Below are 90,428 nucleotides of genomic sequence, written 5' to 3' on the forward strand. Positions count from 1 at the left end.
GCGATGGAGATCCCGCACACGAGTGAGGCGAAGACCATGGTCTGCCCGAAGATCCCGGCCAGGAGATAGTTGGTGTAGTCACTTCCCTGGACGTTGATCGCCCCGCCGAAGACCTGGGTGAACAGCAGCACGAACAGGATGGGTTGGAGGACCGAGAAGGCCATGACCTCGGGGCTGCGCCTCAGCGCGATGACGTTGCGACCGGTCAGGGCCGCGACATCGGCCAGCCACGCGACGATTCGTGGACGCTTGAGCGGTGTCATGCCGCCACCTCCTCGGCCGAGCCGCGCCCGGTCAGGGTGAGGAAGACGTCGTCGAGGGAGGGACGACGAATGCCTGCGTCGTGGATCCCGATGCCCGCGGCACGGAACTCCTCCAGGACGACGACCAGCCCCGCCGCGGCATCCCCGACCTGGGCGACGATGCTGCGTTCCATCGTGTTCACCTCGCCGACGGCGTGGATCGCGACGATCCGTCGCGCCTGCTCGAGATCATCGGGGGAGATGACCGTGACCTCGATGCGTTGTCCGCCCACTCGGGCCTTGAGCTCGTCGGCGGTTCCCTCCTCGATGACCCGGCCGTGGTCGATCACGGCGATGCGGTCGGCCAGCTGATCGGCCTCCTCCAGGTACTGGGTGGTGAGCAGCAGCGTGGTCCCGGCACCGACACGCTCCCGGATCACCTGCCACAGGTCGCTGCGGGAGTTCGGGTCGAGCCCGGTGGTGGGCTCGTCGAGGAACAGCACCGTCGGCTCGGCCACCAGCGCCCCCGCCAGGTCGACCCGTCGCCGCATTCCTCCGGAGAAACCACCGAGGGGCCGGTTCGCCGCATCGCTCAGGTGGAAGATCTCGAGGAGTTCGGTGGCGCGCACCCGGGCCCGGCGGCGGCCGAGCTGGTAGAGCCTGCCGATGAGTTCCAGGTTCTCACGTGCGGTGAGTTCCTCGTCGACGGCGGCGAACTGGCCGGAGGTCCCGATCACGGCCCGGACCCGTTCCGGGTGCGCGAGCACGTCGTGGCCTGCCACCGTCGCTGCCCCTGAGTCAGGGCGCAGCACGGTGGTGAGCACCTTGACCGTGGTGGTCTTGCCGGCCCCGTTGGGTCCGAGCAGTGCCATGACGGTGCCCTGGTCGACCTCGAGGTCGAGCCCGTCGAGTGCTCGCACCTCTCCACTGCGGGTTTGATAGATTTTGCGCAATTCCTGCGCACGGATGAAGGACATGGAGTGACCTTTCTCGTGGTTGGAAGAGGTGAGGCGTCGCGGCAACGACGCCCCGCCCCGTCGGGTGGCCCGGGGCCGAGCCCTGCGGCCACCCGATCGGTTTCATGGCCCGCCCCTGCTCTCGGGGACGGGAGGGTCGCTGAGCAGTCGCCGGAAGCTGGCCTTCATCTCTTCACGGGGCATGGTCCGCCCGTGCACCGCGATGTGCAGCATCACGCCGTAGATGTGGACGACGATCGCCCTGGCCTGCTCAGGGGTGGAGATCTGGGAGAGCGTCCGCAGCACCACCTCGTCACTGGAGCGCATCAGGCCCTCGAGTTTCGGGTGGATGGCATAGCAGAGCCAGAAGGACAGTTCGTTGCGCAGGAGCGTCGGATCCGAGATCGCATCCTCGACGAGGTCGGCCAGGACCGAGGCGACGTCCTCGGCCTGGATGATGTCCTGGGCGACCTCGTCCAGCATGGCCTCCCGCTGCTCCGCCATGCCGGTGAGGGCCTCGGCGATGAGGTCGGTCAATGAGGCGAAGTACTGGGTGGTGGACCCGAGGGGCACCTTTGCCCGTTCCGCCACCTTGCGGTGGGTCAGCGCGCTGACCCCGATCTCGCGGATCAGCTCACCCGCAGCACGCAGGATGAGGTTCCTGCGCCCTTCCGGATCCCTGGTTCGCTTGGCCACGGCCTCAGTGTACACATGTACATGTACAAATGTACAGGATCTGGCTCCCCCTCATCCCATGAGCCGCGCCCGGTGCAGCACCTCGTGACGATGATCCCTCAGGTGGGACTGGACGAGCGCCACCTCGGTGACGTCGAAGGGCTCGCCGACGTAGGTGTCGAGGGCCTGGAGGAGGCGTCCGGCCGGTTCACCGCGACGGGACCTGGCGACGGTGAGGTGCGGGGTGAAGCCCGCACCGTCGGGGCGACCACCGTGGCTGGAGGCCAGGGCCCGCAGTTGCCCCGACCACTCCGCCAGGACCGCTCGCCCCGGCGACGACACCCCGAGGTGGAGCACCTTGGCACGCTCAGGGGTGCCGAACGCCCCGGCTCCTTCGATCGCCATGGTCTCCGGTCGGCGGCGCGCCGCCCAGAGGTCCAGCGCATCGATCAATTCCTCGATGCGTCCCTGCGGGTACTCGGCCATGAAGGCAAGGGTGAGGTGGTAACGCTCGGACCGGGTCCATCGCCAGGAGGTCGGCTCGCTGGCGAGCCGTCGTGGCTCGAGGAATCGTGAGATCTCCTCCGAGACGTCAGTGGGTGGGATCACGGCGAGGAAGCAACGCACCGATCGATTCTATTCGCCCCCGAGGTGTTCGCGGAACGTGCGTCCCCGGTACTCGGAACCGATGAGGCCTTGGCCTCGTAGCCCGGGCAGCACCTCGGCGAGGAACAACTCGACGGAGTTCCACCACCCTCCCGGGAGCGCGATGAAACCATCCAGTGCGGCTGCCTCGGTACGCCTCAGGATCTCCTGGACCGCGTCCTCCGGGGTTCCGATACGCTCCAGTGCAACCTTCGGTTCCCCGCATTCTCCTCGGCAACACGTCGAGCCTGCTCACGGGTCTCCGCCAGGACGAGATGCAGGCCGGGAAGGAACCGGATCGCCCCCGGGTCGCGCCCAGCCGTCACAGCGGCCGAACGCAACGCAGCACGCTGTCCCCTGGCCGCATCCAGGTCGGGGACGGCCCCGAACACGAGGTCGGCCCGAGCCCCGGCGAACGCGATTCCTGCTGGGGAGGCCCCGGCCTGGACCACCGGCAACCGACCGGCAGGATGCTGGGGCAAGGCCATCGGCCCTGCCACCTTGAAGTACTTCCCGTCGAAATCGATGGCCTGGACCCGATCCGGATCAGCGAAGACCCCTGTCCCCCGATCCGCGACGAAGGCCTCGGACGGGAAGGAGCGCCACAGGGCCTCGACGACCGTGATGAACTCATCGGCCCTGGCATGACGCTCAGCGGAGTCCGGAAGCTCCGTCAGGCCGTGGTTCCGCTCCCCGGCAAGTGCCGTGACGACATTCCATCCGGCACGTCCACCGCTGATCCGGTGCAGTGACGCCAGCTGCCTGGCCACGGTGAAGGGGTTGGCGAACGCGGTCTGGACGGTGGGAACCAGACCGATTCGTCTCGTCACAGCCGCCAGGGCCGTCACGAGGGTGAAGGACTCAAGCGTGGCGAAACCGGGGGAATGCCGGATCGTGCTCGGCTCCAGGTGTCCGGCCTCGGGGCAGAACAGGAAGTCGACGACGGCCCTTTCGGCCTTCTCGACCAGTTCACGATAGGGGCTGAGGGAGAACATCTCCTCGACGCGGCTGTCCTCACGCCGCCATGCATCCGCGCTCAGCCAGACCGGTGACAGCGCGACCCCGACCACCAGGGGCCTGTGGTCCCGGCCCTGCTCGACGTGGTTCGTGGTCATGCCCGGACCTCCAGGATCCGTGGGACGAGGATCTTCGGCACAGCCCTGACGCCGAATGACCCCGACTGCTCCTCGCTCACCGCCCACGTCTCCGAGAGGGCCTCGGAGCTCGAAGGTGCCTGACATACCGGGAACCTCGTGACGTGCCTCTCAGAACGCGAGTCCCGACGGTTCCGGGCCGAGCTCGACCTCACGGGGGTCCACCACCTGGAACCCGTTGGCCCGGTAGGCCTCGTAGTCGAAGGCCTCGCACTCGTCGTAGCCGAGCCGGTGGTAGTCGTAGAAGCCCTCCCACTGCTCGTAGCCGTCCCCGAGCCCGGTCTCCAGGAACGCCTCGGCCATGGCCATGCCCAGTCTGGGGCCGATCCAGAAGGCCCCCATCGCCAACAGGTTGCAGTTGTTGGCCGCTGCCGCCCTGCGGGCCGCGTGCACCGACTCGGCGACCGCGGCGTGCACGTGCGGACACTTCGAGGCGGCGACGTGGATGCCCATCCCGGTACCGCAGAAGGCCAGGGCCTTCTCGAAACGACGTTCCGAGAGCTGGGCGCCGATGAGGAAGCCGACACGGTGGTACATGGGCGTCTCCTCCAGCACCGGGGTCAGGTCGGTGACCTCCCACCCCCTGACGCCCAGGTGTTCCTTGACCTTCTCCTTCAACGGGAACCCCGCGAAGTCCGCACCGACGACGACCCGCCGCATCCTCACGCTCACTGCTGCTCCTGACTGTTTCGACGGAACCGGAACCTGCTCCTCAGATCCGCGGTGCTGATGACGATCAGCAGCACCGCCCCGAAGATCAGGAAGCGGTAGAAACCATTGATCTGGTGGAACCAGTTCACCGAGGAGGAGAGGATCTGCAGGATCGCGATCGCCAGCAACACACCGAGGAGTTTTCCGCTGCCTCCGTTGGGATGCACCCCGCCCAGCACGACGATGAGCACGGTCAGCAGGGTGTAGGACACCCCGTTGTCCGCCTTCGCCGAGTTGTAGTTCGCCATCAGCACCAGTCCTGCGACGGCGGCGCAGAGCCCGGACAGCGCATAGGTGCGCACCAGGAGCCACGCCGAGTTCAGACCGCTGAACTTCGCAGCGGTGGCATTGCTGCCCAGCAGGTACAGCTTCGCCCCGAAGGACATCTTGTGCAGCACGAATCCGACGATCAGCGCCACGACCACGAAGATGATGAGCGGTGTGGGGATCCCCGCGATCCTGCCACCCAGCACCGAGGTGTAGGCCGGTGGCAGCCCGCTGATCGACTCGCCTCCGGAGAGCAGCACGGCGATTCCCGTGAACAACTCGAGCGTGCCGAGTGTGACGAGGATCGCCGGTATTCGGACCACCGCCACGAGGAAGCCGTTCAACGCGCCTGCGACCACGCCGATCAGCAGCGCCAACAGGACCGCGACGAGCACGGCCGTGAGCTGCTGCCCCGCTGCCGCACCACGCGGCGCCATCGCCAACATCACGGTGGCGGTGACCACCCCGGTCATGTTCGCGACCCCGACCGAGGACAGGTCGATGCCGCCGGTGATCATGGTGAGCATCACGCCCAGCGCCATGATCCCGACCTCCGGGAACTGCACCCCCATGGTCTGCCACGTCCTGAAACTGGTGAAATCGCGTGTCTTCAGCACCAGGAGCAACAGGCACAGTGCCGCCAGGAACACCACCAGGCGCAGGATGTGTGCATCCCAGTGACGCGATCTTGCAGTGAAGGAAACCGAAGCCATCTCAGGTCCTCTCATTCCGCGACCAGACGTTGCCTGCGACGACGTCTGGTCAGCTGCACGGCGGAGATGCCGGTGCCGATGATGATCAACAGGCCGAGCGCGAAGCGCTGCCAGGTGGTGGGGATGCCGATCAGGATCATGCTGTTCTGCACCATGACGATGAGCAGGGTGCCGAGCATCACACCGGTGAGACTGCCCGTTCCTCCCGTGATGGCCGTGCCGCCGAGGACGACCGCGGCGATCACCAGCATCTCGATGCCCAGCAGGTTCGTCGGGTGCATCTGCCCCATCATGGAGGTGCGCACCAACCCCGCGAGGGCGGCGATCACCCCGACGATGACGTAGAGCCAGAACTTGACCCGGCGCACCTTGAAACCAGCCCTGACCGCGGAGGTCTCGTCGCCGCCGATGGCGTGGATCGCACGGCCGAACATGGTGCACCGCATGATGAAGAACACCAGGGCGACGACGGCGACCAGCAGCAGGAAGGCGACCGGCATCCGTGAGGTCAACCCGGTTTCAGGATTGGTGGCCGTGAACAGTGAGGCCGTACCGAACTCGGCCATCGACGACGGGAGCCGGTTGATCTGCACCGAGGACAGCACCCCCTGCATCAAACCGGAGAACACGTTGGCCGTGCCGAGGGTGATGATGAGGGTCGGCACCGCCAGGCGGGAGGTGAACACCCCGTTGAACGCACCGAGCAGGGCACCCAGCAGCAGCACGAGCAGGAACGGGATGATGAGACCACCCGAGTAGTCGGAGTCGACCAGCACCCTGGTGACCACGTAGACGGCCAACGAGGCCAGCGCCGGGAAGGAGACGTCGATCCCGCCGGAGACCAGCACCATGTGTGTGCCGACTGCGAACAGTCCCGGCACGATCATGGCCGTGGCCAGGTCGACGAGGTTGTTCGGGGTGAAGAACTGCCCCGAGCGGATCTGGATGACCAGGGCGAGCGCCACGATCACCAGGAACACGTAGAACTCATTGGCACGGAGCATCCTGTGAGCGAGGTCCTTCATCTCACGCCTTCCCGTTCTCGTCGGCGGTGATCCGCGCGGACAGTTCGAGCTGGGTGAGGCCTGCAGGATCGAGCTCCTCGACCAGTCGACCTTCACGCAGCAGCAGGATGCGGTTGCAGACCCGCAGCAGTTCCTGGGTGTCGTCGGAGATCACGATGATCCCCATGCCGCCGTCGGCGAGACGCCGCAGCAGTTCGTGGATGTCGCTCTTGGACCCGATGTCCACCCCGACGGTCGGCCCGTTGAGGATCAACACCTCGGGTTCCCTCGCCAACCACTTGGCGAGCACGACCCGCTGCTGATTCCCACCGGACAGGGTCCTGACCGCGTTGTCCGGGTCCGCGGTGGCGATCCTCAACTCCTCGACCCAACGCAGGACCTCCTCGTCGCGTCGTTTCGCATCGAGCACTCCGAGCGCGGAGGAGAGCTCATCGAGCTCCGCCACGACGATGTTGTCCGCGATGGAACGATCCAGCATCAGCCCCTCGGTCAACCGGTCCTCCGGCACGTAGGCGATGCCGCGTGCGATGGCATCACGGATGCTGCGCAACTCAGCGGGCGTACCGTTGACCACGAGCCTGCCCGCGTCGGCCCTGAACACCCCGAACAGGGTCAGCGCCAGTTCGGTGCGGCCCGAGCCCAGCAGACCCGTGATCCCCAGCACCTCGCCACGGCGCAACGTGAAGGAGATGTCCTGGAAGGCGTCCTCGAGGCACAGGTCCTCCACCTCCAGCACGGGGCCGCCGGGTTCCCCGGCGGGAACCAGCGCCTCGTCGGAGAACTCCCGCCCCGTCATGTGACGCGCGAACGAGCGGTGATCCAGCTCGCTCGTCTCGGCGGTCGCGACCAGCCTTCCGTTGCGCAGGATGGTGAACCTCTCGCTGATCTCGAACACCTCGTCGAGCTTGTGACTGACGAACAACGTGGCGATGCCACGCGACCTGAGGTCGGTGATGACCTTGAACAGCGCCTCCACCTCGCGATGGGTGAGGGCGGTGGTGGGCTCGTCCATGATGATGAGCTTCGTCTCGGTCAGCAACGCCCGGCAGATCGCGATGAGTTGCTTGTCCGCGACCGACAGGTCACCGACCTTGGCATCGAGGTCCACGGAGAAGTCGATCGTCGCGATCGCCCGCTCGGCGATCTCGCGGAACCGCTTCCAGTTGACCAGGCGACGCCGTGCCGAGATCTCACTGGTCAGCGCCAGGTTCTCCATCACCGTGAGGTTGGGGAAGATGGAGAAGTCCTGGTAGATGACCTGGACCCCACCACGCATCGCCTCGATCGGTGTGAGACCCCGGTACGACCGGCCGTCGAGGATGATCTCCCCGCCATCGGGCTGGTGGACCCCGGAGATGAGTTTGATGAGGGTGGACTTCCCGCTACCGTTCTCTCCTGCCAGGCAGTGGATCTCACCGGGCTGGAGCACGAGGTCCACGTCGTCGAGGGCCCTGACCCCGGAGAAGTTCTTGGTCAGTCCCCGCACGTCGAGCACAGGCTGCATCATGGTGGCTCCTTGTCCGTCGTCGGGGTGTGAGCACATCTCGACGACGAGGTGGGTCTCAGAATTCGAAGCTGTCGACGTTCTCCGCGGTGATCACGATCCAGCCGGAGCCCTCCAGCACCTTGTCGCTGCCCTCGGCGAACTTCATGGACTCGTAGCCCTCGACGCCGAGGTCGATGCCGTCGGTGATCTCCTCACCGTCGAGCACCTTCTTGGCCAGTGCGGCCATCGCGTAACCGGCCAGGGCCGGGTCCCACAGGGTCAGCGCGGCCACGAGCCCCTTCTCCAGGAGTTCCTTGTTCGCCGACGGCATGCCGGTGCCGGCGGTGAACACCTTGCCCTTGAGCCCGAGTTCCTCGATGGCGCGGGCGATGCCGGGGGCGTCGAACGACGAGGTGCCCATGATCCCCTTGAGGTCCGGGTACTTCTTGAACAGCTCCTTGGCGGTCTGGTAGGCCCCCTCCCCGTTGTCGCGTGACTCGACCCGGGCCTCGGCCTCCAGCAGGGTCATCCTGGGGTACTTCTCCTTCTGGTGCGCCACCCCGCCGTCGGCCCACTCGTTGTGGGAGGCGTTGGTGACGTGCCCGACCATCGTGGTGTAGAGCCCTTCCTCCCCCATCGCCTTGGCGAGGTTGTCCATGATGAAACCACCGTAGGCCGCATTGTTGAAGGCCTCGATGTCGTACTTGGTGCTCTCCTGACTGGCCCCTTCGTGGGTGATGACGACGATGCCCGCGTCCATCGCCTCCTTCAGCACCGGCTCCAGGGCGGCCGGATCGACGGGGACGACACCGATGGCGCTGACGTTCTGCGCGATGAGGTCGCGGATGACCTGGGACTGCATGGCGGCATCGGTCTCCGCCGGCCCCTTCTGGTACACGTTGAGGCCGCTCTCCTCCGCGAACCTCTTCACACCGGTCTCCATGCGCACGAACCAGGGGTTCGTCGCGTCCTTCGGCACGATGGCGATGGTGTGTTCGCCGTCCGAGCCACCCGGTCTGCCGTCGCTGCACCCTGCGAGCCCGAGGGCTGCCACCGCAAGGCCGTTGAGCTGGATGAACAGTCGCCGCTTCATTGCGTTTCCTTCCGTGGTGCAGGGCTGCTTCGCCCAAGATGTGGAGCACCGGTTCTCGTGATTAAAGCGCTTTAAACGCCTGAACCGGAGCATAGCTCATGGGATCATTCTTGGTGCAACCCCTTGATCCAGATCGATACCTTTCCGTGACCTTGGGGCAAGTGATCCGCATCCTTCACGAGTCATTGGGAGCACGATGTCGAAGCGCGTGGGAGTCGCCGAGGTCGCCGCGCGAGCAGGGGTCTCGCCGGGGACCGTCAGCAACACCCTCAACCACCCGGAACGGGTCTCCCCCGCCACTCGCGCCCAGGTTTTGGCCGCCGTCAAGGAGCTGGGCTTCATCCCCAACCAACAGGCCAGGGTGCTCACCGGCGCCGCCAGCAACCTGCTGGGACTGGTCGTGGTGGACCTGATGAGTCCGTTCTTCATGGAGCTCGCCCACGCCGTGGAGCGCACGGCCGCGGACGCCGGGTACGTCATGATCCTCAGCAACTCCGAGAACGACCACGACCGGGAGGAGACGGTGATGCGCACACTCGCCGCCCAACGGGTCGTCGGCTCCCTGCTCACACCGGCCGGTGGCGGCACCCCGCTGGACGAGTCGACCCACGGCGTGCCGTTGGTGCTGATCGACCACACGACGAGGGAGCATCCGTGCTCGGTGTCGGTGGATCACGTCGCCGGCGGCAGGATGGCGGCCGAGCACCTCATCTCACTCGGCCACACCCGGCTGGGCTTCGTCGCAGGGCAGCCCAACCTGCGTCAGTTCACCGAGCGCGAGCGCGGGGTCCGCGACGTGATGGCCGAGGCCGGTCTCGACCCGTCGACCCTGCGAGTGGTCCGGGCCGACGGGATCGGCCAGCCCAGCGGCCTGGCCTCCGGGAGGCAGCTCCTGCAGGACGGCGACCTGCCGACCGGGATCTGCTGCTGCAACGACATGCTCGCCTTCGGGGTGTACCGAGCCCTCACCCAGGGCGGGGTCACGGTACCCGACGACGTCGCCCTCGTCGGCTACGACGACGTCGACTTCGCCGCGAACTGGATCGTTCCCCTGACCAGCGTGAGCCAACCCACGGCCCTCATGGGTGAGCAGGCCGCCCGGCTCCTCATCGACCACGCCACCAACCCGGACCACGAGCACGAGCGAGTGGTGCTCCAGCCCCGTCTCATCGTGCGTCGCTCCACCACCGGGGAATCTTCCGGTTCCCGCTCCGCGATCCCGGTGCGGTGATACCTTTCCGGAATGAAGCCCTGGCATCTCCACCTGGTCGCCGCAGTCCTGCTCGTCGTCGGCATCGGTCTCATCTCCGTCCGACAACTCGGCCCCGCCCCCGAGGTGACCTGCCTCGAGGAGGGGCAGCCCACCTCAGGATTCTCCCTGGAACGCGACGGCAAGCCGTGCCCGTTGAGCGTCGAGGACTTCAACAGGTACTGGCACTGGCAGAACAAATCCGCCCTGCCGCTGCGCTGGGTGGGACTGGGTCTCGCAGCGGTGGCCATCGGCACCGCGGTCACGGCCGGGGTGAAGCAGGTCAGGTCGCGCAGACGGATGCGGAACTGACACCCCTGTCAGACGTTCCCGGCGATCCGCTCGTGGTGGCGCACCACCTCGGCGACGATGAAGCCCAGCACCTTCTCCGCGAACTCGGGGTCGAGGTTGGACTCCTCGGCCAGCGCCCGGAGCCTTCGGATCTGCTCGGCCTCCCGGTCTGGATCGGCCGGAGGGAGCCCCGCCTCGGCCTTCAACTCCCCGACGCGTCGGGTGATCTTGAAGCGCTCCGCCAACAGGTGGATCAGCATCGAGTCCATGTTGTCGATGCTGTCGCGCAACCGTCGCAGTTCGACGCGGGCCTCCTCGCCGGTCACGGATGCACCATCACATCGATGCGCTGGAACGACTTGATGTCGGTGTAACCGGTCAGGGCCATCGCCTTGCGCAGCCCGCCGACCAGGTTCATCGTCCCGTCGGGCAACCGCGACGGGCCGATGACGACCTCCTCCAGGGAGCCGACCTGCTCGAAGAACACCCGCTCACCCCGCGGCAGGGTGGCGTGCCACGCCTCGGGGCCCCAGTGCCAGCCCCGCCCCGGTGCCTCGGTCGCCCTCGCCAGGGGGGAGCCCACCATGACTGCGTCCGCACCACAGGCGATCGCCTTCGCGATGTCCCCCGAACGTCCCACGGCCCCGTCCGCGATGAGGTGGACGTAGCGTCCCCCCGACTCCTCGAGGTAGTCGCGGCGCGCCTCGGCGACATCGGCGACGGCAGAGGCCATCGGCACCTCGATGCCCAGCACCGAGGCCGTGGTGTGGGTGGCTCCCCCGCCGAAGCCGACCAGCACGCCGGCCGCCCCGGCCCGCATCAGGTGGAGCGCCATCCGGTAGGTGGCACACCCGCCGACCAGCACCGGCGCGTCGAAGCGATAGATGAACTCCTTGAGGTTGAGTGGGTTCTCGGCCCCGTCGACGTGCTCGGCGGAGACCGTGGTGCCACGGATGACGAAGAAGTCCACGCCACTGCGGGCGATGACATCGGCGAACTCCTGGGTCCTGGCCGGCGACAGGGCTCCGGCGACGGGCACCCCGGATGCCCGGATCTCCGCCAGACGCGCCTCGATCAGCTCGGCCTTGACCGGCTCGGCGTAGACCTGCTGCAACCTGCGGGTGGCGGTCACCTGGTCAGCCGGTTCGGTCAGCTGCTCGTAGGCCCGTGACGGGTCCTCGTAACGGGTCCACAGTCCTTCGAGGTTGAGCACCCCGAGTCCACCGAGCCGCCCCATCTCGATGGCCGTGGCCGGGGACATCACCGAGTCCATGGGAGCAGCGACGACGGGGGCATCGAAGGTGACCGCATCGATCCGCCAGCTGAGGTCCACCTCGGACTCGGCGCGGGTGCGTCGGGCCGGGGCGATGGCGACGTCATCGAAGGCGAAACCGCGCACGGTGTTCTTGGAGCGGCCGAGTTCATGCATGGCAGGGCCTTTCAGCGGGACCAGTAGTTGGGGGCTTCAGCGGTGAGCTGGATGTCGTGGGGATGCGATTCGCGCAGCCCGGCGGCGGTGATCCGCACGAACCGGCCACGTTCCTGCAGCTCCGGCACCGTGCGGGCCCCGGAGTAGAACATCGACTGCCGGAGTCCCCCGACGAGCTGGTAGGCGACCGCGGCGAGTGGCCCCCGGTAGGCCACCTGCCCCTCGATCCCCTCCGGCACCAGCTTGTCGTCGCTGGTGACGTCACCCTGGAAGTAACGATCCTTGGAGTAGGAGGCGGAGCGGCCACGTGCCGCCATGGCGCCCAGCGATCCCATGCCCCGATAGGCCTTGAACTGCTTGCCGTTGATGAACACCAGGTCGCCCGGGCTCTCCTCACAGCCGGCCAGCAGGGAACCGAGCATCACGGAGTTGGCCCCGGCCACGAGGGCCTTGGCGATGTCTCCGGAGTACTGGAGCCCGCCGTCACCGATCACGGGAACCCCGTGCGGCCTGGCCGCCCTGGCCGCGTCGTGGATGGCCGTGACCTGCGGCACACCGACCCCGGCGACGACCCGGGTGGTGCAGATGGAGCCGGGCCCCACCCCGACCTTGATGCCGTCCGCTCCGGCCTCGACCAGTGCGTGGGCCCCGGCGTAGGTCGCGACGTTGCCACCGATGACGTCGACCCCGGCCGCCAAGGGCTCGGCCTTGAGGCGGCGGATCATCTCCACCACTCCCCGCGAGTGGCCGTGCGCCGTGTCGACGATGATGCAGTCCACCCCCTCCTCGACCAGTGCCATGGCGCGCTCCCACGCGTCGCCGAAGAAACCGACCGCGGCGCCCACCCGCAACCGGCCCGCGTCGTCCTTGGCGGCGTTGGGGTACTTGTCGGCCTTGACGAAGTCCTTGAGCGTGATCATGCCGGACAGCCTGCCCTCGCCGTCGACGATGGGCAGTTTCTCGATCTTGTTCCTCGCCAGCAGGGCCAGCGCATCCTCACCCGAGATCCCGACGGGTGCGGTGACCAGCGGCATCCGGGTCATCACCTCGTGGACGGGGCGATCCCCGTTGTCCTCGAACCTGAGGTCACGGTTGGTGATGATCCCGACCAGGTGTTCCTCGTGGTCCACCACGGGCACCCCGGAGATGCGGTACTGGGCGCAGAGCTCATCGACCTGACTGAGGGTGGCGTCAGGGCTGATGGTCACGGGTTCGGTGACCATGCCCGCCTCGGAGCGCTTCACCTGGTCGACCATGTGCGCCTGGTCCTCGATGGACAGGTTGCGATGGAGGATGCCGATTCCCCCCTCGCGCGCCATGGCGATGGCCATCCGGGCCTCGGTCACGGTGTCCATCGCGGCCGAGGCCAGCGGGATGTTGAGGGTGATGTTGCGACTGAACTGCGTCGCCGTGTTCGCCTCCGAGGGGATGACATCCGACTCGTTGGGCTGCAGCAACACGTCGTCGAAGGTCAGTCCGAGGGTCTCGAAGGGTGCGGGCACACCGGCAGGGGTGAGGTTGGCCACCAAGGTCTCCTTCGCCAGGGGAACAGCAGGCCCGAGTCTATCGCGGAAGCCGGTTGCGCTCCCCAGCGACCTCACGGATGTACACTGAATGAACGTACAGCTGGTTCATTCAGTCAAGGAGGACCCATGCCACGCTGGTTGCTCATCTCCCTCATCATCGTCGCCGTCATCGTGGTGGCGATCCTCGTCATGCCACGCCAGTCCCACAAGGGCGATCCCGCGAAGGTGGAGCGCACCTTCAGCGCCGAGGAGCAGTCCCTCATCGACTCCCGCACCGTCACCCCGGAGGAACTCGCCGCCAACGACGGACTCGACGGGCGCCCCGCCTGGATCGCCGTGAACGGCGTCGTCTACGACGTCACGGAGCGGTGGCAGGAGGGCCGCCACCACGGGCTGTCGGCCGGGCGCGACCTCACGGAGGAGTTCATCAACTCCGGACACCCCGGCTCGGTCCTGCCGAAGATGAAGGTCGTCGGCTCCTTCGCACGCTCCTAGGATGAAGGCATGCCGATCACGCCCGACCCGATCCTGGCCGCCGCCCGGGAGGAGTTCGCCCAGCACGGCTACGCACGGGCGGGCATGGCGAACATCGCCAGACGCGCCGGCATCGCCGTCGGCAGCCTCTACAACTCCTTCTCCTCGAAGAAGGACCTGTTCACCGAGGTCTACCTCATCGAGAACCGGGAGGCGAAGGCCGCGCTGCTCGCCGAGATGGACTGGTCCGAACCCAGGCAGGCCATCACACAGTGGGTCGCGGCCACCATCGCCACGGCAAGGGACAACCGCATCCTGGCCGAGTGGTTCGGTGATGCGCTCGGTGTGCACCTGCGGGCCGCTGCCGCCGCCGAGTTCTCCTGCGGCCTCCTCGAGCCGGCGTTGGCGTCCAGGATCAGTGAGTGGCGCGCCCGGGGTCTGGTCGCGGACGAGGTCAGTGACGAGTTGCTCGAGGAGCTCTACCTGGCGATGACCACCCTGGACCGTTCGGGCGCGGTCTCGTCCAGAGCCGTCGAATTCCTCATGACCGCTCTTCTCGAGAAGATCTTCCCCAGCGCCGGATGAGCAGCCGGTCGCTGGAGGCGTGCCAGCCACGGACGATGGCGACGATCCGCACGGTCGTGACCAGGGCCGCCGTGCCCGACATCCCGAGGACGCCGGCCAGGCCCAGGGCGTCCAGGGTGACGGTCAGCACCCCGCCCAGCAGGGCGGGCACCACGTAGAGCCGGGAGTGCCGCCTGAAGACCAGGGGAACCTCGGAGGCCAGGACATCGCGCAGGATGCCACCACCCACCCCGGTCACCGCCCCGATGAGGGCGGCTGCGACGGGGTGCAGGCCGTACTGGAGCCCCCTGAGGGCACCGTCCACGACGAACAGTCCGAGTCCGATGGCGTCGAAGACCAGCAGCGGGGCACGTTCCCGGGCGTTCGGGGGCACCGTGAACATCACCACCAGACCCGTGGTGGCCGCGAGCCCGATCATCCACAGCTCCACGAGGGCCGCGACGGGCACCGCCCCCATCATCAGGTCGCGCATCACGCCACCGCCGACCGCAGTGACACAGGCCAGGGTGACGATCCCGACCCCGTCCATGTCCCGACGCTTGGCCGCAAGTGCCCCCGAGACCGCGAAGGCGATGATCCCGAAGGCGGCCAACCCGCCACGGGTCAGCGTCACAAGATCCCACACGAGGATTCAGACCTGCCGTCTCAGTCCTCGTCGTCCTCGGGCAGGTAGGAGCACAGCGCCGTGGCCGACGGCACCACGTAGACCGACCCGCTGAGCGGCGTGGTGAAACGGGTCAGGGCATCGCGCACCCCGTCGACCCCGGCCATCCTCCGCAGCATCTCGAACTGCCGGTACTGGTCCTTGCTGAAACCGACGAACAGGGTGCCGTGGTCCCCGGTCACGCCGTAGGCGACGTTGCGGCGCAGGATGTCCAACTCCTCACCGTCGTGCTCCACGACCGTGCGGGAGACGTGTGAGGTCTCCGGCATCACGTCCTCGGGCAGCTCGATGCTGTCCGGCTTGGTCCGCCCGATGACCTCCTCCTGCTCCTTCTCGCTGAGGGTGAGCCAGTGCTTCTCGTGACGCCACTGCTGGAACAGCAGCACCGAGGAGCCGGCACCCGGCTCCCCCGGAGCGACGCAGGCCGCATCGGCCGCCTCCACCAACGGCGGGTTCTCACTGCCGTCGATGAAGCCGGTGAGGTCGCGGGACTGCTTGTAGTGCCAGCCCGAGAGCTCCGCTGCGACCTCCGCCAGCCCGGCGACGGCGGAGCGCAGCTCCGAGGTCCGGTCGAACAGCACCGCACGCTCGGCACCAGCCAGCCACACCCAGACATCGTGCGGGGTGGCGGGGATCTGGTAGCCGGACTGTCCGGTGATGGGTTCTGCCCAGTCCACGACGTCGGCCGGCGTCTCGTCGGGCTGCAGGGCCCGCCAGAGGCTCGGGCGGACCCCGATCACCATGTTGCAGCCTCCCTCCGTGTGGTTGGCGGGCAACTCCATGAGGCGACGGAGCACCTCCTCCAGCGCGTCGGGACGGACGAGGTCCAGCTCCAGGTAGGCGTTCTCCGGGGTACCGAGGGCGAAGATTCCAGGCTGCGGGATGGTCATGGGAACACGTTAGCGCCCCACTGCGACATTCTCGCGCCGCCGAACCGGGAAGGACAACCGCACGGGACGGGATCAGCCCTCGACCCAGGTGGATCCCCGGTCGAAACCGGTGCTGGCGGACCACGACGCATGCTCCGCCAACCGCTCCGGACGACCGTGCTGCTGCTGGATCCGTTGACCGGCCCTCAGCCGGATCTCGTTGTCGTCGATGACCAGTCCGGTCGGCTGGTCGTCGTTGCGGTAGATGTAGGCGTTGACGGCGTCGTGGAACCTGTTGCCCGTGATGGTGAGCCCCATCGGGAGCTCCTCGGAGTAGGAGAGCAGGTGGACCCCTCCGGCCTCCTTGTCCGGGCGTGCCCGGTACCCCCACCCGACACCGGCGTCGGTGCAGTGGTTCCCGGTGAAGGTGCAGTCGACGTATCCCGCGCCCTCACCGTCATGGCGCAGCTCCCGCAGGAGAGCGCCGTGCTCGTCACGGACGGCCTGCCCCCTGGACCAGATCTCGAAGGACTGGCTGCACCGGGTGATGCGGTTGTCCCGCACGTGCACGTCGGACCAGCCGTGACGGAGCACCGGTTCGTCCTTCGTGGTCTCCACCACCTGCTCGCCCTGCAGGGTGACGGCCACGTCGTAGACGTCCTGGATGACGTTGCCCTCGACCAGGACGTCATGGCTGTTGATCCACATCTCCACCCCGTTGCCGTAGCGGGTGCCGGGGACGGGGAAGGTGAGCAGCTCGCTGCCACCGATCTCCCGGATCCGGTTGCCCCGCACCCGGACCCCCCTCGCGTCGAGCACCTGCACCCCGTGGCCACCACAGCCCACGAGGTCCAGCCCCTCGATGGTCATGTCGCTCACGGCCTGGAACAACCTGCCGTCGACCGCGGCCAGCACCTCACCGCGTCGGCTCGGGTTGTCCTGGCTGTGGACGGTGAGGGTGCCCTCCCCGAGATCACAGCACCAGTCCCAGTCGTGGATGAGTTCGTCGGGGCTCATCCTCCGCCCCGTGAGGAACTCCCCGTTGACACGGAGCAGGCCGACGTTGACATCGGTGGTCGAGCGGTTCCCGGTGTGGGTGCCGGGGTCGTCCAGCTGGATCCGCCACCGGTTCCGGCCGAGGGCACGCCAGGCATCAGGGCGGTCCAGCACCTTGTAGCCCACGATCCGGGGACGTTCCCCACGGCCGTAGGCCCCGAAGGTGATCCGGCCCTCCCCCTGGAGGGAGCCGAGGTCGCTGAACTGGCCGTGGAACCGGTGCCCGGCGTGGAACAACACGGTGTCCCCGCGCACGACCTCCCCCCGCTCGATGGCCTGCAGCACCCGGGGGATGGTGGCCCAGGGCCTGGCCACGGAGGTTCCCGGGTCCTCGTCCCGGCCCTCGGTGGAGACGTGGAAGGTGTTTCCGGAACTCGGCATGGCTGCTCCTGTGGGAGGCGGCCGGCACGACGACCGCGGTGTCGGAAGGGTGGATGGCGACGCCACCAGCGTAAGAGCGCTCTCACTTCACTGCAAGACCACCGGCGGGAGGGCTCACGTCTTGATCGCGCCATCGGTCAGTCCCCTGAGGAACTGGCGGGAACCGAGCATGAACACCAGCAGCAGTGGGGTCACCGCGATCACAGCACTCATCATGAGCATCCCGTAGTCCGTGCCGTGGGCGGTCTGCAGCTGGGACAGTGCCACCTGCAGGGTCAGCTGGTTCGGGTTCGTCAGCACGATCAACGGCCACAGGAAGTCGTTCCAGGAGCCGATGAAGGTGAAGATGCCGAGGAACGCCAGCGCCGGTCGGGCCGCGGGCAGGGCGACGTGCAGGTACTGCCGGAAGAAACCACACCCGTCGATGGTGGCGGCCTCCAACAGCTCGACGTGGACCGCACTGGTGAAGTACTGCCTGAGCCAGAAGATCCCGAAGGCGTTGGCGAAGGCCGGGAACATCACGGCCTGAAGCTTCCCCACCCAGCCGATCTCACTCATGATGAGGAACAACGGGATGGTCGAGAGCTGCCCCGGCAGCAGGAAGGTCAGCATGATGATCCCGAACAGCACACCACGCCCCTTGAAGGAGTACTTCGCGAAGGCGAAGGCGGCGATCGAGTCCAGGAACAGCACCACGGCGGTCACCACGAGGGCGACCAGACAGGTGTTGGCCATCGCGGCCCACACGTTGACCGTGTTGATGACGGTGAGGAAGTTCTCCATCCCGCGATCCCCGGGCAGCAGCGGCGGCGGGAACTCGTAGATCGCGGCGGAGCGGTGCGTGGACAGCACGAACATCCAGTAGAAGGGGAAGAAGGCCAGCAGCGCCCCGACGATGAGGAAGGCGTGCCTGCCGATCGCGCTCAACCGGATGGGACGACGACGGGTCACCGTGCTCACGACTCCCTCCCCCTGGCCGCGAACCAGTTGATGATGGCGAACACCAGCACCACGCCCACCACCCCCCAGGCGATGGCGGCACCGTAGCCGTACCGGTTGTCCTTGAAGGCCGCGGCGTAAAAGTACATCACCATCGTCAACCCGGAGTTGCCGACCCCGCCACTGGCCGCCGCGCTGCCGACCTGGGAGCTGGTCAGCACCTGCGACTCGGTGAACGACTGCAGGGACCCGATGGTGGACATGATCGTCACGAACAGCACGATGGGTCGCAGCAGCGGCAGGGTGATGGTGAAGAACTGCTTCACCGACCCCGCCCCGTCGAGGGCCGCCGCCTCATAGATCTGACGCGGGATGGACTGCAGCCCCGCCAGGATGATGAGCGCGTTGTACCCGACGAAGCTCCATGTGGTCAGCGTCGCGATGGCGATCTTGATCCCCCACTCGGTCTGCAGCCACCGGATGTTGCTCATCCCGACGGCGTTGAGCAGGGCGTTGGCCACCCCGAAGTTGCTGGAGAAGATGGAGCCGAACAGGATGCCCATCGCCACCAGTGAGGTGACGTTCGGCAGCAGGTAGGCCACCCGGTAGGTGTTGGAGAACCGGGTGACGCTGTTGAGCGCCAGCGCGACGAGGGTGGCCAGGGTCAGACACGGCACCGTCGACATCACCCACAGGATGAGGGTGTTGACCAAGGATTTCCAGAACAGCTTGTCGGTGACGAGCCATTCGTAGTTCTTCAACCCGATGAAGCGGGCCTCCCCCAGCCCGGACCAGCTGGTCAGCGAGATGTAGGCGGTGAAGATGATCGGGATGGCCGAGAACACCAGGAAGAGCAGGTAGTAGGGCGAGACGGCCAGGTAGAGCGGGAGAGCACGTCGCCCCCGCACACCCAGCGTGCCGGGCTCCTGGCTTCCCGTGCGGGGGCGACGACTCATCAGAGGCTCAGCCCTTCCTGCTCGGCCAACCGCTTGGCGGCCTCGACGGCGTCGTTCCAGGCCTGCTCCGGGTCCTTGCCGCTGGCCTCGACGAGCTGGAGCTCGGCGTAGAACGGCCCACTCACGGTGCCGTTGGCCGGGTGCTCGTGGAGCGGACGGACCGTCTCGGCGGCCCTGGCGAAGAGTTCTCCCGCAGCCTGGCCCCCGAGGAACTCCACCGGCGCCTTCAGCTCGTCGGAGGCGAAGGCCGCCGAGTTGGCCGGGAAGTTGCCCTTGTCCACGTACTCGAGGATCTGGTTCTCGGGGTTCAGGATGTGCAGGATCACCTCGAGGGCCTGTCCCGCGTCGGCCGTCCCCGCCGGGATGGCCAGGAAGGAGCCACCGTTGTTCGTCGCCTCGCCGGGGTGCTCACACACGTGCCACGTGCCCGCGGTGTCGGGGGCATCCACCATGAGGTCGGCCAGGTGCCAGGAGGCCCCGAAGTCGGCGGGGAGCTTGCCCGCTGCCACCGCAGCCGTGGAGTCCGGGGAGTTGGAGGTGAGCGCTGCCGAGATGCCCAGACCGTGGGCCTTGACGGCCCGGTCCCAGGCCTCACGGATGTGGGTCTCACCGCCGATGAACTTGTGGGACCTGTCGATGAAGTTCATCCCGGACTGCTGCACCATGATGTCGAACAGTCCTGAGATGTTGCGGATGAGGAAGGTCTCGGCATCCTTGCCCTTCATCTCCACGCCGAGGGAGAAGTACTCGTCCCAGGTCCGGATCGCGGCCCCGAGGGCATCGGGCTCCGAGGGCAACCCCATGGCCTCGAGGATGTCGAAACGGTAGAACAACGCGGTGGGGCCGATGTCGATGGGAATACCGAGCTGACGACCATCCTCGGTGGTGGCCTGGGCCCACTTCCAGTCCAGGAAGTCCCCCTTCTTCTCCGCTGCACCCAGCGTGTTGAGGTCGACGAAGTAGTCCGCCTGGGCGGCGAAGAAGGCGATGTCCTCACCCTTGACCCCCGTGATGGAGGGCTTGGCCTCCTTGCCCTGGAGGGTCACGGAGAGCTTCTGCTTGAAGTCGCCACCGATGACGTCCTGGCGCAGCGAGACGTTCGGGAACGTCGTCCTCACCGAGTCCAGGACCTGCTGGGCGAAGCCCTCGGGCCAGGTCCACAGCACCATCTCGGCGGCCTCACCGGATGCTCCGGCGGAGCCTCCTGAAGGGCTCGTGGTGGGGTTGACGGCCGTGGAACAGGCCGTGAGCGCGGTCGCCAGCGAGGCGACGCCTCCGAGGGTGAGCACTCCGCGACGAGAGATGCGGCAGGTGGTCATGGTCCTTCTCCTTGGATCTTTCACTTGGCTGCGGGCCACACAGCCGGGGCCTCACCGGGCAGGGGATGACACGGTTCCCCGTCGGGGGAGTGCACGTCCTGGTGCGTCATCCGCTTCCTCCATCGTTGAGGGCATCCTGCTGGCCTTGGCTCAGGTTAGGATGCACGGTCTTGAGTGTCAATGCTTGAGTTTGAAGTTTTTTGATCGTTCTTGTTGCGCACCGACCGAACCAGGGCTAAGTTTGCGGCATGCTGAAAGAGGCGCGGCTCCAGGCGATCCTCGACCACCTCCGCGAGCGGCAGGTGGAGAGCACCGCCGCGCTCGTCGACGCCCTGGGGGTCTCGGCCGCCACGGTCCGACGCGACCTCGACGAGCTGGTCTCCTCCGGGCTCGTCACCCGAGTCTTCGGTGGGGCCAAGCTCACCATCTCGGAGGCCGTCGACGAACCCTTCGACGAGGTGCTGCCCCGCAACTCCACCGCGAAACGCAGCATCGCCCGCCTCGTCGCCACCCAGCTCCAACCCGGCAGCACCGTCTTCCTGGAGGCCGGGACCACCTGCTGGGAGGTGGCGATGGCGGCACAGGAGATGGAGTTGACGGTGGTGACCAACTCCCTGCGCATCGCCGAGCTCCTGCTCCCCCACCCCGGCATCGAGCAGATCCTCCTGGGGGGCAGCGTCAACCGGGAGTACCTCTGCACCCAGGGGGCAGCCGCGGTCACCGAGATCGGCAACCTCCTGATCGATGTCGCGGTCATCGGCTGCTCGGGGGTCGGGGAACGTCACGTGCTGCGCGACACCAGCCAACGGGAGCTGGAGGTCAAACGGGCGCTCCGGGCGAGCTCCTCACGGCTGATCCTCGCCGCCGACCACGGCAAGTTCCCCGGAATCGGGGCCTACACCGCCCTGGACCTCACCGAGGTCGACCTGTTGGTCACCGACCGTCCCCTCGCCCCTGCCTGGGCCGACCCACCGACGAAAGTGCTCCACCCATGAGACTGACCCTGCTCGGAGGAGGCGGGTTCCGCGTCCCCCTCCTGTTCCGCACCCTGTTGGCCGACCGCAGTGACCGTCGCGTCACCGAGCTGAGGCTCTGGGACACCGACCCCACGCGTGTGCACACCGTGAACCGCATCCTGCACGCCATGGCCGAGGGGCGCCCCACCGCCCCGGATGTCATCGTCGCCAACTCCCTCGAGGAAGCGGTGCGGGGCAGCGACTTCGTCTTCAGCGCCATCCGGGTCGGCGGCACCAGCGGTCGGGCGGCCGAGGAGGAGATCGCCCACTGCTGTGGGGTGCTCGGGCAGGAGACCACCGGTTTCGGCGGCCTCGACTACGCTCTCCGGGGCATCCCGACCGCTCTGGAGATCGCCCGCACCGTCGCGACGGTGGCACCGCGGGCCCACCTCATCAACTTCACCAACCCCGCCGGGATCATCACCGAGGTCTCCTCCCGCGTCCTCGGCGACCGTGTGATCGGCATCTGCGACTCCCCCATCGGTCTCGCCCGGCGTGTGCTGGGCACCCTGGAGGGTGCGGGTCTGGCCCCGGTCGGCAGCGCCCGTGACGTCATCGCAGGCGACGACCGCCTCCGGATGGACTACGTCGGTCTCAACCACCTGGGATGGCTGCAGCACCTCGAGGTCGAGGGCGTCGACGTGCTTCCCCGCCTGCTGGAGCGCCCCGACCTCCTCGAGTCCTTCGAGGAGGGGCGACTCTTCGGCGCCGCCTGGCTCCAGTGGCTGGGTTCGATCCCGAACGAGTACCTGCACTACTACTACTTCGCGCGCGAGACCCGCCTGGCCGACGAGCAGCTGGAGGCCACCCGGGGGATCTTCCTCGCCCGGCAGCAGGCAGAGTTCTACCGGCAGGCGGCCGACCTGGACGGCCCGGCGGCCTTCGCCCTGTGGGAGGCGACCCGGCTCCGACGCGAGGAGACCTACATGGCCTCCAACCGGTTGGCCGCCGGTGGCCTCACCCGTGACGAGGAGGACCTCGCCTCCGGTGGGTACGATCGGGTGGCGCTGGCGGTGATGAAGGCCCTGGCCTTCGACGAGGCCACCGACCTCATCGTCAACTTCCGCAACGGTTCCCGGCTGCCGATGCTGCCCGCTGACACCGTCATCGAGGCGCCGTGCCGGATCGACGCGAGCGGGGTCACCCCCCTGCCGGTCTCCCCACTGCCGGACCACGCCATCGGGCTGGTGCAGTCGGTGAAGTTCGCGGAACGCACCATCATCCAGGCCTCGCTGAACGGCAGCCGGGATGACGCCGTCGCCGCCCTCGCCCTGCACCCCCTGATCGACGGGGTCGGGGTGGCGAGACGGTTGCTCGACGAGGCCACGGCCCGTTTCCCCGAACTGTCCGAGCTGTCCTGAAAGACCCCCATGCACTCCTTCGACACCGTGGTCCTGGAACGCGTCGAGCGTGTCAAGGACGACCGCATCCTTCCCCTCGTCGACACCCACCTGGGGCACCTGGACGTCGAGGCCTGGGAGGTCCCCGGCGAACCGGTGGCCCCGGTGGAGGCGCTGGCCGCCCCCTATCGTGCGATCACCCTCCCCCACCGCTGGGGAGCGGCCTGGAGCACCTGGTGGTTCCGGCTGCGTGGCACCGTGCCCGAGTTCACCGGCCCCGGACGGCTCCGGCTGGAGGTGGACCTGGGATTCGCCGACGCCTGGCCGGGGAACCAGTGCGAGGGACTGCTGTTCACCCCCGACCTGCGGGTGCTCAAGGCCATCAACTCCCGCAACCGTTCCTGCCCCCTGGACGCCGCCGCGGGCGAGCCGGTGGAGTTCCTCGTCGAGGCGGCCGCCAACCCGGACCTGTTCGCCGACGGCTGCAGACCGACCCGCCTCGGTGATGTCCTCACCGCCCCGAAGGAGAGCATCTACACCCTGCGCAGCGCCGAGTTCCGGGTGCGTGACGAGACGCTGTGGGGGCTGTTCCACGACCTCGACCTGTTGTGGGACCTGGCGGGTCACCTGCCCGTCGGTTCCACCCGACGCGCGGTGATCTGCCGACACCTGGACCGGGCGATGGACGTCCTGGACCTCCACGACGTCCCCGGCAGCGCCCAGGCCTGTCGGGACGCCCTGGCCCCGGTCTGGGAGGCCCCGGCCGTGGCCTCCGCCCTGGAGGTCACCGCCATCGGTCACGCCCACATCGACTCGGCCTGGCTCTGGCCGGTCCGGGAGACCATCCGCAAGGTGGCGCGGACCTTCAGCAACGTCGTCGCCCTGGCCCGCGAGTACCCGGACCTCCGGTTCACCGCCACCAGCGCCCAGCAGTACGCCTGGCTCAAGGAACGTCATCCGGAGGTCTTCGAGGAGGTCAGGCAGGCGATCCGTGACGGCCGCTGGTTCCCCTCCGGGGGCATGTGGGTGGAATCCGATGTGAACATGCCGGGCGGCGAGGCCCTGATCCGGCAGTTCACGATGGGGACCCGGTTCTTCCAGCGGGAACTCGGGGTGCGCAGCCGCACCCTGTGGCTGCCCGACTCGTTCGGGTACCCGGGCAACCTGCCGCAGATCGCCGCCCGCTGCGGCATGACCGGTTTCCTGACCCAGAAGCTGTCGTGGAACCAGCACAATCAGCTCCCCCACTCCACCATGTGGTGGGAGGGGATCGACGGGACACGCCTCTTCACCCACTTCCCGCCGGTCAACTGCTACGACTCCGAGATCAGCGCCGAGGAACTGAACCGCGCCGTCGACAACTACCGGGAGAAGGGGTGGGCGACTCGTCAGGTGATCCCCTTCGGCTACGGCGACGGCGGGGGTGGCCCCACCGCCCGGATGGTGGAACGGATCCGTCGGCTGGCCGATCTGGAGGGGGCGCCCCGGATGACGATGGGCGACCCCGACTCCTTCTTCGAGGCCGCCAGGGCCGAGTACCCGGATGCCCCGGTCCACGTCGGTGAGCTGTACCTGGAGTACCACCGGGGCATCTTCACCTCGCAGCTCGAGATGAAGCAGGGCAACCGCCGCTGTGAACACGCCCTCCGGGAGGTGGAGTTCCTGTGGAGCCTGGCCCTGCTCACCGGCACACCTCGCGACTCCTTCCCGGCGGACCGGTTGGAGGTGCTGTGGCGAAAGGTACTGCTCAACCAGTTCCACGACATCCTGCCCGGTTCCTCGATCGCCTGGGTGCACCGGGTGGCGCGCGAGGAGTACGCCACGATCCTGGCGGAACTGGAGCAGCTGGCCGACGACGCCGTCGCGGCCCTGAGGCGGAGCAGGCCGGACTCCGTCCAGGCCGTCGTCAATCCCCATGCGCACCCGGTGACCCGGGTGCTGGACGTGGCCGGGACACCGACCCTGGTCACCGCTGCGGGGCTGTCCGTCACGCCCGTCGCGGAGGCCGTCCGGGAGCCATCGGCACCGGCGACAGCACAGCGTGCGGGTGACGACGTGGTGCTGGAGAACTCCCGACTGCGTGCCGTGATCGGCCCCGACGGGGACCTGACACGCCTCACCGATCTGACCGCCGGGCGCGACCTCCTGCTGCCCGGGATGGTGGGCAACCAGCTGCGGGCCTTCGAGGACGTGCCGAACGCGTTCGACGCCTGGGACATCGAGCGGCACTACCTCAACCCCGGCAACGAGATCCCGGTCCCCGCGGCGCGGCAGGTGGAGATCATCGGTGACGGGGTGCGGGCCGAGGTGCGGATCACCCGTCGGCTGGGTCACTCCGAGATCATCCAGCACATTGTGCTGGAAGCGGATGCCGCCCGACTCGACTTCCGGGTCTCGGTGGACTGGCAGGAGCGCGAGACCCTGCTCAAGGCGTCGTTCCCGCTCGCGATCCATGCCCGCGACCATGCGGCCGAGGTGCAGTTCGGACACGTGCGTCGCCCGCTGCACGAGAACACCTCCTGGGACTTCTCCCGCTTCGAGGTGCCTGCGGGCCGCTGGCTGCTCGTCGACGAACCCGGCTACGGGGTCGCGGTGGTCAACGACTCCAACCACGGCCACGACGTCCAGCCCCTGCCGGGTGGCACCCGGGTGTCGCTGTCCCTCATGCGCTCCCCGGTCTTCCCCGACCCCGAGGCCGACCGCTCACACCGCACATTGTGCTACTCGCTGGTGCTCGACGCGGACCCGGTGGTCGCCTCCCACGAGGGCCACGCCCTCAATCTCCCACCCAGGCTCGTGACGGCCCCCGCCGTGGAGTTCGGGAGGCTGGGGGTCGAGGGCGCCCACGTCGAGGCCGTGCTGCCTGCCGAGGACGGCTCCGGGGACCTCATCCTGCGGCTCCACGAGGGCCGCGGGGCCCGCGCCACTGGAACACTGCGACTGGCCTTCGACGCCACCGTCGTGGAGGTGGACCCGTTGGAGGACCCGGTGCCCGAGCCACGCGTCCGGCTGACCTCCCCCGGTTGCGAGGTGCCGCTCAGCCTCACCCCCTTCACCATCCTGACCCTCCGCATCACTCCTGAAGGACAACGATGAAGCTCCTGCTCATCGGCGTCGACGGTGTCCGCATCGACGTCGCCGTGCCCGCTGCCCTGGCCGCCCACCCGGGATTCGCCGCCCCTGACCACCCGGCCGATCCCCGGTTCGCGGCGGAGGCGGCACCGCCGGATCGTCCCACGATGCCCCCTGCCGACCCCGAGCGTCCCGGGGCCCGGACCCTGGCCAGACTGATCGACGGTGGGCTGGTCGCCCCGGTGTGGATGACGCCACCCACCGATTCCGGGCCGGGCTGGTCCAGCCTGCTGACCGGCACCACCCACGAGCAGAACAACGTGTGGTGGAACGAGTTCGTCGGCCACCGGCTGGCCGAGTGCCCGGACCTGCTGTCGAGGGTGTTCTTCGCCGATCCCCGCGCCCTCACCTATGCCGGGTCCACCTGGGATGCGCTGGTGGGGGGCGTCGGGCCCGTGATCCACCAGCGGGTGGACCAGCAGCGTGCGGGGCGACACGTCTCGTTCATGGCCCGGGACTTCACGCGTGGCTGCGTCAGCGCCGACGTCGAGGTGCGCAGCCACGCCTGCCACCACCTCAACCATGTCGGCCCGGATGCCGCGTTCGTCTACGTCGAAGGGGTCGACGAGGCCGGGCACCGTCACGGCGCCGCGTCGCAGGAGTACCTCACAGCCATCGGCGAGGTCGACGAACACGTGCGGGCCCTGGTCAAGGCCGTCGCGGAACGCTACGAGGCGCTCGGTGAGGACTGGCTCATCGCGGTGGTCACCGACCACGGCCACAAACCGGAGGGCGGTCACGGCGAGGACGAGGTGGAGGTACGTCGCTCCTTCCTCATCCTGCACCGTCTGGGCGGCCCCGTCGAGATCCCGGAACGGTGGCAGGACGACGGTGGGCGTCTGCGCACGTTGCGCAGCCATGAGGTGACACCGCTGCTGCTGGAGCTCATCGGGGTGCAGGGCGGCAGTTGGACCCCCGACCACGAGGTGGGGGTCGCCACGGACATCCCGTCCGTCGGTCCCACCCGCGACCTGACCTACGAGTGGTGACCCGCCCATGACCTCATGGGGCGAAACGGTCGGGGTCCCCACCCGGAACCCGCTCCGGCTCGACGACGCGGTCCTGGACCGGGTCCAGACCCTGGTCGGTGCCGCGGTCGGGGAGGAAGCCGCACGGATGTGCGTCAGGTTCCTGGTCAACACCGCCACCACGACGGTGGACCTGAGCGAAGAGGCCTTCGTCATCACCGGGGACATCCCGGCGATGTGGCTGCGCGACTCCTGCCTGCAGCTGGCCCCCTTCCTGCGGCTGGGGGACCCGGAGCTGCTGGAGGTGGCTGCGTCACTGCTGCGTCGGCACTGGCGGATGATCCGTCTCGACCCGTACGCCAACGCCTTCAACGCGACGGCCAACGGGAACCGCTGGGACGATGACGAACCCCTGCAGCACCCCCACGTGTGGGAACGCAAGTGGGAGCTGGACTCACTGACCCATCCGCTGGACCTGGCACTCCGACTGGAGCGGTTGGGCTGCACCAGCTGGCGCAGCCCCGACTTCCTGCCCGCGCTGCGGGTGATCCTGGAGATCGTCGGGATCGAGCAGGACCACGAGGTCCGCAGCCGGTACCGGTTCCACCGCCCGGGCGCGTCGCCGTCGGACACCCTCGGTCGTGACGGCCGTGGCCCCCTCACCCGCCCCACGGGTCTGGTGTGGCAGGGCTTCAGACCCAGCGACGACGCCTGCGAGCTGGGCTTCAACATCCCGGCCAACCTGTACCTCGCCAGCACCCTGCGGGGCTTCGCAGACCTGCCCGAGGTGGGTGGTCCCGCAGCTCTGCTCAGCCAGGAGATCCTCCGGGCGGTCAAGGGCTCGGGCATCGTCGATGGGGTCCTGGCCTACGAGGTGGACGGGGCCAAAGGGCATGTGATGCTGGATGACGCCAACGTGCCCTCGCTGCTCAGCCTGCCCTGGCTGGGAGTGCTCGCCGCCGATGATCCGCTGTACCTGGCCACCCGCGAGGTCGTGCTCTCCGCCGCCAATCCACACTTCCACACCGACGCCGAGGGACGCGGTGGTGTCGGCTCCCCCCACACCCCCGGTCCCCTGGTCTGGCCCATCGGCATCGCGATGGCGGGACTCACCGCACTCTCCCCCGAGGAGCGTCGGGATCAGCTCGAGCTGTTGCAGGACACCACGGGTGGGACCGGCTGGATGCACGAGGCCTACCATGTCGCCGATCCCAGGCAGTTCACCCGGCCGTGGTTCTCCTGGGCGAACTCGATGTTCGTCGACCTGGCCCTGGAGATCGCCGGTCTGCCTCGCCCCGGCACGGGGCTGTCCCCCCTGGAGCTCACATGACCGCCCAGTTCCGACTGCTCTCGCCGCTGGCCCACGTCCTGCCCAGCGGCCCCGTCGGCCCCGGCCTGGACGAACTCACCGCCTGGGGTGGGGAACCTGCCCGGTTCCTCGTCGCCTGGCGGCTGCCGGCCACCCGAAACTCCCGTGCCGAGGCGTTGTTCCGGCTCGAGATCGACGCTCCGGGATGTCGTGTCGAGATCAGCCGTGCGGAGCTGGTGCCGGTGCAGATCCCTCATTTCGAGGGCAACGCCGACGGGTTCGTCGTGGACTCCCCCACCCTGCTGCCGGATCCACTGATCCCGGTCACCAGCGCCACGGATGCGTCGCAGGTGACCCTGAGGGCCTCGCATCTCGGTTGGCACTGCCTGCACGTGGTGCTCTGGCCGAGCTGCGATGCGACGGTGACGGTCACGGGATCGCTCGTCGACGAGTGGAACGGCTCGGTGACCCGGCTCGGCCGCACCGGTGTCCCGCTCGTCCACGCCCTGGACCGGCTCGAGGTGGCGGGGCCGTCAGTGACGCAGTGGGTGCATCCCGACTGCCTGCTCCACGTCTACGACGTGTCCCCGTTCAGCGAGGAGCACTGGAGCGCCATCGGTGCCCACCTCAGATGCGCGGCGGAGATGGGGGTCACCGGGACGATCGCCCCGCTGTGGGCTCCGGCCCTCGACACCGCCGAGGGCAGCTACCGGCCGGACGTGCAGCTCCTGGGGATCACCTGTTCCGCCACCGGTGCGTACACCTTCGACGCGGATCGGGCGCGACGTTTCCTCCTCCTCATGGTGGAAGCCGGGATGAGGCACGTCGAGACCCCGCCCCTGTTCACCCAGTGGGGAGCGAGGCATGCCCCGCCGATCCGGGTGGCGTACGACGGGGCCGAGCCCGGGCTGCGGTTCGGCTGGCACACCCCCGCCGACGACGAGGCCTACCTCGCCTTCCTCGACCAGCTGCTCCCCTTCGTCCATGACCTGCTGGCCGAGTTCCCCCAACTGAAACCCTTCGTCCACATCTCCGACGAGCCTGATTCCTCGACCGCCGAGCGGTTCGCGGCGGTGCGTCGTCGTCTGAAGGAGGCCCTCGGTGATCTCCCCACCCTGGATGCCCTCTCCGACCCGGGGTTCCGGGACCTCGTCGACGAACCCGTGGTGGCAACCGATGCGGTGTCGAGGTGGCAGGAGGTCGGGGTGGAGCCGAACTGGGTGTACCACTGCGTGATCCAGGCCGATCTGGCCAACCGGTTCATCGCGATGGAGCCATCACGCATCCGGATGCTCGGACTGCAGATGTTCACCGCCGGGGCCACCGGATTCCTGCACTGGGGTTTCGACTTCTACTTCCACGCCCTCTCCCGCAACACCCTCGACCCCTGGCAGGACACCAGTGCGGGCGGTTGTTTCCCCTCCGGCGACGCCTTCGTCGTCTATCCCGGCCCCGGCCTCGAACCGGTGCGTTCACTGCGCTGGTGGCAGATCCGCGACGCCTTCCGCGACTGGGCACTGTTCACCCACGCCACCGAACTCCTCGGAAGAGAACGTGTCGTGGCCATGCTCACCCGGGGGCAGCCGATGGACTACACCACCTTCCTGGACGCCACCACCTACGAGGAACGTCGGCACGTCCTCATCGAACGACTCACCCTGGAGGAACGGATCGCCGACGACCTCCTCCTCTCACGCGCCCGTGTGGCGGCCGACCCCACCCTGGAGACCGTGCGGAAGCTGAGCACCGCCCTGCACCAGGCAGCGCAGTTGGCCCTCACCCAGGACCACAGGGACGAGGCTGAGGCCTACTACCAGGAGTTCCTCACCCACATCCGCTCCATCCGGGCCCAGGAGGACGGCATCGAGGCCCGAATCGGACTCAGCGTCGCCCTGACGGAGTTGGCCACCCTCGCCGAGGAGCGTGAGGACTGGGGAAAGGCCCGGGAGTTCTACATGGAAGTGCTGGAACTCACGCGCACGATCGCTCTCGAGGACCCGACCCCGGAGACCCAGCATGACCTGCAGGTGGCCCTCGACGACGTCGGGGACGCGGCGGCAGAGCTGGGCGACTGGGCCAGTGCCGCGACCCACCACGGGGAATCGGTGACCATCGCACGGACGGTGTTCGCGTCGCATCCCTCGGAGCAGAGCCAGATCGACCTGGCGGTGGGACTGCGCAATCTCAGCCGTGCGACGGCTCACCTGGGTCTGGTGGACGAGGCCCGTCGCCTCGCCGTCGAGGCCCGGGACCTCGCAGCCCCGCTGGGCCGCCCCGACCTCCTGGCCTGGGTCGAGGAGCTGCTGGAGTGAACGCGGACGACGGGGGTGTGAACCGCTGCTCACACCCCCGTCGTCCGGTGCTCAGGCGATGACGAACCTGGAGTTCTTGTCGAAGCCGGTGGCCTCGGACCAGGCGGCGTGCTGCTCGATGAGCTCACCGCGCTGCTGCTGGAGCTTCTGCCCCGCCTTCAGCTGGATGGTGTTGTTGTCGATCTTCATCTGGGCTCGATTCGACATGTGTCGGTACATGTAGGCGTTGACCGCGTTGAGGAACCGGTTGCCGCTGATGGTGACGTCCATGGGCAGCTCCTCGGCGTAGGCCAGCAGGTGCACACCACCCTCCTCCGGGTTGCGACGCACCGCCTGACCCCAGCCACCGCCCGCGTTGTGGCAGGTGTTCCCGGTGAAGGTGCAGTTGCGATGGCCAGCCTCTGGGCCACGATTGGCGCCCCTCGACCACACCTCGAAGGACTGGCTGCAACGGTTGACACTGTTGCCCTTGATGTGGACGTCGCGCCAGCCGAGGAAGTTGCCCTCCTGGCCTCCCTGGATGGTGAATGCGACATCGTAGACGTCGTAGACCCGGTTGTTCTCGACCAAGACATCGCTGCACCCGGTCCAGATCTCGATACCATTGCCATATCGCATGGTCGGATCCTCTGGAACCCCCAGATGCTTGCTGCCACCGATGTGATGGACGTGGTTGTCAAGGATCCGTACTCCCGAGGCTTTCTCCACATGGATGCCGTGACCGCCGATGCCGATGAAATCAAGCCCTTGGACGGTCGTGTTCGACTTCGGCTGGATCAGCCAGCCATCAGCGGCCGCCAAGACCCCGTGCCCAGCAGGGTTGTCGGCGCAGTTCACCGTGAGAATCCTCGATTCCGGGTCGGAGTGGAACTCGAACTGGGAACGCAGCTCACCGATGGAGAACTTCTTCGCCCCGTAGAACTCCTTGCCGCTGATCCGCAGGAACCCAATGTTGCCCTCTCGTCCGGAACGGGAAGAGGTGTTTCCACGGTAGTTCCTGGTGTCGCTGAGGTCGATCTGCCACAGGTTGTCCCCGACCTTCGACCAGGCCTGGGCGCGGTCGAGCACCTTGTAGCCCATGATCACCGGGTGGGCCCCGGTGCCGTAGGCCCCGATGGTCAGCCGGGCCTCCCCATTGGGTTGGGAAAGCACCGGGATCTCCCCGAAGAAACGCTGTCCGCGCTGGAACAGCACGGTGTCACCGTGGACGATCTGCCCGTCGGCAAATGCTTTGTTCACCCGATTGATGGTTTTCCAGGCAGCACTCTCCGAGGTACCTGCAGCATTGTCATCCCCCTGCAGGGAGACGAAGTAGGTGCGGCGCGACTGCGCACGCGCATCAGCAGGCATTCCGGCCAACAGGGCAACAGCAGGAAGTGCACCTGCTGCCGCCAGGACACTGCGACGACTCAAGGACATCCGAAACTCCATTCACGATGTGGGTCCGACAACTCGCTGAAACGATTCATCAGCGGGTCTTTCGCCAGCCTAATCGGCCTTGACCAAGGCCTCAACCGCCCCAGCGCCCTCTTTTCAGTCAGCGGTCGAACGCCCCGCCAGAATCGGAGAAATCTGCATTTCTTGACAGGGATTTGATGCACCATTGACGCATTCTTGATGCCATGTTGACCATGGAATGATGAGGCAGTTCTTGACACCGATCAGGGCAATCCTGGCGGATTCTCGACGACACATCCCCGTCCCTCACATCACAAGACCTGGCGGAAGTCCGTCAGGACTCCCGCCAGGTCTCCGGCATCCGCCTTTCTCAGACCTCTGCATCCGCTCGATCAGCGAAGGAGCGAGGTTCAGCCGATGACGAACTCGCTGTTGCGGTCGAACCCGGTGTCACGCGACCACTCCTCGTGCTCCTCGATGGTCTGCCGCTGCTGCTTCATCCACTCCTCCGGGCGATCGGCCTGGATCCGCTGCCCCGGCTTGAGGCGGATGACGTTCTCGTCGATCACGAGGTCGTTCTCCTGCTCCGGCTGTCGGTACATGTAGGCGTTGAGCGCACCCAGGAACTTGTTCCCGGTCACCTTGAGGTCCATGTGGAGGTCCTCGTTGTAGGACAGGAAGTGCACCCCGCCCTCCTCCGGGTTGGAACGCACGGCCTGACCCCAGCCCGTACCGGCATCGGTGCAGACGTTGCCGGTGAAGGAGCAGTTGCGGTACCCCGAGGCAGGACCGTGGTCGTAGGTGGTCTCCTTGTCCTTCTGCTCGAAGCCGCGCGCCCAGATCTCGAAGGACTGGCTGTTGCGGGTGATCCGGTTGTTGCGGATGTGCACGTTCTTCCAGCCGGTGCGCCACGGCTCGTTCCACTCGGTGGGACCCAGGATCTGCCCGCCCTGGAGGGTGACACCGACGTCGTAGGCCTCGTAGATGATGTTGCCCTTGACCAGGACGTCCTTGGTGTTGATCCAGATCTCCACACCGTTGCCGTAACGGGTGGTTCCGTAGACGTAGCTGCCGCCGATGTCCCGAACGCGATTGTCGAGGACCTGGACGCTGTCGGCATCCACGACCTGCACCCCGTGCCCACCGCATCCGATGAGGTCGAGCCCCTCGACGGTCATGCTCGAGCGGAGCTGCACGAGTCGGCCATCGACGGTGATCCTGAGGTCACGAACCTTCGAGGGGTTGTCCTCACGGTAGACGGTGAGGGTCTTCTGCTCCTCGTCGGAGTGGAAGTGCCACTCCTCACTGAGCTCCTCCACACTCGTCTTCTTGTGGCCCTGGATGACGCCGTCGACGCGCAGGAAACCGACATCGGCGTTGCGGCCCTCCTGGGCCATCTTGTTGCCGACGTGGGTGTCGGGATCGCCCAGGTTGATCCGCCACAGGTTCTTGCCCACCTTGGACCACATCTCCGGCTTGTTGAGCACCTTGTACCCCATGATCTGGGGTCGCCTGCCACGCCCGTAGGCCCCGAGTGTCAGCCTTCCCCGCCCGTTGAGCTCGGGGATCGAGGACAGCTCACCGTAGAACCGGTGACCGCTGCGGAACAGCACGGTGGAACCGTAGCCGACCTGACCGTCCTGGAAGGCCTTCTGGAGACGCTCCAGGCTCCTCCAGGCCTGCCGCTGCGAGGTCCCGGCGGCGTTGTCATTGCCCTTCTCCGACAGGTAGAAGGTGAGATTGGTGCTGGTGTCGGCCGAGGCCACGGGGGCCCCGGACAGGAGACTGACCGCAGGCAACGCCAGCGCGCCCGCGAGAACACTACGACGACTGATTTCCATCGTTGGACTCCACTTCGTAGGGGATGTCGGACAACCCGTTGAAACGATTCACTCCAGGTTGCTTCGGACTCTAATGACCCAGGATCCACCCCACAACCCCCACAACCGTCCGCCATCCAGCCGACTTGCGTCTTGACAGAAGATCCTCAGGTCCGTCGCCGTGACGGTTCACCCCTCCCTGACCCCTTCATCGATCTCGACCTGCTGCACCCACCGGCGCAACGTCTCCACCCCGACCCCCTCCTCAAGACATGGCGCATCATCAGCACCATCCACCGCCCACACACGACATTCGAAATCACCGTCAAAGCCGCCCTCGGGATCATCTTCTCCCCCTGAACAACCCTCCGGAAGTGCTGCGCGGTGTCGGAGGAACTGGTTGCCAATTCCTCTGCCAACCGTGAACGGCGTCTTGCACAAGGAGGGCTGCACAACGTCCATCGACATGGGTCAAGACGGACGAACGGGCCCCGGGACCGTGCGGTCCCGGGGCCCTGCGGACAGATCTCACTTGTCCTCGTCGTCGTCCTTCTTCTCCACCACGAGGGTCTCGGTGGTGAGCAGCAGGGAGGCGATGGAGGCGGCATTGGCCAGCGCGGAGCGGGTGACCTTCACCGGGTCGATGACCCCGGCCTCCACCAGGTTCTGGTACTCGCCGGTCTTGGCGTTGTACCCGAAGCCGGGCTCCATCTCGGCAACCTTCGAGGTGATGACGTAGCCCGCCTCGCCGCCGTTCTCGGCGATCCAGCGCAGCGGCTCCACCACGGCCTTGCGGACCAGTGCGACACCGGCACGCTCGTCACCGGTGAGCCCCAGGTCACCGTCCAGCACCTTCGCGGCATGGATGAGGGCCGAGCCGCCACCGGCGACGATGCCCTCCTCGATGGCCGCACGGGTGGCGGAGACGGCATCCTCGATGCGGTGCTTCTTCTCCTTCAGCTCCACCTCGGTGGCGGCACCCACCTTGATGACGCAGACGCCACCGGCCAGCTTCGCGACCCGCTCCTGGAGCTTCTCGCGATCCCAGTCGGAGTCGGTGCGCTCGATGGTGGCGCGCAGCTGCGCCACGCGAGCAGCCACCTCGGAGGACTCCCCGGCGCCATCGACGACGGTGGTGTTGTCCTTGGTGACCACGACGCGGCGGGCGCGACCCAGCACCTCGAGACCCACCTGGTCCAGCTTGAGACCCACCTCGGGGGCGACGACCTGGCCGCCGGTGAGGATGGCGATGTCCTCCAGCATGGCCTTGCGGCGATCCCCGAAGGCAGGGGCCTTGACGGCGACGGAGGTGAAGGTGCCACGGATCTTGTTGACCACCAGCGTGCTCAGCGCCTCACCGTCGACGTCCTCCGCCACGATGAACAGGGTGCCCTTGGCGGCGATGACTTTCTCCAGCAGCGGGAGGAGGTCGTTCATCGAGGAGATCTTGCCGGAGTGGATGAGGATGTAGGGATCCTCCAGCACGGCCTCCATGCGGTCGGCATCCGTGACGAAGTACGGGGACAGGTAGCCCTTGTCGAACTGCATGCCCTCGGTGAACTCCAGCTCGGTGCCGAAGGTGTTGGACTCGTCGACGGTGATGACACCGTCCTTGCCCACCTTGTCGAAGGCTTCGGCGATGAGCGCACCGATCTGCTCGTCACGCGAGGAGATGGTGGCGACCGAGGCCATGTCGGCGGTGGTGTCCACGGAGCGGGCGTTGGCGTGGAGACGCTCGACGACGGCCTCGACGGCCTTGTCGATACCCCGCTTGAGACCCACCGGGTTGCCACCGGCGGCGACGGCGCGCAGGCCCTCGTGGACCAGCGCCTGGGCCAGCACCGTGGCGGTGGTGGTGCCGTCACCGGCGACATCGTTGGTCTTGGTGGCGACCTCCTTGGCCAGCTGGGCTCCCAGATCCTCGTACGGATCCTCGAGCTCGACCTCCTTGGCGACGGTCACGCCGTCGTTGGTGATGGTGGGGGCACCCCACTTCTTGTCGAGCACGACGTAGCGGCCCTTGGGGCCGAGCGTCACCTTGACGGTGTTGGCGAGGATGTCCACGCCCCGCTCGAGCGAGCGGCGGGCGTCCTCGTCGAACTGCAGAGTCTTTGCCATGTCCTACCTCGTTCAGCGGGAGACGACAGCGAGGATGTCGCGGGCGTTCAGCAGCAGGTACTCGGCACCGTCGTACTTGACCTCGGTGCCGCCGTACTTGGAGAAGATCACGACATCACCCTCGGCGACGTCCAGCGGGACGCGGTTGCCCTTGTCGTCGATGCGGCCGGGGCCGAGAGCCACGACCTTGCCCTCCTGCGGCTTCTCCTTGGCGGTGTCGGGGATGACCAGGCCGGAAGCGGTGGTCTGCTCGGCCTCGAGCGGCTGGACGAGGACGCGGTCCTCGAGCGGCTTGATCGTGGTTGCCACGTCAGGCCCCTTTCTGTGTTCTCCGGCCCGTCGGGCCGGTCAGTTGTCGGTTTCCGGTCCGGGCGTCGTCGCGGTGCCACCCGGGGCTGGCACCCGAGCTGGTCGAGTGCCAGAACCAAAGCTATACCCCGGTTAGCACTCAATCAAGTGGAGTGCCAAAAACACACCCGTCATCGCAGGTGCCGCACCGCATCCCATTCGGGATCGGGCTCGACGGTGATCATCGCACCGTGGCCATGGGCGACCTCCTGCAGCCGCGACTCCACCGGTGTGAGGGGATCGACGAAGCAGTGCCAGAGCACCCGGCCACCGCCGGTCTCCACCGCCTGAAGCATCCCGTCCCCACCGAGTGCTGCCATGATCTGGTCCTCGAGCCTGCCGTTGAGCTCCAGGTCCTCCTCCCCGGGGAAACCACTGCCGCCGTCGGGGTAGTGGCGGGTGATCCCGACGTGGGTCTCCCACAACGGATTGACCAGGCTGCTCAGCGGCACCCGGGCGCGGGCCAGCAGCGGGCCGTCGGGGCCTTCCCCCTGGAGACCCGCCCAGCCCGGTTCTCCGTCCTCCCCCAGGAAGGATCCCCTCAGGTCATCGATGACACGCTGCACCCGGCTCAGCGGCACCGCACCCTCCGGCTCGTCCTCGAGAGCGTCGACGGCCCCCACCCACAGCTCGATGCGTTCCTCACCGACGGCGACATCCAGCATGAGGAAGGCCAGCTGCAGGCGCAGCGTCTCATCGGCCTCCGCGAAGCTCGGGTGCCACACCTCGAGATGGACCTTGGTGTGGTCCTCATCGATCACCACCCGGGCGTCATCGAGATCGAGATCGTGACCTGCGAAACTCAGCACCCCGCTGCTCTTCGGTGGTTTCAGGTCGGTGTAGGCCCACTGCGCATCGGCAGGCGGTGCCGCCAGCACGACGCGCCGGGCGGTGGCCCGCAGGGCGGGGTCTCCCCCGGCCGAGACGACCAACACCATGGCCGAGCCGTGGTCGCCCTGCCCGACCTCCCAGGTGAGCCGTTGGTCGACCTGCCCCAGCCTTTCCGTCAACTCCTCGGCGACCTGCTCGACCTGCTCCCCCGTGGCGACGGCGCGGGCGACCTCGATGCGGTGTTCCTGCCACCAGGACCAGAACCGCTGCACGGAGTCGGGGAAGGGGATGTGGGATGAGGTGCTTTCCATGGGAGAGAACCTACAGCCCGGGACTGACAGGATCTCAGCGGTCACCGACCGGCAGCAGGACCACGTTCTCACCGGGGCCCAGCTGCGCCGCCTCGTCGATGGACTCCTCGGTCAGCACCCCGGCGACGGGGTAGCCGCCGGTCAGTGGATGGTCGGCGAGGAAGAGCACCGGCTCACCACTGGGCGGCACCTGGATCGCCCCTGCCACCACCGGTTCGCTCGGCAGTTCCCCGACCCGCCTGGCCAACGGGCTGCCGAGCAGCCGCACCCCCACCCGGTCGGCCTCGGGGCTGACCTGCCAGCGGCTGCCCGCCAAGCCCTCGACCCAGTCGTCGCGTGGCCCCGGCACGTAGTGCAGGACCCCGCCGTCCTGCTCCGGGGGCGCGGTCAGAATGGGACGTCCCCAGCCGGCGATGGTCTTCCCCACCGGGATGAGCGCCCCTGCACCGAATGGTTCGGGACCGAGCCGCCCCAGGGTGTCGAAGGACCGCGACCCCAGCACCGTCGGCACATCGATGCCCCCGGCCACCGAGACATAGGTGCGCAGCCCCGAGCTCGGTGCGGCGAGGGTGAGTCTCGCGCCGTCGGGGAGGATGAGGGGATGGTCCATCGGCACCGGATACCCGTCGATGTCGGCAGGACAGGGGGCACCGGTCAGGGCGAGCGTGAGGGTGCCCAGGGCCCGGAGGATGCACTGACCCAGGGTGATCTCCAGGGCCGCTTCGCCACACCGGTTCCCGACCAGCAGTGCACCCTGCCGGTATGCGCCGCGGTCAGCGGCCCCGGAGGTCCCGACCCCCACCGCGGCCAGACCGGGCCGACCACGGTCCTGGGCCGTGATGGGGAACAACGTGCGTTCGACGCCGAGGGCACGGCCCGCCCGGGACACCGTTTCCGGTTCGGGAGTGACAGGAGCACTCAGCTGCTCGACGGCCCGGAAGCGGACCGTCGTCCCGGGGCCGAGCAGCGCCGGGGGTTCCGCATCGGGGTCGAAGAGTGGGGCCTCGGTGCGGCCGATGAGCTGCCAGCCGCCGGGCGAGGCCGTCGGGTAGACGCCGCTGAACTGATCGGCGAGCCCGACCGAACCGGCCGGGACCCGGGGTCTGGGCGAGCTGCGGCGAGGCACCCTCAGGCGGGGGTCGCCACCGATCAGATAGGCGAACCCGGGCGCGAATCCCCCGAAGGCCACCCGCCACGGGGTGCCGGTGTGGGCGGCGATCACCTCGGCGGGGCTGAGTCCGGTGAGCTCGGAAACCTCGGCCAGGTCCTCGCCGTCGTAGACCACGTCGATCACCACCTCTCGGTCAGCACGCGGCAGCTCCGGGCTGAGGCCGGCCAGGGCGCGGGCGATGGCGGGGCGAAGATCAACAGGGCCATGAACCAGCAACACCGTGCGCTGGGCGGCGACGACATCCACCACCCGGTCCCAGGGAGCTTCCCCGGCTCCGGCGAGCCCCCGCAGTCGGGCCTCGGCGGCCAGCACCTCGGTGAGGTCGCCCAGTTCCACCAGCGTGGCGCGCTCTCCGCAGGCCAGCAGTCTCATGCGAAGGAGGCGACCTCGACGCCTGCCTCGCTCAGGGCGTCACGCACCCGACCCGCCAGCTCGGCGGCCCCCGGGGTGTCACCGTGGAGACACAACGAATCGACCTCGGGTCGCAGCAGGGTGCCGTCGACGGCGACGAGCTCCCCCGTCGTGGCGAGCCTCACCACGCGGGCGGCAACCGTCGCGGCGTCGGTGATGAGGGCTCCCGGCTGATCGCGGGGCACCAAGGTGCCGTCGGGCAGGTAGCCCCGGTCCGCAAATCCCTCCTTGACGGCGCGCACCCCCTGCTGCTCGGCCAGGGTGAGCAGCAGGGATCCGGGCAGGCCGAGCACGGGAAGGCCGAACCAGGCGGCGGCATCGACGACGGCGCGGGCGTGGGTCTGATTGCCGATCGTGGCGTGGTAGAGCGCGCCGTGGGGCTTGACGTAGGCCACGGCCCGGCTGATCCCCTGCAACGCCCCGATCTGGTAGATCACATCGGCGCGCAGCTCGTCGTAGGAGGCGTCGATGAAGCGCCGTCCGAACCCGGCGAGGTCCCGGTAGCTGACCTGTGCCCCGATGACCACCCCGTACTCTTGCGCAGTTCCGCAGGTGGCGGTGAGGGTCATCGGGTCCCCGGCATGGAATCCGCAGGCGACGTTGGCGCTGGTGATCTGGGCCAGCAGGGCAGCGTCGTCGCCGAGCCGCCACCGGCCGAACGACTCCCCCACATCCGCATTGAGGTCAATCCGCATGGCCCGAGTGTAGAAGGGTGAGTGTGGAACCACGACGTCCCGGGACCGCTGAGCAACGCAGGAGGACCTGCACATGGTCACACCCTCCGAGGTGAGGGCGGCGGCGCGTCGCCGCCGCGACACTGGTGGAGCCGAGGAAGGACGGAACCACCCAGTCCTACGGCTCGAACTCGATTCGCTGGCACTGCCTGGGCCCGGGCCTCCGCCTTGTTGACCGGCACTTCACCACGTGGTTCAAGGCGTTATCGACGCCCTTTTCCCGCTGGTCGAGCCGAACCGCGAGCGCCAGCGAGCCGTCCGTGTCGAGACCCTTGGAACACGGTGCTGGAACCCGAGCTGGGCGGGAGCCCCCACGGGGTCTCGACACGGGTTCTCCGCAGGCTCCGGACCCGGCTCGACCAGCGGTGAGGAGGACGACGCTGAAACCGCAATGAACAACCTCCTCAGCCCCGTGAACAAGAGGGCGCGCGGACAGGGGAACACCGGGGCGACCACAGTAGATTCGCCTATCCGCGCGAGCTCTAAGCTTGGAACATGGATGCCCGGAACGATGAGGGGCAGCGGGTCGCGGGCCGTCGTGGTCATGGTCACGTGGTGCGACGGGGCGAGGGAGAGCCACTCGTCCTGGTGCATGGCAACGGGGTTGACCACCGGCTGCTGCTCGCACTCGACGACACCCTCGACTCCTGTGGTTGGGAACGCATCTACCTCGACCTGCCGGGTTTCGGGGGCACTCCTCCCCTCAGCAGTGGCCCCGGCGGGTTGCCGGAGATCGCCCACTGGCTGGAACAGACGGTCGCCGAGCTGCTGGGAGAGCAGCCCTTGGCGCTGCTCGGCAACTCACTCGGTGGTCTCCTGGTGCGCTGGCTGGCGGCCCGACATCGGGAACAGGTGCGTGGGATCGCCTTGCTCGCCCCGGTGGTGGACCCGGATGTCTCGGCACGTCACGTCCCGGAACAGACGGTGGTGACATGTGACGAGGCCCTTCTGGCGTCCCTGCCCGAGCAGGACCGTGAGGAGTTCAGCCAGATCGCGGCCTGTTGGACCAGGCCTTCCTGGGAACGCTTCAGGGATGCTGCACTACCCGGGATCAAGGACGCGGATCCGGTGGCGATGGCTCGACTCGGTCAGCGCTACACCCTCGGCGCCGCCCCGGAGCACTCGGGTCCTCCGTTTGAAGGGCCGACGCTCATCGTGACGGGAAGACAGGACCACGTGGTCGGCTTCGAGGATCAGCATGAACTGCTGTCAGCGTATCCACGGGCGAGCTTCGCGGTCCTCGATGCAGCAGGGCACAACGTGCACCTGGAACAGCCAGAGATCATCGCAGCGCTGCTGCGGGACTGGAGCCGCCGCGTCCAGGCGGGGTGAGACCCGGTGTGGGCAGAGGATTCCGCCTGGAGTGTCCCATCGGGCGGGCTCACAGCCTCAGCCGCTGATCGCAGGCCGAGGCCAGCTGGTCGTCATGCGTGGAGATCACGACGGTGGCCCCTCGCTCCTGCTCACCGAGCAGCAGGTCCTGCACGTTCTGACGGTTCACGGCATCCAGGGATGCGGTCGGTTCGTCGGCGAAGATGACCCGGGCCTGCTTGAAGATGGCGCGGGCGATGCTGACTCGCTGCCGTTCCCCGCCGCTGAGTTTCGCCACCTGATCCCCCGAGCGCCCTGCCAGGCCCACCCGGGCCAGGGCCTCCTCGACGCGTGGCGCCCAACCCTTCCGGCGCTGGAGGATCGGGGCTGACTCCATGCAGACGTTGAACCCGACGCTCTCGTCGGGGACCAGCCCGAAGTCCTGGAAGACGAAGGCCACATTGTCACGCCAGAACCGACGTTTCCTCTCGACCCGAAGCCTGGTCATGTCGACACCGTCGATGAGGATCTGCCCCTGGGTGACCGGGAGCAGCAGGCCGAGGCAGTTGAGCAGCGTGGTCTTGCCGGAGCCGCTGGGGCCGGTCAGGGCCAGGGAGGTCCCACTGGCGGCGTCCACAGACACCTTGTTGAGGATGTCACGGTCGTCGATGGTGACGTGGATGTCGTGGGCGGTGATCTGCATCTGATCTCCTCAGTGGGCTCGTTGGGTGACGCGGTGGACCATGGCCATGACGGCCCGCTGGTGGCAGAGGGTGGAATAGCCGAGGTAGAGCACCATGCCGAGCAGCAGCACGAGGGACCAGGGCATTCCCAGGGCCAAGTAGACGATGGACACCACGGTGAAGGTCGTGGTGATGATCACGGCCTCGGCGAGGATCCGGCGTTTCAGCACCACCCACCAGCTCCGACCGAAGGTGAGCATCGGATAGATGAAACGCGCGTTGTTCGCTGCGTAGACGCGGGCCGAGAGCCAGCCGCTGACGACGATGGCCCCGACCAGGATCACGATGCTGGACCCGACGGTGAAGACCACCTGGTTCGCGAACTGGGCGGCCAGCAGCGCGGAGTCCGTGGCCCGGCTGCGGGAGAGCAGCATCTGGCTCACCCCGGCATCCCTCGCCTGCTCGTCGATCACCGCGGTGTCGTTGAAGAGCACATGGCCCAGGGTCAGTGCGGAGACGAGCGCGTCCGTGTTCAGGGAGGTGCTGATCCGTTCGGAGATCAGCAGCAGGGGCCGCTTGGCGTGTCGGAAGCCCAACCCGGTGCCGGACGGGGCCACGAGTCCCTCGCCCGAGGTGACGCGGTATCCCTGCAGACCGTTGTCCACGGCGCTGGCGAGGTCATCCCGCACTCTGCCATTCACCACGCCAGAGCGTGTCTCCTCCAGTGCCGCCAGCAGTTCCCCCGTCTGCGCGGCGGGAAGTGGCTCCAGCGAGCCATCGGCCACCTGGAGACCGAACCGGGCCACGTAGTGGCTGTTGACCACCGCGACGCTGTCGAATCCTGCCGCCACCAGCTCAGGTGGTGCCTCGTCCCGGGTCAGGATCTCGGCGTAGGCGAGGGTGTCGGTGGCATCCACGGCCTGGATGAACCGGTCCAGTTTGTCGTAGGCAGCGTCGAGCTCCTCTTCAGTCACCCCGCCCACCCGTTGGTAGACGTATCCCGTCAACGCCGCCACCCGGCCCTGGGTGGCGGCCTCGGCGAGCGAACTCTGCGCCTGCCAGAGCAGGGCGGGCAGCGCGGCGAGCCCCAGCGCCAGGGCCACAGCCTTGAGCAGTTGACTGGGGAATTCGAAACGGGCCTCCGGCGGCTTGCGCAGTGCCAACGAGGTGACCGACGGAGCGGTGACCATGGAGGCCACGATCCCGAAAGCCATCGCAAGGCCCAGCATGAGCATCAGATACCCTGCGACGATCACACCCACGCCCAGCCCGTTGCCCCAGCCCCGGGCAAGGCCCACCCCCACCGTCGCCAGGACCACTCCTGCCAGCAACACCGGAACGACGACCCGGAGCCAGCCCAGCATGTCCTGGGCCTGGATGCGCCATCTGGGGGTCCCGGCCAGCAGCCGCACCGCGCGCGCCTCGGCCCTGGCTGCGTACCAGGCCAGCACGATGGTGACCCACAGCACGGCCAAGGCGACCAGCGGAATCCCGGCGGCACCGTAGACCAGACCCGCTGCGAACATCGTCAACGGGGACTCGAAACCCCAGTCACTGGCCTGGGTGCCCACGCTCTCCGCCCACTGGGTCAAGGCCTGGACCCCCTGCCAGGAGCCCTTCACCATGTAGACGGCGGACAGGTTCGTCTCACCCAACTCGGAGGCCGGGTGGAGCGAACCATGGCGGGTGAGGCTGAGCCAGTCGACCTCCATCGGCGCCGTCGGTTGCTCGTGACCCACTGCGTAGACGTCGAGACCGTGGAAAGGATCGTCCTTCCCCGGCACCTCCAGGTAGATCTCCAGGTCGTGCTGGCGGCTGACCTCCGCAAGCCCGGAGAGCACCTGCTCCCGGGACAGCCCGGACTCCCCGAACAGGATCGTCCCTCGGTGTTGCGTCCCCAGCGGGAAGTCCTGCTCCACGAAGGACAGTTGGATGTAGGACAGCAGGGCAGCGACGACCACCGTCACGGCCGCCACGACCCGAAGCAGAGACTTCAGCACGATTCCTCAGACCTCTTGGAATGGATTGGAACAGTTTTCACCAAGGGTGGGTCCCACATGGGACCCACCCCCTCAGTTCAGCAGAACCGGTAGTGGTAGGAAGCACGAGTGCCCGGTGGGCGCCAGCGCTCCGCCTTGGCGGTTTCGTCAGCCGGAGCGCAGGCGCTGCGATGAACGTCAGCTCCGATCTTGACGCTTGAGCCGTGCTTCCTTGACGGATGCCAGAAGCTGGACCACGCCACTCCGATGAGGACGTGGGTTCCGTGGTCCCAGGTTCCCCCAGCGACGTTGCGCGTGATCGCGAACGCTGCTCCTGTTGAGGTCATGAGGATGACCACAGCCAGCACGATCGCCTTCTTGACCGCCTTGATCGACCTCTTCAGTGAGTACTCCTTCCCCTGGAAAGCTCTCAGCTGGAACTTCTCCGGTCAGCTTCGGCTCCAAGTGCCACACGATGCACATCGCCTCAAGGGTCGTCCTCACCTGATCTCACCGCACCCGCAATCGCCACCCAGGAAGAACAACAACAGGCAGATGAACAGGGCCTCAGTTGCTGAAGCGACACCTCGATACCGTTCTTGACAGACTTCCACGCCCCCGCCCACACCTCCAGAGTTCACCCCTGCCGTTCCACGACGACCGCCCTGGCACCTTCGGTGGTCCTGGCCAGGATCAGGGTCGCGTGGTTCTCGCCCCTGGGTCTGAGCTGACGACGCAGCACCGCCGGGTCCACGTCGATGGCCCGGCGTTTGATCTCCAGGCTGCCCACCCGGTGGGCCTTCACCCAGTGCCTCAGCGTCGCGGTGTCGTTCTCCAGCACCTCCAGCACCTTGTAGTCGGTGGCGAAGGGGCTGGCCAGCGGTGCATCCGAGGTGAGGTAGGCCACCGAGGCGGCCAGTAGGTGCGCGTGAGGCGCCGCCTCAGCGACCAGCCCGGCCCGGATCACCGCGTTGTCCGGCTCGTGAATCCACTCCCCCAGCTCACCGACGGGCAAGGGCTCAGCCCCGGGCAGCAGGGTGTGGACCCGGCCGCCGCGCATCACCACGGCCCGGGGGCCGGGGTCGAGGAAGTTCCACAGCGAGACCTCCACCACGTCGCCAGCCACCGACACCCACACCGCCGCGACGTCGTCCGGGATCAGTTCCTTCGGGAGTCCTGGGCCGAGTTTGACGCAGGTGTGCCAGTCACCGTCCAAGTGATGCTCCACCAGCGACCAGGGCGGGGTGAACTGGGAGACGTCCCAGGTGCGGCCACGCGCGGTACGGCGGGCCGGGTCCAGGAAGACCCCGGCCCCAGGCGGCAGCTCGACCTCCTCCGCCAGCCCCGTGATGACCTCAGCGGTGGTGCCCTGCAGATTCGCTCTCGCGAAGGCGGCGGTCGTCGGATCGGCCTCGACGGCACAGACCCTCAGCCCCGCCTCCGCGAAGGCCATCGCATCCACCCCCAGGCCACAGCCCAGATCCCACAGCGCAGAAACCCCGGCGTCACGGAACAGCTCGGCCCGCCACTGCGCGACCGGCCAGCGCGTGGCCTGTTCCAGCCCGTGCGGGGTGAGGAAGAGTCGCTCGGCCTGGGGCAGCTTGGCCCTGGCCCGACGTCTGAGTGCCACCTGGGTCAGGGCGGCAGCCGCCAGATCCGGCGGGAACTCGCGTCGCATCCGCTGTCCGGCGGCGATCGAGTCGGGATCGGCCTCGGCGGCCGCCCGGACCAGCGCCCTGGCTCCTTCAGCCCCCAGGATGTCCATGTCCCGACCCTATCGCTGTTCCTCCGCCCCGGCCCGGGAGAAGTCCCGGCGCAACCTCACGAGCTCTCGACACGAACGGCTCTCTTCGTATCGCCACCCGGCTCGACCAGCAGGAGCGAAATCCTGTTGCCCTGGTTGAGCCGATTTCCGGAGGGTTGTTCTGTGGTCGGCTCGTTCGCTGCTCACACCGGACCGCAAGCGCCAACGAGCAGCCTGATCGAAACCAGGGATGAGTCCCAAGGAATCCTCACGAGGTCTCGGCTGTCGGGAGAAACGGCGCTGAAGCTCGACCAGCGGAGGGAGGGGACGACCCGATCGGTGGCGGAGGAGCGGGCAGACGTCGGCGAGCTCATAGACTGCTTTCCATGACGCGACTTGACGTGTGGCTGTGGAGTGTCAGGCTGTTCAAGACCCGATCCCTTGCGACGAAGGCCGTCACCGGCGGGCACGTCCGCCTCAACGGTGATCCGGTCAAACCGGCCCACGCCGTCAAACCCGGGGACCGGGTGAGCGTCAAGGAGCCCGGCTGGACCCGCGAGTTCGAGGTCGTCGAGCTGCTCTCCAAGCGGGTCGGGGCCTCCATCGCGCAGCAGGCCTACAAGGACCACTCCCCCGAGCGTCCCTCCTACCTGTCGGTCCCCATGGCCCGACGCGACCGCGGTGCCGGTCGCCCGACCAAGAAGGACCGTCGCGCCATCGACAAACTCATGGGCCACGACGGCTCTCCGTGACCGGTCCTCAGCCCCTTCGGATCAGCAGGTGGGAGAGCGCGAGCGGTTCGTAGAACGCACTGATCGCAGCCAGATCGCCCTCTCCCCCTCCCAGCACGATCTTGATCTCGGCATTGCGTTTCAGCGGATCATGCGTGATGAACAGGGCCGTGACCCGGCGTGAATCGGGATCGGCCACCCAGATGTCGATCCCCTCACCGTCGCCTCCCACTGTTCCATCGATGAAGCCGTAGTCCACGGGATGGACCAGCTCCGGGAAGTCTGGGTGGTGGCTGCCGCAGGATCGGTCGATGACGATCGGATGCCGCTGAACCGTGATGTCCAGCTGTTCCCAGACGGACATCGTCGCCCACGCGGCCAGTTCAGCGGCATCCGGCACGACGTGCTCTGCTCTACTGATCCAGCTCGCGGGTGTCGATCTCGGCGATCTCCTCGCCCAGCGCCTCGAGCAGCGCGTGGCGTTCCTCGCGACGACGGCGCTGCTCGATCGGGTCGGGCACCGGGGCGGCGGCCAACAGCCGCTTGGTGTACTCCTCCTGCGGGGTGAGGAGCACATCGGTGCACTCGCCCTTCTCCACGATCTTGCCGTGCTGCATCACGACGACGCGGTGCGCCAGCGAGTCGATGACCGCCAGGTCATGGCTGATGAACAGGCAGGCGAACCCGAAGTCCTGCTGCAGCTCGATGAGCATCGCCAGCACCGAGGCCTGCACCGAGACGTCCAGCGCCGAGGTCGGCTCGTCCGCGATGAGCAGGTCCGGTTTCAGCGAGAGTGCACGAGCGATGGAGACCCGCTGCCGCTGGCCGCCCGACAACTCGTGGGGGTAGCGGTTGAAGGCGCTCTTCGGCAGGGCCACCGCATCCAGCAGGTCGTGGACCATCTGCTGCCGCGACTTCTTGTCACCGACCTTGTGGACCTCCAGCGGCTCCATGATGACGTCACCGACGGGCAGCCGCGGGTTGAGTGAGGCTGCGGGGTCCTGGAAGATGACGCCGATCCGACGGCGAAGTTCCTTGACCTGACGTCCCCGCAGCGCCAGCAGGTCCTCCCCGAGCACCCGCACCTCACCAGCGGCCGAGGGGATCAGGCCGAGCAGCGCACGCCCGATGGTGGACTTGCCGGAACCGGACTCACCCACCAGACCGACGATCTCACCACGACGCACGTCGAAGCTCACACCGTCGACGGCACGGAACGGCTTCTTCCCGGCACGCTTGTACTCCACCACCATGTCGCGCACGTCCAGCGCCAGCCCCGCATCGGCCGAGACCTCGGCGGGCTTCGAGCCGAACTGCCCCTGCCCCTCACCCAGGTGTGGCACCGCGTCGAGCAGTTTCTTGGTGTAGGGGTGCTGGGGGTTGAGCAGCACCTCCTCGGCGGTCCCGCGCTCCACGATGTTGCCCTTGAACATCACGGCGACGCGGTCAGCCATGTCGGCCACCACACCCATGTTGTGGGTGATGAGCAGGATGCCGGTGTTGAGCTTCTCCTTCAGGGAGCGCAGCAGGTCCAGGATGTCGGCCTGCACCGTCACGTCGAGGGCCGTGGTCGGCTCGTCGGCGATGATGACCTCGGGATCACAGGCCAGGGCCATCGCGATGACCACGCGCTGCCGCATACCACCGGAGAGTTCGTGCGGGTACTGCTTGGCGCGACGCTCGGCATTGGGGATGCCGACGGCCTTGAGCAGGTCGACGGCGCGGTCCCAGGCCTGCTGCCCGTAGGCCACGTCGTGGACCTCCATCGACTCGGTGAGCTGCTCACCGATGCGGATGACCGGGTTCAGCGCCGTCATGGGCTCCTGGAAGACCATCGCGACGCGGTTGCCTCGCAGTGCCCGCAGTCCCCGCTGGTCCAGCTTGGAGATGGTCTTGTCGGCCACCATCGTCTCGCCGGTGATGGTCGCGGTCCTCGGCAGCAGTCCGAGAGCGGTGGTGGCGGTCACGGACTTGCCGGAGCCGGACTCGCCCACCAGGGCCACGACCTCGCCCGGGTTGACCACCAGGTCGATGCCCTTGACGGCGTGGACCCGGCCGAACTCGGTGCGGAAGTTGACGTCCAGCTGCTGGAACTGCAGCACCGGCTCATTGGTGTCCGGAGTGGTGTTGGTCTCAGTCATCTCAGTTGTCCTCAGTCCATCTGCTGCCGGGGGTCGAAGGCGTCACGCAGACCGTCACCGATGAAGTTGACACACAGCGCGATCGCCAGGATGAACATGCCCGGCCACCAGAACAGCCAGGGACGGGTGGTCAGTGCCGTCTGGTACTCCGAGATCAGCAGCCCGAGCGAGGTCTCCGGGGACTTCACGCCGAATCCGAGGAAGGACAGCGCGGTCTCCAGCAGGATCGCCGAGGCGATGAGCAGGGTGGAGTTCACCACGATGACACCGACGGAGTTCGGCAGGATGTGACGGAAGATGATGCGCCAGTCGGAGGTTCCGATGGCCTTCGCCGCGTGGACGAACTCCCGCTCCCGCAGCGAGAGCACCTCGCCACGCACCAGACGCGCCATGCTGGTCCACACCACGATGCCGAGCACCCCGGCCAGGAAGAAGATGTTGTTGCCGTTGGTCATCCGGCCCAGCACGGAGGCCAGCACCAGCAACGGGATGATGATGACCAGGTCGGTGACGCGCATCAGGAAGGCCTCGATCCAGCCCCGGAAGTACCCGGCGGCCGAACCGATGATGGTGCCGATGGTGGTGGCGATCGCCCCCACCATGAAGGCGATGATGAGGGACTTGCGAGCCCCCTCCATCACCAGGGCGAAGTAGTCCTTGCCGATGGTGGTCTGCCCGAAGGGGTGCTCCCCGATACGGAGGGGCCACAGTTTCAACGTCGGAGCCCCGGCGTCGACCTGGGGATACAGGTCGGTGTAGTTCTTCGGCCACCAGCCGGGGATCGGCCCGATCCCGGAGGAGGTGAAGGCCATGAGGATGATCAGGCAGAGCACCGTGAGCGCGATCATGGCGCCGCGGTGACGGAAGAACCGCCGACGGATCAGCGCGCCCTGGGAGTAGGAACGCTCCCCCGCCGCGTCGAGGGTCTCCTCGACCTCGAAGCTGGTCTCGGGCTCGGTCATGGTCTCTGTGGTCTCGTCGACCGGTGTGTTCTCGGACATCTTGTTCTCGTTGCTCATCGGGAGATCCTCGGGTCCAGGAAGGCGTAGGCGATGTCGGCGATCATGTTCATCACCACGGCGGCGGTACCGGTGACGGCGTAGAAGGCCATCACCCGGGCAGGATCAACGGCTTCCAGACCGGTGGCGAACATCCAGCCCATGCCCTGCCAGCCGAAGACCCGCTCGGTGATGACCGCACCACCGATCAGGCCCGCGAAGTCGAAGGCCACGATGGTGGCCAGCGGGATCAGGGAGTTGCGCAGCGCGTGCCGGGTGATGACCTTGCGCTCCGAGATGCCCTTGGAGCGCGCCGTGCGGATGTAGTCCTGGTTCAGCACCTCCAGCATCGAGGCCCGGGTGTAGCGGGTGTAGGAGGCCAGCGAGATCAGCATCAAGGCCATCGTGGGGAGGAAGATGTGGGTCAGCAGATCGATGTTGTGGCCCCACCAGGTGGTGGAGAAGTTCGCCGTCGCGGAGCCGATGGTGGGGATCGGCCGGGGCTGGACCTTGAGGTAGTTCGACCAGTTGCTGAGCAACAGGTCGATCAATGCCGCGACGGAGGCCAGCAGGCTGGTGACCACGGAGGCGAAGATGGCCTGTCTGCGGGAGAAGCCTCCCAGGAACTGGCCCGCCAACACCGCGACGACGATGGCGACCACCAGCAGCAGGAACAGCAGCCAGTAGCTGGGGCTGGTCATGAGGATGCCCCGCATGATGGCGTAACCGACGATGGCGACCCCGGCGGTGACCCCCACCGCGTTGCGCACCCCCTTGTTGCCGAAACCACTGGTCAGCACGATCAGCATGACGGCGATCCCGATCACCAGCAGGATGTAGACCGGCAGCCCGATGGCCGGGCGACGGAACCAGGTCACGGCGTCGAAGTAGAACAGGACGCCCGCGAAGGCCACGAACAGGGCGCCGAAGGTGATGAGGCGACGATTCCACGGACCGCCGACGACGGCGGCGATCACGAGGCCGAGGAAGGCGGCGACGCCGACGATCATCGGTGGTGCGAACTTGGCCGTCGCGATCCAGTTGTTGAACTCGATGGCGGCGTAGTGCTTCAGCAGCACCGCGAACCAGAACACCGGCAGGGAGAAGAAGACGAAGGCCATCATGGTCACGGCGTAGTCGAAGCCGCTGTACTGCCTCACAGCGGTCAGCACACCCAGCGTGATGCCGATGGTGATGGAGAGCAGGGTGGCCAGAATCACGAGCCGCAGGGTCGAGGAAGCGGCCGAGAACACCAGCGCGTTGACGTTCGCGCCGTCGGAGGCGACACCGAAATTGCCCTGGAGCACACCGGTGAGCCAGTCCCAGTAGCGCGCGAACCACGGCTTGTCCAACCCCATGCGTTCAGTCATCTGACGCATCAGGTTCTCACGGTTCGGGGAGTTCGACTCCCGGATCGGGGCGAGCGGATCGCCCGAGTTGATCACCAGGACGAACAGCAGCAGGGAGCCCAGGAAGAGGATCATCAAGGAGATGAGAAGCCTCTTGGCGATGTACTTGATCACGGTAGTTCCTATTCCGGCTGGCAGGTCTGGGCCCCACCGGGAAGACCCATAGCGCCCGATGATAGAGCACGAACGCCGTCTTGGTCGCGCCCAGCCGTGGTTTGAGCGGTCAGATGCAGCAAGGAGGGTGGGTGCACGGATGGCACCCACCCCCCTTGTTCAGGTCACCTCAGGGGTGTGTCACCTCAGTTGAGCTGCCACTGCTCGCCGTTCCAGACCACATGGTTCTGGGTGGCCGTGGAGCGCACGTTGCCGATGCGGGCGTCGTAGGCCATGACACCTGGATGGGCGTAGAGCGGGAGTCCGAACAGGGTGTCCCACAGCTCCTTCTCCAGGACCTTGGTCTCCTCCAGGAGGACCTTGTCGTCGAGCGTGCTGGTCATCTTCTTCCAGGACTCGTCCACCTTGGCGTTGGAGTACTTGCCGTAGTTCTGCGGCTTGTCGGTGGAGTAGATGTTCTGACCGGACACGAGCTGACCGGAGCTCGCCCAGGCGTACAGCGCCACCTCGTAGTCACCATCGGGGAGCTGCTTGTCGAAGAAGTCAGAGGTTGCGGTGTCCTCGACCTCGAAACCGGCGTCCTTGCACGAGGCCTGGATCGCGGCGACGGTCTCAGCGCGACGCTGGTTGCCGGCACGGTAACCGACGCGGACCTTGATCGGGGTGGCGACACCGGACTCGGCGACCAACTGCTTGGCCTTCTCGATGTCGACCTGGTCGTAACGTCCGTCGTAGCTGGCCTTGACCACCTCGTCGTACTTCTCCTGGAAGGGGAAGGCCTCACGGGCGTTCATGATCTCGGCGCCGGGATCGATCGGCTTGATGAGCGAGTCGACGATGGCCTGCCGGGGCACACAGTGGGCGAAGGCCTGGCGGAGCTTGAGGCCACCCTGGGCGTCGGAGAAGACATTGGTGTCGCGGAAGTTGAAGTCCAGGTGCTCCCAGGTCAGGGTGGAGAAGGTCTCGACCTTGACGGAGGGACCGATGTTCTGCAGCTGGCCGACGGTGTCGACGGTGGCCTGGGGATCGATGACGTTGAGGTCACCGTTCTGCAGCGACTGGGCCATCTGGGCGTCTTCGATGTAGCGGAAGATCAGGTTCTGAGTGGCCGGCGGGGTACCCCAGTACTTCGGGTTGGCCTCGAGGGTGAGCGCAGTGCCCTCCCATCCACCCTGCTTGATCTGGTAGGGACCCATCGAGGGGATGACCGAGGCATCGGGAAGCTGTCCCTGCTCGAAGTTCCACCCGGTGTTCCAGAACTCAGCTGCCTTCTTCACGGTCTCGGCATCGCGGTCGAGGATCGCCTGGGCGAGGGCGTCGGGCTCCAGACCACTCTGCTTGGCCACCACGTGCGCCGGCATGACGTTGCCGATGATGAGCTTCCAGTCCGGGTAGGTGCCCTGGTACTTCAGGGTGAAGGTCTTGGAGCCGATCTCACCCTGCGGCCCTTCCAGCACCTGCTCGGCGAGGCTGGAGGAGACGTGGTCGAAGACGGCCTTGGTGTCCTTGTTCTCTCCGCTGGCGCGGCCGGGAACCAGGAACTCGGGGTTCTGGGCCGCCCAGTCCAGCAGGTAGTCGTTGATGGTCACCGGGGTACCATCGGACCACACAGCCTTGTCACTGATGGTGTACTTCACCTCGAGCGGGTCCTCGTTCAGCACCTCGATGGTGCCGAAGTCCTTGTCCTCGCAGATGGTGCCGTCGGTACCGAAGTACACGAAGCTGCTGAGGATTCGGTCAGAGACGACGGAGTTGTAGGTGGAGTAGGTGGCGGAGGTGAGGTTGTTGTACCCGCTCCACTTGCCCGGGCCAGGACCGTAGATGACCTGGCCCTCCTTCGGGGCCGTGACCTCCACGGGCTTCTTGCAGGTGTCAGCATCACCACTGGGGGTGCTGCCCGTGCCCGTGGTGGACGCCGAGGTCTCACCGGTCCCCGCAGGGGGTTGGGTGGCCGGATCCTCGCCGCTGGTGCAGGCGCCGAGCATCAACGCTCCGCCCAGCAGTGCGGCAAGGGCAGCCTTGGAGCCCTTGAACTTCATAGTTTCTCCTTGGTCGATTCCCGACACGCGATCCTTGGGATCAGGACCGATTGGCACCGGACCTTAGTCGGATTTCGAGACCCTGAGAACCAGAAGGCCCAAACTTGAGACGGATTGTTACCTGACTGATACTCAACCCCCGGCCACCGGCCGTTCAGACGACGACCCGGGTCACCGGCAGGCCCGGTTCGGCGGAGAAGTCCAGGGGGGAAGGAGCGAGCCCGGCCCGGACCACCTCCACCCCGACGGCGGCGATCATCGCCCCGTTGTCGGTGCACAGGGCCGGACGGGGACGCCTGAGCTCGATCCCGGCGGCCCCGGCTCGCTCCTCCATGAGGCCACGCAGCCGGGAATTGGCCGCCACGCCCCCGCCGAGCAGGATCGTGTCCGCCCCGGTGACCTTCACCGCGTCAAGCGTCTTGGTCACCAGCACATCGGCCACGGCCTCCTGGAAGCTGGCGCAGACATCCGCGACGGGAACCTCGCGTCCCTCCAGCCGGGCGGTCTCCACCCAACGTGCGACGGCGGTCTTCAGCCCGGAGAAGGAGAAGTCGAAACGGTGCCGCTCGAGGTCGTGCCGTGCGGTGAGCCCCCGGGGGAAACGGATCGCCGTCGGGTCACCGTCGGCGGCTGCCCGATCGATCACCGGCCCTCCCGGGTAGGCCAGCCCCAGGAGCCGAGCCACCTTGTCGTAGGCCTCCCCCGCCGCGTCGTCGATGGTGGCCCCCAGCTCCGTGATGTCACGCGCCAGGTCCTTCACGTGCAACAGCGAGGTGTGTCCACCCGAGACCAGCAGCGCCAGCGTCGGCATCGGCAGGGTGCCGTGGTCCAGCAGGTCGACGGCGATGTGCCCCACCAGGTGGTTGACCCCGTGGAGTGGCTTGTCCAGGTACGCAGCCAGGGCCTTGGCCGCCGAGATACCGACCAGCAGCGCCCCCATCAGCCCGGGTCCTGCCGTGACGGCGATGGCGTCCACCTCGCCCAGGTCGACGTCGGCGACGGCGGCCGCCCGCTCCAGGGTCGGCACGAGGGCCGACAGGTGAGCCCGGGAGGCGATCTCGGGCACCACCCCACCGAACCGGGCGTGCAGATCCACCGAGGAGGCCACCTCACTGGCCAGCAACTCGTTGCCACGCACGATTCCCACCCCGGTCTCGTCGCACGACGACTCGATGCCGAGGATCAGCGGTTCGGTCATGAGGGTTCCTCCTTCACAAGCGGCAACTCCATGATGAGTGCATCGCGGCCCCGGCCGTAGTAGTCCGCGCGCCCAGCCACCTGCGCGAAGCCGTGGCCCCTGTACAGGGCGATGGCGGGCTCGTTGTCCGCCGCCACCTCCAACATCACACGCTCCGCCCCCTGCCCACGCGCCCAGGCCAGTCCACGACGCATCAGGTCCCCGGCGAGACCCTGGCGACGCCGTGCCGGGGCCACGATCACCCGGTACAGCTCAGCCACGTCGAAGGCCGCGCGCCAAGCGCAGGCCGCGACGACCCCATCGGCCTCCCCCACCAGCACCAGGTGCTCCGGGGACTCGATCTCCTCGCGCCAGGCTGCCTCACTCCAGCGCTGGGAGGCCGGGAAACCCTCCTCCAGCCGGACGATGTCCGCCGCATCGGCGGGCACGGCGGATCGCACGGTCATCGAGGCACCCGCAGCCGGGGCAGTGCCGACTTCCGGGTGGTGGGCACGGCGGCATCGGCCGGGCGCAGGTAGAACGGTTCCCCGTCCACCGCGGGCAGGCGCTCCCACGAAGCGGCGAGCACCGCGGCGTCGATCCCCTCGGGGCCGACCACCCGGAGCCCGTACTCCCCCGGAACGGGACCGGCCAGGGGCAGGTCGGGAAGCCCACCCGGGGCTCCCACCCTGGGTTCCCCCTGACGCCGGCCCTCGACGTAGTGGGCCCAGTAGAGTTCCTTGCGACGGGCATCCGAGGCCACCACGAACTCACCGGGCGCATCCACCCACTGGGCCGCGATGACGTCCAGGGAGCAGACCCCGTGGACCGGCCGGGCGGACACGGAGGCCAGGCTTCGGGCCGCGACGATCCCCACCCTCAGCCCCGTGAACGGTCCCGGCCCCATCCCGACGGCATAGGCGTCGATCTCCTGCAGCCTCACGCCGGCCTCGGCGCAGAGCTGCTGGATCAGCGGCACCAGGGTCTCACCGTGGGCCCGGGTGTCGGCCACCACACGGGTGGCCAGCGGAGCACCGTCCTCGGCCAGCCCGACGGCGACGTGGTGGGAAGTGTCGATCCCCAAGGTGTAGGTCATGATCTCCTCAAAGCTTCCAGGGCACCGGCCCACCTCGGACCGACGCCGGTGAGGGTGACCCGTCGGGGGTCACAGCTGCGGTCGATGTCGATCTCCAGGCGGTTCTCCGAGAGCCACTCGGCCACTCCTTCCCCCCACTCGATCAGCGTGACCGCCCCGGACATCGTCTGGTCGAGGTCGATGTCGGCCAGCTCACCGGCACTGGACATCCGGTAGGCATCGACGTGGACCAGGTCGGGGCCGTCCCCGTGGGCCGGGTGGATCCGGGAGATGACGAAGGTCGGGGAGATGATCGGTCCTGCCACCTGCAGCCCCCGGCCGATGCCCTGGGTCAGCGTGGTCTTGCCCGCCCCGAGGTCGCCGGTGGCGATCACGACGTCGCCTGCACGCAGCACCCCGGCCAACCTGGCCCCCAGGTCCTGCATCTCCTCGGCGCTCGGTACGTCGATCACCACGGGCAGGTCCCGCCCCAGGATCCATTCGTGGCCCTCCTGACGGAGGGTGGCGAAGCCGTGGGCGCGCCACCAGTCGGCCAGTTCCGGGAATTCCCGTCGGCAGGCCAGTTCCACCCGGGACAGACCGGCGTCGGCGGCCAGCGAGACGGCCCCGGCGACGAGGTGTTTCGCCACGCCACCTCCGGTCGCCTCGGGCAGGACTGCGACGCGGCACAGCCTCGCGACCTCGCCGTCGTGGGCGATGAGCAGGCAACCGATGATCCGATCGCCGTCGAGGGCGCACACCCCCCAGCCCTGGCTCAGGGCACGACGGTAGTCCTCGACGGTGTCCGTGAGCGCCGCTGCGGGCGGATCGACGGGGCGGCGGGCGGCGAAGGCGGTGTGTGCCACCTGGCGCATCGCGGGAGCATCCGCGTCGGTGGCCACCCGCACCTGGATGGTCTCGGACATGACCTCAGGGATCCTACTCCCAGTTGCGGCGGCCGCGCCCGCCACGGAACCCGCCGCGTCGCCGACCGCCGTGGGGACGACGGCGTTGCTGCGGTTTGGGCGCGATGAGGGCCAGGTAGTCGGCCTCGTCGATGGGGGCGTCGAGGCACTCCTTCGCCCCGGTGGCGTGCTTCAGCTCATCGCTGCCGGGGGTCACCTCGAGGGGTTTGGTGCTGACCCCGGCCTGACCCACGAGACGACGCATCAGTTTGCGCTGGTGCGGCAGCACGAGGCTCACCACGGCACCGGTCTCCCCCGCCCGGGCCGTGCGACCGGCCCGGTGGAGGTAGTCCTTGTGGTTCATGGGTGGATCGACCTGGAGCACCAGGGTGACATCGTCGACGTGGATGCCACGTGCCGCGACGTCGGTGGCCACCAGCACGGGGACCTCACCGTTCTTGAAGGCTGCGAGGACACGGGCCCGGGCCCCCTGGGTGAGGCCGCCGTGGAGGGCACCGGCCAACACCCCGGCCTGGCGGAGCTGACCCGCGATGCGGTCGGAGCCCATCTGGGTGCGGGCGAAGATCACGGTCTTGCCGTCGCGGTTGGCGATCTCGGCGGTGATCTGGTTCTTGTGGTGCGGGGCCAGGTGCAGCACGTGGTGGGTCATGGTGGTCACCGAGGCACGTCCCGAGTCCACCTCGTGGGTCACCGGGTCGACCAGGTAGCGTCGCACCAGCTTGTCCACCGCACCGTCGAGGGTGGCGGAGAACAGCAGCCGCTGTCCGCCCTCGGGGACCGCGTCGAGCAGGGTGGTGACATCGGGCAGGAATCCGAGGTCGCTCATGTGGTCGGCCTCGTCGAGGACTGCGATCTCCACCTGGCTGAGGTCCACCGCTCCCTGCTCCAGCAGGTCGATGAGGCGGCCGGGTGTGGCCACCACCACGTCGACGCCGCGCTGGAAGGCCTTGATCTGGGGACCGTAGGCCATACCCCCCGCCACCAGGTACAGGTCCAGACCCATGACGGTGGCCAGCGGTGACAGGTTGTCGGCGATCTGCAGGGCGAGTTCACGGGTGGGGGTGAGGATGACGGCGCGCGGTGTGCCGGTGGGTTCCCCAGCGGCCAGCCGGGTCAGCATCGGCAGTCCGAAGGCCAAGGTCTTGCCCGAGCCGGTGCGGCCGCGACCCAGCACGTCGCGTCCCGCGATGGCATCGGCGATGGTGGCCCGCTGGATGGGGAAGGGCTCGGTGATCCCCTGTGCTGCCAGGGCCGCGACCATGGGGGTGGCGACCCCGAGCTCGGCGAAACCGGAGCGCTCGTCGTCCGTGGTGACCTCCACCTCCACGGCGGTGGCCTCCCAGCTCATCTGGTCCTGCTCCACCTCGTGGGTCTCGTGGCGGCGGTCATCACGACGGCGGTCGTGGTGGTGGTGCCGCGGCTGGTCCTGGAAGGAGCGGAACCCGCGCGGCCGGTCCTGCCGGAACCCACCACGACGACCGAAGTCACGTCGGTCATCGCGGCGCTCCTGATCCCGATCCCGGCGACGGTCGTCCCGCCGTTCGAAGCGGTCGTCGCGGTCGAACCTGCGCTCGTCACGGCGGTCGAACCTGTCGTCCCGCCGTTCGAAACGGTCGTCCCGGCGGGGACGGAACTCGCGGTCGTCACGCCGCCCGAACCTGTCATCACGCCGGGGCCGGTCGTCGCGGTCGAACCTGCGCTCGTCACGGCGGTCGAACCTGCGCTCGTCACGGGGCTCGACGTCATGGTCAGTTCTGCGGGAGAAGCGCTCCCGCTCCGGGTGGCGGACCCCACCCGACTTGCGGGGCGCACGCCCCTTGGCTGCCCGCTCGGCAGCGCTCCAACGTTTCTTGGGTGTGCCGTCAGCCTTGAACGACTTCGGCTTCTTGCCATGCATGGCCATGTCAGGTCCTTAAAGAACAGCTCGTCTCGGGCCCGGCGGATGGATTCCGCGGGCTTCGGCTCGCCTCGTCTCACAGGAAAAGCTCAAACACAAGACGGCCGTTGGCGCTCGATGCGCGATGCTGACAGCCGGTATCCGGCTCAGGGGGTCCGGGGCTTGGTCAGCGACACCCCGGACTGGGCCACATGGGCCGACTGATCAGACTAGCACAGGCACGACGGGTTGCAGCAATCAGATCAGTGGAGAGACGCCGCCACACCGTCGAGGATGATCTCCAGCTTCGTGTCGAACCATTCGATGGGCGGCCGTTGCACCATGGTTCGCCTGGTCTCCTGGACCACCCGCCTGACCGGGTCGCCCCCCTCCTCCGGTTCCGGAAGGGCACCCCAGACCTCCTGGAGGTCACGGCGACGAGGGCCCCCGCCGGTCAGGCCGTCCAGGCCCTCCGCACCACGGCGGCTGTCGATCACCAGGTCGAACACCATGTCACAGGCCAGTACGGCCCCGTGCGCGGTGAAGCCGCACTCCACCAGGTGGATGCACAGATCGTCGACGAGTCGGACCCCACTGAGCGGAATCAGCCCACGTGCGGCCTCGGCCGCCGCGCCCGGGTGACGCTCACAGGTTCGCCAGAGACAGTGGGCGCAGGCCCTCAGCACGTCCCGCCAGGACCCTGACAACGTCGGCCACCTGGCAGTCTCGACCATCCGTCCGAGGCCCAGCCGCACCAGTTCGTCACGATCCGGGGCGTAACGGAACAGTGTGGTCTCCCCCACCCCCAGTCGTTGCCGGACGGCCGCGAAGGTGAGGTCGGGGAACCCGACCTCGAGCACGGCCTCGGCCACCTCCTCCCGCGAGAGCCGGGGTGGTCTGCCGCGTCTGCGGCCGGTTGTCACCGCACCTCCTCGGCTCTCAGCGGGACGAAGCGTCGGAAGGCAGGATGCATGGCGAGGAACACCACGACGGCGATCAGCATGGCGATGGAGATCACCACGGGCAGCGGACGCCACCAGCCGTAGAGGATCGTGCTGAGTGCGGGTGAGATGACATAGGTGAGACCGTTCGTGGCCCCCACGACACCGGCCAGACCGCCCTGTTCATCGCGTTGCACCAGCATGGTGGGCCCAGCCGTGTAGCCGGGGATCGCCAGACCGAGCCCGAGCCCCATCAGCGCGAAGGCGAGGAACAGCAGCCACGCGCCCTGGTCGGGCAGCAGCAGGATGAACCCGATGGCGGCCACGACGGTCCCGAGACGCAACAGCCTCGGCGGCCCCCAACCCGTGCGCGGCACGATCACGGCCTGGGACAGCACCATTCCGAGACCCATCACGAGCATCATGGCCCCGGTCATCTGCCCGGCGGTCTCGGAGGCCAGGTGCAGCCGATCCTGGATGAGGAATCCTCCCGTGACCTGGATGAATCCCAGAGCGGTGAACATGCCGAATCCTGCCATCAGGAACGGCCACACCCGAGGGTCGGCGGGACTGATCCGTCTGGGGGCGGCCACGAGTTGCCCCTGTCCCCCGCTCCGCAGCCCCCACAGCACCACGGCGAGACCTGCTCCGATCAGCACCGGCACCACTGCGATGGGGACCAGCAGCCCCAACCCGGCGAGCACGCCCCCGATGATCGCACCCAGGATCGAGGCGAGTCCCTGCATGGCCCCGACCCCGGCCATCGCCTTGACCCGTTGTTGACCCTCCGGGGTCACCTCGGCGACATAGGCCTGGGCCGTCGGGGGGACCGCCGCGATGGCGGTGCCGAAGGCCACTCCGCGCAGCAGCAGGAAGAGCAGGAAGAGCAACCAGCCGGTGAGCACCCCGGCCAGCCCGACCGAGACGACGACGGTGAACAGCAGCATCGTGACCGTGGCGGCCAGCAGTGCACTGACCAGCACTGGCTTGAAACCCGCCGACTGGGCGCGGCGCCCCCAGAACTGCGAGGTCAGCACCACCATGAGGGCAGCGCTGGAGATGGTCACCCCCACCTGCCATTCCGCGAGCCCGAGGTCACGGGCCAACGGCGCGATGATCGGGCCGAGGGTCATCTGACCCACGTAGACGATGAGCACGACACCCAGGAGCAGGGAGAGCTGGGGCCGACCGCCGTGGTCGGCTCGGACTTCTTTGGAGAGCACGGACACACTCTACAACTGTTTTCGGGGGTGTACCACCACAATGTGAATGGAGCCGCAGGCCCACGCCGCGTAGACTGGGACCGTGCGTGTCGCCGTCATCGCGGAATCCTTCCTGCCGCAGGTCAACGGAGTGACCAACTCCGTCCTGCGGGTGCTCGAGCACCTCCGGTCAGCTGGCCACGACGCCCTGGTCATCGCCCCGGCCGACGGACGGAAGGTGCCCCGCAGGTACGCCGGTTTCCGGGTGAAGAAGGTGGCCTCGATCGGCCTGCCGGGTTACGACACCGTGCGGGTGGTGACCACCCCGTCGTTCACGGTGGAGCGCATCCTCACCCGTTTCAACCCCGATGTGGTCCACCTGGCCGCCCCCTTCATCGTCGGCTTCAAGGGGGCCTCGGTGGCGGCCCGGCTGGGCATCCCCATGGTGGCGATCTACCAGACCGAGGTGCCCTCCTACGCCGCACGCTACGGCTTCCCCCATGCTGAGGCGCTGCTGTGGCACCACGTCACGCAGGTGCACTCCTTGGCGACGATGACCCTGGCGCCCTCCACCTACGCCCGACAACAGCTCATCGATCACGGGGTGCCCCGGGTCAACCTGTGGGGACGAGGCGTCGACTCGGAACGCTTCACACCCACCAAACGCAACCGTGGACTGCGCCGCCGACTTGCCCCGAACGGGGAGAAACTCATCGGGTTCATGGGACGTCTCGCCGTCGAGAAGCAGGTCGAGGACCTGGTGGCGTTGACCGACCTCCCGAACACTCGGCTGGTCATCATCGGCGACGGCCCGGAACGCGCGACGCTGCAGCAGAAGCTGCCCGGTGCGGCCTTCCTCGGGCAGCTCGGCGGCGAGGACCTGCCCCGCGCCATGGCCTCCCTGGACCTGTTCGTCCACACCGGTGAGATGGAGACGTTCTGCCAGGCCGTCCAGGAGGCCAAGGCCTCGGGGCTGCCCGTCGTGGCCCCCCGCAAGGGCGGCCCCGTCGACCTCATCGATCCGTCCCGCACCGGCTGGTTGTACGAACCGGGCAGGCTCGACCAGCTCCGGGCCCAGGTGACGGATCTGGTCGGGGACGACGTGAAGCGGGCCGCTTTCTCCGCTGCCGCGCGTGAGTCCATCCTGGATCGCACCTGGCACAACATCTGCACCGAGCTGATGGAGCACTACACCGAGGCGATCCGGCTGTCCGTCAGGCGGAAGTCCCTGACCCCGCAGACCCACTGACCAGGTCAGCGACCACACCGGGGAACCTGGCCGCCTGCACGTGAGGGGGCCACGGCCCCGGGAACCGGGTGGCGACCAGGGCCTGCAGGCTGGCCGCGGCCAGCGCGGCCACCGCCACGGGCAACCCGGCTGCGAGCAATGTTCCGCAGGCCCCGGCGAGCACGTCCCCGGAGCCGGCCTGAGCGCTCCAGGCGGGTCCCGGCAGTGCCAGCCTCACCTGCCCACCCGGGGCAGCGACCGGCTGGACGGCTCCCTTGAGCAGCACCGTCACCCGGAACATGTCTGCGGCCTCCTGTGCCGCCGCCACCGGCTCCGCCTCCACGTCACGTCGTGGGACCCCGAGCAGCATCGCCAGCTCTCCGGCGTGCGGGGTGATCAGGCACCCCTCGGGCACCGGGTTCGGCAGGTGGCGCAGCGCATCGGCATCGATGACCATCGGGACCCGCCGCGAGCAGGCCTCCTCGAGCCGCTGCCCGGCGTCGGCCCGCGGTCCCCAGCCGGGCCCCAGCACCAGGGCCTGGACCTGCCCGTCAGCCAGGACGACGCTGGGGTGACGGCTGATCACCAACTCCCCCGGAGCCGACCCGAGGTAGCGGACCATGCCCGGCCCCGTCCCCAGCGCTCCGGCGACGGCGAGCAGCGCCGCCCCGGGGTAGCGGGTCGATCCGGCATCGATCCCGACCACTCCCCGGGTGTACTTGTGGTCCCGGGGTCCCGGCACCGGCCAGCAGGCCGCCAGGTCAGCGACGGTGAAGGTGTCGATCACGACTCGCACACCACCATCGCGGTGGCGAACCCACCGTCGTGGGAGAGGCTGAGATGGATCCGGGTGATCCCCAGCTCGGACACGCGGTCCGCGACGGTGCCGCTGAGGGCGAAGCTCGGCACACCGGCCGGGTCCTTGACCACCTCCGCATCCAGCCAGCGCAACCCACCGGGACTGTGCAGCGCCTTGGCGAGTGCCTCCTTCGCGGCGAACCGCGCGGCCTTGGACTGCACGGACAGTTCCTGCTCCCTCGGGGTGAGCAACCGCTCCGCCAGGCCGGGCCGGCGCTCCAGCATCGCCTGGAACCGTTCGACGACGCACAGGTCCACTCCGATACCGACGATCATCGTCCCAGCCTAGAGGGTGCGCGGCCCCCGCCCCCCTTCGCGTTATGTCATTTCATTGAGTTCTCGGGCATGTTCTGGCAGAAACGTGCAACAACTGCCCGAAAACCCTATCGATTGGACGGGTGGGGCCTCACTCGACCGTGACCGACTTCGCCAGGTTCCTCGGCTGGTCCACGTCGTAGCCGCGCTGGGTGGCCACCTCGCAGGCGAACAGCTGCAGCGGCAGGATGGCCAGCAGCGGCTGGATCAGCGTCGAGACCCGTGGCAGCGCGATGAAGACGTCGGCGTGGCGACGGGCCTGCTCGTCGTCGGCCTCCGCCAGCACGATGGTGCGCGCTCCCCTGGCCCGGACCTCCGCGATGTTGGAGATCACCTTGTCGCGCAGTTGGTCACGGCTGTGGGGCGGGACCACGACGAACATCGGCAGCCCCTTGGAGACCAACGCGATGGGTCCGTGCTTGAGCTCACCCGCGGCGAATCCCTCCGCGTGGATGTAGGCCAGCTCCTTCAGCTTGAGCGCCCCCTCCAACGCGACGGGGTAGCCGACGTGACGGCCGAGGAACAGGATGGAGGGTTCCTCCTTCAGGTCCCCCGCCAGGTCGAGGATCTGCTGCTGGGCGTCGAGGACGCACTGCATCTGCTCGGGCATCCGTTGGAGCTCGTCGAGGATCATGCGGATCTCGTCGGCGTACTTCATGCCGCGCACCTGGGCCAGGAACAGGCCCAGCAGGTAGCAGGCGATGAGCTGGGTGGTGAACCCCTTGGTCGAGGCGACACCGATCTCGGGGCCTGCGTGGGTGTAGATCACGGCATCGGACTCACGCGGGATGGTGGCACCGTTGGTGTTGCAGATGGCGACGACCTTGGCGTGCTGTTCGCGGGCGTGCCGGATGGCCATGAGGGTGTCGGCGGTCTCCCCCGACTGGGAGATGGTCACCACCAGGGTCATCGGGTCGATGATCGGGTCCCGGTAGCGGAACTCACTGGCGAGCTCCACCTCGCAGGGGATGCGGGTCCAGTGCTCGATGGCGTACTTGGCCACCAGCCCGGCGTAGAAGGCGGTGCCGCAGGCGACGATGACGATCTTGTTGACACGCCGGAGCTCCTCGGGACTGATCCGGATCTCGTCGAGCACGATCTCGCCGCGCTCGTTGGTACGGCCCAGCAGGGTGTCCGCCACCGCCTTCGGCTGCTCGAAGATCTCCTTGCGCATGAACCAGTCGTAGCCCTGCTTCTGGGCAGCCGTGAGGTCCCAGTCCACGTGGAAGGCACGGGTGCTGGCCGGCGCACCGTCGAAATCGGTGACATTCACACCGTCGCGGGTCAGCTCCACGATCTGGTCCTGGCCGAGCTCCACGGCGTCGCGGGTGTGCTCGATGAATGCGGCGACGTCGGAGGCCAGGAAGTACTCGGCCTCACCGATGCCCACCACGAGGGGGGAGTTGCGGCGGGCCGCGACGATCCGGTCGGGATCCTGGCTGTCGATGGCCACCAGGGTGAAGGTGCCCTCCAGTCGCTTGACGACGGCCCGCATCGCCGCGACGAGGTCAGCTCCCCTGCCCAGTTCCCGGTCCAGCAGGTGGGCGGCCACCTCCGAGTCGGTCTCCGAGGCGAAGGGGACGTCGAGATCGGCCTTGAGCGCGGCGTGGTTCTCGATGATCCCGTTGTGCACGATGGCCACGCGCCCCGCCAGGTGGGGATGCGAGTTGGCATCGGTGGGGGCCCCGTGGGTGGCCCAGCGGGTGTGTCCGATGGCCGTGCCGGACCTGGGCAGCGGGTCGGCCTCCATCGCAGCCGCCAGGTTGGCGATCTTGCCCTCCTTCTTGGCATGACTGAGCTCCCCGTCGGCCACGACGGCGATCCCCGCCGAGTCGTAGCCGCGGTACTCGAGTCGACGCAGTCCGTCGACGACGATCTGCCGCCCGTCGCGGCTTCCCAGGTATCCAACGATTCCACACACGAGGAGAAACTGTACATGATGGATGCACACTTCTTGACAATCGCTGGCGCGTCGGAATTGGGCCGATGGGGATAGGGTCGGGCCATGGATTTCTTCAACCTCTACGCCCAGGGGTTCGCTCGGGTGGCCGCCGCGACGCTGCCCGTGGCCGACTTCGATCCTGCCACGAACGCGGAGCGCATCGTCGAGATGGTGCGCCGAGCCGACGCCGAAGGGGTCGCCGCCCTGGTGTTCCCGGAGCTGTCGGTCAGCGGCTACGCCATCGACGACCTGCTGCTGAACGACTCACTGCTCGACGCCGTGGTCGATGCCGTGGCGCGGATCGCCACCGAGACCGCGGAGCTGAGGCCGCTGTTCGCCGTCGGTGCGCCGGTGAAGCTGCGGCACCGGCTGTACAACTGCGCAGTGGTGATCCACCGGGGCGAGGTGCTGGGAGTGGTGCCGAAGAACTACCTGGCAAACTACCGCGAGTTCTACGAGAAACGACAGTTCGCCTCCGGCGAGGGCAGCCCGGGCGACTCCGTGCTGATCCCCGAGTGGAGCGACGAGCCGATCCCGTTCGGCGGAGAACTGCTCTTCTCCGCCACGGACCTGCCGGATCTGAGGATCCACGTCGAGATCTGCGAGGACCTGTGGGTGCCGATCCCGCCCAGCCACGAGGCCGCCCTGGGAGGGGCGACGGTGATGATGAACCTGTCGGCCTCCCCCATCACCATCGGCCGGGCCGATGATCGGCGGGACCTGGCGGCCGCGGCGTCGAAACGGTGCCTCGGGGCCTATGTCTACGCGGCAGCCATGTTCGGGGAGTCGACGACCGACCTGGCCTGGGACGGGCACACCATGATCCACGAGATGGGGACGCTGCTGGCCGAGGGCGAACGTTTTCCCCACGACGCGCAGCTCACCGTCGCGGACGTGGACCTGGACCGGATCCGGCAGGAGCGGATGCGGCAGGGCTCCTTCGACGACAACCGTCAGCGTTTCGCCACCTTCCTGTCCACCATCGACTTCGAGGCCACCCCCCCGGCGGGGGATCTCGGCCTGCTGCGCCCCCTCGATCGTTTCCCCTTCGTCCCGAACGACCCGTCGCAGCTGGAGCAGGACTGCTACGAGGGCTACAACATCCAGGTCTCGGGCCTGGAGCGACGGATGCTCGCCATCGGCGGCGGGGATCCGGCCCGCGCCCCGAAGCTCTGCATCGGTGTCTCCGGTGGCCTGGACTCTACCCACGCCCTCATCGTCGCTGCGAAGGCCTGTGACCGGCTGGGGCTGCCACGCACCCACATCCTGGCCTGGACGATGCCCGGGTTCGCCACCACCGAGCACACCCGCAGCAACGCCCAGGCCCTGTCCGAGGCCCTGGGGGTGACCTTCGAGACCGTCGACATCCGTCCCATGGCAACGCAGATGCTGACCGACCTCGGCCACCCCTACGCCGAGGGCCAGGACACCTACGACATCACCTTCGAGAACGTCCAGGCCGGCATCCGCTACGACTTCCTGTTCCGTGCCGCCAATCATCACGGCGGCATCGTCGTCGGCACCGGCGACCTGTCGGAGCTCGCGCTGGGGTGGTGCACCTACGGGGTGGGCGACCACATGAGCCACTACGGGGTCAACGCCGGGGTGCCGAAGACCCTGATCCAGCACCTGATCCGATGGGTGATCTCGTCGGGCCAGTTCGACGAGCAGGTGGGCCGGGTCCTGGCCTCGGTGCTCGACACCGAGATCAGCCCCGAACTCATCCCGACCCGCCCCGGCGAGGTCCCACAGTCCACGGAGGCCACGATCGGCCCCTACGAGCTGCAGGACTTCACCCTGTACCACCTGCTGCGGCACGGGATGCGGCCCCGCAGGATCGCCTTCCTCGCCCATCACGCGTGGCGTGACGTGGAGGCCGGGCAATGGCCGCTCGGTCTGGAGGGCAAGGATCGTCACTCCTACGATCTCGCGACGATCCGGGGCTGGCTGCAGGTGTTCGTGCGTCGCTTCGCGACGAACCAGTTCAAACGCAGCACCCTGCCGAACGGCCCCAAGGTGGTCGCAGGCGGCTCCCTGTCCCCACGAGGCGACTGGCGGATGCCCTCGGACGTGACGGCGAAGGTGTGGCTGGAGGAGATCGAACGCGACATCCCGTCGTGATGGCGGATACCATGAGGCCGTCCTGAACCCTTGGGGAGTACCGATGTCCCGTCCCTATGTCGTGCTGCGCCGCAAGGCGTGGGCGGCCCTTGCCCACAACACCGAGATCGATCTCGACGAGGCCACCCTGGAGCGGCTGCGTGGTCTCGGTGACCCCACCTCGGCCGCCGATGTCGCCGACATCTACCGGCCCCTGACCCAGTTGCTGCACCTGTACATGGCCAACACGGGTCGCCTGTGCGACGACTCGAACCGGTTCCTCAACCTGAGGGTGCGTCGCACCCCCTTCGTGATCGGGATCGCAGGCTCGGTCGCCGTGGGGAAGTCCACGACGGCGCGGCTGCTGCAGGAGCTGCTGCGTCGTGCCCCGGGCAGCCCGAAGGTGGACCTAGTGACCACCGATGGTTTCCTGTACCCCAATGCCGAGCTGGAGCGTCGTGGGTTGTTGGAGCGCAAGGGATTCCCGCAGTCCTACGACCGGCGCGCCCTGCTGCAGTTCGTGATGGACGTCAAATCCGGGGAGACCCGGGTCACGGCCCCGGTGTACAGCCACAAGGTCTACGACATCGTCGAGGGTGAGCAGATCGTCATCGAGAACCCTGACATCCTCATCGTCGAGGGTCTGAACGTCCTGCAACCCGCCCGTGCGGACTCACAGGGGCGCTCTGGCGCCGCGGTGAGCGACTTCTTCGACTTCTCGGTCTACGTGGACGCCTCCGAGGAGGACATCCGGCGCTGGTTCATGGACCGGTTCATGGTGCTGCGGGACACGGCGTTCCGTGACGAGGACAGCTTCTTCAAGCACTACACCAGCATGAGCCCGGCGGAGGCGATGCAGTTCGCGGCCCACGTCTGGGAGTCCATCAACGGCCCCAACCTGCGTGAGAACATCATGACGACGAAGGACCGGGCGACGGCGGTCCTCAGCAAGGGACCGGACCACAGCGTGCAGACCATCGCGATCCGCAAGGTCTGACACTCTTCGACCCGCCCCCTATGAGCACGAACCGCCGTTCTGCTTCTCCGATATCTGCTGTGTGCCGCGGTCACGCAAGGAACCCAGCGGTTCGTGCTCGCCCTCTGACCTGTGAAACGGAAATGAGCTCAGATCGCCAGGCGATCCTTGACGATGGCGGCGAGTCGTTCGGCGATCTCCCCGGCCTGGTCGTCGGTCGGCGCCTCCACCATGACCCGGACCACCGGCTCGGTGCCCGAGGGCCGCAGCAGCACCCGACCGCTGGAGCCGAGCTCGGCGCTGGCGTCGGCGACAGCGGAGCTGATGGCGGTGTCGAGACCGGCGCGCAGCTTGTCCACGTTCTTGACGTTGATGATGACCTGCGGCAGGCGCGTCATCACCGCGGCCAGTTCCTTGAGCGACTTGCCGGTGGTGGCGACACGCTTGGCCAGGTGCAGGCCGGTCAGCACGCCGTCACCGGTGGTGGCGAACTCACTCATGATGACGTGTCCGGACTGCTCACCGCCGAGCGAGAACCCGTTGGCCCCCATCGATTCCAGCACGTAGCGGTCCCCCACCTTGGTCTGGTCCAGCCGGATGTCGTGTTCCTCCAGGGCCAGCTTGAGGCCGAGGTTGCTCATCACCGTCGCCACCACGGTGTTGGAGGCCAGCCGGTGGTCCTCCTGCAGGGCGAGGGCGAGGATGGCCAGGATCTGGTCGCCGTCGATGAGGTTGCCCTCGTGGTCGACGGCCAGGCAGCGGTCTGCGTCGCCGTCGAAGGCCAGTCCGAGGTCGGCCCCCTTGCTCACGACCACCTTCTGGAGCTGCTCCGGGTGGGTTGAGCCACAGCGTTCGTTGATGTTGAGGCCATCCGGTTCCGCGTTGATGGCGATCACGTCGGCCCCGGCCCCCTCGAAGGCGCGGACCGCGGTCTGCGAGGAGGCCCCGTTGGCGCAGTCGAGCACCACCTTGAGGTCACGCAGCAGTTCCTCACCCCGCAGGGACTTCACCAGGTGCTTGACGTAGGACTCGACGGCGCGCGGCTGGTCGATGATGCGCCCCACCTTGTCGCCGACGGGTCGCTGCCAGGTCTCGTGCATCCGGGACTCGATGGCGTCCTCCAGGTCGTCGTCGAGCTTGACACCGCCCCGGGCGAAGAACTTGATGCCGTTGTCCGGCATCGGGTTGTGGGAGGCGGAGATCATGACACCGAGGTCGGTGCGGTACTCGTTGACCAGGTAGGCAGCGGCGGGGGTCGGGACCACCCCGACGCGCAGCACGTCCACCCCGGCGCTGGCGAGTCCGGCGCACACCGCGGCCTCCAGGAACTCTCCGGAGGCGCGCGGGTCACGAGCGACCAGTGCGGTGGGCTGACGTCGTCCGAAGACCCCGGCCTCACCGAGGGTGTGGGCAGCGGCCACCGCCAGGTCGAGGGCCAGTTCAGCGGTGAGTTCCTGATTCGCGACGCCGCGCACGCCGTCAGTTCCGAAGAGTCGAGCCATGCAGGCCAGCATAGAGTGCGCAGGGGCTGTGAGCGATTCGGGAGGGTCATCACAGTGGGGTGATGAGCCATGAAAGAAACGTGGGTGGGGAGAGCAGCTGCTCTCCCCACCCACGTGCTCGCGAGATGTCGCTCAGCCTCCCCGCATGTCCCGGAAGAAGGGCTTGCCCATGTGGGCCAGCGTCGGGTAGTCGGCGAACCGGGTGACGGTCAGGCCATGGCGGATCTGGTAGTCCGTCACCCCCTGCCGGGTCACCGGCCCCGCGAGACCGTCCATCCGGACATCGACGACATCCTGCACGTTCATCACGACATGGGTGATGCTGTCGACGGTAGCGGATCCGACGATCCCGTCGACCGCCAAATTTCGCTGGTACTGGAAATTCCTGACGGCTTCGGTGGTCCTGGGGCCGTAGACGCCATCGATCTCGTCGAAACCGAGGAAACCGAAGAGGGCCATGCTCCACTGCGTGTCCTCGGTGGTCCACCAGTCTGGCGCTCCTCCCCACGCACTCGCGTTGGACACGTTGGCGGCGGCCAGCCCGACGCCCAGCACCCCGATGGGGGCCAGCTTGAGCACGGAACGACGGTTCATCCCGGTGCCAGGTTGACTCTGAGTCATGATGCGTTCCTTTCTCGTGGATGCAACTGTTGGCTGCTCACCAACCTAGGCACCTCCCGGGTCACCCTCAAGGCTCACCAACCGGCCTGCGCTGCGGCCCTTTCGGCCAGGACCACTGGTCAAGGCCCGGTTGTCCCGGTGCTGAGAAAAGTGCATCCTGTGTGACCCGCACCCGGGCGTTTCGCACCAACAGGGCCTCGACACGCCAGGAGGGGCCCCGCCGAAGCGGGACCCCTCCTGGTCCGGGCGCTGGGGATCAGCGCTTGGAGTACTGCGGAGCCTTGCGGGCCTTCTTGAGACCAGCCTTCTTGCGCTCCTTGATGCGGGCGTCGCGGGTCAGCATCCCGGCCTTCTTCAGGGCGGGGCGGCTGGCCTCGGCGTCGACCTCGTTGAGGGCCCGGGCGATCCCCAGCCGCAGCGCACCGGCCTGGCCGGTGACGCCGCCGCCGTCGATGCGGGCGATGACGTCGTAGGCACCCTCGACACCGGCGGTGACGAAGGGATCGGAGACCAGCTGCTGGTGCACCTTGTTCGGGAAGTAGTCATCCAGGGTGCGCCCGTTGATGGCCCACTGGCCGGAGCCGGGGACGATGCGGACGCGGGCGACGGCCTCCTTGCGGCGACCCGTCGCAGCACCGGGGGCGATGACGGCCGGGCGGGCGGTCTCCGAGGCGGCGGCGGCCGGGTTGGAGTCGGAGCGGTAGGCGATCTCGCGGTCCTGCTCGTCGACGAACGGGGTGATCTCGTCAGCGGTCTCCTCGACCGCGGTGGTGGTCTCAGTCATGTCCGTGCTTCCTCAGCTCACTGGGCAATCTGGGTGATCTCGAAGGGCTGCGGCTTCTGCGCAGCGTGCGGGTGCTCCGGGCCGGAGTACACCTTGAGCTTGCCGATGAGCTGACGGCTCAGCTTGTTCTTCGGCAGCATGCCCCACACGGCGCGCTCCACGGCCTTGCGGGGGTCCTTCTCGAGAAGGTCACCGATGCTCACGGCCTTCAGGCCGCCCGGGCGGCCCGAGTGCGAGTACCGCATGTCGTTGGCGCGCTTGTTGCCGGTCAGCGCGATCTTCGACGCGTTGACGACGATGACGAAGTCACCACCGTCGACGTGGGGGGCGTAGGTGGGCTTGTGCTTGCCGCGGAGCAGCGTCGCAACCTGGGAGGCCAGGCGGCCGAGGACGACATCCTCGGCGTCGATCACATGCCAGTTCCGGGCGATCTCGCCAGGCTTTGGGGTGTACGTGGACACGGCAGCTTCCATTCGTTGTCAAACACTTGAGAGGTCACACACCGCCGACCGGCCGACCGGAGTCGACGGGGCGGAGCACAACAGCGCCCTAGTCTAAGTCGGCAGGGCCGCTGTGGTCAAAACACCACCCAGCCCCCTGGCTGCTGACCCACCGCTGGCCGAGCCACTCCTCTCCGCTGGTCGAGCCGGGGTTCCGAGGCAGCAGCCCGGGAATCCCGAGTCGAGACCCCACATCCATGTGCCGGGACTCGCCCCCGGAGCATTTCCACTGAGTCCACGTCCCAGAAGCGAGCACCGGAGGTCTCGACCATCGGGCACGGGGGCGCTCAGGCGTGATCGGTGAAGGGTCTTGAACCGCCGACGAAGAACGCCGACACGTCGTACGCCGACGGTGAACTGGCTCTCCTCCATGACTCCTGCACGCTTCCGCGCTGACCGGGCCTCTCCACCGAAGGTTGGATGAATCGCACCCGGGTTCCACCGAAAGTCGCAACTGAGGTTCCACCTCACGACTCTGTCGTCCGGGATACCTTGGCCGAGAGGCTGGAGCACATGAGAAACACACGACGCCTGCTCGGCCTCCTCATGATCGGCATCCTTGCCCTGCTCAGTGCCTGCAGCAGCCCACCCACACCCCCACCCCCACCGGTCGAGCCACCAGCCGAAACCCACGAACTGACCAAGACCGACCTCGACGCCTGGCTCGACGGGACACTCCCCGATGTCCTCACCAAGGGCAAGGCCACCGGAGCCGTGGTCACCGTCGTCAAGGACGGCCAGATCCTCACCAACCGCGGCTACGGGAATGAAAAACTCGGCGACAACGGTCAGCCAGACACCCCGGTGAACCCCGAGACCACCATCTTCCGCTGGGGCTCGATCTCCAAGGTCCCCACCGCCATCGCCGTGATGCAACTGGTCGAGCAGGGCAAACTCGACCTCGACGCCGACATCACCACCTACACCGATGTCCCCATCCAGAAACACCACAAGGAGCCGATCACCCTGCGCCACCTCCTCACCCACACCGCAGGCTTCGAGGAGAGCACCGGCACCGTCAACCCTGCCCTGAAGAACATGCCCCTGGCCGAGTACGTCCACCACAACCCGCCGGTGTCGGTGTACCGCCCCGGCACCATCCCCGCCTACTCCAACTACGGCATCACCCTGGCCGGGTACCTCGTCGAGCAGGCCAGCGGCCAACCCTTCCACGACTACATGAAGGAACACGTCCTCAGCCCTGCCGGGATGACCACCGCCAGCTACGACCAACCCCTCCCCGAGGAAACCCTGGCCCTCGCCTACGACGACACCGGACAGCCCCACCCCTTCCAGACCATCCCTGACGTCCCCGCCGGGACCCTGTCAGGCTCCGGGACCGATGCCGCCGCCTTCATGCTCACCCAACTGAACCACTCCCCCCAACTCCTCACCCCAGACAGCTGGGAACAGATGTGGACCCCAGCCCTCACCGAGGACACCCTGGGCAACCTCGCCAACTCCCCCCGCATGGGACTCGGCTACTTCACCGGATTCCGCAACGGCCACCGCACCGTCCAACACGGCGGGGACCTCAGAAACCACCACTCCCAGTTCGAGATCTACCCCGACGACCAGGTCGGCATCTTCATCTCCTTCACTGACGACGGTAGCTTCTCCGACGCCACAGCCAGCCTCCGCGATGACCTCCTCAACGGTTTCGCCAACCGCTACCTCCCCGCCCAAACCACCGCCCAGACCCCGCAGCTGGAGGGCTCCACCGAACGCGCCCACCAGGTCGCAGGCACCTATGTCGGCAGCCGTGCTCCGGTGACCACCTGGCTCTCGGCGTGGTACAACACAGTGCAGCAGATGCAGATTCAGGCCCTTCCCAACGGGAACCTGCTGCTCCAGGACCGGGAGTTCGTGGAGATCGCCCCCTGGATCTGGAAGAACCCCCACACCGACGGGCTCTCCACCACTCTCACCGCCCGGGTCGTCGACGGCAAGGTCGAAGCCGTGGGCGTCGGACCAGCCCTCACCCTGCTACCCACCACCCCCACTGGGCAGGCCCTGCTCCCGGTGTTCATCATCAGCCTGGCCATCTTCGCCCTGGCACTGCTCGCCTGGGTGGCCGGAGCCATCCGCCGACGAGTTCGGGCACGACGAGGCAAGCCGACCGCCGGACTCCCCCGGCTCGCCCACCTCACCCGCATCGGTGCCCTCACCGCCACCCTCGCCCTGATCGGTTGGGTGAGCGTCAGCCTGATCATCCTGATCGGCCAGAACTTCGATCTGCTCGGCAACATCACGTTGCTGCGCACCATCCAGGTCCTCCAGTGGGCAGGCATCATCACCATCATCCCCGCCAGCCTCGATCTCATCACCGCCATCAAGAGTCGAGCCGGATGGAAACGGATCACCATGGCAGTCCTCCTCCTGGCTGCCTTGGGCGCCACCGCCTGGTGGGCCTGGGCAGGCAACGCCCTCAACCCCAACCTCGGGGCGTGAGGCATGAGGGAGCGCGGACAGACGGGGCTGCCATCAGGGCCTCGGCAGTGGATCTCACCTGTCCGCGCCCCCTCCGGCAGACTGTCCTTCATGGTTGGACGAACCGACGTGCTGCTGGCCCTGGGGGTCGCCCTGCTTTTCTGGCTGGCGACATCCCTGCCCGAACACGCGGTCGTCGCGGCCTTTCAACCTTCCTGGGCTTGGGAGGCCGTGAGGGTGCTGCTCACCCTGGAAGCTCTGGCGTTGGTCTGGTTGCGGAAGCACCCGCTGCTCACCCTGGGACTCGTCTTCCTCCTCGACATCCCTGTCCTGCTGATACCACTGGATGTCGTGCTGACGGACACTGTTTTCTCCGGCATGGTCGCGGTGAACGACATTCCGGTGAATGGCGTCGCCCAAACGATCGCCGCCTTCTCCATCGGCCGTCGTCTCGCACTGCCACGTGCAACAGCCATACTGACCAGCCTGGCCACCCTCGCCGTCCTCATCACGGTCGTGGTGAAACAACCCAACTGGGCCACCATCATCGCGGTGATGATCGTCAACGCCCTCCAGTACCTGGCACCCATGATGGTCGGGGCGACGCTGGCCAGCCGAGCGAGACACGAGCAGATCGTCAGAAGATTGAAGGCCGAGGAACAGGAGAAGCGGTTGACAATGGCTCTCCTGGAGGAGCGGCGGCGGCTGGCGAGCGAGCTCCACGACGTGGCAGCCCATCACCTGGCCGGACTGGTGGTGCAGGCCGCCGCCTTGGAACGGCTGATTGACCGGGACCCCGACCGGGCGAAGGACGCGGCGAAGCAGCTACGCAGCATGGGGAAGGAGGCCCTCACAGGGCTGCGTTCAGTGGTCAAGTTGCTGCGCCACGACGACCCGCAGCGCGGTCTGGCTGACATTCCCGCGCTCATCGAGTCCACTCGCGCCCTGGGCGTGCCGATCACCGTACACCTGGCGCCTCCAACGTCGTTGCCCCCGCTGAGCCAGACCGCTGCCTACAGGATCATCCAGCAGGCCATCAGCAATGCCATCCAGCACGCACCCGGAGCCCCGATTCACGTCGAGATCACCCCTGAAGGACTCACGGTCAGCAACGGTCGAGGACAGGGTGAGGTCGGCCTCGGCTCCGGTGGGGTGGGCCTGGAGGTGATGCAGGAACGGGCGGCCGCCATCGGTGCTGAGTTCCGGGCCGGGCCCACGGATGCGGGAGGATGGCAGGTGCAGCTGACCTGGCCACACCCGATTGAGGAGGAGTCATGATCCGAGTAGTGTTGGTGGACGACCAGGCCGTGGTGCGCGCCGGGTTCAGGGTGCTGCTGGAGTCCGAGCCGGACATCCAGGTGGTGGGTGAGGCCTCCGGTGGTCGTCAGGCCGTGCAGGTGGTGCAGCGGACCAACCCGGACGTGGTGTGCATGGATCTGCGGATGCCCGCCGGGGACGGACTGGAGGCCACGCGCCGCATCGTGAGCGAGCGACGGGGCGAGAAACCGGCCGTGCTGGTGGTGACCACCTTCGACATGGACGCCGACGTGTTCGGCGCCCTGGAGGCCGGGGCCGACGGCTTCATCCTCAAGGACTGCGAACCCGAGGAACTGGTGACGGCGGTACGCCGACTGGCTGGCGGTTTCGGGCTGGTGGATCAAGCCGTCACGAAGCGGGTGATCGCGGAGTTCGCCCGCCGCCAGGCCGCGGCTCGCGACACCGAGGCCGTCCCTCGCCTCACCCCTCGCGAACAGGAGATCGTCCGGCTGCTGGCCCGGGGCATGTCGAATGCGGAGATCGCGGCTGAACTGGTGGTGGAGATCAGCACCGTGAAATCGCACCTGACCAGGCTGCTCCCGAAGATCGATGCCAGGGACCGGGTCCAAGCCGTGATCTGGGCCCACCGCCACGGGCTGGCCTGACCAGCTTCTCCCCGCTGGTCGAGCCGGGATTCCCGATGCGGGGCGAGGGAATCCCCGAGTCGAGACCCCAGGACCATGCGCGGACACTCGGCCCCGAACCATCCCCGCCCGACTCACGTCCCAGGACCGTGTGCCAGAGGTCTCGGCTGTCAGGCGCTGGGCGCCCTTGGCTCGGCCAGCGGAACCAGGGGATCTCAACAATCGGACGCCAGATGTCCTCTGCAAGACTGGACTCCCGAAAGGCGGTGTCTCCCATGGCTCAACAGCTCAGCATGACCGATCTCGTCCGTGTCATCTACTCCTCCGGGAAGGTCTTCGACGGCCTTGGAACCGGCCGGGTGGACACCGAGAACTTCCTGCGCTCCGGTTCGGCCGACGGAATCACCTCACGTTCTGATCTCGCCCTCCTGCAGGACCTCAGGGATGTCGCACAGTTCATCATCGAGCACAGCACCCCCGTCGATGCCGCCTTCGTCCGTCAGGTCAATGCCCAACTCACCCGTAGTGCCGCGATCAACCCCGGCAGCCTCCGCACTGCCGAACAGCAGATCGGGGTCAGAACCCGCTACGGCAGGCATCTTCCCGAGGCCTTGACCGAGAAGAAGCTGCAACGGCTGGTCGGGGCCGCGATCATCCCGGACCAGCCAGTGGAGAGCGCCTTGGCCCTGTTCCTCACCCTCGCCAAGGCGCAGCCCTTCGAGGACGGCAACAAGCGCACCGCCCTGTTCGTCGCGAATGCGCACCTCATCACGCATGACACCGGACTGCTCCTCACCGTCCCCTTCGACGAGGACGACCCGTCCGTGGCGGACCGGTTCAACGATCTGCTCGCCCGGGCCTACGTGTTCGATGAGCACGATGCCGTCCGGGACATGCTCCGCTCCCAAGGCCTCGCTCCGGTGTGAACTTGTGGAACACCCATGTCGAGACCCACTGAGATTTCCACCCGGCTCACGTCCCAGCACCGTGTGCCAGGGGTTTCGACACGCTCGCTTAGCTCGCGGCTCGACCAGCGGGAAAGGGCGCAAACAACGGCTCTGCGGTCACGCAGCTGGCGCAATCACCTGGAGCCCCACTTCCGGTGCCGCATGACCGAGTCGTGCGTCGTAGGTCAACATGGCGGGCGCATCAACTCGAAGTGCCGCCTCGAGGTGCAGCGCATCACGGGCACGAAGATGAGACATCGGCAGCAGAGCCACGCTGCGATGCACCGCGCGGTCGAGGGCTGCGATGTTGACCCCTTCCAGCAGTCGGGTCACCGCCCCTTGGGCAAGACCTTCTCTGACAGCGACGCGCCGGAGCTCGGTTTCGAGCAGGTCGCTGGAAAACAGCACATCCGTGGCCTGATCCAGCCATACGAACAGAGCGTCACTCCCTGGCTGTTCGACGAGCAGAGCGGCCAGCGCAGAGGTGTCGACGTGAACGACCCTCATCGTTGTCACAGCCGGTCTTCACGGAGATGAGTGAGCGTCTCGTCAAGTTTCTCCCCAGGCTGACGCCTCAACCCCAGAGCGGCCCAACCACCACGCCTCACAGCGGGACGAACAATGGGCAGCCCCGGGGCTGGGGCATCCAGGGGCACAATTCGCCCCACCGGAGTCCTGTTGTTGGTCAGGATGAACGACTACCCCTCCGCCACGGCCCGGAGCACCCGCCCTGATTCGTTGCGCAGTTCACGCTGCGACAAGCTCTCCACCGCTTCCTCAACGCTCATGCCACAACCGTGGCACGCGCGTTACAAACCTGTGGGGCTCACCGGGATTCAGCGTGACGACGCTCGAAGTCCAGCAGGGCCTGCTTGACGTCCAGGCCGAAGGCGTAGCCGCCGAGGCTGCCGTCGCTGCGCACCACCCGGTGGCAGGGGATGACGATGGGGATGAGGTTGCGGGCACAGGCCGCGGCTGCCGCCCGGGCCGCCGCCGGGTTCCCCGCCCAGGCCGCCAGCTCCTGGTAGGAGACGGTCTGGCCCGGCGGGATACGACGCATCTCGCGGCGCACCGCGGCATGGAACTCCCCCTCGGGCTGGGCGACGGCGATGGCGTCGATGGCCGAGACCTCGCCGTCGGCATAGGCCCGCACCGCCCGCGCCACCGGGTGATCCTCCGGCATCGCGGGCAGCGCCCCGCCACCCGCCCCGTACAGGCATCGCACCAGTACCTCCCCGTCGGTGATGAAGGTCCACACCCCACCGGGAAGTTCAATGGTCAGCTGGTTCATGTGTAGCTCGCCTCCGTCCACAGATGCATGATCGCGTGTCCTCGCCACGGGCTCCAGCCGACGGCCCGCGCGAAGACCTCCCGGGTGGTGCCCAGCCCCAGCACCCGGCGCAGCACCAGATCACCGGCCGGGCAGGCATCGAGATCCCCCAGCGCCCTGAGCGCGATGAACTCGGTGGTCCACGGACCCACCCCCTTGATGCCGAGCAGCCGATGCCGCACCTCCGTCCGGTCCGCGTCCGGCTCCAACCGCAGCCCTGAACCCACCAGGACCGCCAGCTGGTGGAGCGCCCCGGCCTTGGTCCGGGTCAGTCGCAGGTCCTCGCGCAGCCGGTCAACCCCCGCCTCGGCCACGACCTCGGCACTGGGCGCGAACCGCCACTGCTCACCCAGCCCGGCAGCGTCCTCCCCGAATCCTCGGATGAGACGTTCCGCGACGGTTCGGGCGGCACTGAGCGAGATCAGCTGCCCCAGCACCGTCATCATCGCGAACTCCGCACCGTCGATCACTCCCGGCACCCGCAGCCCGGGCCGGGCCGCGATCAGTGGCGCCAACAGGGGATCACGTGCCAGGTGCTGATCGGCAACCGCCGGATCCGCATCCGAGGCCAGCCATCGACGCACCGCCTTCACAGCGGTGGTGAGCGCGGCCAGTCCCGGCAGGTCCAGCTCCACTCGCCCCGCACAGTCCGTGCGCGCCAGCACCGCTCCGGCCTCGGTGCGGATCAGGCGGGTGACGTCTTGGTGCGTCACCCGCTCCACACCCGCGACGGCGTGCGCCCGGAAGGCCCCGAGCATCGCCCTGGCCGCCTCACCGCGCGCCCCGGGCAGCCGGAGCACCAGGCGCATCCGCGCGCCCTCGCCACGCTCCCGCGAGGGCAGACGTCGAAGCCGGGATGGCGCCATGCCGAACTCCGCCCGCATCACGTCCCGGAACTGGCGGCTGCTGCCGAACCCGGAGACGGCGGCGATCTCGGCCAGGGACCAGGAGGTCTGATCCATCAGGGCGCGTGCGGTGTGGGCACGACGGGTCTGGTTCAGCTGCTGCGCCGCCGCCCCCACCTCCGCGGCGAGCACCCGGTTCAAGGTCCTGGTCCCCACCCCGAGTCGGGCAGCGAGTCCCTGCACCCCGATGTCATCGATCACGCCGTCACGGATGAGTCGTACCGCACGGGCCGCCAGGTCGGCACCTTCATCCCACCCGGCCATCCCCGGCACCCGGTCCGGACGGCACCGAAGACACGCCCGGAAGCCAGCTGCGACGGCGGCCGCCGCGGTGACGAAGAACCGGCAGTTCTCCCGGCGGGGTATCCGTGCCGGGCAGGAAGGCCGACAGTAGATGCCGGTGGAGGTCACCCCCAGCACGAAGTGTCCGTCCCACGCGCTCTCCCGCCCGGCGCAGGCCCGGTAACAGGCATCCGGGGACATGGGCAGCGAGGTCATGGCCTCCAGTCTGCCCGCTCCGGGCCCCGACTCGTCGGCGGAGATCGGACACGACGACGCGCCAGTTTTTCACCCCCGACTCCGATTTGGGATGACAAGGGGCTAATGTTTCGTCATGGCCTCAAAGACGAGTACGCACACAGCAATCAAGACACCGGACCAGATCCGAAACGTCATCCTGGTCGGGGCCAGTGGCTCCGGCAAGACGACACTGTTCGAACATCTGCTACGCGCCCGGGTGGAGGGATATCGGGGAGAGAAGGACACCCCCGAGCGGGCGGCGTCGTTGACGTTGGCCTCCATCCCGGCGGACGACGTGCAGATCAACCTGTTGGACGCCCCGGGCCACCCGGAGTACGTGGGTGAGCTCCGGGCCGGGCTGCGGGCCGCCGATGCCGCGGTGTTCGTGATCCCGGCGGGCGAAGCCATCCAACCCGCGACCATCGCCCTGTGGGAGGAGTGCCAGCAGGTGGCGCTGCCCAGGATCATCGCCATCACGAAGCTCGACCAGGGACAGGCCGACTTCCTGGAGATGGTGGAGGTGTGCCGCGACGCCTTCGGTGAGGGCGTGGTGGCGGCACTGTTGCCGATCCGCGACGGCGAGAAGTCCACCGGCAACATCTCACTGCTCAACAAGCGCATCCACGACTACTCCTCCGGCACCAGGGTCAGTCGCGACGCGAACGAGGAGGAGAGCGTCCTCATCGAGGAGCAGCGGGCTCCGCTGCTGGAGGCGATCATCACCGAGCTCCAGGACGAGGACCTGATGGAGCGTTACCTCGAGGGCGAGGAGATCGCCGTCGCCGAGGTGTACGAGGTGTTGAACCGGGCCATCATCTCCGCCCGTTTCTTCCCGGTCCTGCCGGCCCACACCACCAGCGACGTCGGCGTGTTGGAGTTGCTGAAGTGGATCGAGAAGGGCTTCCCCGCCGCGAACACCAAGACGGTCCCGGACATCATCACCCTCGACGGGGAGACCCTGCCGCGCGCCACCTGTGACCCGGACGGTCCGCTCGTGGCGCAGGTGATCCGCACCACCTCCGACCAGTACTCGGGCAGGTTGTCGATGGTGAGGATCTTCTCCGGCACCTTGAGGGTCGACGATCCGGTCCACGTCTCCGGTCGCAGGGTCCTGTTCGGTGAACAGGAGGACCCCTCCCATCCGGACCACGACGAGTCCGACAAGGTCGGACCGCTGTCGGCCCCCGTCGGACTGGAGCTCGTCGGCAAGGACAGGGCCATCGCCGGGGAGATCGTCTACGTGGCGCGTCTGGCGAAGGCCGAGACCGGGGACTCGATGTCGAGCCCGGAGCGTCCGGCCGCGATCCGGCCGTGGCGGGTACCGCAGGCCCTGCTTCCCGTCGCGATCGTCGCGGACACCCGCAACGACGAGGACAAGCTCGGCAGTGCCCTCCAGCGCCTGGCCGTGGAGGATGTCACGGTCCGGCTGGAGCGTCACCCGGAGACCGATCAGCAGTTGATGTGGACGATGGGACAGGCCCACAAGGAGCTGCTGCTGGCCCGGCTGAAGCAGCGCTTCTCGCTGGGCATCCACGAGGTGCCGGTCGAGGTGCCGCTGCGGGAGACGTTCATCGCCCCGGCGAAGGCGCAGGGCAGGCACGTCAAGCAGTCCGGTGGCCACGGCCAGTACGCGGTGTGCGAGATCGAGGTCACCCCGCTGGAGCGCGGCAGCGGTTACGAGTTCATCGACAAGGTGGTGGGCGGCGCGGTGCCCCGCCAGTTCATCGGTTCGGTGGACAAGGGCATCCAGACGCAGATGTCCAAGGGCACCCTGTTCGGGTTCCCGATGGTGGACTTCAGCGTGACGTTGTACGACGGCAAGGCCCACTCCGTGGACTCCTCCGACATGGCGTTCCAGACCGCCGGGGCCCTGGCCCTGCGGGAGGCGGCGAAGGAGAACGTGATCGGGGTTCTGGAGCCGGTGGACAAGGTGACGATCACCGTCGGTGAGGCCTTCCTGGGTCCGGTGCTGACCGATCTGGCGGGGCGTCGTGGGCAGGTGCTGGGTTCCGACGCCGATGAGGAGCACCACGCCATCATCCAGGCGCTGGTGCCGCAGAAGGAACTCATCAACTACCCCATCGACCTGCGCGGGCTGGCGCAGGGCACGGGCAGCTTCACCCGGGAGTTCAACGGCTACGAGTTGATGCCACGCGAACTCTGGCCCGAGATGAAGGGCTGACCACGACGACGGGCCCGGCATCCTCGAGGATGCCGGGCCCGTTCGTGTCAGATGGAGTGCAGCGGACGCTGGTGGGGCAGCAGGAAGTCACGGTTGACGATCTGCTTGCCGAAGGGGAAGCAGGTGATCGGGATCATCTTCAGCGACACGACGGCGTTGACGATGCCGATGATGGTCACGGCCTGGACGATGGCCGCGAACACATGCCCCAGGACCAGCCACCAGCCGCACAGCAGGAACCAGATGACGTTGAGCAGCATCGACCCGGCACCGGCGTTCGGTTTGGGGATGACGGCCGAGCCGAAGGGCCAGACCACGTAGGAGGCCATGCGGAACGAGGCCAGACCGAAGGGGATGGTGATGATGGGCAGGCAGCAGAGGATCCCGGCGATGACGTAGCCGATGGCGAGCCACAGCCCCGCGAACAGGAACCAGATCACGTTGAGGACCGTACGCATGACCCCATTCTAGGAAGGTGCCCGGAACTGGAAGGTCACCGGGTCGAGGTGGTACTCGCCCCCGAAGGCCCGCGTCAAGGTGCCGTCCCGGGCCAAGGCGGAGGGAGAGCCGATGGTCAGCCCCGATCCCTCGCCCAGCACCCACAGCCGGTCCGCCTGGCGGGCCGCCACCTCCACGTCGTGGGTGCTGACCAACACCCCGATCCCCCGTTCCACCGCCAGCTGGGCCAGCAGTTCGAACACCTGGAGTCGTCCCGGCGGGTCGAGGAAGGCGGTCGGCTCGTCCAGCAGCAGCAGCCGGGGTTCCTGGGCCAGGGCCCGCGCGATCATCACCCGTTGTCGCTGCCCGTCCGAGAGTTCAGCGAACCGTTTCTCCCGCAGCATTGCCGCACCCACCCCTGCCAGGGATTCCGCGACGACCCTCCGGTCGTGGGAACTGAGCCGGGCGGCCCAGCCGGTGTGGGGATGTCGCCCGAGCGCGACGACCTCCGCCACGCTCAGCAGCCCGGGATCGACCGCATCGGTCAGGACGGCAGCCACGCGTCTGGCCCGCTGCACCGCTGACAGCGTTCCCAGGTCCAGGTCATCGAGCAGGATCCGTCCCGACAGCACGGGCTGGAGTCCACACAGACTGCGCAGCAGCGTCGACTTGCCCGCCCCGTTCGGACCGACCAGGCACACCAGCTCCCCCGCGGCCAGCTCGGCGTCCAGTCCTGCACGGACCAGACGTCGCCCGTAGCCGACGGTGAGCCCGTCAAGACGCAGCAGACTCACAGCTCCCACCTCCGACGACGGATCAGCAGCCAGATCACCACGGGCGCCCCGAAGGCGGCGTTGACGGCGTTGAGTGGCAACACCCCGTCACCGGGAAGGGTGGCGATGAGGTCGGCGAGCAACGCGATGCAGGCCCCGAGCAGCGCCGTCGCGGGGATGAGCACCCGGTGGCTCGAGGTGTGGAAGACACCACGCGCCACATGAGGGATGGCGATGCCCAGGAACTGGATGGGACCGCAGAAGGCTGTGACCGTCCCCGCCAGCACCGAGGTCACCGCGATGAGCAACCCACGGTCACGCCGCACCCTGACCCCGAGACTGGCCGCGTAGCGTTCCCCGAGCAGCAGGGAGTCGAGGGTCTTCAGCAGTGCTCCCGCCCCGAGCAGGCCGATCAGGATCGCGATGGTGATGATCCTCAGGTTGCCCCAGGTGACCCCGCCGTAGCTGCCGAATCCCCACCGGGCGTAGGCGGCGATCAGCTCGGGGGTGGAGAAGGAGATCATCACCGACACCCCGGCCGAGGTCAGGTAGCCCAGCATCACGCCGATCAGCAGCAGCGAGACCGAGGACCGCACCGCACGTCCCAGGACCAGCACCAGCAGCATCACCAGCGCGGAGCCGAGGGCAGCGGCCACGACGATGGCGAGGTCCCCGGCCAGGTCGAGCCCCGCGGTGAGGGTCGCGGCCCCGGCGCCACCGATCACGAGGATCACCGCCGCCACCCCGAGGGAGGCCCCGGAGGACAGACCGAGGATGTAGGGGTCGGCCAAGGGGTTGCGGAACAGGGTCTGCATGGCCAGACCCGCCACCCCGAGGGCGGCACCGGCCAGACAGGCCATGAGGATGCGGGGCAGCCGCACGTCCAGGACGATGAGCCGCGCGACGGCCCGCACCTCACCACCACTCAGGATCGCCCAGACCTCCCCGGGGGTCACCCGGGCGGGACCCAGCCAGAGTGAGATGACCACCGTCGCGGTCAGGATGAGGCCCGCCCCGAGGAACCGTGCACCAACCGCCATCAGGCGGGCAGCTGTGCGTAGAACACGAACTCGGCATCGGTGAACAGGTCCGGGTGGGCGATCTTGGCCAGGTCACGCAGCACGAGATCGGGACGGACCACGCCCTGCTCCCAGTAGTCGTTGCCCCCGCCCTCGTTGATGCGGAGCACCGGGTTGTACACCTGTCCCTGCTTGGCGGCCTTCAGCTCCATGAGACGCGGATCGGTGGCTGCGATGGCCGAGGTGTCGGCCCATTGCCCGGTGTAGTCGGCATTCAGCCACAGATCGGCGTCCACGGCCGCCTCCAGCATGGCCTCGATGGCCACCGGCTGGCTGCCGTTGGATTCGTCGTCGGCGAAGATGTAGGCCATCCCGGCATCGGCAAGCAGCCGTGCGGCATAGCTGCGTCCACCTGCCTTGTACCACTCCCCCTGGAAAGGGGCACCGGTGACCACGCTCGGCCGCTCAGCGACATCGGCCACCTTGGCACGCACCGCCTCGTAGTCGGTCTCGATCGTGGTGAACACCTCGTTGGCCCTGGCCTCGGTGTTGGTCAGCAGCGCGGTGAACTTCACCCACTCGGCACGCCCCAGCGGGCTGCTCTCCAGCCACTCGGAATTGCCGAGCACCGGGATCTTCAACTCCCGGAGCTTGTCGTGGACGGGATCGGGGGTACCACTGGAGATGAACACATCCGGTTCTGCGGCCGCGATGGTCTCGACGTCGAGTGCGCCGGTCGCGTCACCGATACCTGCGATGCTGCCGTCGGCGATCCGTGTCCTGATCTTCTCGGACCACACCAGTGTCGGGCTGCCGACCCCGGTGAGGGCGTCGGTGGCCTCCAGCAGCTCGAAGGCGGGCAGCTGGGTGGTCGAGGAGGTGACGGCACGTTTGACCGGGATCGTGACCTGCTGGGCGTCGGCCAGGTCGGCCGGCAGGTCAGGGGTGGTGCCGCACTGCACCAGCACGTAGGTCTCAGGGGCCGCACCCATGACGGGCTCGGTGACGGTCACCACCTTGTAGGAGCCGTGGTACTCGACCGTGACTCCCTCGGCATGGGTGAAGGTCACCTTGTCAGGGAAGTAGTCGGCGGCGGGGTCGTACGTGCTGACACAGCCGTCGGACCCGATGGCCTGCGAGGAGGTCACCTGCGATGGTGCGCCCGAGCTCGAGGGGTCCGGCGGGGACTGTGGTGTGCACCCCGCGGTCAGAGCGGTCAGGACTGCGAGGGCTGCGAGGAGTCGCAGTGGTTTCATGGGGGATCACCCTTCCTGGATGTCGCGTCCAACGGGAGTGCGGCCCAGTGAGTTCCTGACTGCCCCGGGGACGCTCCCGGGGTACACAGTGGCGCGACCGTTCCGGATTCCCACCGGATTCCTCTGCTGTACCGCTGAGGAGAATCTACCCGCCCAGGTCGGGAAGCAGGAAGGCGGGGCTGGGTATCATCACGGGATGGATCCATCCCGGCCACACCGCTCCGTCGTCAGTTTCGTGCGCCGCAGCACCCGTATGAACGAGTCCCAGGCCGCGGCCTGGGAGCGGTACCGAGACCGGTTCGTCGTGGCGGTGCCCCAGGCCGAGCGGAACACCTCGATCGCCGAGGATGCCGTCGTGGACTGGGATGCGGCCTTCGGCAGACGCGCCCCCCGGATCGTGGAGATCGGTTCGGGTGGCGGGGACTCACTGGTGCCGATGGCGGCGGCCCGTCCGGAGGTTGACTTCATCGCCTTCGAGGTGTTCGCCCCCGCCGTCGCCTCGACGCTGGGGCGGCTGGGACGAGAGGACATCACCAATGTGCGGGTCGTGATGGCGGATGGGGCCCAGGGCCTGGCCCAGCTGTTCGACGACGCATCGTTGGCCGAGCTGTGGACCTTCTTCGCCGATCCGTGGCACAAGGCCCGCCATCACAAACGTCGGCTGGTGAGCACGAACCTGGCCGATGTGGCTGCCACGAAGCTGGAGGCGGGAGGCCTGTGGCGACTCGCCACCGACTGGGAGGACTACGCGTTGTGGCAGCGTGAGGTGCTGGATGCTCACCCGCGGTTCGAGAATCTCCACCCCGGTTGGGCGCCCCGCTACGACGCGCGACCAGTGACGAAGTACGAGGCCAAGGGCTTGGCGGCGGGGCGTACCACCCGTGACCTGACGTATCGGCGGTTGCCGTGAGGCTGCGGATCGATCTGGCCTACGACGGGGCCGACTTCCACGGGTGGGCCGATCAGCGGGGGTTGCGCACGGTTCAGGGGGAGGTGGCGCAGTGCCTGGCGACCATTCTGCGGCTGCCTGAGGCCCCGCGGCTCACCGTCGCTGGCCGTACCGATGCGGGGGTGCATGCCCGCGGGCAGGTGTGTCACGTGGATCTCGACGACGTGGACCCGGCGATGCTGCTGCGGCGGCTGCGACGGATCGTGCCCGATGACATCGCCATCCACGACGTGGGCCGGGCGGCCCCCGGCTTCGATGCCCGGTTCTCGGCGATCTGGCGCCGTTACTGCTATCGGCTCATCGGCTCCGAGCAGGTGCTCGATCCGCTGCTGCGCGGTCAGGTGGTGCAGACCCGGCATCCGTTGCAGGTCTCGACGATGCAGGCCGGGGCCCAGATGTTGACGGGGCTTCGGGAGTTCGCCCCGTTCTGCAAGCCCCGGGAAGGGGCCACCACCATCCGTGACCTGAAGGAGTTCGTCGTCGGTGTGCGGGACGACGGGGTGATCGAGGTGCATCTGCTGGCCGATGCGTTCTGCCATTCGATGGTGCGCTCCCTGGTGGGTGCGCTCACTGTCGTCGGTGGGGGGAGGCGGGACCTGGCGTGGCTGGAGCGGACCGCCGCCTCGGATCGTCGCGCCGGGGATGTGCCGTTGCTGCCACCGCACGGACTGGTGCTGGAGGAGGTCGGCTACCCTGCCGACGCCGAGTTGGCGGCGCGTGCCAGCCAGGCGCGTGCCGTGAGGACACTGGAGGATTCGTGAGCCACTACTTCACCAATGACGACTCCACGATGGTGACCCGTGAGATCCGGGCGACGGTCTTCGGTCACGAGTTGACGTTGACCACCGCGAACGGGGTGTTCTCCGGATCGCGGCTGGATCTGGGGACGGCGGTGCTGCTGCGCAGTGTCGAGCCGCCGACATCCGGGCACGTGCTGGATCTGGGATGCGGGTTCGGGCCGATCGCCGTCGGCCTGGCGGTGGCGAGCCCCGGGGTCACCGTCGATGCGGTGGATGTCAATGAGCGGGCACTGGCGCTGACCCGGCTCAATGCGGAACGGGCACAGGTGGCGGATCGGGTGCGGTGCTTCTCCCCTGCCGATGCGGTCTACGACGAGATCTGGTCCAATCCGCCGATCCGGATCGGTAAGCAGGCGCTGCACGAGTTGTTGCTGACGTGGTTGCCCCGGCTGCGGGAGGGTGGGGTGGCCTACCTGGTGGTGGGCAGGAATCTCGGGGCGGACTCGCTCGCGAACTGGCTGGGCGAGCAGGGCTGGCCTGCGACGAGGTTGGCTTCGGCCAAGGGGTTCCGGGTCCTGAAGGTGCAGCGTCGTTCCTCGTGAGTGTGCAGGAACTGCATAGGATGGGTGTCGTTCAGTGGAACCAGACCGTGAGGAGTCACCCATGACCTACGTCCTGCCCGACCTCGACTACGACTACGGGGCGCTGGCCCCGCACATCGCCCCGGAGATCATGGAACTCCACCACAGCAAGCACCACGCCGCCTACGTGGCGGGGGCCAACACCGCGTTGGAGCAGCTGGACGAGGCCCGCGAGTCCGGCAACTTCGGCGCGATCAACAAGCTGGAGAAGGACCTGGCCTTCCACCTAGGTGGTCACGTCAACCACTCGGTGTTCTGGAAGAACATGTCGCCGGAGGGCGGGGGCCGTCCCGACGGTGAGCTCGCGGCTGCGCTCGACGAGTACTTCGGCAGCTTCGAGAACTTCCAGAAGCAGTTCAACGCCGTCGCGAACGCCATCCAGGGTTCCGGCTGGTCGATGCTGGTCTTCGACACACTGGGGCGTCGTCTCAACATCAACCAGCTGTACGACCAGCAGGGCAACCTGCCGGCCGCGCAGATCCCGCTGCTGCAGCTGGACATGTGGGAGCACGCGTTCTACCTGCAGTACAAGAACGTCAAGGGCGACTACGTCAACGCCTGGTGGAACGTCGTCAACTGGGCCGATGTCGCGGAGCGCTTCGCGAAGGCCTCGCAGACCCAGTTCTGAGGGGCGACGGGGAGGGCTCGGGCCACATGGGGTCCGGGCCCTCCCCGTGTCCTGGCTTCTCTCCTCGCAGCGGTCGGGCAAGCACCTGGACAGCCCTCCGCTGAGGTGTGGTAGTTCTCCCAGAAACAGTCTTTGAGAGCAGGGACCGTCGAGCACCTGTCCCCTGTCTCCACCCAAGGAGCCCTGATGGATGAGATCCTGGCCGGTCTGCTGGATCTGCAGACCCGGATCCACCGTTTCCAGGCGGAAACCCTGGAGATCGATGACGCCTACGAGGAGGTGGCCCGAGTTGGGTTCTCACGAGCGGGGGATCTGCTGCACCTGCACTTCCACGGCGATTCCCACGACGACGTGCCGGACGAAGCAGCCGAGATCACCGATGACGGGGTGAACTATCCCCTGGTGGCCTTCCTGACCTGGCTGAGTGAGCCAGGACATGCTGAGCGTGTGCGTTCGCTGGAGTTCAGTGGGCCCGATGAGGGGGCCAACGGGATCAGGGCGTGGGAGTTCACACGCTTGTTGCTCGCGGATGTGACCTTCCCTCACCTGGTCCACCTGGGTGTGGGGCTCACCGACGCCGGTGACCACAATCTCAGTCTCATCTCCTCGCAGGAGGATCCTTGCAGCGAGGGCGGGACCATCGCGAGGCTGCTCGGCATGATGCCCGCCATGGAGTCGCTCGTCGTCCCGTCGGCTCCTGACGAGAATTTCTTCGACGGCCCGGAGCATCCTCTGGCCCGGCTCCGTCTCCAGTGCGGGACGGCACATCAGGGTTTCATCGCCAACCTGTCGGACAGTGCGCGTTTCCCCGGCCTGGTCACGCTGGACCACGCGGAGGTCCATGACATTGCGACGGTCCGTGATGCCGACGATGCGGAGCTGGCCGGGTTGTTCACCAGCCCGGAGGACTTCCGGGCACTCGTGGTTTCGCCGGCTGGGCGGAGGATCTCGCACCTGACGCTACGCGGGACCCGCCTCGGCCCTGCGGATCTTCGGGAACTCCACGAGCTGAATCCGTCGCTTCAGCTTCTTCACGTCCCGCAGGAGGCTGGCAGGTACGTCTCCCACCTGTGATCATCAACGCTGAGGGGCTCCTCATGACCTTGGTGTTGGACGGGTCTCCGGGAGCAGCAACCGGTGTCGAGTCGACGGTGGGCGCACTGTTGCCCGCGGAGCTCGACCTGATCGCCGCACGTCGCGACACAGCCGGTGAAGCACTGAGCAGGCGCCGTCATGAACGACCTCTTCGGTCGTGGTCCGAGCTCGCGGTTCCCTGAGGTTGGGGCTGGGAGGGATCAGGGCTCAGGTTCCAGTGGAATCCCAAGGTCGAGGTGCAAGGGATTCTCCCCGGGGTCCAGTTCGGCCAGGTCCTCCTCGTAGTAGAGCACGCCGTCGGGGATGCCTTCGGGCTCACGCCAGGCCTTGTAGCGCAGTTGTGATGGCGCCGAGATGCCTTGGAGTTCGCGCATCGTTGCGACGGAGTCGTCCACCAGGCGCTGGTAGGCGGACGACATCGCTGGGAGTGGGAGGTTGCGCCCCCAGAAGTAGCCCTGCTCGGCGTCCTCACCCGTACCGATCCAGCCCAGCTCGCTCAGCCGCGTTGTCACCGCTGGATCGTCCAGATTGAGGATTGTGATCGAACAGTGTGCGTGGAGGGCATCCTCGTCGACTCTCAGCTGTACTGTGAACTGCCTGTTCTCGGGGTTCACCAGCACCAGGAAGCTCCGCTCCCCCAGTTGCATGACGGTCCTGAGGAACCGCACCGAGAACTCATCCCAGTCGTCCATCACATCTCCCTTCGAATAATTGTCAGGTCATGATCAGTGTACTTGACCTTCAAGAACGATCCCATCGAGGCATGAAAGACTCGAGTTGCGCCTAGCTTCGGGCCTTCGTGATTTGATCCCAAACGGAAGCGGGGGTCGCTGGGTCGCTTTGAGTACGCACTGCGCTTGACTCTGCTCTAATTGTTTGTGCGAGAAGGTGTTTCAATGTGCATTGTCCAAGCACCTGAGAGTCTCAACACAAGAAGGACTGAAGACGTACAGGCGAATCGTTCTCCAGTTGTTTACCAGTTCAATATGGGATCCGTTTGAGGTGCCCCATGTGGCCTCGTGATCCTCTTTTGATTTCTTGGTCTTTCCTCTCCCCAAGACCGCCCTGAGAGCATCCACGTAACTGACGAACAAATCGTTCAGTTCGAGTCGCTCGTCTGCAGGAGCTTCCCGCTGCACGTCCGTTACCCGGAAGTAGATGCGCGTGACGCCACCTTCCTCCTTTCCCACGATCACGGAAGCTTCCGGCATGTTCAGCCCGTAGGGCATGGCGAAGCCGCCGTCGCCGCTTCCAGGCCATCCCAGAGCCTCACAGGCAGAATACCCCTGCTCCCTGGACAACGGCCAATCCAGACCGACGAAATACTCCGCCAACCTCACGACCTCATCAACTGGGATCGACTTCATGTCACCCATCTCTTTCTCGCCAAGACCGAGAACCTCGACCCCCCCTACCTTTTGAACAAATCTCAAGGCCCACACTAAAGGTGTTATTCACGAGGGCTATTTTGGATGAAACGCCGCCAGTAATACAAAGGACATCGGCTGCCTCATGAAATGATTGACTTGCAACAAAACCCAATCATGAAAGCAGCCGATGCTTTACCAGTCTACAACAG

General features: G+C 67.5%; 84 protein-coding genes (1 of these 84 running past the window's edge). 26 read left to right on the forward strand and 58 right to left on the reverse strand.

Going from position 1 to position 90,428, the window contains the following annotated elements:
• The 10 genes from EII34_RS03160 to EII34_RS03205 all read right to left on the reverse strand — a co-directional run.
• Positions 1-263, reverse strand: the start of a protein-coding gene (locus EII34_RS03160; protein ID WP_124842844.1) for an ABC transporter permease. Its footprint begins 553 nt before the window's first position; 263 of the gene's 816 nt are visible here — the first part of the coding sequence; its start codon is at positions 261-263; the stop codon falls past the left edge of the window.
• Positions 260-1,219 (reverse strand): ATP-binding cassette domain-containing protein, encoded by a 960-nt coding sequence (locus EII34_RS03165; protein ID WP_124842846.1) that lies wholly within the window; start codon positions 1,217-1,219, stop codon positions 260-262. The genes EII34_RS03160 and EII34_RS03165 overlap by 4 nt, the downstream gene beginning before the upstream one ends.
• Positions 1,220-1,321: 102 nt before the next feature.
• On the reverse strand, positions 1,322-1,894 hold the full coding sequence (locus tag EII34_RS03170; RefSeq protein ID WP_185711147.1) for a TetR/AcrR family transcriptional regulator: 573 nt from the start codon (positions 1,892-1,894) through the stop codon (positions 1,322-1,324).
• A gap of 51 nt (positions 1,895-1,945) precedes the next feature.
• Positions 1,946-2,500: an RNA 2',3'-cyclic phosphodiesterase gene (gene thpR / locus EII34_RS03175; RefSeq protein ID WP_124842850.1), complete on the reverse strand. Its 555-nt coding sequence runs from the start codon at positions 2,498-2,500 to the stop codon at positions 1,946-1,948.
• A 176-nt stretch (positions 2,501-2,676) separates the two neighbouring features.
• Complete coding sequence (locus tag EII34_RS03180; protein WP_185711148.1) at positions 2,677-3,633, reverse strand: LLM class flavin-dependent oxidoreductase; 957 nt, start codon at positions 3,631-3,633, stop codon at positions 2,677-2,679.
• A 150-nt stretch (positions 3,634-3,783) separates the two neighbouring features.
• Positions 3,784-4,344 carry an RpiB/LacA/LacB family sugar-phosphate isomerase gene (locus EII34_RS03185; protein WP_260425035.1) on the reverse strand — a complete coding sequence of 187 codons (561 nt, stop codon included), beginning with the start codon at positions 4,342-4,344 and terminating at the stop codon, positions 3,784-3,786.
• Entirely contained in the window at positions 4,341-5,363 is a 1,023-nt protein-coding gene (locus tag EII34_RS03190; protein ID WP_124842854.1) for an ABC transporter permease, read from the reverse strand. Before EII34_RS03190 ends, EII34_RS03185 begins: the two co-directional genes overlap by 4 nt.
• 11 nt (positions 5,364-5,374) lie before the next feature.
• Positions 5,375-6,388 (reverse strand): ABC transporter permease, encoded by a 1,014-nt coding sequence (locus EII34_RS03195; protein WP_124842856.1) that lies wholly within the window; start codon positions 6,386-6,388, stop codon positions 5,375-5,377.
• A 1-nt stretch (position 6,389) separates the two neighbouring features.
• Complete coding sequence (locus EII34_RS03200; protein WP_124842858.1) at positions 6,390-7,895, reverse strand: sugar ABC transporter ATP-binding protein; 1,506 nt, start codon at positions 7,893-7,895, stop codon at positions 6,390-6,392.
• Positions 7,896-7,950: 55 nt separating this feature from the next.
• Complete coding sequence (locus EII34_RS03205) at positions 7,951-8,967, reverse strand: autoinducer 2 ABC transporter substrate-binding protein (protein WP_124842860.1); 1,017 nt, start codon at positions 8,965-8,967, stop codon at positions 7,951-7,953.
• Between the two features lie 196 nt (positions 8,968-9,163).
• On the opposite strand from EII34_RS03205, the gene EII34_RS03210 reads away from it, so the two are divergent.
• Both EII34_RS03210 and EII34_RS03215 read left to right on the forward strand, forming a co-directional pair.
• Entirely contained in the window at positions 9,164-10,198 is a 1,035-nt protein-coding gene (locus tag EII34_RS03210; RefSeq protein WP_124842862.1) for a LacI family DNA-binding transcriptional regulator, read from the forward strand.
• 12 nt (positions 10,199-10,210) lie between these two features.
• Positions 10,211-10,528, forward strand: coding sequence for a hypothetical protein (locus EII34_RS03215; protein ID WP_124842864.1), 318 nt, complete (start codon positions 10,211-10,213; stop codon positions 10,526-10,528).
• A gap of 8 nt (positions 10,529-10,536) precedes the next feature.
• Here EII34_RS03215 and EII34_RS03220 read toward each other — a convergent pair whose 3' ends face one another.
• Genes EII34_RS03220 through guaB form a run of 3 tightly spaced genes read right to left on the reverse strand, consistent with a single transcriptional unit; the run spans position 10,537 to position 13,462 of the window.
• Positions 10,537-10,833: a chorismate mutase gene (locus tag EII34_RS03220; RefSeq protein WP_124842866.1), complete on the reverse strand. Its 297-nt coding sequence runs from the start codon at positions 10,831-10,833 to the stop codon at positions 10,537-10,539.
• Entirely contained in the window at positions 10,830-11,936 is a 1,107-nt protein-coding gene (locus EII34_RS03225) for a GuaB3 family IMP dehydrogenase-related protein (protein WP_124842868.1), read from the reverse strand. The genes EII34_RS03220 and EII34_RS03225 overlap by 4 nt, the downstream gene beginning before the upstream one ends.
• Before the next feature lie 11 nt (positions 11,937-11,947).
• Complete coding sequence (guaB, locus tag EII34_RS03230; RefSeq protein ID WP_124842870.1) at positions 11,948-13,462, reverse strand: IMP dehydrogenase; 1,515 nt, start codon at positions 13,460-13,462, stop codon at positions 11,948-11,950.
• Positions 13,463-13,588: 126 nt separating this feature from the next.
• On the opposite strand from guaB, the gene EII34_RS03235 reads away from it, so the two are divergent.
• On the forward strand, positions 13,589-13,957 hold the full coding sequence (locus EII34_RS03235; protein ID WP_221620184.1) for a cytochrome b5 domain-containing protein: 369 nt from the start codon (positions 13,589-13,591) through the stop codon (positions 13,955-13,957).
• Between the two features lie 9 nt (positions 13,958-13,966).
• Positions 13,967-14,521 carry a TetR/AcrR family transcriptional regulator gene (locus tag EII34_RS03240; protein WP_124842872.1) on the forward strand — a complete coding sequence of 185 codons (555 nt, stop codon included), beginning with the start codon at positions 13,967-13,969 and terminating at the stop codon, positions 14,519-14,521.
• On the opposite strand, the gene EII34_RS03245 is transcribed toward EII34_RS03240, so the two are convergent.
• From EII34_RS03245 to EII34_RS03270, 6 genes are all read right to left on the reverse strand, one after another.
• Positions 14,478-15,146 (reverse strand): trimeric intracellular cation channel family protein, encoded by a 669-nt coding sequence (locus tag EII34_RS03245; protein WP_185711149.1) that lies wholly within the window; start codon positions 15,144-15,146, stop codon positions 14,478-14,480. The genes EII34_RS03240 and EII34_RS03245 overlap by 44 nt on opposite strands.
• Before the next feature lie 20 nt (positions 15,147-15,166).
• Positions 15,167-16,075 (reverse strand): Dyp-type peroxidase, encoded by a 909-nt coding sequence (locus tag EII34_RS03250; protein ID WP_185711150.1) that lies wholly within the window; start codon positions 16,073-16,075, stop codon positions 15,167-15,169.
• Between the two features lie 72 nt (positions 16,076-16,147).
• Positions 16,148-17,491 carry a right-handed parallel beta-helix repeat-containing protein gene (locus EII34_RS03255; protein WP_124842876.1) on the reverse strand — a complete coding sequence of 448 codons (1,344 nt, stop codon included), beginning with the start codon at positions 17,489-17,491 and terminating at the stop codon, positions 16,148-16,150.
• 114 nt (positions 17,492-17,605) lie between these two features.
• Entirely contained in the window at positions 17,606-18,424 is an 819-nt protein-coding gene (locus EII34_RS03260) for a carbohydrate ABC transporter permease (RefSeq protein ID WP_395858070.1), read from the reverse strand.
• Between the two features lie 23 nt (positions 18,425-18,447).
• A complete protein-coding gene (locus EII34_RS03265; RefSeq protein ID WP_124842878.1) occupies positions 18,448-19,386 on the reverse strand; it encodes a carbohydrate ABC transporter permease in 939 nt (312 codons plus the stop codon).
• Positions 19,386-20,705 carry an ABC transporter substrate-binding protein gene (locus EII34_RS03270; protein WP_124842880.1) on the reverse strand — a complete coding sequence of 440 codons (1,320 nt, stop codon included), beginning with the start codon at positions 20,703-20,705 and terminating at the stop codon, positions 19,386-19,388. The genes EII34_RS03265 and EII34_RS03270 overlap by 1 nt, the downstream gene beginning before the upstream one ends.
• A gap of 248 nt (positions 20,706-20,953) precedes the next feature.
• On the opposite strand from EII34_RS03270, the gene EII34_RS03275 reads away from it, so the two are divergent.
• The 6 genes from EII34_RS03275 to EII34_RS03300 are packed head-to-tail and all read left to right on the forward strand — an operon-like array spanning position 20,954 to position 30,782.
• The gene (locus EII34_RS03275) at positions 20,954-21,700 is read left to right on the forward strand and encodes a DeoR/GlpR family DNA-binding transcription regulator (RefSeq protein ID WP_124842882.1); all 747 of its coding nucleotides are present in this window, start codon (positions 20,954-20,956) and stop codon (positions 21,698-21,700) included.
• Positions 21,697-23,082, forward strand: coding sequence for a family 4 glycosyl hydrolase (locus EII34_RS03280; protein WP_124842884.1), 1,386 nt, complete (start codon positions 21,697-21,699; stop codon positions 23,080-23,082). Before EII34_RS03275 ends, EII34_RS03280 begins: the two co-directional genes overlap by 4 nt.
• A gap of 9 nt (positions 23,083-23,091) precedes the next feature.
• A complete protein-coding gene (locus tag EII34_RS03285) occupies positions 23,092-26,157 on the forward strand; it encodes an alpha-mannosidase (RefSeq protein ID WP_124842886.1) in 3,066 nt (1,021 codons plus the stop codon).
• Positions 26,154-27,182: an alkaline phosphatase family protein gene (locus tag EII34_RS03290; RefSeq protein ID WP_124842888.1), complete on the forward strand. Its 1,029-nt coding sequence runs from the start codon at positions 26,154-26,156 to the stop codon at positions 27,180-27,182. The genes EII34_RS03285 and EII34_RS03290 overlap by 4 nt, the downstream gene beginning before the upstream one ends.
• 7 nt (positions 27,183-27,189) lie before the next feature.
• Positions 27,190-28,491 (forward strand): glycoside hydrolase family 125 protein, encoded by a 1,302-nt coding sequence (locus EII34_RS03295; protein WP_124842890.1) that lies wholly within the window; start codon positions 27,190-27,192, stop codon positions 28,489-28,491.
• Positions 28,488-30,782 carry a glycoside hydrolase domain-containing protein gene (locus EII34_RS03300; protein WP_124842892.1) on the forward strand — a complete coding sequence of 765 codons (2,295 nt, stop codon included), beginning with the start codon at positions 28,488-28,490 and terminating at the stop codon, positions 30,780-30,782. Before EII34_RS03295 ends, EII34_RS03300 begins: the two co-directional genes overlap by 4 nt.
• A gap of 51 nt (positions 30,783-30,833) precedes the next feature.
• On the opposite strand, the gene EII34_RS03305 is transcribed toward EII34_RS03300, so the two are convergent.
• Entirely contained in the window at positions 30,834-32,201 is a 1,368-nt protein-coding gene (locus tag EII34_RS03305; protein WP_185711151.1) for a right-handed parallel beta-helix repeat-containing protein, read from the reverse strand.
• Positions 32,202-32,590: 389 nt separating this feature from the next.
• On the reverse strand, positions 32,591-34,021 hold the full coding sequence (locus EII34_RS03310) for a right-handed parallel beta-helix repeat-containing protein (RefSeq protein ID WP_124842896.1): 1,431 nt from the start codon (positions 34,019-34,021) through the stop codon (positions 32,591-32,593).
• A 132-nt stretch (positions 34,022-34,153) separates the two neighbouring features.
• Here EII34_RS03310 and EII34_RS03315 point away from each other — a divergent pair, with 132 nt between their 5' ends.
• Positions 34,154-34,360, forward strand: a complete 207-nt coding sequence (locus EII34_RS03315) for a hypothetical protein (RefSeq protein ID WP_124842898.1) — start codon at positions 34,154-34,156, stop codon at positions 34,358-34,360.
• Positions 34,361-34,528: 168 nt separating this feature from the next.
• Here EII34_RS03315 and groL read toward each other — a convergent pair whose 3' ends face one another.
• The 5 genes from groL to EII34_RS03340 form a co-directional block, all read right to left on the reverse strand.
• On the reverse strand, positions 34,529-36,118 hold the full coding sequence (groL, locus tag EII34_RS03320) for a chaperonin GroEL (protein WP_124842900.1): 1,590 nt from the start codon (positions 36,116-36,118) through the stop codon (positions 34,529-34,531).
• 12 nt (positions 36,119-36,130) lie between these two features.
• The gene (gene groES, locus EII34_RS03325) at positions 36,131-36,427 is read right to left on the reverse strand and encodes a co-chaperone GroES (RefSeq protein WP_124842902.1); all 297 of its coding nucleotides are present in this window, start codon (positions 36,425-36,427) and stop codon (positions 36,131-36,133) included.
• A gap of 170 nt (positions 36,428-36,597) precedes the next feature.
• Positions 36,598-37,608: a hypothetical protein gene (locus EII34_RS03330; RefSeq protein WP_124842904.1), complete on the reverse strand. Its 1,011-nt coding sequence runs from the start codon at positions 37,606-37,608 to the stop codon at positions 36,598-36,600.
• A gap of 34 nt (positions 37,609-37,642) precedes the next feature.
• Entirely contained in the window at positions 37,643-39,151 is a 1,509-nt protein-coding gene (locus EII34_RS16445) for a 5-oxoprolinase subunit B/C family protein (RefSeq protein ID WP_124842906.1), read from the reverse strand.
• Entirely contained in the window at positions 39,148-39,885 is a 738-nt protein-coding gene (locus EII34_RS03340; protein WP_124842908.1) for a LamB/YcsF family protein, read from the reverse strand. The genes EII34_RS16445 and EII34_RS03340 overlap by 4 nt, the downstream gene beginning before the upstream one ends.
• A gap of 534 nt (positions 39,886-40,419) precedes the next feature.
• Here EII34_RS03340 and EII34_RS03345 point away from each other — a divergent pair.
• The gene (locus tag EII34_RS03345; RefSeq protein WP_124842910.1) at positions 40,420-41,256 is read left to right on the forward strand and encodes an alpha/beta fold hydrolase; all 837 of its coding nucleotides are present in this window, start codon (positions 40,420-40,422) and stop codon (positions 41,254-41,256) included.
• 49 nt (positions 41,257-41,305) lie between these two features.
• On the opposite strand, the gene EII34_RS03350 is transcribed toward EII34_RS03345, so the two are convergent.
• From EII34_RS03350 to EII34_RS03365, 4 genes are all read right to left on the reverse strand, one after another.
• Positions 41,306-41,938 (reverse strand): ABC transporter ATP-binding protein, encoded by a 633-nt coding sequence (locus EII34_RS03350; RefSeq protein ID WP_124842912.1) that lies wholly within the window; start codon positions 41,936-41,938, stop codon positions 41,306-41,308.
• A gap of 9 nt (positions 41,939-41,947) precedes the next feature.
• Entirely contained in the window at positions 41,948-43,918 is a 1,971-nt protein-coding gene (locus EII34_RS03355) for a glycosyltransferase family protein (protein WP_124842914.1), read from the reverse strand.
• A gap of 77 nt (positions 43,919-43,995) precedes the next feature.
• Entirely contained in the window at positions 43,996-44,265 is a 270-nt protein-coding gene (locus tag EII34_RS16770; protein WP_124842916.1) for a lactococcin 972 family bacteriocin, read from the reverse strand.
• 269 nt (positions 44,266-44,534) lie between these two features.
• Complete coding sequence (locus EII34_RS03365) at positions 44,535-45,662, reverse strand: class I SAM-dependent methyltransferase (RefSeq protein WP_124842918.1); 1,128 nt, start codon at positions 45,660-45,662, stop codon at positions 44,535-44,537.
• A 365-nt stretch (positions 45,663-46,027) separates the two neighbouring features.
• Here EII34_RS03365 and EII34_RS03370 point away from each other — a divergent pair, with 365 nt between their 5' ends.
• Positions 46,028-46,393 carry an RNA-binding S4 domain-containing protein gene (locus tag EII34_RS03370; protein WP_124842920.1) on the forward strand — a complete coding sequence of 122 codons (366 nt, stop codon included), beginning with the start codon at positions 46,028-46,030 and terminating at the stop codon, positions 46,391-46,393.
• A 7-nt stretch (positions 46,394-46,400) separates the two neighbouring features.
• Here EII34_RS03370 and EII34_RS03375 read toward each other — a convergent pair whose 3' ends face one another.
• The 12 genes from EII34_RS03375 to EII34_RS03430 all read right to left on the reverse strand — a co-directional run bounded on the left by EII34_RS03375 (position 46,401) and on the right by EII34_RS03430 (position 60,291).
• The gene (locus EII34_RS03375) at positions 46,401-46,772 is read right to left on the reverse strand and encodes an inorganic pyrophosphatase (protein ID WP_124842922.1); all 372 of its coding nucleotides are present in this window, start codon (positions 46,770-46,772) and stop codon (positions 46,401-46,403) included.
• 13 nt (positions 46,773-46,785) lie between these two features.
• Complete coding sequence (locus EII34_RS03380) at positions 46,786-48,513, reverse strand: ABC transporter ATP-binding protein (protein WP_124842924.1); 1,728 nt, start codon at positions 48,511-48,513, stop codon at positions 46,786-46,788.
• 11 nt (positions 48,514-48,524) lie between these two features.
• A complete protein-coding gene (locus tag EII34_RS03385) occupies positions 48,525-49,532 on the reverse strand; it encodes an ABC transporter permease (RefSeq protein ID WP_124842926.1) in 1,008 nt (335 codons plus the stop codon).
• Complete coding sequence (locus EII34_RS03390) at positions 49,529-51,034, reverse strand: ABC transporter permease (protein WP_124842928.1); 1,506 nt, start codon at positions 51,032-51,034, stop codon at positions 49,529-49,531. The genes EII34_RS03385 and EII34_RS03390 overlap by 4 nt, the downstream gene beginning before the upstream one ends.
• A gap of 185 nt (positions 51,035-51,219) precedes the next feature.
• Positions 51,220-53,073, reverse strand: coding sequence for an ABC transporter family substrate-binding protein (locus EII34_RS03395; RefSeq protein WP_124842930.1), 1,854 nt, complete (start codon positions 53,071-53,073; stop codon positions 51,220-51,222).
• A 154-nt stretch (positions 53,074-53,227) separates the two neighbouring features.
• Entirely contained in the window at positions 53,228-54,271 is a 1,044-nt protein-coding gene (gene tsaD / locus EII34_RS03400) for a tRNA (adenosine(37)-N6)-threonylcarbamoyltransferase complex transferase subunit TsaD (RefSeq protein ID WP_124842932.1), read from the reverse strand.
• Positions 54,268-54,717 (reverse strand): GNAT family N-acetyltransferase, encoded by a 450-nt coding sequence (locus tag EII34_RS03405; protein WP_124842934.1) that lies wholly within the window; start codon positions 54,715-54,717, stop codon positions 54,268-54,270. The genes tsaD and EII34_RS03405 overlap by 4 nt, the downstream gene beginning before the upstream one ends.
• Positions 54,714-55,349: a tRNA (adenosine(37)-N6)-threonylcarbamoyltransferase complex dimerization subunit type 1 TsaB gene (gene tsaB / locus EII34_RS03410; protein WP_124843018.1), complete on the reverse strand. Its 636-nt coding sequence runs from the start codon at positions 55,347-55,349 to the stop codon at positions 54,714-54,716. Before tsaB ends, EII34_RS03405 begins: the two co-directional genes overlap by 4 nt.
• The gene (gene tsaE / locus EII34_RS03415; RefSeq protein WP_124842936.1) at positions 55,343-56,251 is read right to left on the reverse strand and encodes a tRNA (adenosine(37)-N6)-threonylcarbamoyltransferase complex ATPase subunit type 1 TsaE; all 909 of its coding nucleotides are present in this window, start codon (positions 56,249-56,251) and stop codon (positions 55,343-55,345) included. The genes tsaB and tsaE overlap by 7 nt, the downstream gene beginning before the upstream one ends.
• A gap of 13 nt (positions 56,252-56,264) precedes the next feature.
• A complete protein-coding gene (locus tag EII34_RS03420) occupies positions 56,265-58,154 on the reverse strand; it encodes a DEAD/DEAH box helicase (protein WP_124842938.1) in 1,890 nt (629 codons plus the stop codon).
• Between the two features lie 236 nt (positions 58,155-58,390).
• Positions 58,391-59,050, reverse strand: a complete 660-nt coding sequence (locus EII34_RS03425) for a TetR/AcrR family transcriptional regulator (RefSeq protein WP_124842940.1) — start codon at positions 59,048-59,050, stop codon at positions 58,391-58,393.
• Complete coding sequence (locus EII34_RS03430) at positions 59,047-60,291, reverse strand: MFS transporter (protein WP_260425036.1); 1,245 nt, start codon at positions 60,289-60,291, stop codon at positions 59,047-59,049. The genes EII34_RS03425 and EII34_RS03430 overlap by 4 nt, the downstream gene beginning before the upstream one ends.
• A gap of 82 nt (positions 60,292-60,373) precedes the next feature.
• Between EII34_RS03430 and EII34_RS03435 the strand changes: the two genes are divergently transcribed.
• Entirely contained in the window at positions 60,374-61,519 is a 1,146-nt protein-coding gene (locus EII34_RS03435; RefSeq protein WP_124842942.1) for a glycosyltransferase family 4 protein, read from the forward strand.
• Here the strand turns inward: EII34_RS03435 and EII34_RS03440 are convergent.
• From EII34_RS03440 to glmS, 3 genes are all read right to left on the reverse strand, one after another.
• A complete protein-coding gene (locus EII34_RS03440) occupies positions 61,485-62,285 on the reverse strand; it encodes an ADP-dependent NAD(P)H-hydrate dehydratase (protein ID WP_260425037.1) in 801 nt (266 codons plus the stop codon). The two genes, EII34_RS03435 and EII34_RS03440, sit on opposite strands and share 35 nt — an antisense overlap.
• Complete coding sequence (locus EII34_RS03445) at positions 62,282-62,632, reverse strand: holo-ACP synthase (RefSeq protein ID WP_124842946.1); 351 nt, start codon at positions 62,630-62,632, stop codon at positions 62,282-62,284. The genes EII34_RS03440 and EII34_RS03445 overlap by 4 nt, the downstream gene beginning before the upstream one ends.
• A 130-nt stretch (positions 62,633-62,762) precedes the next feature.
• On the reverse strand, positions 62,763-64,592 hold the full coding sequence (gene glmS / locus EII34_RS03450) for a glutamine--fructose-6-phosphate transaminase (isomerizing) (protein WP_124842948.1): 1,830 nt from the start codon (positions 64,590-64,592) through the stop codon (positions 62,763-62,765).
• A gap of 84 nt (positions 64,593-64,676) precedes the next feature.
• Between glmS and EII34_RS03455 the strand changes: the two genes are divergently transcribed.
• Both EII34_RS03455 and coaA read left to right on the forward strand, forming a co-directional pair.
• Complete coding sequence (locus EII34_RS03455; protein WP_124842950.1) at positions 64,677-66,734, forward strand: NAD(+) synthase; 2,058 nt, start codon at positions 64,677-64,679, stop codon at positions 66,732-66,734.
• A gap of 43 nt (positions 66,735-66,777) precedes the next feature.
• Positions 66,778-67,710, forward strand: a complete 933-nt coding sequence (gene coaA, locus EII34_RS03460; protein WP_124842952.1) for a type I pantothenate kinase — start codon at positions 66,778-66,780, stop codon at positions 67,708-67,710.
• A 128-nt stretch (positions 67,711-67,838) separates the two neighbouring features.
• Here the strand turns inward: coaA and glmM are convergent, their stop codons facing one another.
• The 4 genes from glmM to rplM all read right to left on the reverse strand — a co-directional run bounded on the left by glmM (position 67,839) and on the right by rplM (position 71,057).
• On the reverse strand, positions 67,839-69,191 hold the full coding sequence (glmM, locus tag EII34_RS03465; RefSeq protein WP_124842954.1) for a phosphoglucosamine mutase: 1,353 nt from the start codon (positions 69,189-69,191) through the stop codon (positions 67,839-67,841).
• Positions 69,192-69,323: 132 nt separating this feature from the next.
• Positions 69,324-69,812 carry a peptidoglycan-binding domain-containing protein gene (locus EII34_RS03470; protein ID WP_221620185.1) on the reverse strand — a complete coding sequence of 163 codons (489 nt, stop codon included), beginning with the start codon at positions 69,810-69,812 and terminating at the stop codon, positions 69,324-69,326.
• 256 nt (positions 69,813-70,068) lie between these two features.
• On the reverse strand, positions 70,069-70,596 hold the full coding sequence (gene rpsI, locus EII34_RS03475) for a 30S ribosomal protein S9 (RefSeq protein WP_124842956.1): 528 nt from the start codon (positions 70,594-70,596) through the stop codon (positions 70,069-70,071).
• Between the two features lie 17 nt (positions 70,597-70,613).
• The gene (rplM, locus tag EII34_RS03480) at positions 70,614-71,057 is read right to left on the reverse strand and encodes a 50S ribosomal protein L13 (RefSeq protein WP_124842958.1); all 444 of its coding nucleotides are present in this window, start codon (positions 71,055-71,057) and stop codon (positions 70,614-70,616) included.
• Between the two features lie 552 nt (positions 71,058-71,609).
• Here rplM and EII34_RS03485 point away from each other — a divergent pair.
• From EII34_RS03485 to EII34_RS03500, 4 genes are all read left to right on the forward strand, one after another.
• Entirely contained in the window at positions 71,610-73,547 is a 1,938-nt protein-coding gene (locus EII34_RS03485) for a serine hydrolase domain-containing protein (RefSeq protein ID WP_124842960.1), read from the forward strand.
• Between the two features lie 90 nt (positions 73,548-73,637).
• On the forward strand, positions 73,638-74,804 hold the full coding sequence (locus tag EII34_RS03490; protein WP_185711152.1) for a sensor histidine kinase: 1,167 nt from the start codon (positions 73,638-73,640) through the stop codon (positions 74,802-74,804).
• Positions 74,801-75,448, forward strand: coding sequence for a response regulator (locus tag EII34_RS03495; RefSeq protein WP_124842964.1), 648 nt, complete (start codon positions 74,801-74,803; stop codon positions 75,446-75,448). The genes EII34_RS03490 and EII34_RS03495 overlap by 4 nt, the downstream gene beginning before the upstream one ends.
• A 254-nt stretch (positions 75,449-75,702) precedes the next feature.
• Positions 75,703-76,353: a Fic family protein gene (locus tag EII34_RS03500; RefSeq protein ID WP_124842966.1), complete on the forward strand. Its 651-nt coding sequence runs from the start codon at positions 75,703-75,705 to the stop codon at positions 76,351-76,353.
• Positions 76,354-76,491: 138 nt separating this feature from the next.
• Here EII34_RS03500 and EII34_RS03505 read toward each other — a convergent pair whose 3' ends face one another.
• From EII34_RS03505 to EII34_RS03520, 3 genes are all read right to left on the reverse strand, one after another.
• On the reverse strand, positions 76,492-76,881 hold the full coding sequence (locus tag EII34_RS03505; RefSeq protein ID WP_124842968.1) for a type II toxin-antitoxin system VapC family toxin: 390 nt from the start codon (positions 76,879-76,881) through the stop codon (positions 76,492-76,494).
• 319 nt (positions 76,882-77,200) lie between these two features.
• Positions 77,201-77,665 carry a methylated-DNA--[protein]-cysteine S-methyltransferase gene (locus tag EII34_RS03515; protein WP_124842970.1) on the reverse strand — a complete coding sequence of 155 codons (465 nt, stop codon included), beginning with the start codon at positions 77,663-77,665 and terminating at the stop codon, positions 77,201-77,203.
• The gene (locus EII34_RS03520) at positions 77,662-79,107 is read right to left on the reverse strand and encodes a DNA-3-methyladenine glycosylase 2 family protein (RefSeq protein WP_124842972.1); all 1,446 of its coding nucleotides are present in this window, start codon (positions 79,105-79,107) and stop codon (positions 77,662-77,664) included. Before EII34_RS03520 ends, EII34_RS03515 begins: the two co-directional genes overlap by 4 nt.
• A 115-nt stretch (positions 79,108-79,222) precedes the next feature.
• Between EII34_RS03520 and EII34_RS03525 the strand changes: the two genes are divergently transcribed.
• Complete coding sequence (locus EII34_RS03525) at positions 79,223-81,310, forward strand: elongation factor G-like protein EF-G2 (protein ID WP_124842974.1); 2,088 nt, start codon at positions 79,223-79,225, stop codon at positions 81,308-81,310.
• Between the two features lie 47 nt (positions 81,311-81,357).
• Here EII34_RS03525 and EII34_RS03530 read toward each other — a convergent pair whose 3' ends face one another.
• From EII34_RS03530 to EII34_RS03545, 4 genes are read right to left on the reverse strand one after another with little or no spacing between them, the layout of a single operon-like run.
• A complete protein-coding gene (locus EII34_RS03530) occupies positions 81,358-81,768 on the reverse strand; it encodes a YccF domain-containing protein (protein ID WP_124842976.1) in 411 nt (136 codons plus the stop codon).
• 9 nt (positions 81,769-81,777) lie between these two features.
• On the reverse strand, positions 81,778-82,542 hold the full coding sequence (locus tag EII34_RS03535) for an ABC transporter ATP-binding protein (RefSeq protein ID WP_124842978.1): 765 nt from the start codon (positions 82,540-82,542) through the stop codon (positions 81,778-81,780).
• The gene (locus tag EII34_RS03540; protein ID WP_124842980.1) at positions 82,539-83,561 is read right to left on the reverse strand and encodes a FecCD family ABC transporter permease; all 1,023 of its coding nucleotides are present in this window, start codon (positions 83,559-83,561) and stop codon (positions 82,539-82,541) included. Before EII34_RS03540 ends, EII34_RS03535 begins: the two co-directional genes overlap by 4 nt.
• A complete protein-coding gene (locus EII34_RS03545) occupies positions 83,561-84,796 on the reverse strand; it encodes an ABC transporter substrate-binding protein (RefSeq protein WP_124842982.1) in 1,236 nt (411 codons plus the stop codon). Before EII34_RS03545 ends, EII34_RS03540 begins: the two co-directional genes overlap by 1 nt.
• A 196-nt stretch (positions 84,797-84,992) precedes the next feature.
• Here EII34_RS03545 and trmB point away from each other — a divergent pair, with 196 nt between their 5' ends.
• The 5 genes from trmB to EII34_RS03570 all read left to right on the forward strand — a co-directional run bounded on the left by trmB (position 84,993) and on the right by EII34_RS03570 (position 88,828).
• Positions 84,993-85,706: a tRNA (guanosine(46)-N7)-methyltransferase TrmB gene (gene trmB / locus EII34_RS03550; RefSeq protein WP_124842984.1), complete on the forward strand. Its 714-nt coding sequence runs from the start codon at positions 84,993-84,995 to the stop codon at positions 85,704-85,706.
• Positions 85,703-86,506, forward strand: a complete 804-nt coding sequence (gene truA, locus EII34_RS03555) for a tRNA pseudouridine(38-40) synthase TruA (RefSeq protein WP_124842986.1) — start codon at positions 85,703-85,705, stop codon at positions 86,504-86,506. Before trmB ends, truA begins: the two co-directional genes overlap by 4 nt.
• The gene (locus tag EII34_RS03560) at positions 86,503-87,087 is read left to right on the forward strand and encodes a class I SAM-dependent methyltransferase (RefSeq protein WP_124842988.1); all 585 of its coding nucleotides are present in this window, start codon (positions 86,503-86,505) and stop codon (positions 87,085-87,087) included. Before truA ends, EII34_RS03560 begins: the two co-directional genes overlap by 4 nt.
• 61 nt (positions 87,088-87,148) lie before the next feature.
• Positions 87,149-87,754: a superoxide dismutase gene (locus EII34_RS03565; RefSeq protein ID WP_124842990.1), complete on the forward strand. Its 606-nt coding sequence runs from the start codon at positions 87,149-87,151 to the stop codon at positions 87,752-87,754.
• Positions 87,755-87,940: 186 nt separating this feature from the next.
• A complete protein-coding gene (locus EII34_RS03570; RefSeq protein WP_124842992.1) occupies positions 87,941-88,828 on the forward strand; it encodes a hypothetical protein in 888 nt (295 codons plus the stop codon).
• A 221-nt stretch (positions 88,829-89,049) separates the two neighbouring features.
• On the opposite strand, the gene EII34_RS03575 is transcribed toward EII34_RS03570, so the two are convergent.
• Both EII34_RS03575 and EII34_RS03580 read right to left on the reverse strand, forming a co-directional pair.
• Complete coding sequence (locus EII34_RS03575; RefSeq protein ID WP_124842994.1) at positions 89,050-89,541, reverse strand: TY-Chap domain-containing protein; 492 nt, start codon at positions 89,539-89,541, stop codon at positions 89,050-89,052.
• 201 nt (positions 89,542-89,742) lie between these two features.
• Positions 89,743-90,282 (reverse strand): DUF6301 family protein, encoded by a 540-nt coding sequence (locus EII34_RS03580; RefSeq protein WP_124842996.1) that lies wholly within the window; start codon positions 90,280-90,282, stop codon positions 89,743-89,745.
• Positions 90,283-90,428: the final 146 nt, after the last annotated feature.

Origin of the sequence: Arachnia propionica (assembly GCF_003859805.1) — a bacterium.
GTDB lineage: Bacteria > Actinomycetota > Actinomycetes > Propionibacteriales > Propionibacteriaceae > Arachnia > Arachnia propionica_C.

Excerpts from the sequence above, each read along its gene's own strand:
- EII34_RS03200 (WP_124842858.1), bottom strand. The coding sequence starts at position 7,895 with ATGATGCAGCCTGTGCTCGACGTGCGGGGACTGACCAAGAACTTCTCC.
- EII34_RS03540 (WP_124842980.1), bottom strand. The coding sequence starts at position 83,561 with ATGGCGGTTGGTGCACGGTTCCTCGGGGCGGGCCTCATCCTGACCGCG.
- EII34_RS03250 (WP_185711150.1), bottom strand. The coding sequence starts at position 16,075 with ATGACCATCCCGCAGCCTGGAATCTTCGCCCTCGGTACCCCGGAGAAC.
- EII34_RS03485 (WP_124842960.1), top strand. The coding sequence starts at position 71,610 with ATGAGAAACACACGACGCCTGCTCGGCCTCCTCATGATCGGCATCCTT.
- EII34_RS03165 (WP_124842846.1), bottom strand. The coding sequence starts at position 1,219 with ATGTCCTTCATCCGTGCGCAGGAATTGCGCAAAATCTATCAAACCCGC.
- EII34_RS03210 (WP_124842862.1), top strand. The coding sequence starts at position 9,164 with ATGTCGAAGCGCGTGGGAGTCGCCGAGGTCGCCGCGCGAGCAGGGGTC.
- EII34_RS03305 (WP_185711151.1), bottom strand. The coding sequence starts at position 32,201 with ATGTCCTTGAGTCGTCGCAGTGTCCTGGCGGCAGCAGGTGCACTTCCT.
- EII34_RS03255 (WP_124842876.1), bottom strand. The coding sequence starts at position 17,491 with ATGCCGAGTTCCGGAAACACCTTCCACGTCTCCACCGAGGGCCGGGAC.
- EII34_RS03470 (WP_221620185.1), bottom strand. The coding sequence starts at position 69,812 with ATGACTCAGAGTCAACCTGGCACCGGGATGAACCGTCGTTCCGTGCTC.
- EII34_RS03190 (WP_124842854.1), bottom strand. The coding sequence starts at position 5,363 with ATGGCTTCGGTTTCCTTCACTGCAAGATCGCGTCACTGGGATGCACAC.
- EII34_RS03265 (WP_124842878.1), bottom strand. The coding sequence starts at position 19,386 with ATGAGTCGTCGCCCCCGCACGGGAAGCCAGGAGCCCGGCACGCTGGGT.
- EII34_RS03215 (WP_124842864.1), top strand. The coding sequence starts at position 10,211 with ATGAAGCCCTGGCATCTCCACCTGGTCGCCGCAGTCCTGCTCGTCGTC.
- EII34_RS03240 (WP_124842872.1), top strand. The coding sequence starts at position 13,967 with ATGCCGATCACGCCCGACCCGATCCTGGCCGCCGCCCGGGAGGAGTTC.
- EII34_RS03385 (WP_124842926.1), bottom strand. The coding sequence starts at position 49,532 with ATGAGCAACGAGAACAAGATGTCCGAGAACACACCGGTCGACGAGACC.
- EII34_RS16445 (WP_124842906.1), bottom strand. The coding sequence starts at position 39,151 with ATGAGACTGCTGGCCTGCGGAGAGCGCGCCACGCTGGTGGAACTGGGC.
- trmB (WP_124842984.1), top strand. The coding sequence starts at position 84,993 with ATGGATCCATCCCGGCCACACCGCTCCGTCGTCAGTTTCGTGCGCCGC.
- EII34_RS03370 (WP_124842920.1), top strand. The coding sequence starts at position 46,028 with ATGACGCGACTTGACGTGTGGCTGTGGAGTGTCAGGCTGTTCAAGACC.
- EII34_RS03565 (WP_124842990.1), top strand. The coding sequence starts at position 87,149 with ATGACCTACGTCCTGCCCGACCTCGACTACGACTACGGGGCGCTGGCC.
- EII34_RS03520 (WP_124842972.1), bottom strand. The coding sequence starts at position 79,107 with ATGACCTCGCTGCCCATGTCCCCGGATGCCTGTTACCGGGCCTGCGCC.
- EII34_RS03350 (WP_124842912.1), bottom strand. The coding sequence starts at position 41,938 with ATGCAGATCACCGCCCACGACATCCACGTCACCATCGACGACCGTGAC.
- tsaE (WP_124842936.1), bottom strand. The coding sequence starts at position 56,251 with ATGTCCGAGACCATCCAGGTGCGGGTGGCCACCGACGCGGATGCTCCC.
- EII34_RS03515 (WP_124842970.1), bottom strand. The coding sequence starts at position 77,665 with ATGAACCAGCTGACCATTGAACTTCCCGGTGGGGTGTGGACCTTCATC.
- rpsI (WP_124842956.1), bottom strand. The coding sequence starts at position 70,596 with ATGACTGAGACCACCACCGCGGTCGAGGAGACCGCTGACGAGATCACC.
- EII34_RS03310 (WP_124842896.1), bottom strand. The coding sequence starts at position 34,021 with ATGGAAATCAGTCGTCGTAGTGTTCTCGCGGGCGCGCTGGCGTTGCCT.
- EII34_RS03340 (WP_124842908.1), bottom strand. The coding sequence starts at position 39,885 with ATGCGGATTGACCTCAATGCGGATGTGGGGGAGTCGTTCGGCCGGTGG.
- coaA (WP_124842952.1), top strand. The coding sequence starts at position 66,778 with ATGTCCCGTCCCTATGTCGTGCTGCGCCGCAAGGCGTGGGCGGCCCTT.
- EII34_RS03455 (WP_124842950.1), top strand. The coding sequence starts at position 64,677 with ATGGATTTCTTCAACCTCTACGCCCAGGGGTTCGCTCGGGTGGCCGCC.
- groL (WP_124842900.1), bottom strand. The coding sequence starts at position 36,118 with ATGGCAAAGACTCTGCAGTTCGACGAGGACGCCCGCCGCTCGCTCGAG.
- EII34_RS03270 (WP_124842880.1), bottom strand. The coding sequence starts at position 20,705 with ATGACCACCTGCCGCATCTCTCGTCGCGGAGTGCTCACCCTCGGAGGC.
- EII34_RS03500 (WP_124842966.1), top strand. The coding sequence starts at position 75,703 with ATGGCTCAACAGCTCAGCATGACCGATCTCGTCCGTGTCATCTACTCC.
- EII34_RS03530 (WP_124842976.1), bottom strand. The coding sequence starts at position 81,768 with ATGCGTACGGTCCTCAACGTGATCTGGTTCCTGTTCGCGGGGCTGTGG.
- EII34_RS03330 (WP_124842904.1), bottom strand. The coding sequence starts at position 37,608 with ATGGAAAGCACCTCATCCCACATCCCCTTCCCCGACTCCGTGCAGCGG.
- EII34_RS03290 (WP_124842888.1), top strand. The coding sequence starts at position 26,154 with ATGAAGCTCCTGCTCATCGGCGTCGACGGTGTCCGCATCGACGTCGCC.
- EII34_RS03235 (WP_221620184.1), top strand. The coding sequence starts at position 13,589 with ATGCCACGCTGGTTGCTCATCTCCCTCATCATCGTCGCCGTCATCGTG.
- EII34_RS03380 (WP_124842924.1), bottom strand. The coding sequence starts at position 48,513 with ATGACTGAGACCAACACCACTCCGGACACCAATGAGCCGGTGCTGCAG.
- EII34_RS03295 (WP_124842890.1), top strand. The coding sequence starts at position 27,190 with ATGACCTCATGGGGCGAAACGGTCGGGGTCCCCACCCGGAACCCGCTC.
- EII34_RS03445 (WP_124842946.1), bottom strand. The coding sequence starts at position 62,632 with ATGATCGTCGGTATCGGAGTGGACCTGTGCGTCGTCGAACGGTTCCAG.
- EII34_RS03420 (WP_124842938.1), bottom strand. The coding sequence starts at position 58,154 with ATGGCCATGCATGGCAAGAAGCCGAAGTCGTTCAAGGCTGACGGCACA.
- EII34_RS03365 (WP_124842918.1), bottom strand. The coding sequence starts at position 45,662 with ATGGACATCCTGGGGGCTGAAGGAGCCAGGGCGCTGGTCCGGGCGGCC.
- EII34_RS03345 (WP_124842910.1), top strand. The coding sequence starts at position 40,420 with ATGGATGCCCGGAACGATGAGGGGCAGCGGGTCGCGGGCCGTCGTGGT.
- glmM (WP_124842954.1), bottom strand. The coding sequence starts at position 69,191 with ATGGCTCGACTCTTCGGAACTGACGGCGTGCGCGGCGTCGCGAATCAG.
- EII34_RS03195 (WP_124842856.1), bottom strand. The coding sequence starts at position 6,388 with ATGAAGGACCTCGCTCACAGGATGCTCCGTGCCAATGAGTTCTACGTG.
- EII34_RS03180 (WP_185711148.1), bottom strand. The coding sequence starts at position 3,633 with ATGACCACGAACCACGTCGAGCAGGGCCGGGACCACAGGCCCCTGGTG.
- EII34_RS03405 (WP_124842934.1), bottom strand. The coding sequence starts at position 54,717 with ATGACCGTGCGATCCGCCGTGCCCGCCGATGCGGCGGACATCGTCCGG.
- EII34_RS03395 (WP_124842930.1), bottom strand. The coding sequence starts at position 53,073 with ATGAAGTTCAAGGGCTCCAAGGCTGCCCTTGCCGCACTGCTGGGCGGA.
- EII34_RS03225 (WP_124842868.1), bottom strand. The coding sequence starts at position 11,936 with ATGCATGAACTCGGCCGCTCCAAGAACACCGTGCGCGGTTTCGCCTTC.
- EII34_RS03575 (WP_124842994.1), bottom strand. The coding sequence starts at position 89,541 with ATGGACGACTGGGATGAGTTCTCGGTGCGGTTCCTCAGGACCGTCATG.
- EII34_RS03495 (WP_124842964.1), top strand. The coding sequence starts at position 74,801 with ATGATCCGAGTAGTGTTGGTGGACGACCAGGCCGTGGTGCGCGCCGGG.
- EII34_RS03525 (WP_124842974.1), top strand. The coding sequence starts at position 79,223 with ATGGCCTCAAAGACGAGTACGCACACAGCAATCAAGACACCGGACCAG.
- EII34_RS03205 (WP_124842860.1), bottom strand. The coding sequence starts at position 8,967 with ATGAAGCGGCGACTGTTCATCCAGCTCAACGGCCTTGCGGTGGCAGCC.
- EII34_RS03545 (WP_124842982.1), bottom strand. The coding sequence starts at position 84,796 with ATGAAACCACTGCGACTCCTCGCAGCCCTCGCAGTCCTGACCGCTCTG.
- tsaD (WP_124842932.1), bottom strand. The coding sequence starts at position 54,271 with ATGACCGAACCGCTGATCCTCGGCATCGAGTCGTCGTGCGACGAGACC.
- EII34_RS03300 (WP_124842892.1), top strand. The coding sequence starts at position 28,488 with ATGACCGCCCAGTTCCGACTGCTCTCGCCGCTGGCCCACGTCCTGCCC.
- EII34_RS03280 (WP_124842884.1), top strand. The coding sequence starts at position 21,697 with ATGAGACTGACCCTGCTCGGAGGAGGCGGGTTCCGCGTCCCCCTCCTG.
- EII34_RS03505 (WP_124842968.1), bottom strand. The coding sequence starts at position 76,881 with ATGAGGGTCGTTCACGTCGACACCTCTGCGCTGGCCGCTCTGCTCGTC.
- EII34_RS03275 (WP_124842882.1), top strand. The coding sequence starts at position 20,954 with ATGCTGAAAGAGGCGCGGCTCCAGGCGATCCTCGACCACCTCCGCGAG.
- EII34_RS03570 (WP_124842992.1), top strand. The coding sequence starts at position 87,941 with ATGGATGAGATCCTGGCCGGTCTGCTGGATCTGCAGACCCGGATCCAC.
- EII34_RS03490 (WP_185711152.1), top strand. The coding sequence starts at position 73,638 with ATGGTTGGACGAACCGACGTGCTGCTGGCCCTGGGGGTCGCCCTGCTT.
- EII34_RS03285 (WP_124842886.1), top strand. The coding sequence starts at position 23,092 with ATGCACTCCTTCGACACCGTGGTCCTGGAACGCGTCGAGCGTGTCAAG.